The organism is Streptomyces sp. NBC_00287 (assembly GCF_036173105.1).
GTDB lineage: Bacteria > Actinomycetota > Actinomycetes > Streptomycetales > Streptomycetaceae > Streptomyces.
Window position 1 is genome coordinate 2,735,450 of the sequence record NZ_CP108053.1, and the last position, 114,087, is coordinate 2,849,536.

At 70.2% G+C, this 114,087-nt stretch carries 98 protein-coding genes (2 of these 98 only partly in view); 36 read left to right on the top strand and 62 right to left on the bottom strand.

Annotated elements, in window-relative coordinates:
• From OHT76_RS12480 to OHT76_RS12495, 4 genes are all read left to right on the top strand, one after another.
• Positions 1-314 carry the 3' portion of a hypothetical protein gene (locus OHT76_RS12480; RefSeq protein WP_328870862.1) on the top strand. 1,609 nt of this gene lie to the left of the window's left edge, so the window shows 314 of its 1,923 coding nt (coding positions 1,610-1,923); the start codon falls outside the window, past its left edge; it ends in the stop codon at positions 312-314.
• 73 nt (positions 315-387) lie between these two features.
• On the top strand, positions 388-1,302 hold the full coding sequence (locus OHT76_RS12485) for a metal-dependent hydrolase (protein WP_328870863.1): 915 nt from the start codon (positions 388-390) through the stop codon (positions 1,300-1,302).
• Positions 1,302-2,339 (top strand): PDR/VanB family oxidoreductase, encoded by a 1,038-nt coding sequence (locus OHT76_RS12490; protein WP_328870864.1) that lies wholly within the window; start codon positions 1,302-1,304, stop codon positions 2,337-2,339. The genes OHT76_RS12485 and OHT76_RS12490 overlap by 1 nt, the downstream gene beginning before the upstream one ends.
• Before the next feature lie 57 nt (positions 2,340-2,396).
• Entirely contained in the window at positions 2,397-3,086 is a 690-nt protein-coding gene (locus tag OHT76_RS12495) for a TetR/AcrR family transcriptional regulator (RefSeq protein ID WP_328870865.1), read from the top strand.
• Here OHT76_RS12495 and OHT76_RS12500 read toward each other — a convergent pair.
• The 4 genes from OHT76_RS12500 to OHT76_RS12515 all read right to left on the bottom strand — a co-directional run bounded on the left by OHT76_RS12500 (position 3,083) and on the right by OHT76_RS12515 (position 12,029).
• Positions 3,083-3,436: a 5-carboxymethyl-2-hydroxymuconate Delta-isomerase gene (locus OHT76_RS12500; protein ID WP_328870866.1), complete on the bottom strand. Its 354-nt coding sequence runs from the start codon at positions 3,434-3,436 to the stop codon at positions 3,083-3,085. The genes OHT76_RS12495 and OHT76_RS12500 overlap by 4 nt on opposite strands.
• Before the next feature lie 36 nt (positions 3,437-3,472).
• Entirely contained in the window at positions 3,473-5,065 is a 1,593-nt protein-coding gene (locus OHT76_RS12505; protein ID WP_328870867.1) for a fused response regulator/phosphatase, read from the bottom strand.
• Between the two features lie 77 nt (positions 5,066-5,142).
• Positions 5,143-10,533 (bottom strand): pullulanase-type alpha-1,6-glucosidase, encoded by a 5,391-nt coding sequence (gene pulA / locus OHT76_RS12510; RefSeq protein WP_328870868.1) that lies wholly within the window; start codon positions 10,531-10,533, stop codon positions 5,143-5,145.
• Between the two features lie 116 nt (positions 10,534-10,649).
• Complete coding sequence (locus OHT76_RS12515) at positions 10,650-12,029, bottom strand: alpha-amylase (RefSeq protein ID WP_328870869.1); 1,380 nt, start codon at positions 12,027-12,029, stop codon at positions 10,650-10,652.
• 192 nt (positions 12,030-12,221) lie between these two features.
• On the opposite strand from OHT76_RS12515, the gene OHT76_RS12520 reads away from it, so the two are divergent.
• Positions 12,222-14,291: a carbohydrate-binding module family 20 domain-containing protein gene (locus tag OHT76_RS12520; protein WP_328870870.1), complete on the top strand. Its 2,070-nt coding sequence runs from the start codon at positions 12,222-12,224 to the stop codon at positions 14,289-14,291.
• A 61-nt stretch (positions 14,292-14,352) separates the two neighbouring features.
• Here OHT76_RS12520 and OHT76_RS12525 read toward each other — a convergent pair whose 3' ends face one another.
• The 4 genes from OHT76_RS12525 to OHT76_RS12540 all read right to left on the bottom strand — a co-directional run bounded on the left by OHT76_RS12525 (position 14,353) and on the right by OHT76_RS12540 (position 19,439).
• Complete coding sequence (locus OHT76_RS12525) at positions 14,353-16,020, bottom strand: glycoside hydrolase family 13 protein (protein ID WP_328876514.1); 1,668 nt, start codon at positions 16,018-16,020, stop codon at positions 14,353-14,355.
• A 118-nt stretch (positions 16,021-16,138) separates the two neighbouring features.
• Positions 16,139-17,047 (bottom strand): sugar ABC transporter permease, encoded by a 909-nt coding sequence (locus OHT76_RS12530; RefSeq protein WP_328870871.1) that lies wholly within the window; start codon positions 17,045-17,047, stop codon positions 16,139-16,141.
• Positions 17,048-17,060: 13 nt separating this feature from the next.
• Positions 17,061-18,065, bottom strand: coding sequence for a carbohydrate ABC transporter permease (locus OHT76_RS12535; RefSeq protein ID WP_328870872.1), 1,005 nt, complete (start codon positions 18,063-18,065; stop codon positions 17,061-17,063).
• 102 nt (positions 18,066-18,167) lie between these two features.
• The gene (locus OHT76_RS12540; RefSeq protein WP_328870873.1) at positions 18,168-19,439 is read right to left on the bottom strand and encodes an extracellular solute-binding protein; all 1,272 of its coding nucleotides are present in this window, start codon (positions 19,437-19,439) and stop codon (positions 18,168-18,170) included.
• 382 nt (positions 19,440-19,821) lie between these two features.
• On the opposite strand from OHT76_RS12540, the gene OHT76_RS12545 reads away from it, so the two are divergent.
• Together OHT76_RS12545 and OHT76_RS12550 are read left to right on the top strand one after the other, a co-directional pair.
• Positions 19,822-20,856 carry a LacI family DNA-binding transcriptional regulator gene (locus tag OHT76_RS12545; RefSeq protein WP_328870874.1) on the top strand — a complete coding sequence of 345 codons (1,035 nt, stop codon included), beginning with the start codon at positions 19,822-19,824 and terminating at the stop codon, positions 20,854-20,856.
• 132 nt (positions 20,857-20,988) lie between these two features.
• Positions 20,989-21,852: a phosphatase PAP2 family protein gene (locus tag OHT76_RS12550; protein WP_328870875.1), complete on the top strand. Its 864-nt coding sequence runs from the start codon at positions 20,989-20,991 to the stop codon at positions 21,850-21,852.
• Here the strand turns inward: OHT76_RS12550 and OHT76_RS12555 are convergent.
• Positions 21,849-24,833, bottom strand: a complete 2,985-nt coding sequence (locus tag OHT76_RS12555) for a bifunctional [glutamine synthetase] adenylyltransferase/[glutamine synthetase]-adenylyl-L-tyrosine phosphorylase (RefSeq protein WP_328870876.1) — start codon at positions 24,831-24,833, stop codon at positions 21,849-21,851. The two genes, OHT76_RS12550 and OHT76_RS12555, sit on opposite strands and share 4 nt — an antisense overlap.
• 101 nt (positions 24,834-24,934) lie before the next feature.
• Here OHT76_RS12555 and OHT76_RS12560 point away from each other — a divergent pair, with 101 nt between their 5' ends.
• The 3 genes from OHT76_RS12560 (at position 24,935) to OHT76_RS12570 (ending at position 27,167) form a co-directional block, all read left to right on the top strand.
• A complete protein-coding gene (locus tag OHT76_RS12560) occupies positions 24,935-25,453 on the top strand; it encodes a pyridoxamine 5'-phosphate oxidase family protein (protein WP_328870877.1) in 519 nt (172 codons plus the stop codon).
• Positions 25,454-25,455: 2 nt separating this feature from the next.
• A complete protein-coding gene (locus OHT76_RS12565) occupies positions 25,456-25,905 on the top strand; it encodes a VOC family protein (RefSeq protein WP_328870878.1) in 450 nt (149 codons plus the stop codon).
• A 182-nt stretch (positions 25,906-26,087) separates the two neighbouring features.
• The gene (locus OHT76_RS12570) at positions 26,088-27,167 is read left to right on the top strand and encodes a hypothetical protein (RefSeq protein WP_328870879.1); all 1,080 of its coding nucleotides are present in this window, start codon (positions 26,088-26,090) and stop codon (positions 27,165-27,167) included.
• A gap of 59 nt (positions 27,168-27,226) precedes the next feature.
• Here OHT76_RS12570 and glnA read toward each other — a convergent pair whose 3' ends face one another.
• Positions 27,227-28,588 (bottom strand): type I glutamate--ammonia ligase, encoded by a 1,362-nt coding sequence (gene glnA, locus OHT76_RS12575; protein ID WP_250070229.1) that lies wholly within the window; start codon positions 28,586-28,588, stop codon positions 27,227-27,229.
• 400 nt (positions 28,589-28,988) lie between these two features.
• Between glnA and OHT76_RS12580 the strand changes: the two genes are divergently transcribed.
• The 3 genes from OHT76_RS12580 to OHT76_RS12590 all read left to right on the top strand — a co-directional run bounded on the left by OHT76_RS12580 (position 28,989) and on the right by OHT76_RS12590 (position 32,095).
• Positions 28,989-29,651 carry a DUF3105 domain-containing protein gene (locus tag OHT76_RS12580; protein ID WP_328870880.1) on the top strand — a complete coding sequence of 221 codons (663 nt, stop codon included), beginning with the start codon at positions 28,989-28,991 and terminating at the stop codon, positions 29,649-29,651.
• Positions 29,651-30,271 (top strand): DUF305 domain-containing protein, encoded by a 621-nt coding sequence (locus tag OHT76_RS12585; RefSeq protein ID WP_328870881.1) that lies wholly within the window; start codon positions 29,651-29,653, stop codon positions 30,269-30,271. The genes OHT76_RS12580 and OHT76_RS12585 overlap by 1 nt, the downstream gene beginning before the upstream one ends.
• A gap of 69 nt (positions 30,272-30,340) precedes the next feature.
• On the top strand, positions 30,341-32,095 hold the full coding sequence (locus OHT76_RS12590; protein WP_328870882.1) for an NAD+ synthase: 1,755 nt from the start codon (positions 30,341-30,343) through the stop codon (positions 32,093-32,095).
• A 110-nt stretch (positions 32,096-32,205) separates the two neighbouring features.
• On the opposite strand, the gene OHT76_RS12595 is transcribed toward OHT76_RS12590, so the two are convergent.
• The 6 genes from OHT76_RS12595 to OHT76_RS12620 form a co-directional block, all read right to left on the bottom strand.
• A complete protein-coding gene (locus OHT76_RS12595; protein WP_328870883.1) occupies positions 32,206-32,856 on the bottom strand; it encodes a nucleotidyl transferase AbiEii/AbiGii toxin family protein in 651 nt (216 codons plus the stop codon).
• 243 nt (positions 32,857-33,099) lie between these two features.
• Complete coding sequence (locus tag OHT76_RS12600; RefSeq protein ID WP_328876515.1) at positions 33,100-34,170, bottom strand: type IV toxin-antitoxin system AbiEi family antitoxin domain-containing protein; 1,071 nt, start codon at positions 34,168-34,170, stop codon at positions 33,100-33,102.
• A 382-nt stretch (positions 34,171-34,552) separates the two neighbouring features.
• Entirely contained in the window at positions 34,553-35,770 is a 1,218-nt protein-coding gene (locus OHT76_RS12605; protein WP_328870884.1) for an MFS transporter, read from the bottom strand.
• 112 nt (positions 35,771-35,882) lie between these two features.
• Positions 35,883-36,935, bottom strand: a complete 1,053-nt coding sequence (locus tag OHT76_RS12610; protein WP_328870885.1) for an endonuclease/exonuclease/phosphatase family protein — start codon at positions 36,933-36,935, stop codon at positions 35,883-35,885.
• 183 nt (positions 36,936-37,118) lie between these two features.
• Positions 37,119-37,754: a TetR/AcrR family transcriptional regulator gene (locus OHT76_RS12615; RefSeq protein WP_328870886.1), complete on the bottom strand. Its 636-nt coding sequence runs from the start codon at positions 37,752-37,754 to the stop codon at positions 37,119-37,121.
• Between the two features lie 36 nt (positions 37,755-37,790).
• Positions 37,791-39,368: an MFS transporter gene (locus OHT76_RS12620; protein WP_328870887.1), complete on the bottom strand. Its 1,578-nt coding sequence runs from the start codon at positions 39,366-39,368 to the stop codon at positions 37,791-37,793.
• A 181-nt stretch (positions 39,369-39,549) separates the two neighbouring features.
• Here OHT76_RS12620 and panB point away from each other — a divergent pair, with 181 nt between their 5' ends.
• The 3 genes from panB (at position 39,550) to OHT76_RS12635 (ending at position 42,378) form a co-directional block, all read left to right on the top strand.
• Positions 39,550-40,416 (top strand): 3-methyl-2-oxobutanoate hydroxymethyltransferase, encoded by an 867-nt coding sequence (panB, locus tag OHT76_RS12625; RefSeq protein ID WP_328870888.1) that lies wholly within the window; start codon positions 39,550-39,552, stop codon positions 40,414-40,416.
• A 139-nt stretch (positions 40,417-40,555) separates the two neighbouring features.
• On the top strand, positions 40,556-41,581 hold the full coding sequence (locus tag OHT76_RS12630) for an ATP-binding cassette domain-containing protein (protein WP_328870889.1): 1,026 nt from the start codon (positions 40,556-40,558) through the stop codon (positions 41,579-41,581).
• Positions 41,578-42,378 carry an ABC transporter permease gene (locus tag OHT76_RS12635; protein ID WP_328870890.1) on the top strand — a complete coding sequence of 267 codons (801 nt, stop codon included), beginning with the start codon at positions 41,578-41,580 and terminating at the stop codon, positions 42,376-42,378. Before OHT76_RS12630 ends, OHT76_RS12635 begins: the two co-directional genes overlap by 4 nt.
• 47 nt (positions 42,379-42,425) lie before the next feature.
• On the opposite strand, the gene OHT76_RS12640 is transcribed toward OHT76_RS12635, so the two are convergent.
• Entirely contained in the window at positions 42,426-45,662 is a 3,237-nt protein-coding gene (locus OHT76_RS12640) for a BTAD domain-containing putative transcriptional regulator (protein WP_328870891.1), read from the bottom strand.
• Between the two features lie 41 nt (positions 45,663-45,703).
• A complete protein-coding gene (locus tag OHT76_RS12645) occupies positions 45,704-46,255 on the bottom strand; it encodes a DUF6578 domain-containing protein (RefSeq protein WP_328870892.1) in 552 nt (183 codons plus the stop codon).
• 105 nt (positions 46,256-46,360) lie between these two features.
• Between OHT76_RS12645 and OHT76_RS12650 the strand changes: the two genes are divergently transcribed.
• Positions 46,361-47,128 carry a site-2 protease family protein gene (locus OHT76_RS12650; protein ID WP_328870893.1) on the top strand — a complete coding sequence of 256 codons (768 nt, stop codon included), beginning with the start codon at positions 46,361-46,363 and terminating at the stop codon, positions 47,126-47,128.
• On the opposite strand, the gene OHT76_RS12655 is transcribed toward OHT76_RS12650, so the two are convergent.
• The 3 genes from OHT76_RS12655 to OHT76_RS12665 are packed head-to-tail and all read right to left on the bottom strand — an operon-like array spanning position 47,113 to position 49,189.
• A complete protein-coding gene (locus OHT76_RS12655; RefSeq protein ID WP_328870894.1) occupies positions 47,113-47,292 on the bottom strand; it encodes a hypothetical protein in 180 nt (59 codons plus the stop codon). The two genes, OHT76_RS12650 and OHT76_RS12655, sit on opposite strands and share 16 nt — an antisense overlap.
• Before the next feature lie 60 nt (positions 47,293-47,352).
• Positions 47,353-48,060, bottom strand: a complete 708-nt coding sequence (npdG, locus tag OHT76_RS12660) for an NADPH-dependent F420 reductase (RefSeq protein ID WP_328870895.1) — start codon at positions 48,058-48,060, stop codon at positions 47,353-47,355.
• Positions 48,061-48,097: 37 nt separating this feature from the next.
• The gene (locus OHT76_RS12665; protein WP_328876516.1) at positions 48,098-49,189 is read right to left on the bottom strand and encodes a sialidase family protein; all 1,092 of its coding nucleotides are present in this window, start codon (positions 49,187-49,189) and stop codon (positions 48,098-48,100) included.
• 80 nt (positions 49,190-49,269) lie between these two features.
• On the opposite strand from OHT76_RS12665, the gene OHT76_RS12670 reads away from it, so the two are divergent.
• Positions 49,270-49,905: a hypothetical protein gene (locus tag OHT76_RS12670; protein ID WP_328870896.1), complete on the top strand. Its 636-nt coding sequence runs from the start codon at positions 49,270-49,272 to the stop codon at positions 49,903-49,905.
• A gap of 57 nt (positions 49,906-49,962) precedes the next feature.
• Positions 49,963-51,237, top strand: a complete 1,275-nt coding sequence (locus OHT76_RS12675; protein WP_328870897.1) for an MFS transporter — start codon at positions 49,963-49,965, stop codon at positions 51,235-51,237.
• On the opposite strand, the gene OHT76_RS12680 is transcribed toward OHT76_RS12675, so the two are convergent.
• The gene (locus OHT76_RS12680; protein ID WP_328870898.1) at positions 51,238-51,465 is read right to left on the bottom strand and encodes a hypothetical protein; all 228 of its coding nucleotides are present in this window, start codon (positions 51,463-51,465) and stop codon (positions 51,238-51,240) included.
• A gap of 58 nt (positions 51,466-51,523) precedes the next feature.
• Between OHT76_RS12680 and map the strand changes: the two genes are divergently transcribed.
• A complete protein-coding gene (map, locus tag OHT76_RS12685; RefSeq protein WP_328870899.1) occupies positions 51,524-52,381 on the top strand; it encodes a type I methionyl aminopeptidase in 858 nt (285 codons plus the stop codon).
• 114 nt (positions 52,382-52,495) lie between these two features.
• Positions 52,496-53,143, top strand: coding sequence for a biliverdin-producing heme oxygenase (locus tag OHT76_RS12690; RefSeq protein ID WP_328870900.1), 648 nt, complete (start codon positions 52,496-52,498; stop codon positions 53,141-53,143).
• Positions 53,144-53,147: 4 nt separating this feature from the next.
• Here OHT76_RS12690 and OHT76_RS12695 read toward each other — a convergent pair whose 3' ends face one another.
• The gene (locus OHT76_RS12695; protein ID WP_328870901.1) at positions 53,148-53,792 is read right to left on the bottom strand and encodes a PhzF family phenazine biosynthesis protein; all 645 of its coding nucleotides are present in this window, start codon (positions 53,790-53,792) and stop codon (positions 53,148-53,150) included.
• A complete protein-coding gene (locus OHT76_RS12700; RefSeq protein WP_328870902.1) occupies positions 53,785-54,672 on the bottom strand; it encodes a hypothetical protein in 888 nt (295 codons plus the stop codon). The genes OHT76_RS12695 and OHT76_RS12700 overlap by 8 nt, the downstream gene beginning before the upstream one ends.
• A gap of 224 nt (positions 54,673-54,896) precedes the next feature.
• Between OHT76_RS12700 and OHT76_RS12705 the strand changes: the two genes are divergently transcribed.
• The 6 genes from OHT76_RS12705 (at position 54,897) to OHT76_RS12730 (ending at position 61,305) form a co-directional block, all read left to right on the top strand.
• Positions 54,897-55,973, top strand: a complete 1,077-nt coding sequence (locus tag OHT76_RS12705; RefSeq protein WP_443049782.1) for a FecCD family ABC transporter permease — start codon at positions 54,897-54,899, stop codon at positions 55,971-55,973.
• 213 nt (positions 55,974-56,186) lie between these two features.
• Positions 56,187-57,008 carry a heme ABC transporter ATP-binding protein gene (locus tag OHT76_RS12710; RefSeq protein WP_328870903.1) on the top strand — a complete coding sequence of 274 codons (822 nt, stop codon included), beginning with the start codon at positions 56,187-56,189 and terminating at the stop codon, positions 57,006-57,008.
• Between the two features lie 101 nt (positions 57,009-57,109).
• Positions 57,110-58,243, top strand: coding sequence for an iron uptake system protein EfeO (gene efeO, locus OHT76_RS12715; RefSeq protein WP_328870904.1), 1,134 nt, complete (start codon positions 57,110-57,112; stop codon positions 58,241-58,243).
• Positions 58,244-58,249: 6 nt separating this feature from the next.
• On the top strand, positions 58,250-59,473 hold the full coding sequence (gene efeB, locus OHT76_RS12720; protein ID WP_328870905.1) for an iron uptake transporter deferrochelatase/peroxidase subunit: 1,224 nt from the start codon (positions 58,250-58,252) through the stop codon (positions 59,471-59,473).
• 4 nt (positions 59,474-59,477) lie between these two features.
• Complete coding sequence (efeU, locus tag OHT76_RS12725; RefSeq protein WP_328870906.1) at positions 59,478-60,350, top strand: iron uptake transporter permease EfeU; 873 nt, start codon at positions 59,478-59,480, stop codon at positions 60,348-60,350.
• Complete coding sequence (locus OHT76_RS12730; RefSeq protein ID WP_328870907.1) at positions 60,310-61,305, top strand: hypothetical protein; 996 nt, start codon at positions 60,310-60,312, stop codon at positions 61,303-61,305. Before efeU ends, OHT76_RS12730 begins: the two co-directional genes overlap by 41 nt.
• 10 nt (positions 61,306-61,315) lie before the next feature.
• On the opposite strand, the gene OHT76_RS12735 is transcribed toward OHT76_RS12730, so the two are convergent.
• Positions 61,316-62,047, bottom strand: a complete 732-nt coding sequence (locus tag OHT76_RS12735; RefSeq protein WP_328870908.1) for a bifunctional DNA primase/polymerase — start codon at positions 62,045-62,047, stop codon at positions 61,316-61,318.
• A gap of 198 nt (positions 62,048-62,245) precedes the next feature.
• On the bottom strand, positions 62,246-62,860 hold the full coding sequence (locus OHT76_RS12740; RefSeq protein WP_328870909.1) for a TetR/AcrR family transcriptional regulator: 615 nt from the start codon (positions 62,858-62,860) through the stop codon (positions 62,246-62,248).
• Between the two features lie 117 nt (positions 62,861-62,977).
• Here OHT76_RS12740 and OHT76_RS12745 point away from each other — a divergent pair, with 117 nt between their 5' ends.
• The gene (locus OHT76_RS12745) at positions 62,978-63,169 is read left to right on the top strand and encodes a DUF6243 family protein (protein WP_328870910.1); all 192 of its coding nucleotides are present in this window, start codon (positions 62,978-62,980) and stop codon (positions 63,167-63,169) included.
• Here the strand turns inward: OHT76_RS12745 and OHT76_RS12750 are convergent.
• The 3 genes from OHT76_RS12750 to OHT76_RS12760 form a co-directional block, all read right to left on the bottom strand.
• Complete coding sequence (locus tag OHT76_RS12750; protein ID WP_328870911.1) at positions 63,166-64,155, bottom strand: small ribosomal subunit Rsm22 family protein; 990 nt, start codon at positions 64,153-64,155, stop codon at positions 63,166-63,168. The two genes, OHT76_RS12745 and OHT76_RS12750, sit on opposite strands and share 4 nt — an antisense overlap.
• Before the next feature lie 177 nt (positions 64,156-64,332).
• On the bottom strand, positions 64,333-65,508 hold the full coding sequence (locus tag OHT76_RS12755; protein WP_328870912.1) for a serine hydrolase domain-containing protein: 1,176 nt from the start codon (positions 65,506-65,508) through the stop codon (positions 64,333-64,335).
• Complete coding sequence (locus OHT76_RS12760; protein WP_328870913.1) at positions 65,460-66,764, bottom strand: multidrug effflux MFS transporter; 1,305 nt, start codon at positions 66,762-66,764, stop codon at positions 65,460-65,462. Before OHT76_RS12760 ends, OHT76_RS12755 begins: the two co-directional genes overlap by 49 nt.
• A gap of 88 nt (positions 66,765-66,852) precedes the next feature.
• Between OHT76_RS12760 and OHT76_RS12765 the strand changes: the two genes are divergently transcribed.
• A complete protein-coding gene (locus OHT76_RS12765; RefSeq protein WP_328870914.1) occupies positions 66,853-67,866 on the top strand; it encodes a Gfo/Idh/MocA family protein in 1,014 nt (337 codons plus the stop codon).
• Here the strand turns inward: OHT76_RS12765 and OHT76_RS12770 are convergent.
• Entirely contained in the window at positions 67,853-69,493 is a 1,641-nt protein-coding gene (locus tag OHT76_RS12770) for an alkaline phosphatase D family protein (RefSeq protein ID WP_328870915.1), read from the bottom strand. The two genes, OHT76_RS12765 and OHT76_RS12770, sit on opposite strands and share 14 nt — an antisense overlap.
• 135 nt (positions 69,494-69,628) lie before the next feature.
• Between OHT76_RS12770 and OHT76_RS12775 the strand changes: the two genes are divergently transcribed.
• The 3 genes from OHT76_RS12775 to OHT76_RS12785 all read left to right on the top strand — a co-directional run bounded on the left by OHT76_RS12775 (position 69,629) and on the right by OHT76_RS12785 (position 72,925).
• A complete protein-coding gene (locus OHT76_RS12775; protein WP_328870916.1) occupies positions 69,629-70,396 on the top strand; it encodes an SDR family oxidoreductase in 768 nt (255 codons plus the stop codon).
• A 354-nt stretch (positions 70,397-70,750) separates the two neighbouring features.
• A complete protein-coding gene (locus OHT76_RS12780) occupies positions 70,751-72,217 on the top strand; it encodes an ABC transporter permease (RefSeq protein WP_328870917.1) in 1,467 nt (488 codons plus the stop codon).
• Between the two features lie 24 nt (positions 72,218-72,241).
• A complete protein-coding gene (locus OHT76_RS12785; protein ID WP_328870918.1) occupies positions 72,242-72,925 on the top strand; it encodes an ABC transporter ATP-binding protein in 684 nt (227 codons plus the stop codon).
• Here the strand turns inward: OHT76_RS12785 and OHT76_RS12790 are convergent.
• Together OHT76_RS12790 and OHT76_RS12795 are read right to left on the bottom strand one after the other, a co-directional pair.
• Positions 72,897-73,919: an aldo/keto reductase gene (locus OHT76_RS12790; protein WP_328870919.1), complete on the bottom strand. Its 1,023-nt coding sequence runs from the start codon at positions 73,917-73,919 to the stop codon at positions 72,897-72,899. The two genes, OHT76_RS12785 and OHT76_RS12790, sit on opposite strands and share 29 nt — an antisense overlap.
• A 55-nt stretch (positions 73,920-73,974) precedes the next feature.
• Positions 73,975-74,301, bottom strand: a complete 327-nt coding sequence (locus OHT76_RS12795; protein WP_328870920.1) for a nuclear transport factor 2 family protein — start codon at positions 74,299-74,301, stop codon at positions 73,975-73,977.
• Between the two features lie 131 nt (positions 74,302-74,432).
• Here OHT76_RS12795 and OHT76_RS12800 point away from each other — a divergent pair, with 131 nt between their 5' ends.
• Both OHT76_RS12800 and OHT76_RS12805 read left to right on the top strand, forming a co-directional pair.
• Positions 74,433-74,990: a DoxX family protein gene (locus OHT76_RS12800; protein ID WP_328870921.1), complete on the top strand. Its 558-nt coding sequence runs from the start codon at positions 74,433-74,435 to the stop codon at positions 74,988-74,990.
• Positions 74,991-75,025: 35 nt separating this feature from the next.
• Positions 75,026-75,382 carry a MazG-like family protein gene (locus OHT76_RS12805; protein ID WP_328870922.1) on the top strand — a complete coding sequence of 119 codons (357 nt, stop codon included), beginning with the start codon at positions 75,026-75,028 and terminating at the stop codon, positions 75,380-75,382.
• A gap of 8 nt (positions 75,383-75,390) precedes the next feature.
• Here OHT76_RS12805 and OHT76_RS12810 read toward each other — a convergent pair whose 3' ends face one another.
• Complete coding sequence (locus OHT76_RS12810; RefSeq protein WP_328870923.1) at positions 75,391-76,368, bottom strand: 3-oxoacyl-ACP synthase III family protein; 978 nt, start codon at positions 76,366-76,368, stop codon at positions 75,391-75,393.
• Positions 76,369-76,388: 20 nt separating this feature from the next.
• Positions 76,389-78,677, bottom strand: coding sequence for an MMPL family transporter (locus tag OHT76_RS12815; protein ID WP_328870924.1), 2,289 nt, complete (start codon positions 78,675-78,677; stop codon positions 76,389-76,391).
• Positions 78,678-78,934: 257 nt separating this feature from the next.
• On the opposite strand from OHT76_RS12815, the gene OHT76_RS12820 reads away from it, so the two are divergent.
• Positions 78,935-80,122: a hypothetical protein gene (locus OHT76_RS12820; protein WP_328870925.1), complete on the top strand. Its 1,188-nt coding sequence runs from the start codon at positions 78,935-78,937 to the stop codon at positions 80,120-80,122.
• A gap of 57 nt (positions 80,123-80,179) precedes the next feature.
• Here OHT76_RS12820 and OHT76_RS12825 read toward each other — a convergent pair whose 3' ends face one another.
• The 19 genes from OHT76_RS12825 to OHT76_RS12915 form a co-directional block, all read right to left on the bottom strand.
• Positions 80,180-81,355, bottom strand: a complete 1,176-nt coding sequence (locus OHT76_RS12825) for a hydroxymethylglutaryl-CoA synthase (protein WP_328870926.1) — start codon at positions 81,353-81,355, stop codon at positions 80,180-80,182.
• Positions 81,356-81,358: 3 nt separating this feature from the next.
• Complete coding sequence (locus tag OHT76_RS12830) at positions 81,359-82,420, bottom strand: hydroxymethylglutaryl-CoA reductase (protein WP_328870927.1); 1,062 nt, start codon at positions 82,418-82,420, stop codon at positions 81,359-81,361.
• The gene (gene fni, locus OHT76_RS12835; RefSeq protein ID WP_328870928.1) at positions 82,417-83,508 is read right to left on the bottom strand and encodes a type 2 isopentenyl-diphosphate Delta-isomerase; all 1,092 of its coding nucleotides are present in this window, start codon (positions 83,506-83,508) and stop codon (positions 82,417-82,419) included. The genes OHT76_RS12830 and fni overlap by 4 nt, the downstream gene beginning before the upstream one ends.
• Positions 83,498-84,469: a phosphomevalonate kinase gene (locus OHT76_RS12840; protein ID WP_328870929.1), complete on the bottom strand. Its 972-nt coding sequence runs from the start codon at positions 84,467-84,469 to the stop codon at positions 83,498-83,500. The genes fni and OHT76_RS12840 overlap by 11 nt, the downstream gene beginning before the upstream one ends.
• Before the next feature lie 563 nt (positions 84,470-85,032).
• Entirely contained in the window at positions 85,033-86,091 is a 1,059-nt protein-coding gene (locus OHT76_RS12845; RefSeq protein ID WP_328870930.1) for a diphosphomevalonate/mevalonate 3,5-bisphosphate decarboxylase family protein, read from the bottom strand.
• Positions 86,081-87,007: a mevalonate kinase gene (mvk, locus tag OHT76_RS12850; protein ID WP_328870931.1), complete on the bottom strand. Its 927-nt coding sequence runs from the start codon at positions 87,005-87,007 to the stop codon at positions 86,081-86,083. Before mvk ends, OHT76_RS12845 begins: the two co-directional genes overlap by 11 nt.
• A gap of 164 nt (positions 87,008-87,171) precedes the next feature.
• The gene (locus OHT76_RS12855) at positions 87,172-88,260 is read right to left on the bottom strand and encodes a polyprenyl synthetase family protein (RefSeq protein WP_328870932.1); all 1,089 of its coding nucleotides are present in this window, start codon (positions 88,258-88,260) and stop codon (positions 87,172-87,174) included.
• Between the two features lie 4 nt (positions 88,261-88,264).
• Complete coding sequence (locus OHT76_RS12860; RefSeq protein WP_328870933.1) at positions 88,265-89,266, bottom strand: UbiA family prenyltransferase; 1,002 nt, start codon at positions 89,264-89,266, stop codon at positions 88,265-88,267.
• A 63-nt stretch (positions 89,267-89,329) separates the two neighbouring features.
• Positions 89,330-90,526, bottom strand: a complete 1,197-nt coding sequence (locus OHT76_RS12865; protein ID WP_328870934.1) for an FAD-dependent monooxygenase — start codon at positions 90,524-90,526, stop codon at positions 89,330-89,332.
• 42 nt (positions 90,527-90,568) lie between these two features.
• Entirely contained in the window at positions 90,569-90,898 is a 330-nt protein-coding gene (locus tag OHT76_RS12870; protein ID WP_328870935.1) for a putative quinol monooxygenase, read from the bottom strand.
• An 88-nt stretch (positions 90,899-90,986) separates the two neighbouring features.
• Positions 90,987-92,630 (bottom strand): flavin-containing monooxygenase, encoded by a 1,644-nt coding sequence (locus tag OHT76_RS12875; RefSeq protein ID WP_328870936.1) that lies wholly within the window; start codon positions 92,628-92,630, stop codon positions 90,987-90,989.
• Positions 92,631-92,664: 34 nt separating this feature from the next.
• Positions 92,665-93,300, bottom strand: a complete 636-nt coding sequence (gene phzG / locus OHT76_RS12880; protein WP_328870937.1) for a phenazine biosynthesis FMN-dependent oxidase PhzG — start codon at positions 93,298-93,300, stop codon at positions 92,665-92,667.
• Positions 93,301-93,310: 10 nt separating this feature from the next.
• Positions 93,311-94,483: a PhzF family phenazine biosynthesis protein gene (locus tag OHT76_RS12885; RefSeq protein WP_328870938.1), complete on the bottom strand. Its 1,173-nt coding sequence runs from the start codon at positions 94,481-94,483 to the stop codon at positions 93,311-93,313.
• The gene (locus OHT76_RS12890; protein ID WP_328870939.1) at positions 94,480-96,354 is read right to left on the bottom strand and encodes an anthranilate synthase family protein; all 1,875 of its coding nucleotides are present in this window, start codon (positions 96,352-96,354) and stop codon (positions 94,480-94,482) included. Before OHT76_RS12890 ends, OHT76_RS12885 begins: the two co-directional genes overlap by 4 nt.
• Positions 96,351-96,974, bottom strand: coding sequence for an isochorismatase family protein (locus OHT76_RS12895; protein WP_328870940.1), 624 nt, complete (start codon positions 96,972-96,974; stop codon positions 96,351-96,353). The genes OHT76_RS12890 and OHT76_RS12895 overlap by 4 nt, the downstream gene beginning before the upstream one ends.
• Complete coding sequence (locus OHT76_RS12900) at positions 96,971-98,179, bottom strand: 3-deoxy-7-phosphoheptulonate synthase (protein ID WP_328870941.1); 1,209 nt, start codon at positions 98,177-98,179, stop codon at positions 96,971-96,973. The genes OHT76_RS12895 and OHT76_RS12900 overlap by 4 nt, the downstream gene beginning before the upstream one ends.
• A gap of 70 nt (positions 98,180-98,249) precedes the next feature.
• Positions 98,250-98,738, bottom strand: a complete 489-nt coding sequence (locus tag OHT76_RS12905) for a PhzA/PhzB family protein (RefSeq protein WP_328870942.1) — start codon at positions 98,736-98,738, stop codon at positions 98,250-98,252.
• A 217-nt stretch (positions 98,739-98,955) separates the two neighbouring features.
• Positions 98,956-100,203, bottom strand: a complete 1,248-nt coding sequence (locus OHT76_RS12910; protein WP_328870943.1) for an RNA polymerase sigma factor — start codon at positions 100,201-100,203, stop codon at positions 98,956-98,958.
• 28 nt (positions 100,204-100,231) lie between these two features.
• A complete protein-coding gene (locus tag OHT76_RS12915; RefSeq protein ID WP_328870944.1) occupies positions 100,232-100,585 on the bottom strand; it encodes a YciI family protein in 354 nt (117 codons plus the stop codon).
• A 209-nt stretch (positions 100,586-100,794) separates the two neighbouring features.
• On the opposite strand from OHT76_RS12915, the gene pstS reads away from it, so the two are divergent.
• Positions 100,795-101,931: a phosphate ABC transporter substrate-binding protein PstS gene (gene pstS, locus OHT76_RS12920; RefSeq protein ID WP_328870945.1), complete on the top strand. Its 1,137-nt coding sequence runs from the start codon at positions 100,795-100,797 to the stop codon at positions 101,929-101,931.
• Positions 101,932-102,089: 158 nt separating this feature from the next.
• On the opposite strand, the gene OHT76_RS12925 is transcribed toward pstS, so the two are convergent.
• The 9 genes from OHT76_RS12925 to OHT76_RS12965 all read right to left on the bottom strand — a co-directional run.
• The gene (locus tag OHT76_RS12925; RefSeq protein WP_328870946.1) at positions 102,090-102,458 is read right to left on the bottom strand and encodes an ArsR/SmtB family transcription factor; all 369 of its coding nucleotides are present in this window, start codon (positions 102,456-102,458) and stop codon (positions 102,090-102,092) included.
• A 62-nt stretch (positions 102,459-102,520) separates the two neighbouring features.
• On the bottom strand, positions 102,521-103,300 hold the full coding sequence (locus OHT76_RS12930; RefSeq protein WP_328870947.1) for a response regulator transcription factor: 780 nt from the start codon (positions 103,298-103,300) through the stop codon (positions 102,521-102,523).
• Positions 103,301-103,368: 68 nt separating this feature from the next.
• Positions 103,369-104,250, bottom strand: coding sequence for a phosphate ABC transporter ATP-binding protein PstB (gene pstB, locus OHT76_RS12935; protein WP_328870948.1), 882 nt, complete (start codon positions 104,248-104,250; stop codon positions 103,369-103,371).
• 4 nt (positions 104,251-104,254) lie between these two features.
• The gene (gene pstA / locus OHT76_RS12940; RefSeq protein ID WP_328870949.1) at positions 104,255-105,163 is read right to left on the bottom strand and encodes a phosphate ABC transporter permease PstA; all 909 of its coding nucleotides are present in this window, start codon (positions 105,161-105,163) and stop codon (positions 104,255-104,257) included.
• The gene (gene pstC / locus OHT76_RS12945; RefSeq protein ID WP_328870950.1) at positions 105,160-106,104 is read right to left on the bottom strand and encodes a phosphate ABC transporter permease subunit PstC; all 945 of its coding nucleotides are present in this window, start codon (positions 106,102-106,104) and stop codon (positions 105,160-105,162) included. The genes pstA and pstC overlap by 4 nt, the downstream gene beginning before the upstream one ends.
• Positions 106,101-107,081 (bottom strand): PstS family phosphate ABC transporter substrate-binding protein, encoded by a 981-nt coding sequence (locus OHT76_RS12950; RefSeq protein ID WP_328870951.1) that lies wholly within the window; start codon positions 107,079-107,081, stop codon positions 106,101-106,103. The genes pstC and OHT76_RS12950 overlap by 4 nt, the downstream gene beginning before the upstream one ends.
• Before the next feature lie 261 nt (positions 107,082-107,342).
• Positions 107,343-109,025 carry an SWIM zinc finger family protein gene (locus tag OHT76_RS12955; protein ID WP_328870952.1) on the bottom strand — a complete coding sequence of 561 codons (1,683 nt, stop codon included), beginning with the start codon at positions 109,023-109,025 and terminating at the stop codon, positions 107,343-107,345.
• A gap of 76 nt (positions 109,026-109,101) precedes the next feature.
• Positions 109,102-110,409 carry a TIGR02679 family protein gene (locus tag OHT76_RS12960; RefSeq protein ID WP_328870953.1) on the bottom strand — a complete coding sequence of 436 codons (1,308 nt, stop codon included), beginning with the start codon at positions 110,407-110,409 and terminating at the stop codon, positions 109,102-109,104.
• Positions 110,406-114,087, bottom strand: partial view of a TIGR02680 family protein gene (locus OHT76_RS12965; protein WP_328870954.1) — the 3' portion only. Its footprint extends 494 nt past the window's final position; only the last 3,682 of its 4,176 coding nucleotides appear in the window; its start codon lies off the right edge, out of view; the stop codon is at positions 110,406-110,408. Before OHT76_RS12965 ends, OHT76_RS12960 begins: the two co-directional genes overlap by 4 nt.

Sequence of the window (114,087 nt, forward strand, 5' to 3'; positions counted from 1 at the left end):
GCGGCGGCACGCGCGTGCTGGCCCAGTTCCACACGCCGGGCGGGACGTACGGGGCGGTGGCGGCGAAGGCCGAGAACGTCCCGGCGTGCGGGCCGCGTGATCCGCATGTGCTGGCCGGGGTGCTGTGGAAGTCGCAGGGCGGGTCCTGGTATCTGCTGGCGGCGGGGAGCCGGGACACCGAGTCCATCCGGACGACGGGCGGGGTGAGCGCCTCGGCCGAGGGCGGCCTGCTGGCGGCGAAGACCGAGCAAGGGGCGCAGGCCGAGCTGAAGGGCACGTTGGAGAACGGGCGGGCGATCAGCGGACTGAGGTGAGGTCCGCGGAAGGGCGGAAGAACCTCGCGCACAGGGGGTTCTCCTCCGACTTACTCATCAGTACATTGACGCCATGTCTAACAAGCAGGCCTGGGTGCCCCTACCCGACGAGGACGAGCGGATACCGCTCAAGGCGCGCAAGGTGTCCTTCTCGTGGGAGGACACCCCGTTGCACTGGGTGCCGGGTGACCCCTTCACCACGCACACCATCAATGTGCTGCATCTGCTGCTGCCCGCCGGTGAGCGGTGGTTCGTGCATGTGTACAAGCAGGTGCTGCCGTACATCCGGGACGAGCGGCTGCGTGAGGACGTCATCGGGTTCATCGGCCAAGAGGCGATGCACTCCCAGGCCCATGACGAGGTCCTGCCGCATCTGAAGGAGCTCGGGCTCGATCCGACGCCGTACACCGCACAGGTCGACTGGTTCTTCGAGAAGCTGCTCGGGGACCGGACACTGCCGCCGGGCCGGGCGCGGCGCTGGTGGCTGATGGAGCGGGTGGCGCTGATCGCGGCCATCGAGCACTACACCGCCTTCCTCGGCAACTGGGTGCTGAACGCCGACGAGTTGGACCGGCGCGGCGCCGATCCCACCATGCTGGATCTGCTGCGCTGGCACGGCGCCGAGGAGGTCGAGCACCGGTCCGTGGCCTTCGAGCTGTTCATGCATGTCGACGGCAGCTATCGGCGGCGGGTGCGGACCTGGGCGATCTCGTTCGGGGCGCTGGTGTTCCTGTGGCAGCGCGGGGCCCGTTTCTTCATGGAGAACGACCCGACGCTGCTCGACGGCAAGGCGTCCTTCCGCGCCTTCTATGTGCGGGGCCGGCGGGGTGTGCTGCCGACGGCCGGGGACATGTTCCGCTCCATCCCCCGCTATCTGAGCCGTGAGTACCACCCCTCCCAGGAGGGCTCCACCGAGCAGGCCGTCGCCTACCTGGCCTCCTCCCCCGCAGCCGTCGCCGCGGAAGTCGCGCAGAAGGGGGCCAAGTGATGCCGAGGCTCACAACGGTCGCCGTCGTCGCGGGCGCCGCCCTCCTCGCCCGGCGGGCCATGCGCCGCCGCATCCAGACCTCCCCGCTGTGGCCGATGCCGGCCCTGGACGAGCCGATCTCCGGGCGGCCCCGGTCCCGGGCGCTGCGGCTGCTGGTCACCGCGCACGAGAAGGTGGCCGACGGAGTCGTAAGGCTGCGCCTCGAAGGGCATGACCTGCCGCGCTGGGAGCCCGGCGCGCATCTGGATCTGGTGTTGCCGTCGGGGCTGGTCCGGCAGTACTCGCTGTGCGGGGACCCGGAGGACACCTCGTCGTACACCGTCGCCACCCGGCTCGTCGAGGACGGGCGGGGCGGTTCGCGCGAGGTGCACGAGCAGGTGCAGGAGGGTCTGGAGCTGGAGGTGCGGGGGCCGCGGAACCGCTTCCCGCTCGTCCAGGCGCAGTCGTACGTCTTCGTCGCCGGGGGCATCGGGATCACGCCGATCCTGCCGATGCTGCGGGCGCTGCCGGAGGGCACCGACTGGCGGCTGCTGTACTGCGGGCGGACGCGGGCGTCGATGCCGTTCCTGGAGGAGATCGAGAAGCTGCACGGCAACGTCACCGTGGTCCCCGAGGACGAATCCGGACTGCCGGACCTGGACGCGCTGTTCACAGACTCGCCCGAGGACGCCGCCGTCTACTGCTGCGGACCCGAAGGGCTCATGGCCGCCGTCGAGGCGCGCGTCCCGCAGGTCCACCTGGAGCGGTTCGCGCCCCGCACCTCCACCGAGGGCAACCGCTCCTTCGAGGTCGAACTCCGTCGCAGCGGGCGGGTGTTGACGGTCCCGGCGGACTCGACCGTGCTGGCCGCCGTACGCAAGGAGCTGCCCGACACCCTGTACTCCTGCGAGCAGGGTTTCTGTGGGACCTGCCAACAGCGCGTGCTGGAGGGCGAGGTGGACCACCGGGACGAGCTGCTCACGGACGCGGAGCGTGACGACTCGATGCTCATCTGTGTGTCGCGGGCACGCGGTGAGCGTCTGGCGCTGGACATGTGAACACCCTTGGCCGGTGCGGCTCGTTCGAGGGCCGAATTCGATCGGTAAGGTGTTCGTATGACTACCGGGGTACGCCGCAGAATGGGCGTCGAGGAGCGACGGCAGCAGCTGATCGGCGTCGCCCTCGAACTCTTCAGCCGCCGCTCGCCCGACGAGGTCTCCATCGATGAGATAGCGTCGGCCGCGGGCATCTCCCGTCCGCTGGTCTACCACTACTTCCCCGGCAAACTCAGCCTGTACGAGGCCGCGTTGAAGCGGGCCTCGGACGATCTGGCGTCCCGGTTCGTGGAGCCGCAGGACGGTCCGCTGGGCGCGCGGCTGCTGCGGGTGATGCGCCGCTACTTCGACTTCGTCGACGAGCACGGCCCCGGTTTCTCGGCGCTGATGCGCGGCGGCCCGGCGGTCGGCTCCTCCACCACGAACGCGCTCATCGACTCCGTACGGCAGGCCGCGTACGTCCAGATCCTGTCGCATCTGCGGGTGGAGGACCCGCCCGCGCGGCTGGAACTGGTCATCCGCTCCTGGATCTCGCTCGCCGAGTCGACGGCGCTGATCTGGCTGGACGGCCGGCGCATTCCGCGCGCCGAGCTGGAGGTCCAGCTGGTGCACGACTTCGCCGCGCTGGCCGCCATCAGCGCCGCCTACGACGAGGAGATGACGGCCCTGCTGCGCCGCATGCTCCGGGACGAGCCGGCCGACGGCCCGTTCAGCGACCTGGTCGCCCGGCTGATCGTGCTGGCGTCCTAGATCTCGGCCTTGCGGTAGGACGGGTCGAGGTCGCGGACCTCGGCGGACAGGTGCAGTTTCAGCCCGTCCACCGGCTCGACGAACTTCAGCAGCAGCTCCAGTACCGCCTCGGTGAGTCGCGCCTTCGTCTCGTCGGTGCGTCCGGCGAGCAGGGCGAGGGTGACCTGCACGATGGCGTGGCCCTCGGCCTCGGCGCCGACCGCCTCGTCCCCGGTGCGCAGCACCCGCGTCTTGCACGCCTCGAGACGCGCGGCCGCCGTCTCGACGACCACTGGGTGCAGCGCGGTCGCGAAGGCCGCCCAGTCGACGTGGTCGAGCTTCGGGGAGCGTTCGACGGTGATCTGCGGCATGGGGGCACTCCAGTTCTACTTCTGCGGCAACACGGCTCACCCTAGTCGCAGCGCCAGCATGGCGATGTCGTCCTCCCGTTCATGGCCGAAGCAGCCCAGGAGGGTGTCGCACAGGGAGGCGAGACCCGGTGGTGCCGCGGAGGCGGCCGTGCGGAGTTGGTCCATGGATACGGCGAGGTCGACGCCGCGGGTCTCGATCAGACCGTCGGTGACCATGAGGAGGCGGTCGGCGGGGGTCAGGGTGACCTCGGTCGGCTCGGGGCGGTCCAGGCCCAGGCCCAGCAGCGGGCCGCACACCTTCACATAGCCGGCGTCGCCGCCCTCGCGCACGATCAGCGGTGGTATGTGGCCCGCGTTGGCGATCCGGGTGTACCCGGTTGCGGGGTCGGCGAGGACGAGGCAGACGGTCGCCGTGACGTCGGGGTGGTAGTGCTGGAGCATCCGGTCGAGCCGCTCGGCCAGCACCCGGGGGTCGCCGTCCTCCACGCAGTAGGCGCGCAGCGCGTGCCGGATCTCGACCATCACGGTGGCCGCCTCCAGCGAGTGCCCGACGACATCCCCGACCGCGGTGAGAAAGCCGCTCGGGGTGCTCAGGGCCGCGTAGAAGTCGCCGCCGATCTCGGTCTCCCGGGACGCGGGCACATACCGCACGACGAGGTCGACGCCGGGCAGCCGGGGCAGCCGCCGCGGCTCGGGCAGGAAGCTGCGCTGGAGGGTGAGCGCGATATGCCGCTCCGCCCGGTACATGAACAGCGGTTCGGCGGCGAAGGCGGTGGCCTGGGCGAGCCGCAGCAGGGACACGTCGTCCAGCGGTGACCGCCGCGCCGGTGTGGCGATGCAGACCGGTGTCCGTCCCTCCTGGGTGAACGCCAGTACCAGCCGGGCGTCGTCCTGCCGTCCGGCCCGGAAGAACCCGGCGGGCCACAGCGGCGCGGGTACGACGGTGCTGTGCACCCCGATCCGCCCCTTGGCGATCCGGGTGATCAGCCGGGCCACCGCCTCGTGCGCACTGGCGTCCGGCTTCGCGAGCCGGCTCCTGGAGGTGGCCGAGTCCATCTCACCGTCCGGTCCGAGCACGAAGACCACGACGGCGGTCCCGGTCAGCCGGGCCGCGCCCTCGGCGGCCGCGTCGGCCAGCTCCCGCGGACAGCGGGCGGCCTGCACGGTGACGATCGCCTCGGACAGCAGGGTCAGCCGGTGCGCGAGCAGTTCGAAGTCACCGCGCCTGCGCGCCCCGCGCACGGCCGCCCGGACGACGGCCTGGATCTCCTGGGGCTCGGCCGGCACGGTCAGATAGGCGTCACCGCCCGCGTCCAGACCCATGCACCGCTCGCGCGGGCCGAGCGCGGCGGCGGAGAAGTGGACCACGGGCAGCGCCGTCGTGGAGGGCCGGGCCCGCACCCGGCGGCACAGCTCGAAGCCGCTCATGTCCGGCAGTCCGACGTCCACGAGAGCGACGTCGGGCAGGGCCCCGTCGTGCAGCCTCGCGTCGAGTTCGACGAGCGCCTCGCCGCCGCTCGCCACGGGCACCACGCGGTGTCCGGCGCGGCGCAGCACGGCGCCCATGGCGTACCGGTTCGCCGCCACGTCGTCCACGACCAGCACGGTGGTCGGGTCGTTACCGTCCATCTCCAACAGCCCTCAGGGCGAGGAAAAGGGTGGAGCGGACCCCGGACGGGATCCGCTCCACCCAAATTAGTCCGCTGTCAGGAGGTTCGGGAGAACACCGCGACAGTGCGCCCCGGAACGGCGAAGGTGCCGGATTCCTCCTCGTACGACGAGGTCCTGACGATAGGATCCGCGCCCGAGGCCTGCACCTCGTGCAACGCGTACCCCTTCCCCGCCAGTTCGGCGATCCGCTGCTCCTGCTGCTCAGGCGTCGCATTGAACACGACCACCAGGTCGCCGAGCGTCATGGTGATCACGCCGGGCGTCTCGTCCTGGCCGGACAGCGGGAAGGCGAGCTTCGACTGCACCTGCTCGGCCGAGTCGAGCGAGAACACGCCCTCCGTCGAACGGATCCTCAGCAGATCCCGGTACGCCGCCGAGGCGCCGTCGATCTGCTCGCAGCCCACCTTCACCTGGCTCAACAGCGGTGTGGCGTACGGCCACTTGGACTGGTTGTCGGCGGCCATCGGCAGCCCGCGTCCAAAGCCGTTGCCGTCGGCGCAGTTCCAGTGGATGGCGTTGAACCAGTCGCCGCTGTCGTAGGAGTTGCGGTCCAGGGACTTGGAGCGCAGCAGGTCGGTGCCGGCCTGGGAGAGCGCCGGGCCCTGCGAGAGGGTGGCGGTCGCCATGGCGAGGACCTGCATCCGGGCCCGGTCGTCGGCGCTCACCGTGGCGGGCAGCTTGTAGGCGAGGGCGTCGAACAGGGACTCGTTGTCGTGCGCGTCGGCGTAGGCGAGGGCGTCGCCGGGTGCGTCCGCGTAACCGGCGGGCTGGCCGTTGTAGTCGACCTGGGCGCCGGTGACCTCCTTGCCGTCGGTGTCGGTGAACCGGTAGCGGGCCAGGTTGCCGGACAGACCCACCTTGATCAGGTCCTGGTAGTGCAGCAGCCGGGCCTTCTGCTCGGCCGTAGTGCCGTTGTTCTCCGAGGAGTTGGGCTCGTTGTACAGCCCGGACGCGAAGCCCTGGACGCCGGGGTCCTCGTCGAAGGGGCCGCCACCGCGTACGGCGTCACGCGCCCGGTCGGAGAAGGTCGCGATGCCCGTCCCCGCCATGTTCTTCTGCGTGGCCTGGGTGAAGCGGGCGTCGTCGGCGACCTCGCCGAAGTTCCAGCCCTCGCCGTACAGGATGATCTTCTTGCCGTCGACGCCGTCCTTCGCCGGCGTCAGCGCGTCGAGGGCCTTGCGGACCTCGAGGATGTTGGCCTTCGGGTGGTGGCCCATGAGGTCGAAGCGGAAGCCGTCGACCTTGTACTCCTTGGCCCAGGTGACGATCGAGTCCACGACGAGCTTGCCCATCATGGCGTTCTCGGTCGCGGTGTTGGCGCAGCAGGTGCTGTTGGCGACCGAGCCGTCGGCGAGCAGCCGCTGGTAGTAGCCGGGCACGATGCGGTCGAGGACGCTCGTCGCCGCCTGGCCGCTGGCGGCCGTGTGGTTGTAGACGACGTCCATGACGACCCGGAGGCCGTCCTCGTTCAGCGCCTTGACCATCTCGCGGAACTCGACGTTACGGGTGGTGCCGTCCGGGTCGGTCGCGTAGGAGCCCTCGGGGACCGTGTAGTGGTACGGGTCGTAGCCCCAGTTGTAGGCGTCCTTCGCGGCGGCCTTGGCGACGCACTCCTGCTGCTTGTCGGAGTCGGCCGGGTAGGAGGCGAGGTCGCAGTCGACGGTCGCCTGGTCCTCCCGGCGTTCGGGGATGGTGGCGATGTCGAACGCGGGCAGCAGATGGACGTACGACGTGCCCGCCTCGGCCAGCTTGCGCAGGTGATTGGAGCCGTCGCTGAGCTTGTCGGTGAAGGCGCGGTAGGTGCCCGGGTCCGACGCCGTCCTGTCCTCGACCGAGAAGTCCCGGACGTGCAGTTCCTGGATCTGCGCGTCCTTGAGCGGTACGGCCTTCGGCTTGGTGTACGTCGACCAGCCCGCCGGCGCCAGGGACTTGTCGGCGAGATCGACGAGCAGGCTGCGCTCGGAGTCGGCGGTCAGGGCGAGGGAGTAGGGGTCGGTGACCTTGTTGGTGACGACCTCGCGGACGCTGGGCGCCCACACCTTCACGACGTACCGGTAGGGCTTGTTCTTCCAGGACGCGGGGCCGGTGACGGACCAGACGCCGGTGGCGGAGTCCCGCTTCATGGCGACGGTGGAGTCACCGATCTCCAGCTTGACGGACTGCGCGGTCGGCGCCCAGACGGAGAGCGTCGGACGGCCGTTGTCGAAGGTCGGGCCGAGGTCCGCCTTCGTCCCGTCGTGCAGGTCGTCCAGTACGCCTCCGATCTGCACGCCGGTCGCCGTGAGCACCGCGCCGTTCGCCGCGCGCTGGGAGGCGACGACCTGGCCGCGCAGGGCCTCGCGGACCCGGTCGCGGTCACGGGGGTCGACGGAGAAGGCGGTGTACGACTTCAGGTGCGGGAACTTCGCCTTCTGGGCGTCGGTGAGCGTGCTCTTGTTCAGGCGGAGCCACTGCTGGTCGGCGCCGGTCAGCGCGCCGTCCTTGACGGCGATCGAGCCGGTGCGCGAGTACAGCAGCTGGGTGGAGGCGGCCGCCTCGGAGCCGTTCCAGGCGACCGTGTTCCGGTCGATCCAGACCGCCTTGGAGGTGGTCAGGTCGAGGGCGGCCGCGCTGCCCGCGGGCTGCGGCAGCAGGTACTTCTCCTGGCCGTTCAAGAGCCACACCTCGTGACCGTTGGCCGTGAGGTCCAGCGACTGGTCGGCGGGGAGATCCTTCTCGTCGCCCTTGTGGATGATGTAGCTGAGGCTGCCGGCACCCTCGGTGAGCGGCACCTCGAAAACCGCGCCATAGGCATCAGTCTTCACCGGCTTCATCGGGTTCGACCACTCGGTGGGGTTCGCGGCACCCGTCCAGGTGTGCAGACCCCAGCCGTCGTAGTTCCCGTCGGCCCGGTGGTAGTGCAGGACGGCCTTGGTCTTGTCCTGGGCCGGGTACTCGGGCTTTTCCGTGAGTACGTCGGTCTTGCCCTGCTCGATCCAGATCTCGCCGGTCTTGGTGACATCGATCGTGCGGTCGGCGGAGACGTCCTTGTTGCCGTCCTTGTCGATGACCAGGAAGCCGACGTTCGAGGCACCGGGCTTCAGCTTGACGTAGGCGAAGGCGCCGTAGGCGTCACGGCCGATGAAGGGGTGGCTGTCCGGCCAGTTGGTGGACTCGCCGTCGGCGAGGTCGCCCCAGGCGTACAGGCCCCAGTTGGCGTAGTCGCCGTCGGTGCGCTTGTAGTGGACGACCGCGTAGTCCCGTGAGGAGGCGGTGGGGGTCTCCTCGGCGGGCGGGGTGCCGGTGGTGGACTCGGCGGTCGCGCCGGCCGTGCGGCCGGCGGAGTCGATCACCACCGCCTTGTAGCGCAGGGCGGTTCCGGCCGCTACGTCCTTGCCGATGACCTGCGTGACCTTGTACGGGGCGTGGTCGGCGGAGCCGAGCGTCTGCCACTTGCCGTTGCCGGTCTGGGCGGCGAAGACGACCCGGTTGAGCTGACCGCCGTCGGCATCGGCGCTGATCTCGACCGTGCCGGTGGCGCCGGTGGCCGGGGCCTTGAGGGTGATCGTCGGCTTGGCGGCCGGGGCGGCCAGCCTGCCGGTGGCCTTGAGGACGATCGCGGAACCGGCCGGGACGGTGACGGTGATCTTCTTGTCTGCATCCGAGGTCACGGCGGAGTCGCTGCCGTAGATCCCCTTGAAGCCCATGCCCGCCGAACCGGTCGCGAAGGTCGCCGTCTTCGCCTCGCCGGAGTTGTTGAACGCGACGACGTACTCCGTCTTGTCGGTGGCGAACCGGGAGAAGGCGTAGACGCCGGAGCCGTCGGCGGCGTAGCGCTCGGTCTGGACGCCGTCGGTCAGGGCCGGGTGGGCCTTGCGGAGCTTGGCGAGAGCACTGATCTGCTTGTAGAGCGGTGCACTCGTGTCGTAGGCGTCGCTGGCGTGGGTGCGGTCGGTGCCGATCTGGTCGTCGTCCAGGTAGTCGGCGGTCTCGGACGCGAACAGGGTCTGGCGGGCGTCCTTGTCGCCGCCGGAGCCGGTGAAGCCCTGCTCGTCGCCGTAGTAGACGACGGGGTTGCCGCGGCTGAGGAACATCAGCTCATTGGCGAGCTCCGCCTTCTTCAGCAGCTCGGCGCCGGTGGCGTCCTTGTCGTCCTGGTTCAGGAAGTACCCGAAGCGGCCCATGTCGTGGTTGCCGAGAAAGCTGACCTGCTCGTACGCGTTGGCCTTGCCGGTCGTGTACTTGTAGTCGTCGGCGAAGAGGGACGCGAGCTTCTGCGCGCTGCCGCCCTGGGAGACGTACTGCCGTGCCGCCTCCTGGAAGGGGAAGTCCAGCGTGGCGTCGAGGCGGCCCTCGGTGACGTACGAGGACGTGATGCTGGTGTCGGCGGAGTAGACCTCGCCGAACATGAAGAAGTCGTCCCGGCCCTGCTTCGCCGCATAGGCGTCCAGGGCGGTGGCCCACTGGGTCCAGAACTCCATGTTGACGTGCTTCACCGTGTCGATGCGGAAGCCGTCGATGCCGAAGTCCCTGACCCACCGCTGGTAGATCTTCTCCATGCCGCTGACCACCTCGGGACGCTCGGTCCACAGGTCGTCGAGGCCGGAGAAGTCGCCGTAGGTCGAGCTCTCACCGGCGAAGGTGGAATCGCCCCGATTGTGGTACATCGTCGGGTCGTTGAGCCACGACGGGACCTTGTTGGTCTTGGTGGTCTTCGGCGTGCGCGGGAAGGAATCGGTGTCGACGTCCGGGAAGTCCACGGAGCCGTCGGCGTAGTCGGCGTCGTCGAAGGGCTCGCCGTCCTTCGTCAGATACGGGAAGGCACCCTTGGCGAGGTAGTCGTACGACTTCTCCTCATAGTCGACGACATCCGCCGTGTGGTTGGTGATGACGTCGAAGTAGACCTTCATGCCCTTGGCGTGCGCCTTGGATATGAGGGTCTCCAGGTCCTTGTTGGTCCCGAAGTGCGGGTCGACCTGGGTGAAGTCGGTGATCCAGTAACCGTGGTAGCCGGCGGAGGCGTTCGCCCCCGTCCCCTGCACGGGCTGGTTCTTGAAGATCGGCGCCATCCAGATGGAGGTGGTGCCGAGGCCCTTGATGTAGTCGAGCTTCCGGGTCAGGCCCTTGAGGTCGCCGCCCTGGTAGAAGCCCTTGTCGGTGGGGTCGTAGCCGGTGGCGAGGCGCGAACCGGTCAGACCGCCCTTGTCGTTGCCGGTGTCACCGTTGGCGAAGCGGTCCGGGAGCACGAAGTAGAACTGCTCGCGGGTGACGTCGTGCCGGGCGGGCTCGGCGGCGAGCCGCGCGTCGGACGGGGGCGCGGGCGGGGTGTCGGCCCGGGCCGCGAGGGGCTGGACGAGCGCTGCGGCCAGCGCGGTCACGGTGACCGCGGCGACCCGTCCGGCATGCGCGGTACGGCGCCTGGGCGGCGCCGGCCATCTCGGTATCAAGACGTGGACTCCTTGCGATGTACGGCTCTGCGGGTCCGACCCCGCGCGACCGTATCGCCGACGAAAGGCTTACAGCAAGGGTCGTGAAACGCCTGGAAAGAACTTTCAGGGTTGGCTCAGCAGCTGGACTTGCCTGCGTAGATCGCCAGGGCGGTGTTGGCGCCCAGGGTGGCGGTGAACTGGCCGCTGGAGTTCACGGTCACCGTCGTGTTGTTCTGCACGTTGCAGTACGTGCCCGCCGCGAGGGAGGTCTGGTAGGTGCGGGTCAGGCTGCTCGACTCGTGGTTGATGGCGACGTAGCCCTTGCTGCCGCGTCCGAAGGCGATGGCGTCGGCGCCGTTGTCCCACCAGTTGGAGACGGCCTCACCGCGGGTGGCGTTGCGGAAGGCGACCATGCGCTGGATCTCCGGCCAGGCATGCTGGCACTTCCAGCCGTCCTGCCAACAGGCGTTGACCGTACCGCCGTTGGGCGGCCCGGCGTCGTGGTCGGTGAACTCGTAGCCCGAGTTGATGTCCGGGGCGCCGTAGGGGTAGGCGAGCATGAAGACGTTGGCCAGCGTGTAGTTGGCGCCGTCCTTGTAGTTGAGCGTGGAGCCGTTGCGCTCGGTGTCGTGGTTGTCGACGAAGACGCCGGAGACCGAGCTGCTCATGTAGCCCCAGCCCTCGCCGTAGTTCTTCAGGTAGGCGAGGTTCTCGTTGTTGAAGACGCGCTTGAGGTCGTAGGCGTAGCGGAACTCCTGGACATCGCCGTTGCCCGTGTACTCGGTGGGCTGGACGGCCTCTCCGCTGCCGTAGATGACCTCCTGCTTCCAGTACGCGCTCGGGTTGCTCAGCCGCGACTTGATGTTCGCGAGGTCGGCGGTCGGGATGTGCTTGGCCGCGTCGACGCGGAAGCCGTCGACGCCGAGGGAGAGCAGGTCGTTCATGTACCCGGCGATGGCGCCGCGGACGTACGACTCCCCCGTGTCGAGGTCGGCGAGACCGACGAGTTCGCAGTTCTGGACGTTCGCGCGGTCCGCGTAGTTGGTGATCTGCGCGGTGCAGTCGTCGAAGTCGTAGGAGGAGTACAGGCCGGGGTAGTTGTACTTCGTGTACGACGAGCCGCCGGTGCCGGTGCCGCTGCCCGCGGACATGTGGTTGATGACGGTGTCGACGACGACCTTCACCCCGGCCGCGTGGCAGGTGTTGACCATGTTCTGGAAGGCCGTACGGTCACCGAGCCGCCCGGCGATCTTGTAGCTGACCGGCTGGTACGAGGTCCACCACTGCGCGCCCTGGATGTGCTCGGCGGGCGGGGAGACCTGGACATAGCCGTAACCGGCGGGGCCGAGGGTGTTGGTGCACTCCTTGGCGACCGAGGCGAAGTTCCACTCGAACAGCACCGCGGTGACGTCCTTGGTGCCGGGCGGGGAGGCGGACGCGGTGCCGGGGGCGGCCAGAACGCCGGCCGCCGTGGCGGCGAGCGCGGTCGCCGTGACGGACCATCTAGATATCACGGGTGACTCCTTGCGGGGGGAGGCCGGGCGTCTTTGCCCGGCGCCGGCGCGAACGTACCGCTAACGAAACGTTTACAGCAAGGGGCTTGAAACTCACAGCAAGAGATTTCAACCACTGCCTTGACGTGACCTTCTCAACTGCCCCACTCTCACGACTTGTTGAAGCCCTTACTTCGTTCTCCGGAGCCGCATATGACCGACAGACACCGGCCCCCGGGTGTCCTGCGCCGCGCCGCGACCGCCACGGCGGCCGGGGCGCTCGCCCTCGCGGGTGCGATAGCCCTGCCCGCGACACCCGCCCAGGCCGACGCCACGACCTCCGGCGATGTGATCGCCAACCTCTGGTCCTACAACTGGGACTCGGTAGCCGCCGAGTGCACCAACGTGCTCGGCCCCAACGGCTACGGCGCCGTCTGGGTCGCCCCGCCCGCCGAGTCGCTCAAGCAGACCAACTACTACTGGTGGGACGTCTACCAGCCGTACTCCTACGAGCTCAGCGGCCGCTTCGGGACAGCGGCCGACTTCGCCTCGATGGTGAACGCCTGCCATGACGCGGGCGTGAAGGTATACACCGACGCGGTGATCAACCACACCGCGGCGCAGACCGGGACCGGCTACAACGGCACGACGATCAGCAACAAGTACGACACCCCCGACTGGGACCCGGACGACTTCCACACCTCGGCGGAGTGCAGCGACTCCGACCTGATCATCGACGACTGGTCGAACCTCACGGAGATCCAGAACTGCGAGCTGCTGGGCCTGCCCGATCTGGAGACGGAGGACGACGACGTCCGCTCGGGCATCGCGGCCTACCTCAACAAGCAGATCGCGCTGGGTGTGGACGGCTTCCGGATCGACGCGGCCAAGCACATGCCGGTGGCCGACCTGAACGCGATCTGGGCGAAGCTCGACAACACGACGGCGGGTGCGGAGCCGTACATCTTCCAGGAGGTGTACCCGGGTTCGACCCCGGCGGCTTCGGACTACTACTCCGCGGGTGACGTCCTGGACTTCAGCTACGCCAGCAAGGTGAAGTCGTCGTTCCAGGGCAATGTGTCTGACCTGGAGTCCCTGCCCTCCTCCGGCGTCCTCACCCCCGCCAACTCGGTGTCCTTCGTGACGAACCACGACACCGAGCGCAACGGCCTGCACATGAGCTACAAGGACGGCGACACCTACAAGCTGGCGAACATCTTCCAGCTCGCCTACAAGTGGTCGACGCCGACGGTGTACTCGGGCTTCGAGTTCTCCTCCTCGGACCAGGCCCCGCCGAACTCGAACGGCTTCGTGACGGACACGAACTGTTCCAGCGGCTGGTACTGCCTCCAGCGGGACACCGCGATCACCGGCATGGTGAAGTGGCACAACGCGGTGGGCTCGGAGTCGGTGACCAACTGGTCGTCGAAGTCGTCGAGCGTGATCGGCTTCGGCCGCGGCACGGGCGGCTACATCGCCATCAACAACGGTTCCTCCGCGGCGACGTACACCTTCACGACGGGCATGGCCGACGGCACATACGCGAACGTCATCGACAACGGCACCACGACGGTGACGGTCTCGGGCGGCAACGCGACGCTGACGATCCCGGCGAAGAGCGCGATCGCGTTCTACGACGGCGAGTTCACCCCGTGCGACACCTCCTGCGAGGAGCCGGACGACGGCACCTCGACGGTGACGGCCACCTTCAACGAGTACGCGGCGACGACGCCCGGCCAGGACGTGTACGTGGTCGGCTCCATCGCGGCACTGGGCAGCTGGGACACGTCGAAGGCGGTGAAGCTGTCGTCGACGGGGTACCCGGTCTGGTCGGGTGCGGTGAGTGTGCCGGTGAACACGTCGTTCGAGTTCAAGTACATCAAGCGCGACAGCTCCGGGAACGTCACCTGGGAGTCGAACGCCAACAGATCGGCATCCACGACGACTTCGGCGATCGCGCTGAACAACTCCTGGAACGTGGCGAGCGCCAACGCCACCGACGTCACCTTCAATGTCACCGCGACGACGGACTTCGGCACCAACGTCTATGTCGTCGGCTCCATCGCCTCCCTCGGCTCCTGGGACACGGACGACGCCATCCCGCTGTCGTCGGCTTCGTACCCGACGTGGAGCAAGCTGGTGATCGTGCCGAAGAGCACGGCCTTCGAGTACAAATTCATCAAGAAGACCAGCTCCGGGACCGTGACCTGGGAGTCGGGGACCAACCGGTCCTACTCGACGGGCAGTTCCTCGGGGTACTCCACCGCGGACACCTGGAAGTAGGTCCGTTCCGGCACGACAGAGGGCCCGCCGAAGCGGGCCCTCTGCTCGTGTGTCGGGGTGGTCAGGCCGTCGTCCACCAGACCGTCGTGTCGGACGGGACCTTTGCCTCGCCCTCCACCTCGGCGACCTCGCCGCTGGCGAGGAGGAGGCGGCCGTAGGCCGGGGTGGTCACCGACTCGTCGGTCGTGTTGGCTACGCAGACGAACTCGCCGCGGCGGAAGGCCAGTACGCCCTCGGGGGCCTTCAGCCACTCCACCGCGTCGCCGGCGCCCAGGTCCCGGTGGTCGCGGCGGGCCGCGAGGGCGGTGCGGTACAGCTCAAGGGTCGAGTCCGGTGCGCCCGTCTGGGCCTCGACGCTCAGCTCGGCCCAGGACGAGGGCTGCGGCAGCCAGCTGCCACCCGTGCCGAAGCCGTACGACGAACCCTTGCGGGTCCACGGGATCGGGACCCGGCAGCCGTCGCGGAAGCCGTCCTGGCCCTCGCCCCGGAAGTACGCGGGGTCCTGGCGGACCTCGTCGGGGAGGTCGACGACGTCCGGGAGGCCGAGTTCCTCGCCCTGGTAGACGTACGCCGAGCCGGGGAGGGCCAGCATGAGGAGCGTGGCCGCTCGGGCCCTGCGCAGGCCCAGTTCGCGGTCGCCCGCCGTGCGGATCTGGGTGCCGAGGCCGGGCGGGTTGGCGAAGCGGGTGGCGTGGCGGGTCACGTCGTGGTTCGACAGGACCCAGGTCGCCGGGGCGCCCACCGGGCGCATCGCCTCCAGGGTGCGGTCGATGACCGTACGGAGTTCCTTCGCGTCCCAGTCGGTGCCCAGGTACTGGAAGTTGAAGGCCTGGTGCAGCTCGTCGGGGCGGACATAGTTGGCGGTGCGCTCGACGGTCGGGGTCCAGGCCTCGGCGACGAAGATGCGCTCGCCGGCGTACTCGTCGAGGATCGTCCGCCACTGGCGGTAGATGGCGTGCACTCCGTCCTGGTCGAAGAACGGCATGACATCGTTGCCCAGCAGCTTGAGCTGATCGTGGGCGCCGAGGTCGGGCAGTCCGTCGGCCTTGACCAGGCCGTGGGCCACGTCGATCCGGAAGCCGTCCACGCCCATGTCCAGCCAGAAGCGCAGGATGGAGCGGAACTCGTCGCCCACGGCCGGGTGTTCCCAGTTGAAGTCGGGCTGCTCCGGGGCGAACAGGTGGAGGTACCACTCGCCGTCCTCGACCTGGGTCCAGGCCGGGCCGCCGAAGATCGACTCCCAGTCGTTGGGCGGGAGTTCGCCGTTCTTGCCCTTGCCGGGCCGGAAGTGGTAGCGGTCCCGCAGCGGGGAGCCGGGGCCATCGCGCAGCGCCCGCTTGAACCACTCGTGCTGGTCGGAGGAGTGGTTGGGCACGAGGTCGACGATGATGCGCAGGTTCAGCTCGTGGGCGTCGCGGATGAGCGCGTCGGCGTCGAGGAGGTTGCCGAACATGGGGTCGACGGCCCGGTAGTCGGCGACGTCGTAGCCGGCGTCGGCCTGCGGTGAGGCGTAGAAGGGGCTCAGCCACACGGCGTCCACGCCGAGGTCGCGCAGGTAGGGGAGTCGGGAGCGTACGCCTTCCAGGTCGCCCATGCCGTCGCCGTTGCTGTCGGCGAAGCTGCGCGGATAGACCTGGTAGATCACCGCGTCCCGCCACCAGTCGCGGCGATGAGCGACGGTGGCTACGGCGGAGGTCGGTGCCGGGTCGGCGGAGTGCTGCTGGCTCATGGCGTCCTTGATGCGTAACGGGGTCATGGGGTTTTCAGAGGTTCATCGAGGCGGCCGCGGTGTCAGCGGGGTCGGATGGACACCACGGCCGCCTCGGGTCTGGAGGCTCCAGCGGGCGTCAGCCCTTCGTGCCGCCCGCGGTGAGCCCGGTCACCAGGTTCTTCTGGACGAGATAGAAGAACGCGGAGACCGGTATCGCGATCAGCACCGCGGTCGCGGCCATGAGCTGGCGCTGCGCGTCGTGCTCGCTGACGAAGGTCTGCAGCGCGACCGCGAAGGTGTACTTCGTGTCGGACAGCATGAACGTCGACGCGAAGGCGACCTCACCGAAGGCGGTGATGAAGCTGTAGAAGCCGGCGACCGCGAGACCCGGCTTGGCGAGCGGCAGGATCAGCCGTACGAACGTGCCGAAGGGGCTCAGTCCGTCGACGCGTCCGGCCTCGTCGATCTCGAACGGAATGGTGTCGAAGTAGCCCTTGAGCAGCCAGGCGCAGTACGGCACCGCGGTCGAGCAGTAGACCAGGATCAGACCGAGGTAGCTGTCGATGAGCTGGAGTTCGGACAGGATCTGGTACATCGGCACGATGAGGACGGCGATCGGGAACATCTGGGTGACCAGCAGGACCCACATGAACTTCTTGTAGCCCGGGAAGCGCATCCGGGAGACCGCGTAGCCGGTGGTGGCGGCGATGATGACGCCGATGACCGTGGTGCCGAGCGAGACGACCAGCGAACTCCACAGCCAGTCGAAGAAGTTGGTCTCCTGCAGGACGAACGAGTAGTTGTCCAGCGTCATCTTCCCCCAGATGCCCCCGGGGTGCAGATAGTCGTCCTTGTCCGGGCCGAGGGACAGGAAGACCAGCCAGGCGATCGGGAAGAGGGCGATCAGGCTCGCGACGATCAGGATGCCGTGGGTGACGAGCGAGCCCGCGAGGCTGCGCTCGCTGCGGCGGCGCGTCTTGCCCTGGGTGGGGGCCACGCGGATCTCCTTCACCTCGGCGGAGGTCTCAACGGTAGTGGTGCTCATGGGAACTCCTGCCTCAGATCGCGAGCTGCTGGTCATTGCGGTTCAGCCAGCGGCGGTAGAAGGAGGTGAAGACGATCAGGATGGCGAGCAGCAGCATGCCGTAGGCGGCCGACTGTGCGAAGTCGCGCGGCTGCTGTCCGAAGCCGAGGTAGTAGGCCCATGTGACGAGGATCTGGGCGTCGGGGGCGGTGTCGCCGAACAGCAGGAAGATGATGGCGAACTGGTTGAAGGTCCAGATGATGCCGAGCAGGATCACGGTGGAGCTGACCGAGCGCAGGCCCGGCAGGGTGACGTAGCGGAACTGCTGCCACTTGCTCGCGCCGTCCATCTCGGCGGCCTCGTAGAGGGTGGTGTCGATGGACTGCAGTCCGCCGAGCAGCGAGAGCATCATGAACGGCACACCGCACCAGGTGTTGACCATGATCGCGGCGAACCGCTGCCAGAAGGTGTCCTCCAGCCACAGCGGGGTCGGCAGGTGGAGCGTCTCCAGGAAGGAGTTGATCACGCCGCCGTCGGCGAGCATGAAGCGCCAGCCGAAGACGGTGACGAAGGTCGGCACGGCCCAGGGCAGGATCAGGATCAGCCGGTACAGGGTGCGGCCGCGCAGCTGCTGGTTGAGCAGCAGGGCGAGGCCGAGGCCGAGGGTGTAGTGCAGGCCGACGCAGGCGCCCGTCCACACGATCGTCCAGATGAAGTGGGACCAGAAGCGTTCGTAGGAGGTCTCGCCCCACAGGATGTCGGCGTAGTTGTCGAGGCCGATGAACTTGTAGGTGGCTTCGATCTCGTTGGCGCCGATGGTGCGGGCCGTGTTGAGGCTGTTGGCGTCCGTGAGCGTCAGATAGAAGCCGTAGGCGAGGGGGTAGAGCACGAGGACGCCGAGGACGACGATCACGGGCGTGATCATCGCGTAGGCGTACCAGTGCTTCTGGTAGGAGTGCTTCAGGCGCTGGCCCAGCCCGGGCCGCGGCGCGCGGTCACCGCGGCGCTTGCCGGTGGCGCGGTCGATGGCGACTGTCATGGTTCTCTCGACACCTTCTGGAGATCAGGGGTTGGGCCTGGGCGCAGGCCGGTGGCCGCCGGGTCCCTCCCCCCTATAGGTGGGACCCGGCGGCCACGGCGATCACTTACTGAAGTCCGGCACCAGCTTGGCGATGGCGGTCTCAGCGCTGCTCAGACCCTTGTCCAGGGACTTCTTGCCGCCCGCGATGGCCAGCAGCTCGGTGTCCACCGGGCCCCACAGGGAGCTGTACTCGGGCAGCGCCGGGCGCGGCTGGGCGGCGGCGAGCACGGTCTGGTAGCCGGCGATGCCCGGGTCGGCCTTGACCTCGGCGGTGTAGGCGTCGTCGCGCGTGGGAAGCGTGGAGTTCTTCAGCGCGATGGTCTCCTGGGCGTGCGTGGAGGTCATGAAGTTGACGAACTTCAGCGAGGCCTCCTGGTGCGCCGCGTCCGAGCCCGCGTAGACGGACAGGTTGTGTCCGCCGGTCGGGGCGCCCGCCTCGCCGGTGGAGCCGGCCGGGACGGTGGCGATGCCGAGGTTGGCCTTGTCCTTGAAGGCCGAGCCCTTGTAGAAGTTCGTGATCTCCCACGGGCCCTGGACGATCGAGGCGACCTTGCCGCTGACGAACGCCTCCTGGATGTGGGCGTAGGCGTCGGCGGTGGTGTCGGCCTTGTGCAGGCCCTTGCCGTCGAAGAGGTCCAGCCAGGTGCCGTAGGCCTTCTTGGCCTCGGCGGAGTTCACGGTGATCTTCTTGGCGTCGGCGTCGACGGTGTCGGTGCCCTCGCCGTAGAGGAAGGACTGGGCGTAGTAGGCCTGGGTGGAGCCCCAGTAACCGTCGACGCCGGTCTTGCTCTTGATCGTGGCGGCGGCCTTCTTCAGGTCGTCCCAGGTCTTGGGGGCCTCGACGCCGGCCTTCTCGAAGAGCTCCTTGTTGTAGACAAGGGCGAGGGTGTCCGTGGTGAAGGGGACGCCGTAGGTCTTGCCCTCGTACTTGGCCTGCTCGATCAGGCTGGGCTGGAACTTGCTCTCGTCCGCGAGGGCGTCGGTGCCGTCCAGCGGCAGGAAGAAGCCCTTCTTGGCGAAGGCGGGGGTCCAGCCGACCTCGGAGCGCAGCACGTCCGGAGCGCCCTTGGAACCGGCGGCGGTGTCGAACTTGTTCTGCGCCTGGTCGAAGGGGACGTTGACGTACTTGACCTTGATGTTCTTGTTGGCGGCCTCAAATTCCTTGACCAAGGCCTGGTACGTCGGCGCCTCATTGGTGGCGTTGGAGGTGTCCCACCAGGTGATGGTGACCGGACCGTCGGCCTTGTCGCCGCTGTCGCCGTCTCCGCCGCAGGCCGTCGCCGCGAGGGCGAGGGACGCCACCAGCGCGGTGGCCGCTATGCCACGCCGCATGAGTTCTCCTTGAGGGTGAAAAGCCCGTGTGGTGCAAGGCCGGCCCCGTCTGCCGGACCCTGCTGTCTTGCCGACTGCGCCGTTGCGGCCGCCGGGCGTCGGAAACGTAACAGCCATGTAAGCGCCGCGAAAGACCTTGCAGAAAAAAAGTGCAAGGCATCACCGAAGTTACCCGGGCGTGACCTCTCGGCTACTGCCGTGAGACCGTTGTTCTGCGGGGTTGAGCGGGCACGGACGGTGTTGTGCAAGACTCTGCAAGCTCTTGCCATCCGTTTCATGAGGGGACGCCATGTCGCAGCAACCCGCAGCGCGCCGGTCAAACGCCCGCACCCGGCGTCCGATTGGTGTGCAAGGCGACATACGGCCGGTACAGTCCAGTGGCGTGACCACACGGCTTGCTGATATCGCTGCGCAGGCGGGGGTGAGCGAAGCGACCGTCAGCCGCGTCCTCAACGGGAAGCCGGGCGTCGCCGCCACCACCCGCCAGTCCGTGCTGGCTGCCCTCGACGTCCTGGGCTACGAGCGCCCGGTGCGTCTGCGGCAGCGCAGCGAAGGCCTGGTGGGCCTGATCACCCCGGAGCTGGAGAACCCGATATTCCCGGCCCTGGCCCAGGTCATCGGCCAGGCGCTGACCAGGCAGGGCTACACCCCGGTGCTCGCCACGCAGACCCCCGGCGGCTCCACCGAGGACGAGCTGACCGAGATGCTGGTCGACCGCGGGGTCGCGGGCATCATCTACGTCTCCGGACTGCACGCGGACACCACGGCCGATATGCAGCGCTACGAGCGACTGCGCGCCCAGGGTGTTCCTTTCGTCCTCGTCGACGGCTTCTCCCCCAAGGTGCAGGCGCCGTTCATCTCCCCCGACGACCGCGCGGCGATGGCGCTCGCGGTCACGCATCTGGTCTCGCTCGGTCACACCCGGATCGGTCTGGCGCTCGGCCCGAAACGGTTCGTCCCGGTCCAGCGGAAGATCGACGGCTTCGTCCGCACCATGCAGGACCAGCTGGGTCTTGCCGCGGAGGTCATAGAGACCGAGCTGGTCCAGCACTCGCTGTACACCCTGGAGGGCGGCCAGGCGGCCGCCTCGGCGCTGATCGACCGGAACTGCACGGCGGTGGTGTGCGCCAGCGACATGATGGCGCTGGGCGCGATACGGGCGGCCCGGCAGCGCGGTCTTCGGGTGCCGACGGACATCTCGGTGGTCGGTTTCGACGACTCCCCGCTGATCGCCTTCACCGACCCGCCGCTGACGACGGTCCGCAAGCCGGTCCCGGCGATGGGCCAGGCCGCGGTACGCACGTTGCTGGAGGAGATCGGCGGGACTCCGGCACCGCACAGCGAGTTCGTGTTCATGCCGGAACTGGTGGTGCGCGGTTCGACCGCTTCGGCCCCTGGGGACCGAAATCGTCCCTAGGGCGGAGACTGAACGGCCCTGTACCGTGCACGCGTAGGAGAGCGCGGGTATCCGCCCGTCGTAGAACGTGCGACCGGAACCAGACCAGGGGATGATCGGTGGGGGAAGGCTCTTCTGGCAGACTCTGTGCCTATGGGTGACACGACCGTGACCGAGCTGGAAGACCGCACACAGGCGGCCGTTCCGCACCCCGTCACGGCGTCGGACGAGCCGGGTCTGCTGCACCGGCTGCGCGCACCGCGCCGGCCCCGGCTGTGGTTCGAGATCCTGCTGATCGCGGTGAGTTACTGGACGTACTCACTGGTCCGCAACGCCGTTCCGGAGCAGCGGGGCGAGGCGCTGCGCAACGCCGACTGGATCTGGAAGGCCGAGCAGACGCTCGGTCTCGCCGTCGAGCAGTCGTTCAATCAGGCCGTGAACTCGGTGACTTGGCTCATCGTGGGCATGAACTACTACTACGCGACACTGCACTTCGTGGTCACGCTGGGTGTGCTGGTGTGGTTGTACCGCAGCCATCCGGGCCGCTACGCGGCGACCCGCACGGTGCTCTTCGCGACCACCGGTGTGGCCCTGCTCGGTTACTACCTGTATCCGCTCGCTCCGCCCCGGTTGATGACCGGCGGCAACTTCATCGACACGGTCCTGGTCCATCAGACCTGGGGTTCGATGGCCTCGGGCGACCTGAAGAACATGTCGAACCAGTACGCCGCGATGCCGTCGATGCACATCGGCTGGTCCCTGTGGTGCGGTCTGACGATCTTCGCGCTCGCCTCCCTCCCCTGGGTCCGCATCCTGGGCCTGCTCTACCCGGTGGCCACTCTGGTGGTGATCGTCGCCACCGCCAATCACTTCTGGCTGGACGCGGTGGGCGGAATGCTCTGCCTGACGTTCGGTTACGCGCTGGTATGGATCTGGTACGGGGCGTTGCCGCACTCGCTGCCGAAGCTGGTGCCCGCCCACACCAAACGCCGCTCGCTGCTGCCGAAGCGCGGCTAACCGGCGTAGAACAGCTCCTCCACCACGCCCCGCGCCCGTCGTGCCGTGCGGCGGTAGTCGTCGAGCATGTCACCGACGCGGCCGGGGCCGTAGCCGAGGTAGCGGCCTACGGCGGCCAGTTCGCGGGCGTCGGAGGGGAAGGTGTCGCCGGCGCGGCCGCGGACCAGCATCACGGCGTTGCGGACCCTGGTGGCGAGCACCCAGGCCTCGTCGAGGGTTGCCGCGTCCTGCGCCGGGATCAGGTCGGCGGCGGCGGCCGCGGACAGGGCGGCCCGGGTCTGTGTGGTGCGCAGGCCCGGCTGGGCGGCGCCGTGGCGCAGCTGCAGGAGCTGGACCGTCCATTCGACATCCGAGAGGCCGCCGGGGCCGAGCTTGGTGTGGAGTTTGGGGTCGGCGCCGCGTGGGAGGCGTTCGGATTCCATACGGGCCTTCAGGCGGCGGATCTCGCGGACCGCGTCGTCGGCGAGGCCTGCCGAGGGGTAGCGCAGGGGGTCGATCAGCTCGATGAAGCAGCGGGCCAGGTCCTCGTCCCCGGCGACCGGCTCGGCCCGCAGCAGCGCCTGGGACTCCCAGACCAGGGACCAGCGCCGGTAGTAGGCCTCGTAGGACTTCAGCGTGCGCACCAGCGGGCCCGACTTGCCCTCGGGGCGCAGGTCGGCGTCGATCAGCAGGGGCGGGTCGGCGCTGGAGATCTGGAGCAGGCGGCGCATTTCGGAGACGACGCGGTTGGCGGCCTGCGCTGCCTCGTGCTCGTCGACGCCGTCGCGCGGTTCATGGACGAACAAAACGTCCGCGTCGGAGCCGTAGCCCAGCTCGTGGCCGCCGAAGCGGCCCATACCGATGATCGTGAACCGGGTGGGCAGGGTGTCGCCCCAGCCCTCGCGGACGACCGCGCGCAGGGTGCCGGCCAGCGTCGCCGCCGTCAGGTCCGAGACGGCGCCGCCGACCAGGTCCACCAGTGCGCCCTGGTCGGCCTCGGCGGGCTGGGCCTCGGTGCCGTAGGAGCCGACGATGTCGGCTGCGGCTGTACGGAAGAGTTCGCGGCGGCGTACGCCACGGGCCGCGGTGACCGCTTGGGCGCCGCCGTCGGCGCGGCCGACCGCGGCGAGGATCTCCTGTTCCAGGTGGGCGCGGGAGCGGGGTTCGAGGCCGCCGCCGTCGCCGTCGCCGAGCAGGGCCACCGCCTCGGGGGCGCGCATCAGCAGGTCGGGGGCGAGCCGCCCGGCGGACAGCACGCGCGCGAGGTTCTCGGCCGCGGCGCCCTCGTCCCTGAGGAGCCGTAGATACCACGGGGTTTTACCCAGGGCGTCGGAGACCTTGCGGAAGTTGAGCAGGCCCGCGTCCGGGTCGGCGGAGTCGGCGAACCAGCCCAACAGGACGGGCAGCAGGGTGCGTTGGATGGCGGCCTTGCGGGTGACGCCGGAGGCGAGGGCCTCCAGGTGGCGCAGGGCGGCGGCCGGATCGGCGTAGCCGAGCGCGACGAGCCGTTCGCGAGCCGCCTCACTGCTCAACCGGGCTTCGCCGGAGGCGAGTTGGGCGACGGCGTCGAGCAGTGGCCGGTAGAAGAGCTTCTCGTGCAGGCGTCGTACGACGGAGGCGTGCCGCCGCCACTCGCGGTTGAGCTCGGCGACCGGGTCGCTGCGCAGGCCGAGCGAGCGGCCGATGCGGCGCAGATCGGCGTCGTCCGTGGGGACGAGGTGGGTGCGGCGCAGCCGGTAGAGCTGGATGCGGTGCTCCATGGAGCGCAGGAAGCGGTAGGCGGCGTCCAGTTGGGCGGCGTCCGCGCGGCCGACGTAGCCGCCGGCGGCGAGGGCCTTCAGGGCGGCCAGGGTGGTGCCGCTGCGCAGGGAGGCGTCGGCCCGTCCGTGCACCAACTGCAGGAGCTGTACGGCGAATTCGACGTCCCTCAAACCACCGGGGCCGAGCTTGAGCTGGCGGTCGAGTTCGGCGAGGGGGATGTTCTCCACCACTCTGCGCCGCATCTTCTGCACGTCGGCGACGAAGTTCTCGCGCTCGGCGGCCTTCCAGACGAGGGGTTCGAGGGCGGCGACGTACTCCTCGCCGAGCTCGATGTCACCGGCGACCGGGCGGGCCTTGAGGAGCGCCTGGAACTCCCAGGTCTTGGCCCAGCGTTGGTAGTAGGCGAGGTGGCTGGAGAGTGTGCGCACGAGCGGGCCGTTGCGGCCTTCGGGCCGCAGATTGGCGTCGACGGGCCAGATCGAGCCCTCGACGGTGGTCTCGGAGCAGATCCGCATCATGTGCGAGGCGAGCTTGGTTGCCGCTCTGAGGGCCTTGCCCTCGTCGGCGCCCTCCGCGGCCTCGCCGACGAAGATGACGTCGACGTCGGAGACGTAATTGAGTTCATGGCCCCCGCACTTGCCCATCGCGATCACCGCGAGCCGGCACACGGCGGCATCGTCGGGGGCTGCGGTGCGGGCGATGGCGAGGGCGGCGCGCAGGGTCGCGGTGGCGAGGTCGGCGAGTTCGGCGGCGGACTCGGCGACATCGGTGGTGCCGCACACATCACGGGCGGCGATGGACAGCAGACAGCGCCGGTACGCGATGCGCAGCGAGACGGGGTCGGTGGCCTCGGCCAGGCCCCTCTCGAACTCGGCGACGCCGGGGTGCAGGTCCCTCGGCTCGTAGGTGACCAGGGCCCGCCAGTCGTCGGAGTGCTTGGCGAGGTGCTCGGCGAGCGCGGCGGAGGCGCCGAGGACGCCCAGGAGGCGGTCGCGCAGCGGCTTGGCCGCTATCACCGTGTCCAGCAGCTCACGCCCGGACTGCGCCTCCAGCAGCCGTACGAGACCGTGCAGGGCGAGATCCGGGTCGGCGGTGGCGCCGAGGGCCTCCAGCAGGACCGGGTCGTCGCGTACGGGGGCCAGTTCCGGGGCTTCCAGCAGCCGTTCGGCGGCGCTCGGATCGGTGAAGCCGTGCCGCAGCAGCCGCGTGAAAGTACTGCTTCTGCGCCCCGGCGCTGTCATCCTCGGTCTCCCGTCCGATCAAGGTCGTACGCGGTCGAGCCTAACCGCAGTGGTGGTGGGAAGCGCCGATGAGTTCGGGGGCCGGACGGGGTCTGCCCTGTATGACCAACCAACCGCACACTCGGCTCGACGCCCGCTACAGCGACGAGACGGCCACGGCGAGGCCCTGGCCGGAGGCCGTGGCGCTGCTGTCGGCGGCGGAGCTGTTCTGGATCTCGACGGTACGGCCGGACGGGCGGCCGCATGTGACGCCGCTGCCTGCGGTCTGGTCCGAGGGAGCGCTGCACTTCTGCACGGGCCCGGAGGAGCGCAAGGCGCGGAACCTGGCCGAGAACCCACACGTGGTCCTGACCACCGGCACCAACACCTGGGACAAGGGCTACGACCTCGTCGTCCAGGGCGAGGCGGTGCGGGTGACGGACGACGGCAGGCTGCGCGAGCTGGCGGCCGCCTGGGAGGCGAAATACGGCAGCTTCTGGCACTTCGACGTCCGGAACGGCTGCTTCCACCAAGGAGCCGGGCACGCTTTCGTATTCTCGGTGGCGCCGCGGACCGTTTTCGGCTTCGGTAAGGGTGAGCCGTTCAGCCAGACCCGTTGGCGATTCTCCAGGGAGGAATAACGATGGACTTCACCCTTGAAGTGATCCCGCTGCCCGTGAGCGACATCGACCGAGCCAGGGACTTCTACCGCGACAAGGTCGGCTTCCACGTCGACATCGACCAGGAGGTCATGCCCGGGATGCGGATCGTCCAGCTGACGCCGCCCGGCTCCGGCTGTTCGGTCGCGCTCGGTGACGCGGTGTGGGACCTGACCAAGGGCGAGACCAAGCCGGAGCCCGGCTCCTACCAGGGGCTCCAACTGTGCGTGGCGGACATCAAGGCGGCCCGGGCGGAGCTGCTGGAGCGGGGCCTTGAGGTGTCGGAGCCGGTCCAGTACACACCGGACGACGGCGCGACCTTCATGTACTTCAAGGACCCCGACGGCAACGGCTGGTCGATCCAGGAGTACCGCGTCAGGGCGGAGCAGCCCCTGCACAAGCACTTGTCGGAGCAGGCCGGGCAGCGGGACTAGCGGGCGCACAGGAAAGCCGCGGCCCTCCGGCGCCGCGGCCTTCTTGTCCTTGGTCCCGAGTGCTCGAATATCTGCTCCGGGCGGTGAGGGACGGGTCAGTTGTGTCCGCCGGGGGCGTGGCCCGCCGGGTTCTCAAGAAGACCGGCTCCTGGCGGCAGCGCGCAAGTGCTCATATTGCATCCGTGCAAGCCGAGCTCGACCGCATTGAAAATATGGCGGCCATGTCGGCGCACGACAGGAAGCTTGCAGAAAAGGCCCACCAGCTTTTGCACGGAGCGCGGCAAGCCACAGACAGTTGGCCATTCTGGGCCGGCGCATCCGCGCGAGATCGAACCTTGGCCACCATTCACGAGGCCGAGTTGATCGTCCTCAAACTAACTCCTGCCCAGGAGCTCGGGTGGGAAGGATCCTCCGTTCTGGCCAAGGGCATCCAACACTTGGGGCAGGAGGATCCGCGCCTCAAGCTGCTTGAAGAACATCTGCGCGAGAACAACAACATGCTGGATGTCCAGGGCAGGCATTTGGCCGCCGGAGTCCTGCATGCCGCCAATCACACCGAGGAAATAGAGATAGCCAGGGTGCGGAATTTCCGCAATATCCTGCTTCTCGCTTTCCTTGCCCTTTCCGCATTCGCAGTCCTCCTGATTCTGTCGGGCTATCAGAATCCTGCCGCGCTCGCGGACAAGCTTTGCTTCCGACCGCCCGCCCCCACTCCCGAGAACCCCACTGCCACGAAACGCGTCTGCCCTGTCACCGGGCTGCCCGCCGGTGACGACGTATTGCTGGTAGCGTCCCTGGGTGCCGCAGCCGCAGCACTCGCAGGCGCCACGTCCATTCGCCATATACACGGATCCGCCGTCCCGTACATGGTCCCCATGAGCCTACTTATTCTGCGCATCCCCATCGGCGCTTTGTCCGCCATTCTGGGACTGGTCCTCATCCATGGCGAATTCATCCCCGGGCTCTCGGCGCTGGACAGCGGGGCGCAGATCGCCGCATGGGCCGTGGCATTCGGAATCGGGCAGGAAGGCCTGACGCGGCTGCTCGACAAGAAGGGCAACCTTCTCCTGGAGAACGTGCGCGGTTCGGCGCGGGCCGTCGATTCGCCGCCGCCCAGCACCGACAGGTTGATCAAGCCCGTGCTGCGGCCCAGCGGGCCCGATGGGACCAAGCCCGCCGAAGGCGAACCGGCGGCTGAGCAGACGAAGCCCGACGAGGATCCCAAGCGAGGGGGCGGCGGGGCGGCGAACGCCGACGTGTAGCTCCTGCACCGGCACCGGAGGGACCCGGACATTGTGTTCGGGTCTCTCCGAATCAGCGCCTACAGCACCGGCAAATTCTTCCGCAGCTCGAACGCCGTGACCTCGCTGCGGTACTCCTCCCATTCCTGGCGCTTATTGCGCAGGAAGAAGTCGAAAACGTGCTCACCGAGCGTCTCGGCGACCAGGTCGCTGTTCTCCATGAGGGTCAGGGCCTCGCCGAGGTTCTGCGGGAGGGGCTCGATGCCCATCGCGCGGCGCTCGGCGTTGGAGAGGGCCCAGACGTCGTCCTCGGCGCCCGGAGGCAGCTCGTAGCCCTCCTCGATGCCCTTGAGGCCGGCGGCCAGCAGTACCGCGTACGCCAGGTACGGGTTGGCGCCGGAGTCCAGGGAGCGGACCTCGACGCGGGCCGAGCCGGTCTTGCCGGGCTTGTACATCGGGACTCGGACGAGCGCGCTGCGGTTGTTGTGGCCCCAGCAGATGTACGAGGGGGCCTCGCCGCCCGCGCCCGCCGTGCGCTCGGAGCCGCCCCAGATGCGCTTGTAGGAGTTGACCCACTGGTTGGTGACGGCGGAGATCTCCGCGGCGTGCTTCAGCAGGCCCGCGATGAAGGAGCGGCCGACCTTGGAGAGCTGGTACTCGGAGCCGGACTCGTAGAAGGCGTTCCGGTCGCCCTCGAACAGGGAGAGGTGGGTGTGCATGCCGGAGCCCGGGTGCTCGCTGAACGGCTTCGGCATGAACGTCGCCTGTACGCCCTGCTCCAGCGCCACCTGCTTCATGACCAGGCGGAACGTCATGATGTTGTCGGCGGTCGACAGCGCGTCGGCGTAGCGCAGGTCGATCTCCTGCTGGCCCGGGGCGCCCTCGTGGTGGGAGAACTCCACCGAGATGCCCATCGACTCCAGCATGGTGATCGCCTGGCGGCGGAAGTCCATGCCGACATTGGTCGGGGTGTGGTCGAAGTAGCCCGAGTTGTCGGCCGGGGTGGGGCGGGAGCCGTCGAGGGGGCGGTCCTTCAGCAGGAAGAACTCGATCTCGGGGTGGGTGTAGAAGGTGAAGCCCAGGTCGGAGGTGCGGGCCAGGGCGCGCTTGAGGACGTAGCGCGGGTCCGCGAAGGACGGGGAGCCGTCCGGCATGAGGATGTCGCAGAACATCCGGGCGGTGCCGGGGGTCTCCGCGCGCCAGGGCAGGACCTGGAAGGTGGAGGGGTCCGGCTTGGCGATCATGTCGGACTCGTAGACCCGGGCGAAGCCCTCGATGGCCGAGCCGTCGAAGCCGATGCCCTCGTCGAAGGCCTGCTCGAGCTCGGCCGGGGCCACGGCGACGGACTTGAGGAAGCCCAGCACGTCCGTGAACCACAGGCGTACGAACCGGATGTCGCGCTCCTCCAACGTACGGAGCACGAACTCCTGCTGCTTGTCCATCTTCCGCTTCCCCATCCTTGCTGGTCAGGCCGCCCTCCCGTAATTCGCGGGAAGCCGGTCGGGCACCTGAGCATCACACCACAACACCGTTTCGCGCGCGTTGCCGACCATGATCGGCAAGCCGACCCGGTCCTGAACGCCCGGCATACCACGGGTGCACCGCTCTACCGCCCATCTTGCCTGCTCGGACTGACATCCGTAACGCCCGGCCGCGGTCGGCTGTGGCGGAGGAGGTCCTCGCCAGGGGTCCTCGGCGGAAAGAGTGCGCGGAGCACCTGTCGAGTGCCTGTCGATTCCGTTGCGATCCGGCCCTTTCCTGTGCCCACCCTTCGAGAGGTCACAGGAACACCATTACGATCAGCGGACCCGACCGTCCCTTTCCGCAGAAGGACATCACGCCATGGGATCCGCCAAGAAGAGCAACTCCGCGGCGCGCAAGGCCCGCATAGAAGAGATGCGGCGCGCCGAGCAGTCTCGTGAGCGCCGCAATCGGATCCTCACGATCGGCGCCAGTGTGGTGGTGGTCGCCGCCCTGGTCGTCGGTGGCGTGGTTCTCGTGCAGTCGCAGTCCGACGACAGCGACTCGGTCGACGCCAAGACCACCGGCTCCCTGGTGGCCGGCGCCGACGGTGTGAGCACCTGGAAGGGCGGCAAGCTGACCCAGACCCACGTCGAGAAGAAGGTGGACTACCCGGTCGAGCCTCCGGTCGGCGGCGACCACAACCCGGTCTGGCAGAACTGCAACGGCGACGTCTACACCGAGGCCGTCGCGAACGAGAACGCCGTGCACTCCCTGGAGCACGGCGCGGTCTGGGTGACGTACACCAGCAAGGCCTCGAAGGCCGACGTCGAGGCGCTCGCCAAGAAGGTGAAGGCGACGCCGTACACGCTGATGAGCCCGTACGAGGACCAGAAGGCACCGATCATGCTCTCGGCGTGGGGTGCGCAGCGCACGGTGACGAGCGCAAGCGACCCGAACCTCGGCAAGTTCTTCGAGAAGTACGTCCAGGGCGAGCAGACGCCGGAGCCGGGCGCCGCGTGCACGGGCGGTAAGGCGCAGTGATGAAGCACGTCGGCTGGATCGCGGGGACCGCGGCGGCGGTGCTCGTCGCGGCCGGCGCGATCACGTACGCCGTGGCCGAGGACGGGGGGTCCGGCGCGACCCCCACCGCCGACTCCGCGGACGCCGGTTTCGCGCGGGACATGGCGGTGCACCACCAGCAGGCCGTGGAGATGTCGTACATCGTGCGCGACCGCACGGACGACACCGAGGTGCGGCGCCTGGCGTACGACATCGCGCAGACGCAGGCCAACCAGCGCGGGATGCTGCTGGGCTGGCTCGACCTGTGGGAGCTGCCGAAGGTGTCGTCGGATCCGCCGATGACCTGGATGGACATGGGCTCCATGGCCTCCGGCGAGGACGGCGCGCTGATGCCGGGCATGGCGACGAACACCGAGATGAAGAAGCTGGAGAGCCTGAACGGCAAGCAGGCCGAGATCTTCTTCCTGCAGCTCATGACCGACCACCACAAGGGCGGCATCCACATGGCCGAGGCCTGTGTGAAGCGGTGCGAGGTGAAGGTGGAGAAGCGGCTCTCGCAGACCATGGTCAATGGTCAGGAGTCGGAGATCCAGTTGATGGCGGGGATGCTGAAGGACCGGGGCGCGAAGGCCCGGCCGTAACGGTGGGGCGTGGGCCGGGCCACACCCCTCACCACCCCATCGCGTCGCTCTGACGATTACACTGGGCGCGTGCCTCAACTTCGCCTCGCCCTGAACCAGATCGACTCGCGCGTCGGTGACCTCGTCGCCAACACCGAGACGATCGTCCGCTGGACCCGGCACTCCGCCGAGCAGGGAGCGCATCTCGTGGCGTTCCCGGAGATGGCGCTGACCGGGTATCCCGTCGAGGACCTGGCCCTGAGGTCCTCCTTCGTGGAGGCGTCCCGCGCGGCCCTGCGCACGCTGGCCGCCCGGCTCGCCGAGGAGGGCTTCGGGGAGCTGCCGGTCATCGTCGGCTACCTCGACCGCTCCGATACGGCACAGCCGAAGTACGGCCAGCCGGCCGGCGCCCCGCGCAACGCGGGGGCCGTGCTGCACCGCGGCGAGGTGGTGCTGACGTACGCCAAGCACCACCTCCCCAACTACGGCGTCTTCGACGAGTTCCGCTACTTCGTGCCCGGCGACACTATGCCGGTGGTGCGGGTGCACGGCGTGGACGTGGCCCTCGCCATCTGCGAGGACCTGTGGCAGGACGGCGGCCGGGTGCCGGCGGCGCGCTCTGCCGGGGCCGGGCTGCTGGTCTCGATCAACGCCTCGCCGTACGAGCGCAACAAGGACGACACCCGCCTCGAACTGGTCCGCAAGCGCGCCCAGGAGGCGGGCTGCACCACCGCCTACCTCGCCATGATCGGCGGCCAGGACGAGCTGGTCTTCGACGGCGACTCGATCGTGGTCGACGCGAGCGGTGAGGTGATCGCGCGGGCGCCGCAGTTCGCGGAGGGCTGTGTGGTCCTGGACCTCGACCTGCCGGCGGCTTCCGCGGATGCCCCGACGGGAGTGGTGGACGACGGTCTGCGCATCGACCGCGTGATCCTGTCCGAGGACCCGCTCCCCGCCTACTCGTCGGAGCTGGCGGGCGGTTACGCCGATCGCCTGGACGACGACGAGGAGGTGTACTCGGCGCTGGTCGTGGGCCTGCGGGCGTATGTCGCCAAGAACGGCTTCAAGTCGGTCCTGATCGGCCTGTCCGGGGGCATCGACTCGGCGCTGGTGGCGGCCATCGCGTGCGATGCGGTGGGCGCGCAGAACGTGTACGGCGTCTCGATGCCGTCCAAGTACTCCTCGGACCATTCGAAGGACGACGCGGCGGAGTTGGCGCGCCGGACGGGCCTCAACTTCCGTACGGTGTCCATCGCCCCGATGTTCGACGCGTACATGTCGTCGACGGAGCTGACAGGCCTGGCGGAGGAGAACCTCCAGTCCCGCCTGCGCGGCACGCTCCTGATGGCCATCTCCAATCAGGAGGGCCACATCGTCCTCGCCCCCGGCAACAAGTCGGAGCTGGCGGTGGGCTATTCGACGCTGTACGGCGACTCGGTGGGCGCGTACGGCCCGATCAAGGACGTCTACAAGACGTCGATCTTCCGCCTCGCGGAGTGGCGCAACCGCGCGGCGGCGGAACGCGGCCAGACCCCGCCGATCCCCGAGAACTCGATCACGAAACCCCCGAGCGCGGAACTCCGCCCCGGCCAGGTCGACACGGACTCCCTCCCCGACTACCCGGTCCTGGACGCGATCCTGGAACGCTACGTCGACCGCGACGAGGGCGCCGACGTCATCGTGGCAGCGGGCTTCGACCCGGCCCTGGTCACCAAGACCCTCCGGATGGTCGACACGGCGGAGTACAAGCGCCGCCAGTACCCGCCGGGGACGAAGATCTCGGCGAAGGGGTTCGGGAAGGACCGGCGGTTGCCCATCACGAATGGGTGGCGGGAGACGGCGTAGTCAGTGAGCGCCGGTCGGGAGATCCTGGGCTGACCGGCGCTTGCGTAGTTATTGGCATCCGCTGTCGAGGACTTGGGCCACGGGTGGCGCCGGCCTCTCGCAGCAGGCGCTCAGCCGGCGACATGCCATCGGCCGTGAGACGGATCCCAGGTACCCGTGAAGTCGGTCCCCAGCAGAGGCGTGAGAAACGTGCGAGCGGCGGCCTCGGCAGTCCCCCAGGTCGCGCAGCCGTCCAGGCCCGCTACGTCACGGGCGGCCCGAGGGTAGCCCGTTCTCCAGGAGTCGTGCGGCATCTCAAATGCGTGTGGCAGCGCGAGGTTGACTTCGCTCTGTGCCCGCCGAGTGGCCTCCGTGCGCAGCGCGTGCTGGGCCTGCCCGGCGTCCACCACCTCGCGCTGACTGATCAGCAGGAGGTCAGCCAGGTCACGGAAGCGGCTGGAGGGAATAGTGCCTCGCCACTCGTACATGGCACAGATCTTGTCGGCCAGGTGATCGACCACGGGATACAGGCGAACCTCCGGCCAGTCAGTTGGCCAGGGCATCGGGACAGCAGGGGCGAGCCGGGTCACCTGGGGCGCGGCGGTGGGGGTCCGGCCGACCACCAGGTCTACGCGGATACTCTCGGATTTGCGAGTTCCCAGCCGCACGTCAAAGGCCTGGTTTGCACCGCGGGCCTCGTCACCGTGCGAAGTAAGGCGGGTGGGGACGAACATGAGATGGTCGTTGAGGTCCAGTGCAGCCGCGGCAAGCAGGGCCTGCACCGCCTCGTCGGTGGTGGTGGTTGATCATCCAGCCTGTGGGTTCAGCGACAAAAACCCGAGCAGCCAGCCGTTGGAAGAAGAACGCGCGCCGCAGCGCCCCTGCGTCCTTGGCGTTCCTCGCATGGGTTTTGGCGTACTGCTTCAGTGCGGCATCAAGTGCAGCAGGGGTGGCATAGCCGTTGTTCATCGCGCTCCGAGCCAAGACATCAAAGGTGCAGGAACAAAGCAGCAGCCGGGAGGCCGTCAGTCGTTTTCCTCCAGCGTTTTGTGGGCCTTCTGCTGGTAGTCGGCAAATGCCTGCCCCAGCGCACTCGGCCGCGCGGCCGGCGAACGCAGGGCAGACTGTCCGGCCGCCATCTGCTCCAGTGCACGCTTCAGCGCACTGGGCCGGACGGCGAGTGATTCCAGCGCAGACTGCTGTGCGGACGCGGCATTCAGGAGTTGCTGCAGCGCGTTCGGCCAGGCAAGTGCCGAATGCCAGGCTGCCTGCTGCACCGCCGCGTTCTTCAGTACCTGCTCCAGTCCACCCGCCTGCAGGGCTCCCAGCGACGGCAGGGCAAATTGCTGCCTGCTCATGCTCTTCAGTGCCTGTTCCACGGCGTTCGGCTGGGCAGCGAGGGTCTCGAGAGCGGTGACGGCCGAGGCGAAGCCCACCGCGACTGCCTGCTCGGTCTCCTGGCGGCGCAGGGTGCGGCCCGCCTGATCGCAGAGGGATGCCAGCAGGTCCTCGCCGGAGGCAGTGGCGGGAAGCCCGTAGGCGCGCAGGAAGGGGGTGACTCGGGCGGACAGGCGGTCGATGTCGATGAGAACCTTGAGGTCTGCGTCGGCGATCACCGTGCCGACGTGTGCCCCATCGGCTCGGGAACCCAGCAGGTCAGTGATCGTGCGCTCTGCTGTCGTGACCGGCAGGCCGTCGACGACCGTGATGTCCTCGGTGTCCACCGGCAGCCGGTGGAGCAGTACACCCTCGTCTCGGGTGGTGCGCCGCACCGGGACGCTCAGCTCTACTCTGTCGGCGGGAAGGTCGCCGAGGCCGTGCAGCTCGCAGGCGGAGGCATGGGAGACGACTCCCGAGCGCGGGTCCCCGATGCTCCGCTGCCAGGCCGGTGTGTTCGGGTCCAGCCGCAGCCAGGCAACTTTGATCTCCAGGTGTTCCGGCGGAACTGCTGCGGCGACCCGGTAGACCCCACGCCCGACGTTCTCCAGCAGCCCGGACCGCTCCAGCCGTAGCAGCTGAACCCCTTGCAGGCCATCCAGCTTCGCCTGGGCAGCGGTCACCAGACCCCACTGGTCAGAAGCCCGCTCCCCCAGCATCCTCAGCACGTCAGACTGTCTCATGCAGCAATTATTACACGGCGATACAGCAATTATTTCTCTCAGAGGAAACTTTTGCTGCAGCAGACGATGCCGGGGGCGGGAAGTCGCGGGAGACATGATCTGTGCTTACGGCGACCGCACCGGCAGCGTCCCCGGGTACTGTCTTGCCGCCTTCGTAGCCGGCATTCAGGCTCCTCGCGCCACCGAGATGAGCCCTGATTTCCAAAGCACGCGCTGCGGGACCGCCTAGTGGGCACCCGAACTGGCCTGCGCGCCTACGACCCCCCGCAACGCCCCGGGCACCCGCGGTGCGCGACCTGTTCTCACTGCTGGAGAACGGAGGAGGAGGGGCGAGGACACGACCTGGCGCCACACCCCGTCAGGACCGCACCGCCTCCGCCCCCTGCGGCACACGCCCCGCAACCACCCGTTCCCGCCCAACCCCCTGCACCCCGCGCCGATCCACGGCATACGCCACCCCGGCCACGCCAAGACCCAGCACCGCCAGCGCCCCTCCCGCAACCGCCGGAGAAGTAACCCCGAACCCCGCAGCCAGTGCGAGCCCCCCGATCCACGCACCCCCGGCATTCGCCAGATTGAACGCGGCCTGATTGGCGGAGGACGCCAGCGACGGCCCCGCCGACGCCTTCTCCATGACCATCAGCTGAAGCGGGGAACCGGTCACGAACGCCGCCATCCCCAGCAGCACTACCGCCACCGCCGCGCTCCACGCCGTGGACATCAGCAGGGGGAAGAGACCCAGGACCAGCGCCAGCGACGCCAACCCCCCGAACAGCGTCGCGCGCATCGCGTGGTCCGCCAGGCGTCCGCCCAGCAGGTTCCCGGCCGTCGCGCCCACGCCGAACAGCGCGAGCAGGAGCGTCACGCTCGCGTCGGCGTACCCGGCCGCGTCCGTCAGCATCGGGGTGATGTAGCTGTACGCCGCGAAGAGCGCCCCGAAGCCCGCCACCGTCGTACCGAGGGCCAGCCAGACGGGCAGCGACTTCAGCGCCGCCAGTTCGCCGCGCAGACCGGAGACAGACGGACTCGCGTCGTCGCGCGGGATCAGGAGCGACAGGGACACGATCGCGGCCAGCCCGATCGCACTCACGCCCAGGAACGTCGCCCGCCAGCCCAGGTGCTGGCCCATCAGCGTGGCCACCGGCACACCCGCGATGTTCGCGACCGTCAGGCCCAGGAACATCAGGGACACCGAGCGGGCCTTGCGCTCCGGCGCCACCAGGGTCGTGGCGACCACCGCGCCCACGCCGAAGAAGGCGCCGTGCGGCAGACCGCTCAGGAAGCGGGCGGCGAGCAGCCAGCCGTTGTCGGGGGCGAGGGCAGAGAGCGCGTTGCCGACCACGAACAGGACCATCAGGCCGATCAGGACCTTGCGGCGGGACATACGGGCGGTGACGGCCGCGAGGAGCGGGGCGCCGATGACGACGCCGAGGGCGTACGCCGAGACGAGGTGGCCGGCGCTCGGGATGGAGATGCCGAGGTCGGCCGCGACGTCGGGCAGCAGGCCCATCATCACGAACTCGGTGGTGCCAATACCAAAAGCGCCAACGGCCAGAGCGAGCAGGGCCAGGGGCATGAAGGGCCTGTGCCTTTCGGGAGCGGAGTTCCGTACATCATATGTTCACGTACGGAACAAAGGCTCTCAGGCCCAGTATTCCTGGAGGTTACGGCCGGGTTGACAGGGGCTTTTACGAGGCGGTTGTGTCCACCTTCACACGCGCGGCCACCGGAAGATGGTCGCTCCCGGTCTCCGGCAGCGTCCACGAGGTGACCGGCTCGATGCCCTGCACCAGGATCTGGTCGATCCGCGCCATCGGGAACGACGCCGGCCAGCTGAACCCGAAGCCGCTGCCCGCCGCGCCCTGCGTGGAGCGCATCTGGGAGGTGACGGCGTTCAGCGCGCGGTCGTTCATCGTGCCGTTGAGGTCGCCGAGCAGCACGCTGCGGGGCAGCTTCTCGTCGGCGATGGCCTCGCCCAGGGCGTCGGCGCTCTTGTCGCGCTGGCGGGCGGTGAACCCGGCCTCCATCTTCACGCGCACCGACGGCAGGTGGGCGACGTACACCGCGATCTCACCGGCCGGCGTGGTCACCGCGGCGCGCATGGCCCGCGTCCAGCCAAGCTTGATGTCGACGGCCCGCACACCGCTCAGCGGGTACTTGCTCCACAGCCCCACCGTGCCCTGCACCGAGTGGTACTTGTACGTCGACGCCAGCGCCTTCTCGTACACCGGCACCGCCGTCGCGGTCAGCTCCTCCAGGGCCAGGACGTCCGCGCCCGAGGCGGCCACGTCGCGGGCGGTGCCCGACGGGTCGGGGTTGTCGGCGTTGACGTTGTGCGTGGCGATCGTGAGGTCGCCGCCGGCGGACGTCTTGTCGGAGAGCAGGCCGCCGAAGAGGTTCAGCCACACGACCGCGGGCAGCACCACCGCGATCAGCGCGGTCGCGGACTTGCGCACCAGGGCGATCAGCACCAGCAGCGGGACGAAGAGGCCGATCCAGGGCAGGAAGGTCTCGATGAGGCTGCCGAGGTTGCCGATGGCGTTCGGGATGCGCGAGTGCAGCAGCATGACGAGGGCGAGCAGCACCGCGACGGCGGCGGTGACGATGCCCCGGCGCCAGATCCGCGGGTCACCGCGCCAGCCGGCGACGAGCCGCTCCAGCAGACGCCGGAACCGGTTTCCCCGGCGCTCGGGTCCCGAGCCGCCGCTGTCCGTCTCCGTCATGTACGCCTGCTGCGCCATACCGTCGCCTCACTGCCTACCGTGCACACCATCGTCCCCCGCGGTTACGACCCTAGGGGATGATCGGTTCTGTTCCTGCCGTCCCATGACGGCCGTACGGGCACCATGACGTACAAGTCGGCTTTCGGAGTTCCGGTCACGCACACGGAAAGCGCGCTCTGTGACGAAACGCGCACATGGCCTCTACATGGAGGGCGAACTGACGGGCGGTGAGCTGACGGGCCGTAGTCCTTCGAGCAGGGTGTCGACGATCTGCTCGGACAGTCCGTCAGGCAGGTCGGCGTCCGGCCGCATCACTGAACGCAGCAGCATCGGGCCCACGAACAGGTCGTTGAGCAGTTCTACGTCGACGTCCTCGCGGAGTTCGCCGTTGCGCTGGCCGCGGCGCAGCACTTCGACGCCGAGCCGCCGCCGGGGGGCGACCACGAGGTTGTGGTACGCCGCCCAGATCTTGGGGCTGCTCTTCATCTGGACGTGGACGTTGTGCAGGATCGCCGAGGAGCGGCTGACCAGGCCGCGGCGGCGCAGCGACTCCAGCAGGACGACGAGGTCGTCGCGCATGGAGGTGCCGGGCAGTTCGGCGTCGGGGGGTTCGGCGGCGCGTACGACGTCGACGAACAACTCCTCCTTGCCGCTCCAGCGGCGGTAGATGGCGGCCTTGCCGACGCCGGCGGTACGGGCGATCCGCTCGATGGAGAGCTCCGCGAGCGGCACGCCCTCCTCCAGCAGCCTCATCACGCCCTCGATGATGGCGCGCTCCACGGCCTCGCTCCGGGGGCGGCCCCGCACGGGGCCGGTCTGACTGTCAGCGAGGTTCACGTGTCTGCGTCCCTTCTTCGTTCCGGGAATTCTCCCTTACGACGGGTCCTGGGCTCTCCCGGCCTGCGACGGGTCCTGGGTTCTGCCGGGCAGGAACAGCGCCACCACCACCGCTCCGATCACCGCCACCGCCGCTCCCCCGAGAGCCGTGACATGCATGGCGTGCAGGAAGGAGTCGTTGGCCTGGGCGACCAGTGGCTTCCCCTCGGGCCCGAGCTTCGCCGCCACGGCCAGCGTGGATTCGATGGACTCGCCCGCCGTGTGCCGTAGCTGCGCGGGTACGGCGCCGAGGTCGCCCTCGATCGACGAGCGGTACGACGTGGACAGCACCGAGCCGAGGACCGCGATGCCGAGGGCGCCGCCGACCTGGCGGAAGGTGTTGCTGAGCGCGGAGGCCGAACCGGCCTTCTCGCGGGGCAGGGCCTGCATGATCACGACGCTGACCGGGGTCATGATGTGCGCCATGCCGGTGCCCATGAGGAAGAAGATCGCCTCGAGGATCCAGATCGGGGTGTCCGCGTCCAGCGTGGCGAATGCGGCCAGCATCGCCGCGATCAGCGCCATTCCGGCGGTCGTGGTGGCCCGGTTGCCGAAGCGGTCCACCAGCAGCCGGGCGCGCGGCGCGAAGACGAGCTGTGCGGCGGCGAGCGGCAGCAACAGCAGACCGGTCTCCAGGGGCGAGTAGCCGCGCACGCTCTGGGTGTAGAAGACGGAGAAGAAGGTCACGCCCATCAGCGCGAAGAAGACCAGCGCGATGGCGGCGATCGCGGCCGAGAAGACCTTGTCGCGGAAGTAGCCGACATCGATGGACGGATGGTCGCTGCGCTTCTCGAACACCACGAAGGCGACGAGTACGGCGAGACCGGCGGCGATCGTCCCCAGCACGGTGACGTCCGTGAAGTCGGCCAGCTCGCCGCCGCGGATGATGCCGTAGACGAGGAGGACCAGGCCGACGACGGACAGGGCGACGCCGATGGGGTCGATGCGGCCGGGGTTCGGGTCGCGGGAGTCGGGGACCAGCCAGATCATCAGCGCGAGCGCGAGCAGCACGATGGGGACGTTGACGAGGAAGACCGAGCCCCACCAGAAGTGGTCGAGCAGGACACCGCCGGTGATCGGGCCGATGGCGATGGCGAGGCCGACGCCGCCCGCCCAGATGCCGATGGCCTTGGGCTGCTCCTCGCGCTCGAAGACGTTCATGAGGACGGCAAGGGTGGCCGGCATGACGAAGGCGGCGCCGAGGCCCATCACCGCGCGGAAGCCGATGAGCTCGCCCGGCGATCCGGCGAAGGCGGCGAGCGCGGAGCCGGCACCGAAGACGACGAGGCCGCCGAGCAGGACCCTCTTGCGCCCGAGCCGGTCGCCCAGCAGCCCCGCGCTGAACAGCAGTCCCGCGAAGACGAGGGTGTAGGAGTTGATCGCCCACTCAAGCTCGCTCTGGGTGGCGCCGAGGCCGGTCGGGGCGGGGGTCGAGATGGTCTTGACGGCGACGTTCAGGATCGAGTTGTCCAGCACCACGATCAGCAGACTCAGCATGAGCACGCCGAGGATGGCCCAGCGGCGGCGATGCACCGCTTCCGGTATCCGGGGTACGGGAGGAGCGGAAGTAGTCATGCCGTCCACCCTAGGAGATTTACGATACGGGACCGTACCGTATCGTAATTCTCTTACCCGGCTCTTACACCGGTCGAGCGTGACCGGGGTCCCCCTAGCCGCGTCTGGCACGAGGTGCCACCATGGAGGGGATCCGGGGACGCCGTCAGGGCGCCTCGAGATGACGTAAGGAGCCGTTGCCATGACGCAGCTTTCGGCTGCCCAGAACACACCTTCCGGCGGCAGCAAGGCGCTGTACGGGGGGAAGGGCACCCGCCGCATCACCGTTCGCGACATCGCCGCCGCCAAGGAGCGCGGCGAGAAGTGGCCCATGCTCACCGCCTACGACGCGATGACCGCGTCCGTCTTCGACGAGGCCGGGATCCCGGTCATGCTCGTCGGGGACTCGGCGGGCAACTGCCACCTCGGGTACGAGACCACCGTGCCCGTCACGCTCGACGAGATGACCATGCTGTCGGCCGCCGTCGTACGGGGCACCTCGCGCGCCCTGATCGTCGGCGATCTGCCCTTCGGTTCGTACCAGGAAGGCCCGGTGCAGGCGCTGCGCTCGGCGACCCGGCTGGTGAAGGAGGCCGGCGTCGGCGCGGTGAAGCTGGAGGGCGGCGAGCGCTCGCACCGCCAGATCGAGCTGCTGGTCGAGTCCGGTATCCCGGTGATGGCTCACATCGGCCTGACCCCGCAGTCCGTCAACGCCATGGGCTACCGCGTCCAGGGCCGCGGCGAGGAGGCGGCGGCACAGCTGCTGCGCGACGCGAAGGCCGTCCAGGACGCGGGCGCCTTCGCGGTCGTCCTGGAGCTGGTCCCCGCGGAGCTGGCGGCCGAGGTCACCCGGGTCCTGCACATCCCGACGGTCGGCATCGGCGCGGGCGCCGAGACGGACGCCCAGGTCCTGGTCTGGACGGACATGATGGGCCTGACCGGCGGCCGGGTCCCCAAGTTCGTCAAGCAGTACGCCGACCTCCGCGAGGTCATGGGCAACGCGGCGAAGGCGTTCGCGGAGGACGTCGTCGGCGGAACGTTCCCGCTGGAGGAGCACTCCGTCCACTAGAGCCACAGCGGCACAGAGGCAGCCCGCCGATTTCCCCCGTCGGCGGGCTGCTGCCTTTCCCCCGTGTTGTCGGCGAGATGTAGGCCCTTGTAGGCCGCCTGTCGGCGGTTTGTCGGTGCGGGCTGGCACCTTCGGGGTCATGATACGAATCGACAAGAACCCCACCGGCGCAGGAAGCGCCGTCACCGTGCGGGGGCTGGTCAAGCACTACGGCGAGACCAAGGCGTTGGACGGTGTGGATGTGGATGTGCGCGAGGGGACCGTGATGGGGGTGCTCGGGCCCAATGGGGCCGGGAAGACCACCCTTGTGCGGATCTTGTCCACTCTCCTCGCGCCCGACTCCGGGCAGGCCACCGTCGTCGGGTACGACGTCGTACGGCAGCCTCGGCAGTTGCGGCGGGTGATCGGGCTGACCGGGCAGTACGCCTCCGTGGACGAGAAGCTTCCGGGGTGGGAGAACCTGTACCTCATCGGGCGGCTGCTCGATCTGTCGAGGCGGGACGCCCGGGCCAGGGCCGATGAGCTGCTGGAGCGGTTCTCGCTGACCGACGCCGGCAAGCGGCCCGCCGCCACCTACTCCGGCGGTATGCGGCGGCGGCTCGATCTCGCCGCCTCGATGATCGGGCATCCGGCTGTGCTCTTTCTCGACGAGCCGACCACCGGGCTCGACCCCCGTACCCGCAACGAGGTGTGGGCGGAGGTCAAGTCGATGGTCGGCGACGGTGTCACCGTGCTGCTGACCACGCAGTACATGGAGGAGGCCGAGCAGCTCGCCGACGAGCTGACCGTCGTCGACCGGGGCAAGGTCATTGCCAAGGGCGGGATCAATGAGCTCAAGGCCAAGGTCGGGGGGCGGACCCTTCGCGTCCAGCCGGCCGATCCGCTGCAGCTGCGGCCGCTCGCCTCCCACCTCGACAGCCTCGGGATCACCGGGCTCGCCACCACCACCGTCGACGCCGACCGCGGCGCCCTGCTGGTGCCGATCCTCAGTGATGAGCAGCTCACCGCCGTCGTCGGTGCCGTCACCGCGCGCGGAGTCACGCTCTCCTCCGTCACCACCGAACTGCCCAGCCTCGACGAGGTGTTCCTGTCCCTCACCGGCCACCGTGCCAGTGCCCCGCAGGACACCGTGCCCGTCGACGACCGCGAGGAGGTCGCCGTATGAGCGCCATCACCGCAGACACCCGGATCCCCCTGCGTGCGCATGCGCGGCACACCGGGGCGCTCGTACGCCGCAATCTGCTGTGGATCCGGCAGGACCCGGAGTCGATGTTCGACGCCGTCCTGTTCCCGATCGTCTTCACGCTGCTGTTCGTGTACGTCTTCGGCGGCTCCATCGGACAGTCGCTGGGCGGCGGCCAGGACGAGTACGTGCAGTACGTCATGCCGGGCATGCTGGCCATGATGGGCATGACCATGGCCCAGGGTGTGGGTACCGGCTTCAACCAGGACTTCAACTCCGGTGTCATGGACCGGTTCCGGTCCCTGCCGATCGGCCGCGGCTCGGTGCTGTTCGCGAAGATCGCCGTGGAACTGATGCGCATGCTGTTCGCGACCTGCGTGCTGATGGCGGTCGGCGTGCTCGTGGGCTTCGACATCAACAACTGGGGCGGTCTGCTGGCCTCCGTCGCGCTGTCCGTGGCCTTCGGCTCGGCGCTGATGTGGGTCTTCCTCACCCTCGGTGTGGTGATGAAGAACGCGCAGTCCGTGCAGGCGATGGGCTTCCTGGTGCTGATGCCGCTGCAGTTCGGCTCGTCGATCTTCGCGCCGACCCAGTCGATGCCGGGCTGGCTCCAGAACTTCACCGACTACAACCCGCTGTCCTCGCTCGCGGACGCCGCCCGCGGACTGATGATCGGCGGCCCGGTCGCCCACGACCTGTGGCTGACGCTCGGCTGGTCGGTGCTGCTCACGGCGGTCATGGCGCCGATCGCGATCCACAAGTTCCGTACCAAGACCTGATCCGTACCAAGACCTGATCCCGTACCAAGACCTGATCCCCGAAAGGATCACACCAGGGCGGCTGCCTCCTTCGCCGTGAGGCCGCCGCCCTCGGCATACCCGGCCTCGTACTCCTCGTCGCCGAGCACCGACCGCACCGCCGCCACCGCCCGCGCCCGTGACTCGCGCTCCAGCGAGGAGTGCAGGTGTCCGGGCAGCAGCAGCGCGTCGGCGGCACCGAGGCACCGGGCGGCGTCCACACCCTCGCCGCTCCCGGCCAACGCCAGCGCGGCGACGATCAGGTACACCGAGATCATCTGCGGGGCCATGGCCTTCGACAGCGGGTCCTCGGCCTGTTCGATACCGCGCCGGATCTTCTCCCGCGCCTCTTCGTGGAGGCCCTCGGAGACGTCCAGCCATGCCTCCTGCGCGAGGATGAACGCGTCGAAGACGATGAAGTGGGCGATGGAGAACTCCTCTCGCAGCAGCCGGATGTGCTCGCGCGCCTCGGCGACCCGGTCGGTGATGCTGAGCCAGCCGGCGAGGGCGACCCGGCAGAACGGCATCGCCTCGTTGTGGCCGCCGTCCAGCGCGGCGAGTGTCTCCCGCAGCAGGCGTTCGCCCCGCTCGCTGTCCCCGCCCTCCAGCAGCACGTTGCCCAACCGGGCGGTGAGGACGGCCTGTTGGGCGTGGGCGCCGAGCTTGCGGGCGTGCTCGATGGCCGCCTCGTAGTCGGCGGCGGCCAGGAGATACTCCCCCTTGCGCTCCCGGGCCTCGGCGCGCGCCGACAGGGCTTCGGCGCTGCCCCAGTCGTCGCCGAGCCGCTGGTAGATGGCCAGCGACTCGTCGGCGTCGCGGGCGGCGGCGCTCACCTGTTCCGGGCGGTTGGCGAGGAGGTTGGCCCGCATCTGGAGGGTGGCGGCCAGCTCCCACTCGTAGTCCGGGGTCCGCCGGCAGGTCTCCACGGCGGCGTCGAGCATCCGGCCGACCCTGTCGATGTCGCCGGAGAGCACCACGGCGAAGATCACGAGCAGTCCGGGGCTACGGCAGTTCTGCGGCATCCCCGGCTCGTACGTCTCGGCGATGGTGCGCAGCTTCTGCTGGGCGACCGGGTTCTGCCAGGCGTCCAACTCGGTGTCCATACAGGCGAGATGGGCCAGATGGACGCCGCGCCTGGCCTCCGCCAGGATCTCGCCGGTGTACGGCGGCGGCTCGGCGGTGCAGCGCTGCCACACCGGCCGGGCCGGCCGGACCGGTTCGGCGAAGGGGTCGGGGCCGAGCGCCATGACCTCCTTGCACCAGTTGCGGGCCTCGATCCTGAGGTCGCGCATCTGCCAATACCAGGCCAGCGACAGCACCAGCGTCAGTGCCTCCTGCTCGTCGCGTTCGGCGACGGCGTGCCGCAGGGCGGTGCGCAGATTCTCGTACTCCCTCTGGAGCCTTTCCACGGCGTCCAGTTGGCCGGGGCCGCGCAGCAACGGGTCGGTGGTGCGGGCGAGTTCGCGGTAGTACGTCAGATGCGCGCGCTCGGCGCGGGGGCGTTCCCCGGCCTCGTCCATGCGTTCGCCGGCGTACTCGGCGACGGTCTCCAGGAGCCGGTAGCGCATCGCGTCGTCGCCGCACGGGGTGGCCACGACGAGCGACTTGTCGACAAGGGAACCCAGCGCCTCCAGGGCTGCGGGCCCGCACACGGCCTCCGCCGCGGGCAGATCGCAGCCGCCCGCGAAGACCGAAAGACGCCGCAGCACGTCCCGTTCGTCCTCGTCGAGCAGGTCCCAGGACCAGTCGACGACGGCCCTGAGGGTCTGCTGGCGGGGCAGGACGGTACGGCTGCCGGAGGTGAGCAGCCGGAAGCGGTCGTCGAGCCGGTCGGCGATCTGGCGGGGCGCGAGCATCCGCAGCCGGGCGGCGGCGAGCTCGATGGCCAGGGGCAGACCGTCCAGGCGGCGGCAGATCTCGGCGCAGGCCTCGGGGTCGTCGTCGACGCGGAACCCGGGTCGGGCGGCGGCACCGCGGTCGGCGAACAGCCTGAGGGCGTACGGCTGTGGCAGCGGCTCCACCGGCCGCAGCACCTCGCCCGGTACGCCGAGGGGTTCACGGCTGGTGGCCAGTACGGTCAGTCCCGGGCAGCGGGCCAGCAACTGCTCCACCAGGCGGGCGGCGGCGTCGACGACGTGCTCGCAGTTGTCGAGGACGATCAGCATGCGGCGCCGGGCGCAGTGCTCCACGAGCCGTTCGACCGGGTCGTCGTGCCGGTCGCCGGTCGCGGTTCGGAACTCCTCGGCGCCGGCGCCGTACAGCACGGTCTCGCGGGCGCCCACGGCGGTGAGGACGGCCTCCGGTACGGCGTCCGGGTCGTCGACGGGCGCGAGTTCGGCCAGCCAGATCCCGTCCCGGGCGGCGTCCCGGAGTGTCTCGGCGGCCTCCTGCGACAGCCGCGTCTTACCGGCGCCGCCGGGCCCGAGCAGCGTGACGAGCCGCGCGCTGCGGAGGTCTCCGCGGATGGCATCGATGTCGGCTTCCCGGCCGACGAAGGAGGTGAGCCGGGCCCGCAGATTCCCGAGCGGGGCCTGTGGCGCCGGTTTCAGCAACTCCCCGTGCAGGGCGCGCAGTTCAGCACCGGGATCGGACCCGAGCTGCTCGGCGAGCAGCTGCCGTACGTCGTCGTAGGCGGCCAGTGCCTCGGCGGGGCGGCCGGTGTCGCGCAACGCCCGCAGACGCAGCGCCTGCAACGGCTCGTCCAGGGGATGGCTGTCGCACAGGGCGGTCAGTTCCGGCAGCGCGGCCTCGGCCTGGCCGAGGGCGAGGGCGGCGGTGTGGCGGGCGCGCAGGGCGTCCAGGCGGCGGGTGTCCCAGCGGGCGGCCTCGGCGGCGCGGTCGGGGAGGTCGGCGAGGGCGGGGCCGCGCCACAGGGCGAGGGCGTCGTCGAGGCAACCTGCGGCCTTGGCGGGGTCGCCATCGGCGAGGGCGCGGATGCCGTCGGCGGTGAGCCGCTCGAAACGGTGCAGGTCGATGTCGTCGGCCCCGGCGGCCAGCCGGTACCCACCCTCCACGGACTCCACGGCCCCGGCCCCGAGGACCCGCCGCAACCGCCCGACGAGCGCCTGCAGCGCCCCCGCGGAGTCGGCGGGCGGATCCCCACCCCACACCTCGTCCACGAGCAACTGCACCGGCACCGCCCGCCCGCCCCGCAGGGCGAGCACGCTGAGCAGCGCACGCAACCGCGCCCCACCGACCGGTACGGGGGTGCCGTCGGAACGGAGGGCCTGAGTGGTGCCGAGGATGCGATAGCGCACGGGGTCCATTGTCTCTGGAGAGCGGGGGTGGGTCGGGCCGATGGCTGGGATCAGTCGGTCGGGACCTCCAGGGTCACCAGTACTCCGGCTTCCACCCCTCGTCGGCCCCGGCTGTCCGGGCCCGTGTCCTTGAACCACTTCGGGCAGGTGTCGACCGGGCGCAGCGAACGCTCCCCCGGCACCGGCTCCCAGGTGCCCGAGCCGGGTACCGGCTCGGCGTACTCCTGGGTCAGGATCTGGATGTCCCGCACCCGGCCGGTGACCTCCGGCCACTGGTCCCCGTGCGTCTCGACCGTCAGCAGCCCGACGAGCCGGATCCGGCCCCCGGGGCGCTCCTCGCCGAGGTCCTCCGGTGCCACGACGTCGACGGTGTGCTCGTGCAGCGCCACCGTCAGTCCCGTGTCCTCGTGGAGCACCCTGACGCCCCGCACGTCCGCCACCTCCCCGACGACCTTCGCCAGCCGGTCGTCCCAGTCGCCGCCGCCCAGGACCTCCCCGGAGCCTTTGAGCAGCAGCGGCCAACTCACCTCCTCGCCCACCGAGAACGGCTTGCCGCAGCACTCCATCTGCCAGTCCGCGTAGAACACATGCCAGATCCCCATGCCCCCACCTTCTACGGAACCCACGCACGACCGCGAGACGTTTTCCCGGTGCGCCCGGTACCGTCGGGCGGCAGCACACCGCGTGCCGACCAGTCAGGGAGCCGCATGACCGCCATCACCACCCGCCACAGCGACCGGCGTATGAGCCCTGTCTTCGTCGGGATCCTGGCCGTCACGGCGGTGACCGGTTGGGCGACCTGGACCGGGTTCGCCGAGCAGCCGGGCGTCGCCGTGTTCCTGTTCGTGACGGCGGCCTGGATCGTCTCCCTGTGTCTGCACGAGTACGCGCACGCGCGCACGGCCCTGCACAGCGGCGACATCACGGTCGGCGCGAAGGGCTACCTCACGCTGAACCCTCTCGCTTATACACACGCCCTGCTGAGCATCGTGCTCCCGGTCCTCTTCGTGATCATGGGCGGGATCGGTCTGCCCGGTGGCGCCGTCTTCATCGAGCGCGGGCGGATCCGGGGGCGGTGGCGGCACAGTCTGATCTCGGCGGCGGGCCCGCTGACGAACCTGCTCTTCGCCGCGGTGTGCACCGCACCGTTCTGGCTCGACGCTCTCGACGGCGTCCCCGCCGACTTCCGGTTCGCGCTGGCCTTCCTCGCCCTGCTCCAGGTCACGGCAGCGATCCTGAACTTCCTGCCGGTCCCGGGCCTGGACGGCTACGGCGTCATCGAGCCCTGGCTGTCGTACAACATCCGGCGTCAGGTGGAGCCCTTCGCGCCGTTCGGCCTGCTGTTCGTGTTCGCGCTGCTGTGGCTGCCCGCGGTGAACGGCGTGTTCTTCGACATGGTCGACGCGGTGCTGCGCGGGCTCGGGGTCAGCGAGCTGGAGACGGCGTACGGCTGGGATCTCTACCGCTTCTGGTAGGCCGCGACCTTCCCGCGCCTCAGGTAGTACCAGCACATGTTGGACGACAGCCCCGCCAGCAGCACCCAGATGATGCCCAGGAAGCTTCCCTGCGCGAAGGAGACGACGGCGGCGGCCACCGCGAGGACGCAGACGATCAGGGCGTAGAGGGCGAGGCGGGGCATGCGAGGGGCTCCTGTCGGGGGGACACTGCGGTACGTCGCCGTCCAGTGTCCCCCATCCCCTCATACGTCCGTGATGCGGAGTCCCGCGTGTGCCTTGTAGCGCCGGTTGACGGAGATCAGGTTCGCGACCAGGGACTCGACCTGGTGGGCGTTGCGCAGCCGCCCGGCGAAGATGCCGCGCATGCCGGGGATACGGCCGGCCAGCGCCTGCACGATCTCGACATCGGCGCGGACCTCGCCGAGGACCATGACGTCGGTGTCGATCTCGTCGATCTCCGGGTCCTCGAGCAGCACCGCCGACAGATGGTGGAAGGCGGCCGTGACCCGCGAGTCCGGCAGCAGCGCCGCCGCCTGCTGCGCCGCACTGCCCTCCTCCGGCTTCAGCGCGTAGGCGCCCTGCTTGTCGAAGCCGAGCGGGTTGACGCAGTCGACGACCAGCTTCCCGGCGAGCTCCTCGCGCAGCGACTCCAGCGTCTTGCCGTGGCCCTCCCACGGCACGGCGACGATCACGATGTCGCTGCGGCGGGCGCACTCGGCGTTGTCGGCGCCCTCGACACCGTGGCCGAGTTCCTCGGCGGCGGTCTGTGCGCGGTCCGCCGCACGGGAGCCGATGATCACCTTCTGGCCGGCCTTGGCGAGCCGGTAGGCCAGGCCCTTGCCCTGCGGCCCGGTCCCGCCGAGCACGCCGACGACAAGCCCGGAGACATCGGGAAGGTCCCAGGGATCCTTGGCGGGGGCCTTCTGTGCAGCACTGTCGGTAGAGGTCATGGCCCGACTTTACGTCCGTGTCGGCGGCCCCCTTCGATCAGGTGAGCCGCGTCACGGGCACGCGCCGGAAGACGATGCGCTCGTAGGCGCCGAAGTCGCCCGTCTCGTAGAGGAGTCCGACGGTGTCGGCGTCGATGCGGACGAGGTCGGAGTAGGCGGCGGGGAGGCCGTCGACGGTGACGCGGGGGTGCCAGGTGGTGCCGGAGTCGGTGGAGACGCGGATCGTCATCAGGGCGCGGCCGCCGGGGAAGGCGGGGCCGGAGAAGAGCAGCAGGTCGGGGTCGCGCAGCTGCAGGACGCTGGCCTCGCAGACGGGGCCGTCGAGGCCGGCCTGGGGGCGGAAGGGGTGGTGGAGGGTGCGGCCGCCGTCCTTGGAGTGGGCGTCGGCGCGGTTGCCGGGCGACGGGGAGTCGTTGCGGGTGTTGAAGTAGACGCAGCCGTCGGGGAGTTCGGCGGCGGTGGTCTCGTTGACGTTGACGTAGCCGTTGGGGTTCTGGTCGATGTAGCCGATGGACCAGGTGGCGCCGCGGTCGTCGCTGAGCAGGCAGTGGCCGCTGTTGTACTGCGCCTCGGTGCCGGTGTCCGTGCCGGTGGGCGGCAGGCTGTGGTTGGCGGGGACGACGACCCGGCCGGTGCTCAGCTGGAGGGCGTGGCCGGGGGTGGTGGCGTACCAGCGCCAGCCGGGCCTCTTCACCGACTTGGTGATGTCCCTGGGGCTGGTCCAGGTGACGCCGTCGTCGTCGCTGTGCTGTACCCAGACCCGGCGGCCGTCGGCGTCGGAGACCCTTCCGCGCCGGATGGCGTCCTCGGAGGCAGAGGCGGCGGAGCGGATGTGGACGAGCAGGATGCGGCCGGTGTCAAGGACGACCGGGGCGGGGTTGCCGGAGAGGTGAACTCCGTTGCTGGCGGCGACCTTCAGCGGGCCCCAGGTGCGGCCGCCGTCCGTCGAGCGCTTCAGCACGATGTCGATATGGCCCCAGTCGCGGGCGGACTCCTTGCGGCCCTCGCAGAAGGCGAGAAGCGTGCCGGCCCGGGTGACCACGACGGCCGGGATCCGGAAACTGGCGTAGCCCTCACGCCCCGCGCGGAAGGGGACGGAGGCGGGCAGGGAGGCGGCGGATGCTGGCATGTCGTACTGCTTGCCCAGGTTGGGCGAATTCATGGCGAACTGCCGGTCACGAGTGGCCCGGTGCGGCAGGATGCGGGCCCATGGACGCCGTACGGGTCGCGCTGCTGCGCGAAGTGCTCTCCGGAACCGAGTGGTTGGGGGCCACCCGGAGGTTCGCGGGTGTGCTGCGGGGCTCGGTGGTCTCGCACGGCGGCGGGCTGCTGCTCGTCGGCACCTCGGACTACGAGCCGTGGCATCTCGCGGCCCACCTGGTCGACGAGGCCGCGTGGTCGGGCACACCCGAGCTGACCCCGACCCTCGTACGACATGCCGCGCGCGCCTCGGATCCGGCACATCTGTCGGTCGGGCTCGGGCGACTGGCGGCGGCGCGACGGGGGGAGACGCTGCTGGTGGTGTCACCGCATGCGGCGGACGCCGGGCCGGCTGTGGCGCCGCAGGAGCCGGACGCCGAGCTGCTGGAGCGGGTGCACGACGCGCGGCGGGCCGGGGCGACGGTGCTGGCGCTGGGGCCTGGCGAGGGCGACCTGGTGGCGATGGCGCACGAGTCGCTGGCGGTCCCCGAGGGCACGGACCTGGACCTGGACACGGTGCAGCACCTGGTGAGCGCGGCGGCCGGAGAGAACTCCGTCCCCTCTCCCCGGGCCCGCAGACGTTTCCGCGACCGCCTGTCGGCACTGGCGGACCAGTTGACGGCACCGCCACCGGCACGTTGGTGACTGGCGCTCCAAAAAGCAGTTGCCCCGCTCTCCCACCCCTCCCGACCATGACCTCTCGTGACCTCCTTCCTGCCCGATCTCGCGCCCTGGCGTGCCTCCGTCGACTTTCGGCGGCTGTGGCTGTCGGGGCTCATCTCCGGCTTCGGCAGCTTTCTGACGTTCGTGGCGCTGCCCGTGCAGATCAAGGAATTGACCGGCTCCGCGGCGGCCGTCGGGGCGATCGGGGCCGTGGAGCTGGTTCCGCTGATCGTCTTCGGGCTGTACGGCGGTGCGCTCGCGGACGCGCTCGACAAGCGCGGGCTGATCATCTGGACCGAGGCGGGCCAGGGACTGCTGAGCGCGCTGCTGCTGGTGAACGCGCTGCTGCCGGAGCCCGCCGTATGGCCGCTGTATGTGGTGGCCGCCCTGTCCTCGGCGCTGGTCTCCGTGCAGCGCCCCGCGCTCGACTCGCTGTGGCCGCGGATCGTGGCCCATGAGCACTTGCCGGCCGCGGCGTCCCTGAACGCGCTGCGCTGGACGCTCGGCGGGGTCGCGGGCCCGGCGGTGGCGGGGGTGGTGGTCGCGTACGCGGGCCTCGGCTGGGCCTACGCGGCCGATCTGCTGACCTTCGTCGTCTCGGTCGTACTGATCATCCCGCTCGCCTCCTCCCCCGCCGCGCACGAGGCGGCGAAACCGTCGCTGAAGGCCATCGCCGAGGGCGCCCGGTACGCCTGGAGCCGCAAGGAACTCCTCGGCACCTACGCCGTCGACCTCGCCGCGATGTTCCTGGCGATGCCGCTGGCTCTGCTGCCGTTCCTGGCGGACGAGCTGGACGCGGAGTGGTCGCTGGGCCTGATGTACGCGGCGGTGCCGTTCGGGTCGCTGCTGGTGAGCGTGAGCAGCGGCTGGACCGGGCGGATCCATCGGCACGGGCGGATGGTGGTGCTGGCGGCGGCGCTGTGGGGGGTGGCCATCGCGGCCACCGGCGTCGTGGGCAACGTATGGCTGGTGCTGCTGTTCCTGACCGTGGCGGGCGGCTGCGACATGGTCAGCGGGATCTTCCGCGGGGTGATGTGGAACCAGACGATCCCGGACGAGCTGCGCGGCCGGCTCGCCGGGATCGAGCTGCTGTCGTACTCGGTCGGGCCGACCCTCGGCCAGGTCAGGTCCGGCGGTTTCGCCGCGTGGTGGGGCGTGCGGGCGTCGGTGTGGTCGGGCGGGCTGCTGTGCGTCGGCGCGGTGGGGCTGCTGGCGCTGTGCCTGCCGAGGCTGATGACGTACGACGCCCGGACGAGCGAGCACGCGAAGAGCGTGCGCGAGCAGCGGGCCGCGGCCCAGGCGGTCGAGGCCTGATCAGTCCTCCTCGGCACCCTTGGGGGCGTCATGCCACTTGGGGTCGTTCTCCCACTGGAGGTTGCGCTCGCGGGCGGTCTCCATCGCGTGCTCGGCCTCCGCGCGGGAGGCGTACGGACCGAAGCGGTCCTTGCCGGGGCACTCCGGACCCTCCTCGACCTTCTTGTGCTCCAGGCAGTAGTACCACTCGCCCGGCTTGCCGACGGTGCGCTTCTTGAACAACGCCATGACCTGCTCCTCTCGCCACGGACATGTTCCCCCACGGCGGCTCGTTAGACTCGCTTGCATGTCTGGCCAGTCGCTGCTCGTACCAGGGGAGCTCTCTCCCACCCGTTCCGTACCCGGAAACATCCGTCGTCCCGAGTACGTCGGCAAGCCCGCGCCGACGCCGTACTCGGGCCCGGAGGTGCAGACTCCGGAGACCGTCGAGGCGATGCGCGTCGCCGGCCGTATCGCCGCACGGGCGATGGCCGAGGCGGCGAAGCTGATCGCGCCCGGGGTCACGACCGACGAACTGGACAAGGTGGCGCACGACTACATGTGCGACCACGGCGCCTACCCGTCGACGCTCGGCTACCGGGGCTTCCCGAAGTCCCTGTGCTCCTCGCTCAACGAGGTGATCTGCCACGGCATTCCGGACTCCACGGTGCTGCGCGACGGCGACATCATCAACCTCGATGTGACGGCGTACATCGGCGGGGTGCACGGCGACAACAACGCGACGTACCTGGTCGGGGAGGTCGACGAGGAGAGCCGGCTGCTGGTCGAGCGCACTCGTGAGTCCCTCAACCGCGCGATCAAGGCGGTCAAGCCGGGCCGTCAGATCAATGTCATCGGCCGCGTCATCGAGTCGTACGCCAAGCGCTTCGGCTACGGCGTGGTCCGCGACTTCACGGGCCACGGCATCAACTCGTCCTTCCACTCCGGGCTGATCATCCCGCACTACGACAGCCCGCACGCGACGACGGTCATCCAGCCCGGGATGACCTTCACGATCGAGCCGATGCTGACGCTGGGCACGCACGAGTACGACATGTGGGACGACGGCTGGACGGTCGTGACGAAGGACCGGAAGCGGACGGCGCAGTTCGAGCACACGCTGGTGGTGACGGAGACGGGGGCGGAGATCCTGACGCTGCCGTAGCACCACCGAGACCCGTCACCCTGCTGGGGGCGGGTCTTTTCTTGTACGCTTTTACCGACAGAGCGTCGGCAAACCTATTGACTTAGGTAAGCCTTACCTTAGAGGATGATCTGTATGGACTCCTTCTCGACAGTCATCCGCACCGCCTCGCATGAGCAGCACGTGGAGGCGGAGACCTCGACGTTCATGAGCGATCTGCTCGGAGGCCGCCTCGGCGTCGACGCGTACGCGCGCTACACCGAGCAGCTGTGGTTCGTCTACGAGGCACTGGAGGGCGGGGCCGAGCGGCTGGCGTCGGATCCGGTCGCGGGGCCGTTCATCCAGCCGGAGCTGTTCCGGCTGCCCGCGCTGGAGAAGGATCTGGCGCATCTGCGGGGACCGGAGTGGCGGGCGGGGGTGTCGGCGCTTCCGGCGACGCGGGCGTACGCGGACCGGGTCCGCGAGTGCGCGCAGCAGTGGCCGGGCGGCTACATCGCCCACCACTACACCCGTTACCTCGGCGACCTCTCCGGCGGCCAGATCATCCGCGACAAGGCGGAGAAGACCTGGGGCTTCGAGAAGAAGGGTGACGGCGTCCGCTTCTACGTCTTCGAGGAGATCACCAACCCGGCCGCCTTCAAGCGCGGCTACCGCGAACTGCTGGACGCGGTACGGGCGGACGACCTGGAGAAGCAGCGGATCGTGACGGAGTGCAAGAGGGCGTTCGCCTTGAACACGGCGGTGTTCCGGGCACTGGGCGAGGAGTTCCGTCTCTCCGCTTGACCGGTCAGCGTTCCAGGTAGACCCGGCCTCCGAGTTCCACCCAGCCCCCCGGTTGCGGAGCCGTCAGCATCTGGGAGCCCGCGCCCTGGGTGATGTTCAGGGCGCGGCCCAGCTGTTCCGTCAGAAGCAGGGCCGCCGCGCCCGTCGCCTCGTCCTCGTCGATGCCGTCGCCACGGCCGGGGAAGCCGCGGGCGCGGATCCGGCCCGCCGCTTCGTCCTCCCAGGCCCACGCGTAGATCCACTCCCCCTCAGCGGGCACCGGCAGCGCGTCGACCTCGGCCGCGGACCCGTACTGGCGGAGCGTCCGCGCCGGAGCCCACTCCGCGCGCGCCTCGATCCAGCAGAACTCCCCGTCCTGCCGGGCCCCGACCACTCCGGCAGGCGTCACCAGTTCCGGCACGTCCAACAACCAGGCCGCGCCCACGCAGGGGTACCCGGCGAACGGCAGCCGCACGCTGGGCGTGTAGATGTCGACGACCCCCCGCTCGGGGTCGTCCACGAACACCGTCTCGCTGAACCCGAGCTTCGCCGCGAACGCCTGCCGGTCGCTCCGCTCGGGCAGCACGGATCCCTCACGGACAACGCCCAGTTCATTGCCGTAGCCGCCGTTCGGCGCACAGAAGACGCGCAGCACGTCGTAGTCAGTCACGGGGGCATTGAAACATCACCCGGGCGGCGAGGTCGTCCCAGGTCGCGGGGGTGCCGGGAAGGCTCCAGAAGCGGGTGGGGCCCACGCCGTACGGCAGCGAGGCGATCGTGTCGGCGTACGCCCTTTCCACGGCGGCCCGTTGGCGTTCGGTGTCCGGGGCATCGGGGTGCGCCGCGAGCCCTCGCATGCGGTGCTCGTGCGCCTGGGTCACCTCCTCGGCGGCCCGCCGCCACTGCCCTGCGGTGGGCACCTGGCTCAGCTCCAGGCATTCCGGGGTCCGGCCCTCCGCGAGAGCCGCCACCGCCCTGTCGTGACCGTCGAGGATCACCCAGCCGTCGAGAAACGTCACCCACCACAGAAGGACGGGCGCGAGGGTGCCGTCACGGGCGTGCTTGCGGTACGCCTTCACACGGGCGGCGTCCGGAGCCGAGAGCATCCGCAGCGGGAGAACACCGTGCCAGCCGCCCCCGCAGTACAGCTCAAGCCGACCGGTCGGCCACTCTCGTACGAAGTCCTCGGTCCAGACGCTCGGTTCGAAGAAGCCGCGCCGGGCCAGCTCCCAGCGACCGTCCCACAAGGGCGTCCCGTCGGCCTCCTCCAGCCAACGGGCGTACTGGTGCGGCCAGTTGATGGACGACCGCATGGCCGACGAGCGCAGCGGCGGCAGCGGCGAGCGGTAGCCGGCGAGGCCGTGCAGATACAGCTCCGGGCAGCATCCCTCGCCCACCGACCGGCCCAGCAGCACAGGCCGGCCCTCCTGCCGCAGCATCATCCGGCCGCCGCTCGCCGTCTCGAAACGCAACTCCGGCGGGCCGGGGCGGCCCTGTACCTGCAGTACCAGCCGCCCCGGCCCGAGCAGTTCCCTGTGCCCCCTGTTCATGGGCACCAGTCTTACGCCTCCGTGCGCCGCCTGCGCATCGCGAGGACGGCGAGACGCAGCGCGGCTAGTAGGTGAGGCAAGGCTAACCTAAACTACAACGCGACCCGATCGGCAGGTCAGGACGTGAACACAGCTGGTTCAACAGGGAAGAAGCGCACGCCGGACGGGCGCGGAGAGGAAGGGCCGACCGTGCGACGCGAGCAGCTCTACAAGGACGGTGCCGCGTGACGGTGTTGGAGAAGGCGGTGCCTACGGATGCGCCGACGCGCAGTCCCCGAAGTGCCGCGGGGCTGCTGACCGTGGGTCTTGTGGTGGCCCTCGTCGTCCTGGTGCCGGTCGCGGCCGGGATCGGGGCCTATCCGGTGCCGGTCGGTGATGTCCTGGCGTCCGTGCAGCACCGGATCGGGCTGGGCGGTGCGGAGTTGGACCGGGTCGCGGAGTCGGTGCTCTGGAACGTCCGATTCCCGCGCATCGTCCTCGCCCTGCTCATCGGCGCCTCACTGGGCTGCGCCGGCGCGCTGATGCAGGGGGTGTTCGGCAACCCGCTGGCCGAACCGGGGGTCATCGGGATCTCCTCGGGTGCGGCGGTGGGAGCGGTCGCCTCGATCGCGCTCGGCCTCAACTTCCTCGGTACGTGGACGGTTTCGGTGGCGGCGTTCGTGGCGGGCCTCGCGACGGTGCTGCTGGTGTACGTCATGTCCCGGTCCGGGGGGCGTACGGAGGTCGTGACGCTGATCCTCACGGGCATCGCGGTGAACGCGTTCGCGGGTGCGGTGATCGGTCTCTTCCTGTTCTTCGCGGACGCGGCGGCGATTCAGCAGATCACGTTCTGGCAGCTGGGGTCGTTGTCCCAGGCGACCTGGCCGAAGGTGCTGGCTGTACTCCCCTGCGCCGCACTGGGGTTGGCCGTGGCCCCGCTGTACTCCCGCCGCCTGGACCTGCTGTCGCTGGGCGAACGTCCGGCTCGCCACCTCGGTGTGGACGTGGAGCGTCTCCGGATCACCTTGGTGTTCGTGATCGCCTTGCTGACGGCTGCGGCAGTGAGCGTGTCCGGGATCATCAGCTTCGTGGGCTTGGTCGTTCCGCACCTTCTACGGATGGTGGCGGGGTCGGGGCATCGCTTCCTGGTTCCGGCGAGTGCGCTGTTGGGGGCGGTGGTGTTGTTGGCCGCGGACCTGGCTGCCCGCACGATGGCTGCGCCGGCGGAGCTGCCACTGGGTGTTCTTACGGCTCTGCTGGGGAGTCCGTTCTTCTTCTGGCTGCTGCGAAGGACTCGGCGGCGGCAAGGAGGGTGGGCGTAAGGGTCGTACGCCGTCTGCGGGTCGGTGGGGGCCGGTCGCGCAGTTCCCCGCGCCCCTTAACGGCGTTGCCGCCGCCCCCAGTTCCACCGCACCGCCAACCTCCCGCTCGCACAACCCGCCGGCCCTTCTCTTCCGCCGCAACGGCGCTCAACCACCATGGCGCCCCTCGGCGGTGCCGGACCCTCCTCAGCCCGCCACTCAAGGACCCCGCCCATGAGACTCCTTCGCCCCCGGCTCACTCCCCCGCCTCCCGCCACTCCCGGTGACACCCTCGCCGAGGCGGCGAACCTTCACGTCCGTCTCGGTGTTCGCGATGTCCTCCACGGAGTGGACGTCACCGTCCGCGCCGGTGAAGTGCTCGCTCTCGTCGGGCCCAACGGTGCCGGGAAGTCCACCCTTCTCGGGGCCCTCGCCGCCGACATTGCCGCCGCCGAGGGAGTCGTACGGATTCATGGCCGCCCCGCCACGGAGTGGTCCGCCCCCGAACTCGCCCTGCGCCGCGCGGTTCTGCCGCAGTCCGCGACGCTCAGTTTTCCCTTCTCCGTCGAGGAGGTCGTGCGGATGGGGCGGGCCCCCTGGGCCGCCCTCGGAATGGAGGACGACGACGCCGCCGTGGCCGAGGCGATGAAGCTGACCGAGGTGGCCGGATTTGCGCCCCGCCCGTTCTCCGCGCTCAGCGGCGGAGAGCGTGCCCGCGTCGCACTCGCCCGGGTCCTCGCCCAACGCGCCCCACTGCTCCTCCTCGACGAGCCCACCGCCGCCTTGGACCTCAGGCATCAGGAGCTGGTGCTGCGGCTGTGCCGGGAGCGGGCGGAGGCCGGGGACGCCGTCGTCGTCGTACTGCATGACCTCGGCCTCGCCGCCGCCTACGCGCACCGCGTCGCGATACTGCGCGCCGGCCGGGTCGCCGCCGACGGCCCGCCCGCGGAGGTCTTGTCCGAGCAACTCCTCAGCGAGGTCTACGACCAGCCCGTCGAGGTCCTCTCCCACCCGCGCACGGGCGCAATCCTGGTCAATCCACGCCGGAATCTTTGACTTTCCTTTGATTTCCCCGTGGGGAGAGCCGCGGGTGCCTTAGGCCAGCCTCACCTTAGGTGAGACGCACCGTGCACACTTTTCGGCCACCAGGAGCACCCATGCGCCCCGTCAGACTCTCCGCCGTCGCCGCCATAGCGGCTGCTCTGACCGCCGTAACGGGGTGCACGGAAAAGGGAGACGGCGGCGACGGGGTCGTCAATGTCACCGCCACGGACGACAAGTGCGAGGTCTCCACCAAGGAGTTCCCGGCCGGGCACGTCGAGCTCGCCATCGAGAACAAGGGATCCAAGGTCACCGAGGTCTACATCCTCTTCCCCGACGACCGGGTGGTGACCGAGCGCGAGAACATCGGCCCCGGCACCAAGCAGCGCGTCACCGCCGAGGTGAAGGCCGGTGACTACCAGATCGCCTGCAAGCCCGGCATGAAGGGCGACGGTATCCGGCAGAACGTGAAGGCCACCGGCGACGGTGCCGCCGCCAAGCGCGACCCGCGTCTCGACAAGGCCGTCGCCGCCTACCGCCAGTACGCCCAGCAGCAGGCCGACGAGACCCTGCCCCTCGCCGAGACCTTCGCCAAGGCCGTCAAGGACGGCGACATCGAGGCGGCGAAGAAGGCGTACGCGCCTTCCCGTATCGGCTGGGAACGCACCGAACCGGTCGCCGAGTCCTTCGGTGACATCGACCCGAAGGTCGACGTCCGCGAGGACGGCCTGGAGGACGGGCAGAAGTGGACCGGCTGGCACCGGCTCGAGAAGTCCCTCTGGCAGGACAAGAAGATCACCGCCGAGGACAAGACGCTCGCCGACCAGCTCATCACGGACCTGAAGGACTGGCAGAACCGCGTCGGCAAGGCCGAGATCACCCCGACCTCCATGGCCAACGGCGCCAAGGAGCTCCTCGACGAGGTCGCCACCGGCAAGGTCACCGGCGAGGAGGAGCGCTACTCGCACACCGACCTCGTCGACTTCAAGGCCAACGTCGAGGGCGCCGAGAAGTCCTACGCGCTGCTGAAGACGGTCGCCAAGGAGAACGACCCGGCCCTGACGACCGAGCTGGACAAGCAGTTCGCGGCTCTCGACACGCTGCTGGACAAGTACCGCGAGGACACCACGTCGTACGACTTCACCTCCTACGACAAGGTCGGCGACGCCGACCGCAAGGAGCTGTCGGACGCGGTCAATGCCCTCGCGGAGCCGCTCTCCAAGCTCGCCGCCGCCGTCGTAGTGAAGTAGGCCGCCATGTCCTCGGAATCCCCCTCCCGCCGTGCCCTCATCGGCTGGGGCGGCGCCGGGCTCGCGCTCGGTGCCGCCGCGGCCGGCGGTGCCGTCGCCGTGGCCCGCACCGGTGACGACGCCGCCCCGACGACCGCCATCCCCTTCCACGGCGCCCATCAGGCCGGTATCGCCACGCCCGTGCAGGACCGGCTGCACTTCGCCTCGTTCGACGTGAAGACCGAGGACCGCGCCGCGTTCGTCCAGATGCTCAAGGACTGGACGGCCGCCGCGCGCCGGATGACCACCGGGCACCCGGTCGGCGAGGGCGGGTTCGGCGGGCTGCCCGAGGCGCCCCCGGACGACACCGGTGAGGCGCTCGGCCTCCAGCCCTCCCGGCTGACGCTGACGATCGGCTTCGGGCCTTCCCTGTTCGAGAAGTTCGGGCTCGCCGATGCCCGCCCCGAGGCCCTCGTCGAGCTGCCGAAGTTCGCCGGGGACAACCTCGACAAGAACCGCAGCGGCGGCGATCTGTGCATCCAGGCCTGTGCCGACGACCCGCAGGTCGCCGTGCACGCCATCCGCAACCTCGCCCGCATCGGCTTCGGCAAGGTCGTCATCCGCTGGTCCCAGCTCGGCTTCGGGAAGACCTCGTCCACCACTCCCGAGGCGCAGACCCCGCGCAACCTCATGGGGTTCAAGGACGGCACCCGCAACATCGCGGGCACGGAGACGGACCGGCTCAAGAAGTTCGTGTGGGTGTCCGAGAAGGAGGGGCCCGACTGGATGGTGAGCGGCTCCTACCTCGTGGCCCGCCGCATCCGCATGCACATCGAGACCTGGGACCGCACCTCGCTCCAGGAGCAGGAGGACATCATCGGCCGCGACAAGGGCGAGGGCGCCCCGGTCGGCAAGGCCAAGGAACGCGACGAGCCGTTCCTGAAGGCGATGCTCCCGACCGCGCACGTCCGGCTCGCGCACCCCGACTCCAACGACGGGGCGACGATCCTGCGCCGCGGCTACTCCTTCACCGACGGCACGGACGGCCTGGGCCGCCTGGACGCGGGCCTGTTCTTCCTGGCGTACCAGAAGGACGTGCGGACGGGCTTCGTGCCCGTCCAGCGCAACCTCGCCACCGACACGCTCAACGAGTACATCCAGCACGTGGGTTCGGCGGTCTACGCGGTCCCGCCCGGCGTCCGCGACAAGGACGACTGGTGGGGCCGGACGCTGTTCACAGGGGAGGCGTAGGACCGTGTTCGCGAACTATCTGATCGGCCTGCGCGAGGGGTTGGAGGCGAGCCTGGTCGTCTGCATCCTCGTCGCCTACCTGGTGAAGACGGACCGCAGGGACGCGCTCAGGCCCGTCTGGATCGGCATCGGGGTCGCGGTCGCGCTCTCTCTGGGCTTCGGCTGCGCCCTCGAATTCGGCTCCCAGGAGCTGACGTTCGAGGCGCAGGAGGCGCTCGGCGGCTCGCTGTCCCTCATCGCCGTAGGCCTGGTGACATGGATGGTGTTCTGGATGCGGCGCACCGCCCGGCATCTGAAGGCCGAGCTGCACGGCAAGCTGGACGCGGCCCTCCAGATCGGCACAGCCGCACTCGTCGCCACGGCGTTCCTGGCGGTGGGCCGGGAGGGTCTGGAGACGGCGCTGTTCGTGTGGACGTCGGTGCGCGCGGCCGGCGAGGGCTCCTCGGACCCGGTGACCGGCGCGGCCCTGGGCCTGGCCACCGCCGTCCTCATGGGCTGGCTGTTCTACCGCGGCGCCCTGAGGATCAACCTGGCGAAGTTCTTCACCTGGACCGGCGGCATGCTGGTCGTCGTCGCGGCCGGTGTGCTGGCGTACGGCTTCCATGACTTGCAGGAGGCCGACTGGCTGCCGGGGCTGACGAACAAGGCCTTCGACATCACCGGGACGATCCCGCCGGACAGCTGGTACGGCACTCTGCTGAAGGGTGTGTTCAACTTCCAGCCGGATCCGACCGTCCTCCAGGTCACGGTGTGGCTGCTGTACCTGATCCCGACGCTCGCGCTGTTCCTCGCCCCGGTAGGGTTCGCCTCCGGGAAAGGGAAGGTGACGGAACCCGATGAGCACGGATCGCGGCCCTCGAAGGCTCCGCAGGCTTGACCGGAGGGTGCTGATTGCGGCCTCCGTGACCGCTTTGTCGTTGACGGCGAGCGGATGCGTCGTGGTGCACGGGGAACGGGAGTTGATCCCCGCCGCCACCCGGGCCGAGGCCGCTAAGGCGCTGAAGGACTTCACCGCCGCGTACAACGCGGCCGACAAGGCGTACGACAGTTCCCTGGACGCCGACCATGTCACCGGCGCACTCGGCGACATCGACGAGGCGCGGCTGAAGGCGGGCCGCGCCAACAACCCCGACGGCAACACCGGGCACTCCCCTCTGGAGTTCACCGACGCCGAGTTCACGATCCCCAAGAAGCCGGGCTGGCCGCGCTGGTTCCTGGCCGACGCCCAGGGCAACCGCGGCGGTGACTCGCGCTGGCTGCTGGTGTTCACCCGGGACGGTCTCGAAGACCCGTGGGAGGCCGCGTATCTGACGCTCGTGGCGCCGGACGATCTGCCGGAGTTCAAGAAGGACAAGGACGGCTGGGCCGAGGCGGTGGACGCGAACTCCGCCGAACTGGCCATAGCCCCGGGCGACTTGAGCAAGGACTACACGGCCTTCCTGAAGAACGGCGGGGAGACCTTCGCGGACGGCAGCCACACCTCCGGCTGGCTGGAGAAGCGCGCGAAGAACGCGGAGCGGCCGGGCCTGGTCACGCAGTACATCGACGAGCCGCTGACCGAGGGCGACTACGCGCCGCTGGCGCTGCGCACGGCGGACGGCGGGGCGCTGGTGTTCTTCACCACGCACCACTTCCAGAAGCAGACGGCCGCGCCGGGTACCGCGGTGCCCACCCCCAACAAGGATGTGCAGGCCCTGACGACGGGCGAGATCAAGCAGTCGCTGACGATGGAGTTCGTCTCGAACGAGGTGGCGCTGGACCCGGCGAACGGCGGGGGCGACGTATCGATACTGGGCCGGATCGAGGGCCTGACGGGCGCGAAGGGCGAGTAGGCCCCTCGGGTCAGCGGCGCGAGGGCCAGGCGGCGTGCGGGTGGTCGGAGTCCTGGCCTGCGTGGCGGGCACAGGAGTCGGTGAGGACCTCCAGCAGACTGAGCGGATCCGGGAGGGGATGCTCGGGCCCGCGTACCCAGCGGACGCCGTGGTCGTCGCCGGTGAGCCGGGCGGGCGGCACGAGGACGTACGAACCGCGGCAGTGCCACCGTAGACCCGGATGCTCGTCCATCGTCTCGGGGTGGCAGTCCAGCTCGCAGGGCCACCACTCGTCCTCGTCCTCGGGGGTGCCGCGGGTGAGGGTGAAGAAGAGCAGACGGCCGGCGTCGCTCTCGGCGACGGGGCCGACCTCGATGTCGGCGTCGAGGAGCCGGGCGAGGGCCTCGCGGCCGGCTTCCAGGGGGACGTCCAGGACGTCGTGGACCATGCCGGTGGAGGTGATGAAGTTGGCCTGCGGCTGGTGGCGGGCCCAGCGCTCGATCTGCCCGCGGTCGGTGGTGGACTGCGTCTGCCAGGCGAACGACACGGGGTGCTGGGCGGGGGTCGGACAGCCGACGCGGTCACAGGAACAGCGGTAGCCGGGTGCCGGGTGCGCGGCGGGCGCGAGTGGCAGTCCTGCCGAGGCGGCGGCGAGCAGCAGAGCCTCACGACCGCCGTCGCCGACGGTCTGCTGGGGGCGGCGGCCGCGCAGCCACCGGGAGAATTTGCCCTGCAGGCCTCGGTCGCCGAACTCCGCGCTCATCTATCCCCTCGCCTCGCTGTCGTGCGGAACAGCATGCCTTATGGTCCCACCATCGTGCGCTCCGGGGGGCCGTAGCCGACAACAGGGGTAGGTGGGGCGAGGCCCGGGATCGAGTGCCATTACACGCTTTGCCGTGATTTACGCCCCTACGGTGTCGCCATGGTCACATGGCTCGTGTGACGGACGCACCGGGGCGGCTCAGCGGGGGGCCAGGCCGTGGAGGGCGTAGTCGACGAGGGTGTCGGTGTACTCGTAGGAGATGGGCCCAGAGTACTGGAGCCAGCGCTGGGCGAGGGGTGAGACGAACAGTTCGAGCGCGATGCGCGGGTCGATGTCCGGGCGCACCTGCCCGACGTCCTGGGCGGAGCGCAGGCGCTCGACGTAGAGCTGGAGCGAGGGTTCGAGGAGCTTGGCCACGAACTGCCGCCCGAGCTGTTCATTGACGACGCCCTCGGCGGCTAGGGCGCGGGAGGGCACCTCGAAGCGGGGGTCCTTGAGCTCGTCGACGGTGGCGCGCAGTACGGCCTTGAGGTCGGCGGCGAAATCTCCGGTGTCGGGGAGGGCGTACGGCTCCTGCCCGACCTCCCGGTTGACCTGCTCGCCCAGATCGAGGAAGGCCTCCATGAGCACCTCGGCCTTGGAGGACCACCACCGGTAGATCGTCTGCTTGCCGACACCGGCACGGGCGGCGATGCCCTCGATGGTGGTCTTGGGGTATCCGACCTCGACGACGAGGGCGAGGGCGGCGTCGTAGATGGCGCGGCGGGACTTCTCACTGCGGCGAGTGGAGTCGGGGGCGAGGTTCTTGGCCATGGGTCGAATTTATCAGGTTGACAAGACGGAGCGTCTCGCCCGAGGGTGGAGGAGTCGATGGGCGAGACGATACGTATCGTTACCTCGACTTCGACCTGCTGACGAAAGGAGTCCGCGATGGCGCGAGGCGGAAACATGCTCGGAGTCGGCGGCACCCGCAGAAACCTGGGCCGGGACGCACTGCGCGGCGGCGCCCGTGGCGGCCGGACGGGCGGTGCCATGGACCCCCAGGCCCAGAAGCGGGAACTGCTGCGGAAGCTTCAGGAGAAGCGGGGTGAAGGGGGCGAAGGAGGCAAAGGCGATAACTAATGGTCGGCCGGGGGCCAGGCGTCGCCCCAGTCCGCGTCGCGGGCCGCCTTGTACAGGTCGCCGTGGCGCTTGGTGACCGTGGTCCGGGTGAGGGCCGGGTCCGTCTCGCACAGGTCGAGGAGGACCTGGCCCTTGCGGATCTGCGGCTTGCGGACGATCCGGGAGGGGGCCGGGGTGACGGGGAAGCGGGCCGCGGCGACGTAGGCGAACTTCTCGTCCTCGTAGGGGAGGGAGCCGCCCTTGACCTGGCGGTGGAGCGAGGAGCGGCTGACCCTTGCCGAGAAGTGGCACCAGTCGGCGCCCGGGGTGATGGGGCAGGCGGCGCTGTGGGGGCAGGGGGCGGCGACGTGGAAACCGGCCGCGATCAGACGGTCGCGGGCCTCGATGACGCGGGCGTAGCCGTCGGGGGTGCCGGGTTCGACGATGACGACGGCTTGGGCGGCGGAGGCGGCGGTGTCGACGAGGGTGGTGCGGTCTTTCTCCGCGAGTTCGTTGAGGACGTAGGAGATGGTGACGAGATCGGTGCTCTCGAGGGAGAGCGCTGCTCCGATACGAGAGCGCTGCCAGCGGACGTCGTGCAGGGCCGGGTTGGCGGCGGCGATCTCTCGGCCGAGGGCGAGGGCGGGCTCGGCCCAGTCGAGGACGGTGACGCTCCGCTCGCCGGGCCAGGTGGCGCTGACGGCCCAGGTGGCGGCGCCGGTCCCGCCGCCGACGTCGGTGTGACTCGCCGGTACCCACTCGGGGGCGGCCTCCGCGAACTCCTCCAGCGCCGAGTGGACTGCCTCGAAGGTGGCGGGCATGCGGTAGGCGGCGTATGCGGCCACGTCCGCTCGGTCGCGGAGGATGGGGGCGTGGGTGGGGGTGGCCCCGCGGTAGTTGGCGATCAGCCGCTCTACGGCGGCGGCGGCCTGCCGGGGCGGGAGTCCGTCGAGGAGGCCGGCGAGACTGCGCCGCAGGGTGTCGGCCGGGGATACGGGGTCGTTCACCCGCCAATCCTAATCTCGCCCCCGCCGCCCCTACCCGTCCCATCCTCCAGGGGCTGGCGCCCCTTCGACCCCGCCAAGGGGGCTCTGCCCCCTGGACCCCCGCTCCTCAAACGCCGGAGGGGCTGGATTTGGCCCGTCGGCGTTTGAAGACGAGGCCCCTTCAGCGCCGACCCCCCGTCACCGCTCCCGTACCGCCCGAGCCACCCGCGACCCCGCCGCTGCCCGAGGCCGGCTGTCCGCCCCCCGCCTCCGCGGATGCACCGTGTTCGCCAGCAGCACCAGAAACGTGTCCGTCGCCCGGTCCAGCACCAGCATCGTCCCCGTGAACCCGGTGTGCCCCGCCGCCCCCCGCCCCGCCAACTCCCCCATGAACCACTCCTGGTCCAGAGCGAAGCCAAGACCCGGCGGCGTCAGCAGCAGCTCCACGAAATCCGGGCCCAGGATGCGCGCCGGACCGTACGAGCCCCCCGCCAACAACGCCCGGCAGAACACCGCCAGGTCCCGCGCCGTAGAGAACAGCCCCGCATGCCCCGCCACCCCACCGAGCGCCCACGCGTTCTCGTCATGCACCACCCCCCGCAACATCCCCCGCTCCGCCTTCGCCCACGGCCGCCGCTGATCCTCCGTCGCCGCCGCACCGGGGTAGGGGCCGAACCGCGTCGCCGTCATGCCGAGCGGGCGCGTGATGCCGTCGTGGATCAGGACGTCGAGGCCACGCCCGGTGATCCGCTCCAGCACGTGTTGCAGCAGCAGCGGGTTCAGATCCGAGTAGCAGTACGTCCCCGGCACCCCCACCGGCACCTCCGCCCGCAACCGCGCCAACCTCGCCACGTCGTCCGCGCAGTCGTACAGCGGAAGCTCGGGCCGCAGCCCGGAGGTGTGCGTCAGCAGCTGCCGTACCGTCACCCCGTACCGCGCCGCCCCACGGAAGTCCGGCAGATACGCCCCCACCTCCGCGTCGATGCCCAACGTCCCCCGCTCGATCTGCTGCACCGCGGCCACGGCAGTGAACAGCTTCGTGAGCGAGGCGAGATCGAAGGCCGTCGAGACGGTCATCGGGACGCGCGCCGCCGGCGGGAGCTCCACTCCCCTGTCCGTCTCCGGGTTGTACGAGGCATAACGGACCGCCCAGCCCGCCGCCTCCTCCACGGCCACACAGGGGCCACGTCCGGCGATCACCACCGCGCCCGCCGCCCAGGGCCGCTCGCCCGTGGTGAGGTCCTGGACCTCGCCGACCAGACGAGCGAGCTCCTCGGGGTCGAGGCCCGCCCGCTCCGGTGTGTCGCCGCGCAGTCTCGGTGCGCTCAGCTCCCCGCTCCCTCCACGCTCGCACGCCTGTTCCAGGGACGGCACATTCCCATGAAGCAGGCCAACGCCACCAGTGAGGCGGCCAGTTGGACGACGGCCATCGGGACGGCGGTGTCCTCCCCGGCGACACCCACCAGCGGGGAGACCACCGCGCCGATCAAGAACGACGACGTACCGAGCAGCGCGGACGCCGAACCCGCCGACTGCTTGGTCCGCAGCAGCGCGAGGGTCTGGGTGTTGGGCAGCGTCACACCCATGGCCGACATCAGCACGAACAGCGCCGCGGCCATCGGCGCCAGGCCCACCTCCCCGAACACCCCCGTCGACATCAACAGCAGCGCGCTCGCCGCCAGCACCACCACACCGAGCCCGACCGCCAGCACCGCGTCCAGGCTCACCCGGCCCACCAGCACCTTGCCGTTGATCTGGCCGACCACGACCAACCCGATCGAGTTCAGGCCGAAGAGCAGGCTGAAGGTCTGCGGGGAGGCACCGTAGATCTCCTGGATCACGAACGGCGACGCCGAGATGTACGCGAACAGCGCCGCGAAGGAGAAACCGCCCGTCAGCACGTAGCCCGCGAAGCCCCGGTCCGCCAGCAGTCCCCGCATCGAGCGGAGGGCCTCGCCCACGCCTCCCTCATGACGGTCGGCCGGCGCCAGCGTCTCCGGGAGCCGCGCCCACACGAGCCCCGCGAGCAGCGCCCCGACCACCGTCAGTACGACGAACACGCCCCGCCAGTCCGTCACCCGCAGGATCTGCCCGCCGATCAGCGGCGCGATGATCGGCGCGACCCCGGAGATCAGCATGAGCGTGGAGAAGAAGCGGGCCATCGCCACGCCGTCGTAGAGGTCGCGTACGACCGCCCGCGCGATCACGATCCCGGCGGCGCCCGCGAGACCCTGCGCCAGCCGGAAGGCGACCAGGAGCTCGACCGTGGGGGCGAGGGCACACAGGGCGGTGGCGAGGACATAGACCGCGAGGCCGATGAGCAGCGGGCGCCGGCGGCCCCACCTGTCGCTCATCGGGCCGACCACCAGCTGTCCGAGCGCCATGCCGGCCAGGCAGGCGGTGAGGGTGAGCTGGACGGTGGCGGCGGGGGCGTGCAGGGCCTCGGTGACCTGCGGGAGGGCGGGGAGGTACATGTCCATCGCCAGCGGGGGCGTGGCGGTCAGGCCGCCGAGGACGAAGGTGACCAGCAGTCCGGTGCGCCGCATGGCGCGGGCGGCCGGTTCCGTCTTCGGTACGGCCGCCTGCGCTTCGTTCGGTATGGATGCCCTGGACGCCCCGCTCTCGGGCATGTGCCCTCCCTCTCCTCGCGATCCGGCCCCTATGCTCTCAGCTCGAACACAGTGCCGAGGGTCACAAACGCGAGGGTGGGGTTCGGGGATGACGGAGCAGGGCGTGCGCTGGGGGATCCTGGCGACCGGGGGGATCGCGGCCACGTTCACGGCCGATCTGGTGGACATGCCGGACGCCGAGGTCGTGGCGGTGGCCTCGCGCTCGCAGGAGTCGGCGGACGCGTTCGCGGAGCGCTTCGGGATCGAGCGGGCGTACGGCGACTGGGCGGCGCTCGCGGCGGACGAGGACATCGATGTCGTCTACGTCGCCACCCCGCACTCGGCGCACCGGGCGGCCGCAGGTCTGTGTCTGGAGGCCGGGCGGAACGTGCTGTGCGAGAAGGCGTTCACGCTGAACGCGCGCGAGGCGGAGGAGCTGGTCGCGCTGGCGAATGGCCGCGGGAGCTTCCTGATGGAAGCGATGTGGATGTACTGCAACCCGCTGATCCGCAGGCTCAAGACGCTCATCGACGACGGTGCGATCGGTGAAGTGCGGCATGTGCAGGCCGACTTCGGGCTCGCCGGGCCGTTCCCGCCCTCGCACCGGCTGCGCGACCCGGCGCAGGGCGGGGGCGCGCTGCTCGATCTCGGCGTGTATCCGGTGTCGTTCGCTCAGCTGCTGCTCGGGGAGCCCTCGGACATCGTCGCGAGAGCAGTGCTCTCCGACGAGAGCGTCGATCTCCAGACTGGAGCACTGCTTTCCTGGGAGAGCGGCGCTCTCGCTTCGGTGCACTGCTCCATCATCGGCGGTACGGCGACCTCGGCATCGGTCACCGGCTCGCGCGGCCGGATCGACATCCCGTACGGCTTCTTCTTTCCGGACCACTTCGTGCTGCACCGGGACGGCCGCGACCCCGAGAAGGTCACCGCCGACCCGGCCGACGGACCCCGGGCCAGCCTGCGCCACGAGGCCGCCGAGGTGATGCGCGCCCTGCGGGCCGGCGAGACCGAGTCCCCGCTCGTCCCGCTGGACGGCACCCTCGCCGTGATGCGGACGCTCGACACGATCCGGGACCGCGTCGGCGTCCGCTACCCGAGCGAGGCGGAGCTCACGCGGGCCTGAGCCCCGGCTCCCCCGCATCCGTCACGAAGGACGCGGCCGTCGTGACCGGCGCTCCGTGCGTGGTCACGTACGGCACCGTCTTGAAGTCCGCCCGCGCCTGCTCCTCGCCCAGCGCGACGGTCGCATAGCCGCGCCGGCCGTTGTAGAACTTCAGATGCGGGTTGGCGGTCATGTACGTGTCCCAGTTCGCGGGCTTGTCGGCGCCGTCCCGGCCGCTGGCGATCGAGGTCGCCACGATCTCGGTGCCGCGCACCCGCGAGTTGGGGTCGTCGAAGTCGTCCTTGATGTCGAAGGCGTACCCGACGTGCACATCGCCGGTGAGCACCATCAGGTTCTCCACCCCGGCGGCCTCGGCGCCGTCCAGGATCCGGCGGCGGGAGGCACGGTAGCCGTCCCAGGCGTCCATCGAGACCCGGGACGGCTCGGTCAGGTCGAACTTGCGCTGCGAGAAGACGACCTGCTGCGGGACGACGTTCCACAGCGCCCGCGACTGCCGCCACCCGTCCAGCAGCCACCGCTCCTGTGTCTCACCGGTCATCGTGCGCGCCGGGTCGTCGACCTCGGGCCCGGGGACCTTGGCGCCGTCGCCCTGGGCCTGGTTGCTGCGGTACTGCCGGGTGTCGAGCACATCGAACTGTGCGAGCCTGCCCCAGGTCAGGCGCCGGTACAGCTGCATGTCGGGGCCCTCGGGGAGCTGGGGGCGGCGCAGCGGCTGGTGCTCCCAGTAGGCGCGGTAGGCGGAGGCCCGGCGCAGCAGGAACTCCTCCGGCGGGACGCTGTTCTCGGGGGTGTCGTCGGCGTAGTTGTTCTCGGTCTCGTGGTCGTCCCAGGTGACGACGAAGGGGTGCGCGGCGTGTGCGGCGCGCAGATCGGGGTCGGACTTGTAGAGGGCGTACCGCAGGCGGTAGTCCTCCAGCGTGATCGTCTCGCGGTTGAAGAGCGCGGGCAGGACGCGGTCGGTGTAATTGCGGGCGCCTCCTGCGGAGTTGACCGCGTACTCGTAGAGGTAGTCGCCGAGGTGGAAGACGACATCGACGTCGTCGGCGGCGAGATGGCCGTACGGGGTGAAGTAGCCGTCGTGGTACGCCTGGCAGGAGACGGCGGCGAGCTTGAGCCCGGAGGTGTGGGCGCCGAGGGCGGGGGCGGTGCGGGTGCGGCCGGTCTCGGAGATCCAACTGCCCACGCGGAAGCGGTAGTAGAAGACACGGTCCGTGTCCAGGTGGCCGACCTCGACATGGACCGTGTGGTGGAACTCGGGGTGCGCGGTGGCGGTGCCGCGTCTGACGGTGCGGCGGAAGTTCTCGTCGCGGGCCAGTTCCCAGTGCACGGTGACGCGCTCGGCGGGCAGTCCGCCGTCGGGCTGGTAGGGGGCGGGCGCGAGGCGGGTCCACAGCAGTACGGAGCCGGGCAGCGGGTCACCGGAGGCGACGCCGAGCGTGAACGGGTCGTCGGTGATCTGCGCGGCGTCGAGCTCGGCGGCGCCGGCGACACCGGCCGTCGGCAGGTTCACCGCGAAGGCGAGCGCGGCGGCCGCGCCGGTGACCGTGAGAAAGCGGCGCCGGCCCAAGTGCCGGGCCGCCGCGCGAAGTTCGGGGGCGTGCTGTGAGTGACGGGCGTCGAGTGTCATCCGGTCCTCCCCTGACGAAATGCATGCACGAGGCATTGGAGTGGCCGGGGACGACTCGCGATTGGCACGTACACAACACCCGGATGGCGGACAGATGAGTTCCGGATGGCGGACCCTCCCGTACGCTGCGGGGCCATGAATGCGAAGCAAACGGGCAAGGCGCGGACCGCGGTGGTGACCGGGGCGGGCTCCGGCATCGGGCGCGCGGTCGCCGTGGAGCTGCTGCGCGCGGGCTGGTCGGTGGCGCTGGCGGGCAGGCGGACCGAGACGCTGGAGGAGACGGCGGCACTGGCCCCCGAGGGCGCCTGTCTCGCCGTACGGACGGATGTGTCGCGGCCCGAGGACGTGGCCGCGCTGTTCGCCGCCACGGTGGACCGGTTCGGGCGGGTCGACCTGCTGTTCAACAACGCGGGGACGTTCGGGCCCGGCGGGGTGCCGGTGGAGGAGCTGCCCTACGACGCCTGGCGGCACGTGGTGGACACCAACCTCAACGGGGCGTTCCTGTGCGCGCAGGCGGCGTTCCGGCAGATGAAGGAGCAGGATCCGCAGGGCGGCCGGATCATCAACAACGGGTCGATCTCCGCCCATACGCCCCGTCCGCACTCCGTCGCCTACACGGCGACCAAGCACGCGCTGACGGGCCTGACCAAGTCGCTGTCGCTGGACGGACGGCCGTACGACATCGCGGTGGGGCAGATCGACATCGGGAACGCGGCCACCGACATGACGGCGCGTATGCAGACGGGCGCGCTCCAGGCCAACGGGGAGGTGGCACCGGAGCCCGTGATGGACGTGGCCGACGTGGCGCGGACCGTCCGGCACATGGCTGAGCTGCCGCTGGAGGCGAATGTGCAGTTCGCGACGGTGCTGGCGACGGCGATGCCGTTCGTGGGGCGCGGCTAGGCCGGGTCCTCCATAACTTGCACATCCGGAATTTGACCGTCCGCTCCATTGCGGCCGGTCGGCGGCTTATGCTCAACTCTCCTCCACAAGAGCTTCACAGTTGGAGGACCGAGCTTCCGCCGGCCACACCGAGGGGGGAAGCGGCAGCCGTACCACGGCGCGGGTTGGGGGTGGACCTCGCGTGGGACCGCGGGGTGCGCACCGCGTCGTGGACGGCTGCCGTACACCTCGGAACTCTCAGCTCGCACACAGCCCTTCTCAGGTCGCACCTATCCCTTACTCACGGCCACGCAACGTTCCGTCCCTAATTTGAGGCCGCGCCCACTGCGGGCGCCAAGAACCTCTAGGAACGGGATGTTTGGCATCTATCTCAAGCGCGAGCTGAGCCGGCGCAAGAAGGCGGCTCTGGTTGTCGCCCTGGGTCTGGCGCTCGGAATCGCCCTCGTCATCACCGTCAGCTCCGTGTCGGCGGGCATGCAGAAGGCGCAGGACAAGGTCCTCGAGTCGCTCTACGGCCTGGGCACGGACATGACGGTCACCAAGGCCAGATCGGCGCCCAGCGACAACGCCTCGGGCGGACCGAGGTTCGAGTTCGACGCGCAGGCCGACGAGGACGAGGAGCAGAGCTCGGACCGGGTGATGACCCAGGGCGGTGAGGCGCTCAGCGCCTCGCTGATCGAGAAGGTCGGTCAGCAGAGCGGCGTCGCGAACGCGGTCGGCGCCCTCACTCTGAACGTCACCAAGGTCGACGGCTCCTTCACCCAGGGCCAGGCCCAGTCGGACAGCGGTCAGTCGGACAGCGGTCAGTCGCAGGGCGGTCCCGGCGGTGGCGGCAGCACCGGCCAGCCGCAGGTCCAGGGCGGAGGCGCCTCCTTCGACGTCAACTCCTACTCCGTCGCCGGCGTCGACGTCGGCGACCAGGGCCTCGGCCCGCTGGCCGGCTCGACGATCACCTCCGGCGAGACGTTCACGACAGCGCAGAGCAACGCGAAGGTGGCGGTGCTCAGCAAGTCGTACGCCAAGGAGAACGCATACAAGGTCGGCGAGACCTTCAAGATCTCCGGCACCAAGTACACGATCATCGGCATCGCGACTCCGGAGAGCAGCGAGTCCACGACCGACGTGTATCTGCCGCTGAAGCAGGCGCAGACGCTGGGTGACGCCAAGAACAAGGTCACGACGATCTATGTCAAGGCGACCGACTCGCAGCAGATCGACGCCGTCAAGTCGGCGATCCAGAAGAACATTTCCGGTACGACGGTGACGACGTCCGCCGATCTCGCGGACACGGTGTCCGGTTCGCTGTCGACCGCCTCGGACCTCGCCACCAGCGTCGGCAAGTGGCTGTCGATCGCGGTGCTCGCCGCCGCCTTCCTGGTGGCCGCGCTGCTGACCTCCTCGGCGGTGTCGCGCCGGGTGCGGGAGTTCGGCACGCTGAAGGCGCTCGGCTGGCCCAGTCGCCGGGTGACCCGGCAGGTGGTCGGCGAGTCGATGGTCAACGGTCTGATCGGCGGCGGCCTCGGGATCGCGCTGGGCCTCGCCGCGGCCTACACCGTCACCGCGATCAGCCCGAAGCTGACCGCGCAGCTCGGCTCGTCCGGCGGCGGTGGCGGCATGGGCGGCGGTCCCGGCGGTGGGGGTACCGGACAGCAGTCCGCGGCCCAGAACACCATGGAGATCGCCCTGTCCGCGCCGGTCTCGGTGACCACCATCGCCCTCGCGGTCGGTCTCGCGGTCGCCGGCGGTCTGATCGCCGGCGCCATGGGCGGCTGGCGCGCCTCCCGAATGCGCCCGGCGGACGCCCTGCGCAGCGTCTCCTGACCCCAAGAACCTTTAAGGAACCCCATGTACAAGCTCACCGGCGTCACCAAGCGCTACACGCGCGGCAAGGAGACGGTGGAAGCGCTGCGCGACGTCGATCTCACCATCGAGGACGGCGACCGGCTCGTCATCCAGGGCCCCACCGGCGGTGGCAAGTCGACGCTGCTGCAGATGATCGGCGGCCTGGACCGCCCCTCCGAGGGCAGCGTGGAACTGGACGGTGTCGACCTCGGGTCGGTCAGCGAGGCCCGGCTGACCCGGCTGCGCGCGGAGAAGATCGGCATCATCTTCCAGGCGTTCAACCTGATCCCCACCCTGACCGCACAGGAGAACGTCGAGACCGCCCTCGTCCCGCTCGGGATCAAGCCCGCCGAGCGGCGTGAACGGGCCGCCGAGGCCCTGCGCTCCGTCGGCCTCGGCGAACGCCTCACCCACGTCCCGTCGGAGATGTCCGGCGGCCAGCAACAGCGCGTCGCCATCGCCCGCGCGCTGGTGAAGCGGCCGAAGGTGCTGCTCGCCGACGAGCCCACGGGCAACCTCGACGAGGCCACCCGCGACGACATCATGGCCCTGCTGGAGGGCCTGTGGCGCGAGCACGGCCTGACCTTCGTCATGGTCACCCACGACTCGTCGATAGCCCGCCGTGCCCCGCGCCTGGCAACCATCAGGTCGGGACGGATCACGCTGACGGAGCAGTACGTGGCGTAGGGGCCGAAGGGCCGCTCAGAATGCCGTCGACCTCGGTCAACTGGTCGACGGTGAGCGGCCCTTGGGCGATCGCCCCCGCGTTCTCCTCGGCCTGCGCCACCGTACGGAACCCCGGAATCGGCACCGTGTGCGGGCTGCGCGCCCAGATCCAGGCGAGAGCGCCCTGGGCGAGCGTACGGCCGCCGCTGGTGAGGATCTCCTTGAGCGCGTCGACCCGCTTCAGCCACTCCGGGTCGGCGCCCTCCGGGGAGAACCCGGGCAGCCAGGCGGGCGGCGTACTGCGGATGTCCCCGGCGTCCAGGGCCTGCCCGGCGGCCCGCTTCCCGGTCAGCAACCCCATGGCGAGCGGGCTGCGGTTGATGCTCGCAAGACCCGACTCTGCGCACAGCGCCAGCATTTCGGGCGCGTCCTGAAGCACATTGAGCCGATGCTGTACGGCCGCACAGTGCGCGCCCTCGGCGAAGACGGCGGCGCGGGCGGGGTCGTCGGTGCTCCAGGCGTAGGCGCGGACGATCCCCTCGCGCACGAACTCCTCGCAGATGTCGCGGAGTTCGGCCGCGCGGTCGAAGTCGGCCTCGGACAGGTGCAGTTGGTACAGGTCGACGTAGTCCGTGTCCAGGCGCCGCAGCGACGCCGTCAGGGCCCGGCGCGCGTACGCCGGCGAGTCGTCGCTGCCGGTGAGGGTCCGGGTCTCCTCGTCGAAGACGTTGCCCCACTTGGTGGCGACGACCACATCGGCGCGGCGCTTGCCCAGCGCACGGCCCAGGACGCGCTCGCTGTGCCCGGCGCCGTAGGTGTCGGCGGTGTCGAAGAAGGTGACGCCGAGGTCGAGGGCGCGGCGGACGGCCCGTACGGACTCCTCGTCGTCTACCCGCCCCCAGCCGAGCGGCTGCCCGTCCGGGTCGCTCCACTCCCCGCCGATCGCCCAGCAGCCGAAGCCGAGGGCGCTGACGTCGATGCCGCTACGGCCCAGAGTCCTGAAGTTCGTCTCCATGACCGCAGACACTAGGAGTTGGAGCGCACTTCAGGGCAAGGGGTCGTACGAAGGTCTACGCCTGGCCGGTCTCGAAGCGGCTGATCCTGCCGCTGTCGTCGACCTCGAAGCGCCAGCGGGTGCGCATCTCGCCCCAGGTGTCGTTGCGGTAGCGGGCGATGAGGGCGTGGCCGCCGTCGGACTCGCGGTCGACCTCCATGTGCCCGTGGGACTGGAAGATCTCCCGGTCGATCCAGTCGTCCAGGTCCCGGTCCGCGCCGTCGTCCGCCATGGTCGCGTCCGGGGCGAGCAGGGCCATGAAGGCGTCCCGGTCGTGCTGGTTGACGGCGGTCACGAAGTCCCGGACGACCGGGTCGCTGAGGTTCTTCGGTTGGATCGTCATGACGGCAGACTCACACCGCTCCCGGCGCCCCGCCACCCGAACGGCGGTCCGGGCAGGCCCGCGGGGTGTGAGGGGTGCGACGGTGGACACGCGGGAGGGGACTGTTCCTGCTGTCTGTTCCGGGAGACATCGTGAGCTCTTACGACCGACGTGATCTGGGTCTGCTTCTGCTCCGGCTGGGTGCCGGCGGGGTGCTCGCCGCGCACGGCGCGCAGAAGCTGTTCGGCTGGTTCGGCGGGGGAGGTATCGAGGGCACCGGCAAGTTCATGGAGTCCGTCGGATACCGGCCCGGCCGGACCAACGCGACGATGGCCGGGCTTGCCGAGGCGGGCGGCGGCACGCTGCTGGCGCTGGGGCTCGCGACCCCGGCGGCGGGCGCCGCGGCCAGCGGCGCGATGGCGGGCGCGGCCGCGGTGCACACCCCGAACGGCTTCTTCAACGCGGGCGGCGGCTACGAGTACGCGGCGACCCTGGGCCTGGCCGCGACGGGCCTCGCGATCATGGGCCCCGGGCGGCTCTCCCTGGACCACGCCCTCGGCCATGTCTTCGACCGCGGCTGGATGGTCCCGGCGGCGCTGGCGGCGACCGCCGCGGGTACGGCCGTGGTGGTGGGCATGCGCAACAAGCGGCTGCGCGAGGAGCGGGAGGGCGAGCAGGTGGCCCTGTTCGAGAAGGAGTTCCGGTCGTAGGGGCCGCTGTCAGAGGGGCATGGCAGGCTCGCCGTATGACTGAACAGGCCACCCCTGCCGAGACCGCCGCCGCAGATCTCTTCGCCGGCATCGACGACCTGTGGACCTGGCTGGAGGCCAGCCGCCCGATCGACGGCCGGGAAGGCCTGCTCCTGCGGATCCTGAAACTGTCGGAGGAGGCCGGTGAGGTCGCCGAGGCGGTGATCGGGGCGACCGGTCAGAACCCGCGCAAGGGCGTGACGCACACCTGGGACGACGTCCAGGCGGAACTCTGCGATGTCGTGATCACGGCGTTGATCGTGCTGCGGACGCTGACTCCCGACACGCGGGAGGTGTTCACTCGGCATCTGACGCGGGTCATGGCACGGTCCCTCGGAGAAAGCGGGTCCTAGGGGGCGCGTCACCACTCGATGAGTGCCAGGCCCGCCGCCATGCCGCCGCCGAAACCGGCCAGGAGGATCAGTTCGCCGGGGCGAAAGGCGCCCGCGCGGGCGGCCGTGTCGAGGGTGATCGGTATCGAGGCGGCGCCCGTGTTGCCGTAGTGCGTCAGGGTCCGGTGCGTTTCGGCGCGCGGCAGGCCGAGTTCGGCGACGAGCTGGTCCAGCAGGACTCCGTTGGCCTGGTGCGGGACGACATGGCGGACGTCGCCGGGCGAGACGGCGGCGTCGTGGAGGAACTGCTTGACCAGCTGCGGCAGTCGGCCTGCGACGAACTCGCGTACTGCCCTGCCGTCCATCGCGAAGTAGTGCAGGCCCGCGGCCAGGGCCTCGGCGTCGCAGGACCGTCGGCTGCCGCCGGCGGGGACCTGGATCAGATCCGCGAGCTCACCGAAGGTGTGCAGAGCACAGTGGCGTATGCCGCCGCCCCGGCGCGCCGGGCCCAGGACCATCGCCCCGGCGCCGTCGCCGAACAGGACGACGGTCCTGCGGTCGGCCGGGTCGAGGATGCGCGAGTACACATCCGCTCCGACGACCAGCGCGCAGCCGCCGGAGCGGGCCAGCGCGGCCTCGGCGGTGGCGAGGGCGAAGACGGCGCCGGAGCAGACGGCGTTGAGATCGAAGGCCGCCGCGTCGCGCGCGCCGAGGCGGTGCTGGACGTAGGCGGCCGTGGGCGGTTGCGGCCGGTCCGGAGTGGAGGTGGCCACCACGATCACCGACAGCTGGTCGGCGGTGATGCCGGCCGAGTCCAGGGCCGCGCGGGCGGCGGCGGTGGCCAGGTCCGAGGTGGCCTCGTCCGGGGCCGCCCAGCGCCGTTCACGGATCGCGGTCTTGCGCAGGATCCAGGAACCGTCGACGCCCGCCCCGGCACCCGCCTCGTTGTTGGGGACGACCCGCTCCGGGACGTGTGCGCCGGTGCCGAGGACCGCCACGGTCGTCATACGGGTCGTCCCTTCCGGACTCAGGACTCTTCTTGCCGCGCGGCGGAAGCGCCGCCGACCTGGACCGGGCCGGCTCCTGCCGACTTGCCGGGCGGCGGGGGCTCCTCCTCGGTCAGTCCGATGCGGGCGTGCAGCCGGGCCAGGGGGGCCGGGGCCCACCAGTTGTAGGTGCCCAGCAGCCGCATCATCGCGGGGGCGAGCAGACACCGTACGATCACGGCGTCCACCAGCACGGTCAGGGCCAGGCCCAGGCCGAACAGCTGCATGAAGGACACCTTCGACACGCCCATGCCGGTGAACACGATGGCCATGAGGACCGCGGCCGCGGTGAAGACGCGACCGGTGCGGGCCACGCCCATCGCCACGGCGTGCGTGTTGTCCTCGGTGGTGCGCTGCCCGGAGGCGAGCCACTCCTCGCGGATACGCGAGAGCAGGAACACCTCGTAGTCCATGGACAGTCCGAAGGCGAGGCAGAACATCAGGACGGGGATGTTCGCCACGAGGTACCCGGTCGCCGTGAAGTCCAGCAGACCGGACAGATGGCCCTCCTGATACACCCACACCATCGCGCCGAACGCGGCACCGAGCGACAGGGTGTTCATCACCAGCGCCTTGATGGGCAGCACCAGGCTGCCGGTGAACAGGAACAGCAGCACGAACATGCTGAGCGCGATGAGCGCGGCGGCGTACGGCAGCGGGTCGGCGAGCGCGTCGATCACGTCCTGGTTCTCCGCCGCGGCACCGGCGAACAGGGTGTCCCCCGGGCTGTCCACGGCACGCAGCCGGTCCAGCAGCTCCTTGCCCTCGTCGGCGTAGGGGTCCACGGCGGTGCCGATCCGCAGGACCGCGCCCGCCTCGTTGACCATGCCGGGGGTGGCCGGGCCGGCCTGGGTGCCGTCGACGAAGGTGCCGGCGCCGCTCAGTACATCGGAGACGCCCTCGACGCGGGACAGCTCAGTGGCGTACGCGGCGAGCTCCTGGGTGCCGCCGTCGAAGTCGGGCAGCACGATCGTGCTCGCGGCGGCGGCGTCCTCGGCGAAGTCGTCCCGCAGCAGATCACCGACCTGACGGCTCTCCGAAACGGCCGCGGTGATCACCCGGTCGTCGGGATAGCCCCACTTCGACGACAGGAAGGGCGCCCCGAGCAGCAGCAGAAGGGCGGTGGTCAGTACGGCGATGGGGGTGGCGCGCCGGGTGACGGCGACGACCATGCGGTACCAGCGACTGTCCTCGGGGGCGATGACGCGCGCCGGCTTCAGGCGGAACCAGCGCCGCAGCGGGACCCGTACGTCGTACTTGTCGACCCGGTGTCCCAGCAGGATGAGGGCCGCGGGCAGGACGAGCACCGCGGTCAGCACGCCGACCAGGACGACGGCGACACCGACGTAGGCGAACGACTTGAGGAAGAACACCGGAAAGACGATCAGCGCCGCGAGCGCCAGGGCGACGGTCACACCCGAGAAGACCACGGTCCGGCCGGCTGTCTGCACGGTGCGCAGCACGGCGTTTCTCGCGTCGAGGCCCGCCGCGAGTTCCTCGCGGTACCGGCTGACCATGAGCAGGCTGTAGTCGATGCCGAGGGCGAGACCCAGCACGGTCGTCATATTGAGGGCGTAGATGGACACATCCGCGAACGTGGTCACCAGCCGCAGCACGGCGAGCGTCGTCACGATGGAGACCATGCCGATCAGCAGCGGCAGACCGGCCGCGATCAGACTGCCGAAAACCACCATCAGCACGATGAGGGTGATCGGGAAGGCCACCGCCTCACCCATCGTGGCGTCCTCGGTGACCTGGCTGTTCAGCTCGGCGTTCAGCGGTCCGTAGCCGCCGACGCGGACGGTGACGCCCTCCGGTCGCGGCGCCTCGTCCAGCAGTTCGTCCGAGACCTTCGGCAGATCGGTCTCGCTGGCGTCGATGTGCGCCGTGACGAGTCCGGTGTCGCCGTTCTCGCTGCGCAGCGCCGCTCCGGCTTCGGGGCCGAGGCTCCAGTAGGACCGGATGCCGTCGATGTCGTCACGTTCGTCGAGCCAGTCGGCGAGTTCCTGGCCGGCGCTCCGCGCCGGCGCACCGTCGACGCCGTCCTCGGACGTGACCGCGATGATCAGGTTCGGCTGGACACCGCGGAAGTGGTCGTCGACGAGGGTGGTGGCCCGCGCCGACTCCGAGTCCGGCGAGGTGTATCCGCCGGCTTTCAGCCGGTCCATGACCGAGAAGCCCACGGCGCCGCACAGCATCACCACCACCAGCGCGCCGATGAGCACTGCCTTGGGCCGGTCGATCGCGAGTCGAGCGATTCGGGTCAGCATCCCTGCACCCCTACCACGGCTACCCCTGTTTGTTGCCTGTGTTTTTCGCACCGAGCGTAGAGAGCCACTTCGCCGATCACTACCACTGCGTTGCCGCATGCAAAGTGCGCGTGTGAATTCGGCCAGATTCGCGCAATTGCGTGTCCGATTCCCCCGTGGTTGGGAATCCCCCGTGGCGTTGTCGATCCGGGCCGCCGCTCATTCGACGGATAGGTGACAGGCCTCAAAGGGAGGTCGAGAACAGATGGGGGACGCGAATGACGACGGCCAGGACCCTCCCGGAGCGCAGGGCGCTCACGAACGCCGTCGCCACCCGCTACGCCCGGGCCGGCAAGCAGGAGAAGTCCCGGATCCTCGACGAGGTGTGCGCGGCGACCGGCTGGCATCGCAGCCATGCCCGCAAGGCGCTGCTGAGGGCGGCCCGTCCGCAGGCGGCCCGGTCGGCGCGCAGCGGTCGCTCCAAGTACGACGGTGAGGTCATCGCCGCGCTGAACCTCTGCTGGACGGTGCTGGACCGGCCGGCGGGCAAGCGGCTGGCGCCGGTGCTGGCCGATCTCGTGCCGGTGCTGCGCCGGCACGGGGAGCTGGACATCGGCGAGGAGACCGCCGAGTTGCTGATGAGCATGTCGGCGGCGACGATCGACCGCCGGCTGGCGCCGCAGCGGCAGCAGTCGGCCGCGCCCCGGCACATCCGGGCCGGATCGCTGCTGCGCGGCGAACTCCCGCTGCTCACCTGGGCGGAGTGGGACCACACCAAGCCCGGCTTCATGGAGATCACGGTGGTCACGCACGACGGCGGGGGTCCGGGCGACGACTGTCTGCGCACGGTGACGGCCACCGACATCGCCACCGGGTGGACGGAGAACCGCACGGTGCGGGCGGTCAACCGGGTGCCGTTCGCCCTGGACGAGATGGCCCGGCTGCTGCCGTTCCCGGTGCTCGGACTGGACTCGGGCAACTCCGGCGCGGAGGCGGAGGAGATACTGCTGCGCTGGTGTCTGCAGCGCCGGGTGACCTTCACCCACGCCCGCCCGACGAGCGGCGGCAACCATCACGTCGGCCAGAAGAACTGGAGCATGCTGCGGAACATCACCGGTGACGGCCGCTACCAGGACACCGGGCAGCTGATCCTGCTCAACAAGATCTGGGCGGCGCTGTCCCGGCTCACCAACTACTTCTATCCGCAGCAGCACTCGGTGGCGGCGGAGGGTCCGGGCGGCCGGTCCCGCAAGACGTACGACACGGCGACGCCGTACCGCCGCACGGTCCGGCACAGCTCGGTCACGGCGGAGGACAAGGCGATCCTCGCCGACACCTATGTCTGTCTGAATCCGGCCGAGCTGCACCGCCGGATCACCTCCATGACCGACCGGCTGCGTCTGATGACGACGGCCGCCGCCCCCGCCCACCACCGCGGGCTGCCGGAGCCCGGCTTCGCGTCCTGACACACGTCTACGCCCCTACGGCTCGACTGCCGTAGGGGCGTAGGTGTTGACGGGGCGTCAGCAGGGTTCGTACAGGCGCTTGTGGTCGCAGATGCCGGCCAGGCGGTAGGGGCCCTGGGTCTGGCGCGGCAGCAGGTGCTCGGTGCCGTCGGCCGGGAGGCGGCTGCCGCGCAAGTCGCGGTAGGCGGCGTAGTCGATGGGCTCGCGGGCGTCGATGGCCTCGCGGTGCGTGTTGGTCCGCAGGTGCGCACGGTAGCCGGGTACGACGGTGCCGGCGAAGAACTCCGCGACGCTGCCGGAGCCGTAGCTGAGGAACCCAACGGCTTGACCGCTCAGGTCCTCCGCCGTGTCGAGCAGCGCGGCCAGCCCAAGGTAGACGGAGGCGGTGTAGCTGTTGCCGACGACGCTGTTGTACGCCGTCGTCCGCCCGAGCACCCGGGCGATCAGCGCGTCGTCGGTGTCCTCGCCGCAGCAGTGCAGCAGATGCCGGTGCGCCTTGTACGCCATCTTCGTGAACGGCTGGTGGTAGCAGATGGCGGTGAACTCCTCGAGGCCGCGGCCGCCCTGCTCGCCGTAGTCCTTCCACGCGCCCTCCACCGCCTGGAGGTAGGCGGAGATGGACTCCTGGCCGTCCACCAGCGCGGTGTCGCGGTAGTTGGGCCGCCAGAAGTCCATGACGTCGGCGGTGAACAGTCCCGAGGGGGCCTCGACGCGCAGGAGTGCGGGGTCGGCCGAGACCAGCATGGCCACCGCGGCGGCGCCCTGGGTGGCCTCGCCGGGGCTGTCCAGGTCGTACTTCGAGACATCGCTGGCGATCACCAGGACGCGCTGGCCGGGGTCGCGGTGGACGAGGGCGACGGCGAACTGGAGTGCCGCGGTGGCGCTGTAGCAGGCCTGCTTCAGCTCGACGACCCGGGTGGAGGAGGGCAGCCCGAGCAGGGAGTGGACGTAGACGCCGGCCGCCTTGGCCTGGTCGATGGAGGTCTCGGTGGCGAATACGAGGGTGCGCAGGCCGTCGGTGCCGTGCCGGGCGACGAGGGGCCGGGCCGCGGCGGCGGCCATGGTGACGATGTCCTCGTCGACGGCGGGGACGCTCATCGACCGCTGGCCGATGCCGAGGTGGTACTTGTCGATCTCGGTGCCGTTGTGGCGGGCCAGTTCCGTGTGCGGCAGGACGAACCGTGTCGTCGCGAACGACAGATCGTGCAGTCCGATGGAGCCGGAGTCGACCATGCTCTACACCCCGATCCGGGTCGTGTCGTTCTTGCGTTCCAACTGGACGTGCGCGCGCATGAGTTCACCGGGGTTGGTCTGTGCCGCGAGCAGCGAGAGCTCACCGCAGAGCACCGTCGCGGCCGCGATGACGGCGAGCCGCCGCGCGTTGTCCCCGGGGGCGCGCTCGGCCCGGCAGCCGAGCCGGACGAGGTTCTCCTCGACGAAGTCGAGTCCCTTGCCGTTGCCGACCGTTCCGACGATCAGGTTCGGCAGCGTGCAGGAGAAGTACAGGTCGCCGTCGCGGTCCTCGGCGACGGTCACGCCCTGCGAGCCCTCGACGATGTTGGCCGCGTCCTGGCCGGTGGCCAGATAGAAGGCGAGCAGCATATTGGCGTAGTGGGCGTTGGCCGAGCGGATGCCGCCGGCCAGCAGGGTGCCGATGAGGTTCTTGCGCACATTGAGTTCGGCGATCCGCTTGGCCGTCGTGTGCAGCCGGCGCTCCACCAGCTCCCGCGGGACGAGCAGTTCGGTGACGACGTTCTTGCCGCGGCCGAGGATGCCGTTGATCGCGGTGGCCTTCTTGTCGGTGCAGTAGTTGCCCGATATCGATCCGTACGTGATGCCGGGGACGGTGGCCAGGATGTGTGTGAGCAGTACGTCGGCCGCGAGCGTGGCCATGTTGTGGCCGGAGGCGTCGCCGGTGGTGAACTCGAAGCGGATGAACAGCAGATGGCCGGTGATCTCGTGCCTGAGCCCGATCAGTTCCGCGTATCTGCTGCAGCCGCGCACCACCTCGCGCAGTTCGTCGAGGCGGTCGTCGAGCATCCGGGCCGCGGCGTACGCACCCTGCGCGTCCCGCGCCTCGACGAGCACCGAGCGGGTCATCCGGTCGTCGACGAGGACGGCCGCGATGCCCTGTTCGGTCTCCCGGGAGAGCCGCGCGCCGCGCTGCACGGAGGGCCACAGCGGCGACTCGTAGGTGGCGAGCGGGACTTCGGTCTCGGTGGTCGCGACGTTCCCCGAGATCCGCAGGGGCCCCACCCACTTCATCGGGACCCCGGCGGTCAGGTGCGTGTCGGTCATCGTGTGCTTCCCGTCGTGTCAGGGGTGGCGCCGGGCGAGCCGGTACGGGTGGCCGTCCGGCCTGTGTCGATCCCGCGGTCGGTGCAGAAGGTCCGCAGGTCGCCGCGGATCAGCACGGCGCACTGGGCCAGGTCCGCCGGGGTGCGCGCGCCGAGCGCGGTCATCAGGGCCGTCAACTGGTCGAGCCAGGTGGTGATCCGGTCGACCAGCGCGTCCACCCCGCCGTCCAGCAGGGTCTTCAGGAATCCCCCGGAGGCGCCGGCGGCGCGGGCGCCCAGGGCCAGCGAGCGGGCCACGTCGAGGGGGTGGCGCACCCCGCCGGAGGCCAGCAGCGGGATCCCCGCGTCCTGGGCGTCCAGCAGACAGGCGGGGGTGCTCTGGCCCCAGTCGTCGAGGTAGGCGTAGTCGGCGAGGTCGCGCCTGCCGTTCTCGATCCGGGCGAAGTTGGTGCCGCCGCGGCCGCCGACGTCGGCGATCTGTACGCCGAGTTTCTCGAGCAGCGCCACGGTCTCGCGGCTCAGGCCGAAGCCGACCTCCTTCACGATCACCGGGACGTCCACCGCGGCCGCGATCTCCTCGATACGCGGCGCCCAGGAGCCGAAGGAGCGGTCGCCCTCCGGCATCACCGTCTCCTGGACGGTGTTGAGGTGGATCTGCAGGGCGTCGGCCTCGAGCAGGCCGATGGCCCGGCGGGCCCGCTCGACGGTGGCCGTGGCGTTGATGTTCGCCATGATGAAGCCGTCCGGGTTCTCGCGGCGCATCACGCTGAAGGTGCCGGCGGACGAGGGGTCCTTGAAGTACGCGCTCATGGACCCGGTGGCGATCGGTACGCCGGTCTCGCGGGCGGCGATGGCCAGGTCCCGGTTGATGACACCGGTCTTCTCGCTGCCGCCGGTCATCGCGTTGATGTAGAGCGGCACCGGCCATTCGAGGCCGGCGAAGCGGGTGCGCAGGGACACCTCGGAGCGGTCGATGCCGGCCAGTGCGTGGTGGACGAACGTCACCTCGTCGAACTGGTTGCGTCCGCTGGTCCCTTGCTGCTGTTCCACGGCGAGCCGGACATGGTCGTCCTTGCGTTCAGCGATCATCGCGCACGTCCTTTCGGTCGGCGGTTCGGATGGGCAGCGGCACGATCCCGGCGGCCCGCCAGTGGGTCCGCATCCGGGTGAGCTCCGCCTCCGCCTCGGTGGGCAGCAGGGCGATGCCGCAGTCCCCGCCCCCGGCGCCCGAGGGCTTGGCCGCACCGCCGGCGGCCTCGGCGAAGTCGCACAGGGCGCGCAGGCCCGGGGTGAAGATGCCGAGTCCGGTGTCCTCGTCCAGGCGGGCCATGACCTGGCGTGCGGTGCGGATCTGGTGCAGCAGTTCCGTGCGGTCCCCGCGCTCGATCGCCCGGGTCGCGGCCTGTACGCAGCTCTCGCTGCGGGTGAGGAACTCCCGGTGGGACGGACTGCCCCGCCAGTCGCGGGCGGCGAGGCCGGACACCAGCGCCGAGGTGGAGGCGGGCCGTCCGGTCCAGCCGACGACCAGGGTGAGCCCGGCGGGCGAGGGCAGTGGCCGTACCTCGAAGTCGGGCCAGGGTGCGCGCAGAGCCTCGTCGAGGCCCCGACGCCGGGCCGCTTCGAGGACGGCGGCCCGGTCGGGCGCGCGGTAGGCGATCCAGCCGCCCCAGGTACTGGCCGCGAGGTCGCCCCCGGAGGGGCCGGGATCAATACGCGCCGTGGCAAGCAGGGCGAGCCGAAACCTGGCCTCGGCCGACAACTCCATACCGCAGCAGGCCGCAACGGCATCGACGGTCGCCACCGTCACCGCGCCACTGGAACCCAGGCCGAACTTGGTCCCACCCTCATGCAGCCGACTACTGACGGCCACATGCAGCGTGACTGCGGGCAACCCCCGCTCGTCCCGCAGCCGATCCACGACCTCAATCGCGGACACGACGTGGCCAAGCCCCGCCCGAGCCCACCGCTCATCCTCCGGCCCGCACCCGATGAGCAGCCCGTCTCGCCACCGCATCCGGACGGGCTCGGGCAGGAGGTCGGAGACGATCACGACGGTGGGGGTGTCGGGGGGTGGGGCGGTGGGGCTCAGGGGGGCGGGGCCCAGAGCGCCAGATCCCAGGGCGCCGGAGTCGGGGGCGCCCGGGCGCGGGGCGGCGGGTCCCAGGGGGGTGGACTCCCGAGCGCTGGACCCCGAGGGGCCAGATCCCGAGGGGCCAGATCCCAGAGCGCCAGATCCCAAGCCGCCTGGGCCGGGGGCGCCGGAGCCCGGGGCGGCACCAGGGCCCAGGACGCCGAACCTCGGAGCGCCAGACCCCAGGGCGTCGGGGTCAGGGGCACCAGACCCGGAGGCGCCGGAACCAGGGGCACCGGAGCCGGGGGCACCAGACCCGGGGGCGCCGGAGCCGGGGGCGCCGGAGCCGGAGGCGCCAGACCGAAGGGCGCCAGACCCGGGGGCGCCGGGACCAGGGCCGCCAGTTTCCGCGGTCGCCGTCACGGTGACGTGGCGGTCGATCGCGGCCAGGATTGCCGGGTTGCCGGGCTCCACGACCGCGTACTCGCCCGCGGCGAACAGCTTGCCCGGGGCGTGTCGGGTGACCACCGTGCGGGTCGTCGTCACCGGACCTCGCTGTGGAGTAGGGCGCCGGGGCCGCACCGGGCGACGAGGACCTGGCAGGAGGCGGCGGCCCGGACCGCGTCGGCCACCCGGTCCGCATCCGAACTCCGGCACAGCACCTTGGTGTTGGGGCCCGCGTCGATCGTCGCGTGGGCCGACACGCCGTCCCGCCGCAGCTGTTGGACCGCGTCGAGCACGGTGAGCGTGGCCGGTGACAGATAGCGCACCGCCGGGCGCGCCGCCAGCATCGTGGCGTGCATGCCCAGCGCGTTGCGCTCGGCGATCTCCCCGACCGCGTCCAGGTCCCCGCGGAGCAGAGCCCGGCGCATCTCGGCCAGATCGGTCCGGCTGGAGTCGGCCCAACCCCGGTACAGGGGCGAGGTCGCCACCGTACGGCGCATGGCCTCCCGGCTGGAGACGGACTTGGGGCCGGTGTCCAGCAGGGCGATCACCAGGGCGGGGTCGAGCTCCTCGACGGGCACGGGCACGGGCTCGGCATAAGAAGCAAGGTCGGGGTCGGGGTCGGAGTCGTACGGCCCACCGCCCTGGTCGTACGGCCCACCCCCCTGCCCCCCAGCCACCCCCGCATGCCACACAGCGAAGCCGCCGTAGATCGAGCGGGCGGCCGAGCCGGAGCCGCGGCGGGCCAGGCGGGACAAGTCCCGCGCGTCGAGCCGGAGGCCGTAGGCGGTGGCCGAGGCGACGGCCAGGGCGGCGAATCCGCTGGCCGAGGAGGCCAGGCCCGCTCCCGTCGGAACGGTGTTGCGGCTGTCCACCAGGGCCCGTTCGGCGCGTCCGGCGCGCTGCCGCACCAGATCGAGGAAGTCCGTGACCCGCCGCAGCGCCTCCCCTTGCGCGGGCCTGCCGTCGAGTGTCACCTCGTCGGCCTCCGCGGCGGTGAGCCGGACCGAGGTCGTCGTCGGGAAGACGTCCAGCGTCATCGACAGGCTGTCGGTGTACGGCAGAACGAGCCGCTCGTCGCGCTTGCCCCAGTACTTGACGAGGGCGATGTTCGGATGGGCCACGGCGGTCGCGGCGTCGGATACGTCAACGGGCATGTCCGCTGAACCTCTCGATCGGCACGACCCAGGTCCGTACCGCCCCGGCCGCGCCGAGCCGCCGCTCGGTCTCCCGCGCCCGTTCCGCCGATCCGGCCAGGGCGATCATGCAGCCGCCCAGACCACCACCGCTGATCTTGGCGCCGAGGGCACCCGCCGAGAGGGCCGCCTCCACCAGGCCGTCGATCCGGTCCGTGCTCAGTCCCGCCCCGGCGAGCAGGGCGTGACAGTCCGTCAGCCGCCCGCCGAAGGCCTCGGCGCGCCCCGCGGCGAGGTCGCGTACGGCGGCCGTGGTCAGTTCCGTGGCCCGGCCGACGAAGTCCGCTCGCGTCTCCGGATCGCGTTCGAAGGCGCGCCGCAGCATTTCGACGCCGTCCTTCGTCCGGCCGGCGACGCCGCTGTCCGCGACGACGACGGCACCGTCGAACCCGATCCGCGGTTCCCGGGCGAAACCGCCGGACAGCAGGACGGGGAACGGCGAGCCGGTGGCGAGCGTGTCGATGCCGCTCGCCCTGCCGTGGGTGACGTTCTCCGCGATCTGTACGAGATCGAAGACGGTCCCGGAGTCGAGGCTGACCCCGACGAGGTCGGCCAGCGCCAGGACGACGGCCTGGGCGCATGCCGCGCTGGAGCCGAGCCCCCGGCCGGTGGGGATGGCGCAGTCGATGAGCACGTCGATGTGCGGGCTGCCGGTGCGGCCGGTCGTCTCCTTGAACTCCGCGACCAGACGCCGCAGTCCCTCGGACGCCTCCATCGCGACCGGTCCGGACTGCCCCGCCATCGTGAAGGTGACGTCGCCCGGCTCGGCGGAGGGGTGCGAGGACTGCGCGGCGCTCGCCGTGACCGTCAGTTCCGGGATGGGAAGCGCGAGCGCCGGGGCGCCGTAGACGACCGAGTGCTCCCCCAGCAGAATCACCTTTCCGTGGGCGCATCCGATGCCGAACGGTCGGCTTTTTGAGTTGCCCGGCGTTCCCTGTGCCGAAGTCGGCATGGTCAACGCGCTCAACCCCCTTTGTCTGTTCCGGCGTTGTCTGATCCAGCGTCTTCTTTTTCGGTAATTGCTCGCGATGTCCGGCGGGTTCACCAGGTTCGCTCGGTCGCCCGGACGGCCAGGTCGGCCAGCCGGTCCCGCACCTGCTCGACGGCGTCGCTCGACCTCAGTGCGGCAAGCGCCCGTTCGGTGCGGCGGGCGATGTCCTCCTCGACGAGGTCCACCGCGCCCACCTCGATCAACAGGGCGCGGATCGCGTCGAGTTCGTCCTCGTCGAAGTCGGTGCCGACCTTCGCGCGCAGGAGTCCGGCCCCGGCCGGATCGCACCGGTCCGCGCGCCGCAGCGCCTCCGCGAGCAGCACCGTCCGCTTGCCCTCGCGCAGATCGTCGCCGGAGGGTTTGCCGGTCACCTCGGGGTCGCCGAAGACGCCCAGCAGGTCGTCGCGGAGTTGGAAGGCGATGCCGATGTCGACGCCGAAGGCGCGGTAGGCGGAGACCAGACGGTCATCCGCGCCGGCGATGGCGCCGCCGAAGTGCAGCGGCCGTTCCACCGTGTACGAGGCCGTCTTGTACCGGTCGATGCGCAGCGCCGACGCCATGCCCTCGTCTCCGCTCGCCTCGGCGGTGAGGTCGAGCAGCTGCCCGCACAGGACTTCGGTGCGCATCGCGGACCAGACGGGCCCGAGGCGGGCCTGGGCCCCCGCCGGCAGTCCGGAGCCGCGCACCATGTCGTCGGCCCAGGCCAGGGCGAGGTCCCCGACCAGGATCGCGGTGCCGGTGCCGAAGTCCGCCGGGTCGCCGGACCAGCCCCGCGCCCGGTGCCGGTCGGCGAAGGCGATGTGGGCCGCGGGGTGGCCGCGGCGGGTCGGGGAGGCGTCGATGATGTCGTCGTGGATCAGCGCGGAGGCGTGCAGCAGCTCCAGGGCCGCGCAGGCGCGGGCGACCGGCACCGCGGCCGGCCCGTCCGCGTCGCCCCCGGCGCCCAGCCAGCCCAGCCAGGCGAAGGCCGGTCGTACCCGCTTGCCGCCGCGCAGCACATAGCCCGCCAGTTCCGCGACCGCGTCGGCGACGCTTTCCCCGATCGCGTCGGCGTCGCCGCGGCGGTGGTTGAGGAAGTGCCGCAGCTCCGTGTCGAAGACTTCGGTGCTCAGAGCCGTCTCGGCGTGTCCGACGACCACGGCGTCAGCGCTCCCCGAGGACGAACAGCGCGAGTGCCACGTTGGTGAAGCCCAGCACCACGCCGTGGTACGGCAGGGAGAGGGCGTGCTTGCGGACCGTGTCGAGCGCGGAGTCGAAGGACCCACTGGTGCCCCGCGTGATCATCCACATGAACCGCTGGCTCACCAGCCAGACCACGAGGTAGAGGATCAGCCCCCAGGTGAAGCCGAACTCCAGCCAGGCCCCGCCGAGCACCAGCAGCGCGCCGAGGGCGAGCATCGTGGACTGCACCCGCATCGCCTTGTTGATGCCGAGGGCGAGGACGTAGGTGCGGATGCCGAACTGCTGGTCCTCCAGGTAGTCCTCGGCGTGGTTGGTGACGAACGTCCCGGTCAGCGTGAGCGAGAGGCCGATGACGATCAGCACGCTGCCCCATTCGAGACCGTGCTCGAAGGAGCGCAGCGCGAACAGACCGGGGATGAACACGCACCCGAACTGCAAGGTGGGCAGCTGCCACAGGCCGGCGCTCTTGAGGTGCAGCGGCGGCAGCGAGTACTGGACGCCGATCAGCCAGCCGGCGAACGCGATGGCGATCAGGTCCCAGTGCCCGGTGCGGGCGGCGAGGAAGACGGACGCGGCGAAGTACAGGAAGGTCGTGACGGCGATGTGCGCGATGACCTTGCGTACGCCGAGGCCGTAGATGGCCCGTGGTTGCCGGGACTTGTAGGTGGCGTCCAGCTCGCGGTCGGCGAGGGCGTTGAGCATGTCGGCCATTTCCATGTGCGTGACACAGAACAGGAAGGCCACGATCGCGTTGACCGACGCGAATTCGCCCCAGGTGTGGGCGCCCAGCACGGTCGGTACGAGGCCGATGACGATGTGGATCGGCAGGAACTCGATACGGCGTATGACGAGGGCGTACTTCAGGCGCGTGCCCAGCGGGGCAGGCTCGGGGGGTACGCCACGGGAGTCGGTGAAGACCTCGGTGAGTCTCGCACCCAGGGTGGTGGCGCTGGTGCTGGACATGGGTCCGTCCTTTTCTGCGTCCGGCTTGTCTGTCTGCGTGTCTCGCTCGTGCCGCCCCGGTGGCTAGCGCCGTTCGACGGAGGCCTGGTAGTCGTCGGTGATGGAGCGCAGTTCGGTGGACACATCGCCGTCCAGGCGGTCGGCGAGGGCGCGTTCGGAGCGGTCCATCTTCCGGCCGGCCTGCACGATCGCGGTGGTGACCGGCCGGCGCGCGTCCTCGTACCGGCGCAGCGCGGCCACCGGGTCGTCGCCCTCGGCGAGTTCGGCGGCCAGGGCGACGCCGTCGATGACGGCCTGGCTCGCGCCGTTCGCGCCGATCGGGTACATCGGGTGCGCGGCGTCGCCGAGCAGGGTGACCCGGTGCTCGCCCCAGGAGGGCAGCGGATCGCGGTCCACCATCGGGTAGTGCAGGATCCGCGGGCTCGCCGCGAGCGTGGCGCGGATGTCCAGCCAGTCGAACTCCCAGTCCGCGAAGTGCGGCAGCAGGTCCTCCAACCTCCCGGGGCCGACACCGAAGGCGCCGTCGCTGCCGGGTTCGGACGCCAGGCACACCCAGTTGAGCAGCACCGTGCCACGCTCGGCGTGCGGGCGGGAGCAGGGGTAGGCCACGATCCGGGAGGCCCGCTCGTCGGCGGCGATGATCATCGTGCGTCCGTCGATGAACTCGGGCAGCTCGGTCAGCCCGCGCCACATCCGTACCGAGGTCGTGCGCAACGGCGGTTCGGCGGGATGTAGTTGGGCCCGTGCCACCGAGTGCAGTCCGTCCGCACCGATCAGCACGCCGGCCTCGGTCGTCGTCGCTTCACCGGACGGTGTGCGCAGGTGCACGTCCACCCGGTCGCGGGCGGGCTCGAACCCTCGCACCTCGGCCCCGGTGCGGATGGCGTCCGGGCCGAGGCGCTCGTGTACGGCGGCGAGCAGCAGGAGTTGCAACTCGCCGCGGTGGATGGAGTACTGAGGTGCCGGATGACCGGCCGGCAGGCCCCTGGGCTCGGCCCACAGGGTGGCGCCGCGCTGGTTGAGGTAGCGGTGCTCGCGGGTGGGGATGCCGGTGGCCGCGAGGGCGTCACCGAGGCCGAGCCCGATGAGCTCGGCCACCGCTGCGGGCTGGATGTTGATCCCGACTCCGAGCGGCTGGATCTCCGACGCGCTCTCCAGGACGGTGGCGGTCAGTCCGCGGGCGTGCAGGGCCAGGGCGGCGGTGAGCCCTCCGATGCCGGCGCCGGCAATCACGATGCCGGACGGGGCTGCCTTGGTCATGGCGGCTGTCACCTTTCTGCGCAGGTGAGTGCGCGGGGTGGGTCAGTCGGCGGCGGTCACCGAGACCACCGAGTACATTCCCGGCGCGGGCTTGCCGAGGCCGGCCGCGCGCTGGGCGTATTCCTGGGCGACCGGGTCGGCGAGCGTGGCCTGGACGGCGTCGGGGCCGGTCCACTGGGCGTAGTTCACGACCCGGCCGCCGTCCTTGGCGGCGAGGATGTGCGCCGACACAAAGCCGGGGCGGTGCCGGAAGAACTTGTCGAGGCCCTCGCCCAGCAGGGCGACGAGTTCGTCCTGCTTCCCCGGCTCCACTTCGAAGACGTTGATCACGGTGACGAGATTGTCGTTCGCGCGAATTGTGGTTTCACTCATGCTGCCGAAACTAACGGCCCCCAAATGGCCCCGGCAATATATGCGTTGACTCACGGGAATGCGCGCGCAATGACCATCGAGGGGTAATTCAATTCCCGGTGGAGGTGTGTCGGACGGCGGTCAGGGAGGGCCGGTCGTCCAGGTGGAAGCCCTCGTAGCCGGCCGCGGTGATCTCGCGCAGCCGCTGCCGGTAGGCGCCGATGCCACCGAAGTAGAACAGCGTGCGCGGTTTGCGGCCGGGTATGTTCGAGCCGAAGATCCACGAGTCGGTCTGCGCGAAGAGGCTGTGCTCGGCCATCGCCCGGCACATACCGGTCCACTCCTCCTCGGCGGCGGCCGTCGCCTCGATCCGGGCGATGCCGCGCTGCTCGGCCGTACCCACCGTCTCGGCGATCCACTCGATCTGGGTCTCGAGACCCGGCGGCAGATTGCAGAACACGCTGCCGGGGCCGAACACCATGAAGAGATTGGGGAATTCGTGCAGGGCGATCCCGAGGTAGCTGCTCGGGGTGTCACCCCAGTGCTCCTCCAGGGTCACTCCCCCGCGGCCGCGGATGTCCAGCTGGTGGTAGCTGCCCTCCATGGCGTCGAAGCCGGTCGCGAACACCAGCACATCCAGCTCGTGCTCGGTGCCGTCCTCGGTGACCACCCCGGCGGGGGTGATCCGCGCGATCGGGTTCTCCTTGGTGGACACCAGCGTCACGTTGTCGCGGTTGTACGTCTCGTAGTAGCCGGAATTGCAGATGGGCCGCTTCGCGTAGTAATCGGTCGGCGAGAGCTTGCGGGCGGTCTCCGGATCGCGCACGATCTGCCGGATCTTGGACCGGATGAAGGAGGCCGCCGCCTCGTTCGCCGCCGGGTCGAAGGCGAGGTCGGCGAAGGTGCCGAACATGAAGTGGAAGCCGTTGCCCGCCGCCCACGCCTGTTCGAAGACGCGCTCGCGTTCGGCCTCGGTCACACTCATCGCGGGCGTCTGGCTCTCCTCGAAGCCGCAGCCCACCCGCGAGTCGAAGACCTGCTCCCAGATCTGGTCGTAGTTCTCCCGGACCTCGGCCAGCCGGGCGTCGCTGAGCGGGCCGTCGCCGGAGGGGACGACGTACTGCGCGGAGCGCTGGAACACGGTCAGCTGCGCGGCCGTCTTCGCGGCGGCGCAGATGAACTGGGTGCCGGTGGAGCCGGTACCGACGACCCCGACCCGCTTGCCGGTGATGTCCAGGTCGGCGGGCCAGGCCCCGGTGTGGGTGATCCGGCCGGCGAAGCTGTCCCGGCCCTCGATGTCGGGGTAGTTGGCGCTCGACAGCGGGCCGAGCGCGCTGACCACGTACCGTGCGGTGAACTCCGCGCCGCCGCCGGTCCGCGCGGTCCACAGATTGCTCGCCTCGTCGAAGGCGAGCGACTCGATCGCCGTGTTCAGCTGGATGTCCCTGCGCAGGTCGTGCCGGTCGACGACGGCTTCCAGGTAGTCGAGGATCTCCGGCTGGGTGGCGTAGCGGGTCTTCCACTGCCACTCCTGGAGCATCTCCTTGTCGAAGGAGTAGCGGTAGACGACGCTGTCGACGTCCGCGGCCGCTCCTGGGTACCGGTTCCAGTACCAGGTGCCGCCGATACCGCCGGCCTTGTCGAAGGCCCGTACGGTGAGGCCGACTTCGTCACGCAGCTTGTGCAGCATGTAGATACCGGCGATGCCGGCTCCGATGACGATGGCGTCGAGAGGGGTCGGTCGATCGGTCATGACGGCCTTTCGGTCGGGGAGGTGACACAGGCTCTTAGGGCTGGAGCTTGCGGACGTGCCAGCCGGTGGTCGTCCGCTCGTAGCGCAGTCGGCGGTGCAGACGGCTTTCGGCGGCGGACCAGAACTCGACGGAGTGCGGGCGCAGCCGGTAGCCGGTGAAGCGCTCCGGTCGCGGCAGCGGGGTGCCGAGGGCGGCGTACCGGTCGGCGTCGTCCAGGAGGTGCTGGGGGTCGTCGAGCGCGTCGCTCTGCCGGGAGGCGGTGGTCATCGGGTGCAGACCGGGTGCGCGGCCGTGCCACAGCCGGTCGTTGTCCGCGTCGTCGAGTGCCGCGACGGGGCCCGAGACACACAGTTGCTGTCCCGTCTCCCGCCAGTACAGCAGGCCCGAGGCCCAGCCGGTCTCGGCGATCTCGCGCCCTTTGCGGCTGGTGCTGTGGCTGGTGAACAGCAGTCCCTCGGCGGACACATCGAGGACGGCGACGATCCGGCTGGAGCATCGCCCGCGGCGGTCGGCGGTGGCCAGGGCCAGGGCGTACGGCTCTCGCACGCCGCCTTCGACGGCCGCCGCCAGCCATTTCAGGGCCAGCGGCATCGGCTCCGCCGGCGGATCGTCGTACTCGGGGAAGTCGAGGTCCACGGCTCCGGTGAGGCTCTCCAGTTTGCTGCTCATCTGTCCCCCGTCAGACGTGGATGGTGCCTTCGGCGGCGACCGCGCCGTAGCCGCTGACCCGGATGCGGGTGAGTTCTCCGGCGGAGTCGACGGTGGCCTCGGCGAACATGACCGAGCGGCGTCCGAGCCGGACTCCCTGGTGGATCTCGATGGTCTTGCCGTACTCGACCAGGTGGTGGCGGGCCAGGTGGACGGCGAGCGGTCCGGCCGCGGAGCCGGTGGCTGCGTCCTCGACCACGCCGTAGGCGGGCGAGAACATCCGGGTCTGCCAGCGCTCGCCGTCCGGGGCGAAGCAGTTGGCGGCCATGTCGGGGAAGGCGGCCAGCGCCCGGTGGTCGGGGTGCAGGGCGTCGAGGGCCGCGACATCGGGCAGCCCGACGAAGACATGCCGGGGGCCGTTGCGGTAGATCTCGACCGGCAGGGTGGAGGAGTCCACGCCGAGCGCGGCGAGCAGGGCCTCGGCGTGCTCGTAGGGGTGCCACTCGGGGATGGGCTGGCTCATGGACGCATGCGCCACGTCCTTGCCGGGGGTGCGGACGATGTCGAACGGCACGACGCCCATCGCGGTCTCGAAGCGCAGGGTGTCCGTCCGGGCGTCCAGGGCGACCGCCACGGCCGTACCGAGCAACGGGTGTCCGGCGAAGGGCAGTTCGTTGACCGGGGTGAAGATCCGCACCCGCAGGTCCGCGTCGCCGGTGGGCGGCAGCAGGAAGGTCACCTCGGAAAGGTTCATCTCCCTTGCGATGCGCTGCATCTGAGCTGCCGTCAGGTCGGAGGCGGCGAAGAACACCGCGACCGGATTGCCCAGCAGGGGTTCGCTCGCGAAGGCGTCCACGACGACGTACCGGTGCCCGGCGCCCCGGTCCCGGCCGGGCCCGCGGACCGCGGCCTGCACCTCGAACCGTTCGCGGTGCGTCACCGGGCCGCCGATCAGTGTCGCGGCCTTGTTCTCGGGCAGTGCGTCGGGGCGCTCACCGTCCCAGACCATGACGGCGCCCCAGCGGTTGCCGGTCCGGTCGGCGATCCAGAACTTCTCGTGCAGGCCCGCGACCTGCTTCCAGGTGTCGACGACGTCGTCCTCGGTGAGATGCCGCTCAAGACCGTCCACCGTGGCGGGGCTGCCGTCCAGGTCCCACCAGGCGATCTCCAGGTTGGTCGGCAACTTCGGCTCCTGTGCGTTCATTTGCTCAGCACCCATTCGGTGAGGTCGGTGAGGATTCGCGGTCCGTCGACGGTGAGCAGCGACTCGGGGTGGAACTGGAGCGAGGCGAACCGCGGGCCGCGCAGCGCGTGCACCTCACCGGCGTCCGGATCGCGGCTGATCTCCACTTCGCCGGCGGGTTCGGTGTCGTGCCGGTCGGCGTCGGCGCGGGCCTCGAAGGTGTTGTAGAAGCCCACGCGTTCCGCCCTGCCGAACAGCTCGATGCGCCGCTGTACGCCCTGGTTGGGGCGGCTGCGCCGGACCAGGGGCAGGCCGAGGTGCCGGCACAGCACCTGGTGGCTCAGACAGACGGCCAGCATCGGGCGCCGCTCGGCCAGCAGTTCACCGATGGTCCGGTCCAGCGCGGCGATCTTCGGATCGTCCAGGGCGCAGGGGTCGCCGGGTCCGGGCCCTACGACGACCAGGTCGTGGTCGCGGGTCTCGTACGGCTCGTCGTAGCGCCGTACGGTGACCGCGAGTCCAAGGGCCCGCAGCTGGTGTTCGAGCATCGAGGTGAAGGTGTCCTCGGCGTCGACGACCAGCACCTTGTGGCCGTCGAGACGCTTGGAGCGGGCGTAGCGTACGGCGTCGCCCGTAGTCCAGAAGTCGGCGATGCCGTCGTTGCGGCGCGTGAGGTGGCCGAGGACCTCGGGGTGGTCGGCGAAGCGCGGGCCGCGCTCGCCCTGGCCGAAGGCGGCCAGCAGCGTGGCGGCCTTCGCCCTGGTCTCGGCGACCTCTGCCGTCGGGTCGGAGTGCCGCACGAGGGTGGACCCGACCGAGAGGGCCAGGCGTCCGGCGGGGTCGATGGCGGCGGTGCGGATGAGGATGGCGGAGTCCAGCGTCCGCAGGCCTTCCGCGTCGGTGCCGACCAGGCCGATGATGCCGCTGTAGTAGCCGCGCCCTTCGGGCTCGTAGCGCTGGATCACCCGGGCCGCGCTCTCGACGGGGCTGCCGGTCACCGTGGGCGCGAACATCGTCTCCCGCAGCACCTCGGGTATGCCCCGGTCGGTGCGCCCCCGGATGTGGTACTCGGTGTGCGCGACCCGGGCCATCTCCTTCAGGTGCGGGCCGGTCACCTGCACCGTTCCCGGCGCACAGAGCCGGCACATCATCTTCAGTTCCTCGTCGACCACCATGTACAGCTCCTCGGCCTCCTTGCGGTCGGTGAGGAACTCGGTGACGCCGTGCAGCGTCGGACCGCCGTCGGGATACCGGTAGGTGCCGCTGATCGGGTTCATCAGGGCGATATCGCCGGTCAGCCCGACATGCCGCTCGGGAGAGGCGCCGACCAGGGTCACGCCGCGGCTGCGCACCAGGAACGTCCAGTACGCCCCCCGCTCACCGGCGAGCAGTGCCCGGAACGCCGACAGGGCGACGTCGGGGCCGTAGTCGGTGAGGTCCGCGAGGTAGGTGCGCTTGATGACGAAGTTGGCGCCCTGCCCGGTGCCGATCTCGTCGGCGAGCACGGCTTCGACGGTACGGGCGTATGCGGCGTCGTCGGCGTCGAAGTGCCCGCCGGTCAGCGCGACCTGGCGGCGCGGCAGCCGGGCCAGCGCCGCGGGGACGGAGTGGTGCTCCTCGCCGGTCACCGTCATCGCGATGAGCGGGGTGCCGTCGTCGGGCGCGGGGTGGCCGCGCTCGGCGAGCTGGCGGTAGGGGACGACGATCAGCAGGTCGCTGCGGGCGGTGCCGGTGCCCGGCTGCCGACCGAGGTCGATCGCGTCGAGCGACTTGGGGTGCCCCACCGTCCCGGTGACCACCTGGACGCCGCGCTCGTGCTCGCCCGCCCGGCAGATCAGCGCGTAGTCGCCGACGGTACCGCGCAGTACGGCGTCGAGCAGATCCTCGGTCACGACACCAGCTCCTCGGCCGTGGCGACCCTGGCGCAGCAGTTCGCCGTGTATTCCAGGGTCAGCCGGTGCCGGTCCGCGCAGAAGTCGCCGATGGTGTCGCCGGCGAGGAAGACCTGGATGTCGTTGCTGTAGGCCTCCAGTGCGGTGGTGAGGATGCCGACATGCCCGAACACCCCGCAGACGAGGAGCTGGTCACGTCCTGCCGCCCGCATCCGCTCCAGCAGGTCGGTGCGGAAGAACGCGCTGTAGCGCCATTTGACGAATGTCCAGTCGCCGTCGCCCGGGGTGAGCTCGGCGGTGATCGCGCGGTCGGCCTCGGCGCTGGTCATGCCCGGTCCCCAGAAGTCCCGGAGCAGGCCCCGGTCCTGAGGGGTCATCCGGCCCGGCTGAGCTGTGTAGGCGATCTGGACGCCGCGGTCGGCGCAGCGCTTGCGCAGTCCGGCCGCCCGGTCGACGAGCCGGGAGCGCATGCCCGGTTCGAAGGCGCCGAGGAAGTAGTTCTGCATGTCGTGGACGAGCAGCACGGCGCGGCTCGGCTCGACGCGCCAGCCGACTCGGTCGGCCGGCATGTCGGGCCGGCCGGGCAGGTCGTACGGATCAACCTTTAGGGCGATGCTCATGACAATCCCCTTCTGGTGAGAACGGACTCGCCCTGCGGGCCGCCGACGGCCGACCATGCCGTGACGACCTCCATGGCCTGCGCCGGATCGAGCCGTGGATCGCACAGGCTCGGCGCGCCCCCGGCGGGATGCCCGGGGTCCGGCTCGGTCCCGACGCACTCACCGACCGCGTAGGGACTGGCCTCCAGATGGAGCCCGTGTCCCCGCACCCCCGCCTGGGCCAGCGCGGCCGTGAACCGGCGCACCTCGTCGACCGCGGTCGCCACATGCCGGGTCTTGGTTCCGTCCCGGCGCTTGATCGTGTTGGCGTGCAGGGGGTCGCACAGCCACAGCACCGGGTGGCCCGCGTCCCGGACCGCGCGGGCGAGGGCGGGCAGCCGTTCGGTGACGGCGGCCGGGCCCATCCGTACGATCAGCGCCAGCCGGCCGGGTTCGCGGCGCGGGTCCAGGCGCCCGCACAGGCCGAGCAGTTCGCCGGGTGTCATGCCCGGACCCACCTTGCAGGCGACCGGGTTGACGACCCCGGCCAGCAGATCGACATGGGCGCCCTCGAGCTGCCGGGTGCGCTCGCCGATCCACGGCCAGTGGGTCGAGCCGAGCAGCGTGCCGCCGTCGACCGGGCGCAGCTGCGGCTGTTCGTAGTCCAGCAGCAGGGCCTCGTGACTCGTCCACAGCGGGGTCTCGCCGTCCCGGTGCGGGCGGTCACTGTCGGTGCGCCAGCCGAGGTGCTGCATCGTCTCGCGGGCCGTCATGAAGCACATGAGCAGCCGCAGCGGGTCCGGGCGCCGGCTGTCCGCGTCGGGCGCGGGGAGGTTGACCATGTGGCCGCGGTAGACGGGGAGTTTGCCGACGCCGTCGATCTCCTCGACGGACGCCGAGCGGGGTTTGGCGAACTGTCCGGCGATCCGGCCGACCCGGATCACCGGCAGGCCCGCGCGAGCGCCCATCGTCTCGGCGAGCCGGTGCGCCAGGGCCGACTTGGCGTCGATGTGCGTCTTTCGGCATTCGTCGGGGTGTTCGGCGCAGTCGCCGACCTGGAGGACCAGCGCCTCGCCGCGCGCCGCCGCGGCCAGTGACCGGCGCAGCGCGCGGACCTGTGCCACGCCGACGAGAGGATCGGTGGCCGCCAGGACATTGCGCACCTGGGCGACCTGGTGGAGATCATTCCATTCGGGCTGCTGGGCAGCGGGGAGCCGCGGCGGCAAGGAGCGTTGGTGTTTCACTATTGAACCAACCCCCGGTCAGCGGAGTTCGAGACGGCGGTACGCTGCCGATTCAGGTCGGTATCCCTTCCCGTACGATGCGCGGCACCTCGATCCCGAGGGAACGGAACTGCTGAACCGGGTTCATGAATTCCCGTTGCTGCTTGATCTTTCCGTGCTCGAAACGGAAGTAGTGCAGGAAGTGGTTTTCGTAGTGGCCCTCGGGATAGCCGGGGAAGCGGATTTTCCCGGTGCCGTTGCACTCCACCCAGAACTGGTCCGGGTCCTGGGTGTCGAATATTTCGACGTCCGTCCACTGCCAGTCCGGGAAGCACTTCAGGGACCAGGCCGCATGCTCGGCCAGCCGGTCCCTGCCTCGGATGACGATGGGTTCACCGGTGTCCGTGGTCCACAGACCGCCCTGACCGTCCTCGGTGAACAATTCATGACGGCGTAGGCGGTCCTGCCCACGGGTATTCATGTACTGAGCAACGACGTTTCGATTGTGATCGCGATTCCGGGTGATTTCTTCGGCCGTTACAGGAGTGTGCAGCTCAGTCATTTTTCTCCTGCCAGATGCGGTAGTCCGAGTTGGATGCCCGTTCGACGTTCGCGGACAGTAGCAACGCATCCAGCGCGGCTGCAATTTTCGGCTGACTCACCAGAATGCGCGCCTTCCGCTTGCGCCCTGGGCATTTCAAACGGAATTACCCCTACCGCTCAAGGAGTCGCCGAGGTGAAGAAAATAGAGAGGTCTGGCAAATGCCGGGGCACCGGCGTCACGAGGGAGTGCCGAGCTCCTTGAGCCGGGCCTGGAGGAACTCGCGTTCGACCGCGTTCTCGGTCCGGGCGAGCGCTTCGCGGTAGGCGCTGCGGGCCTCGTCGACCCGGCACAGCCGCCGCAGGAAGTCGGCGCGGGCCGCCGCGAAGTACTGATAGCCGGTCAGCTGCGGTTCCGCGGCCAGCTCCGCGAGGGCGTCGAGGCCGGCCGCCGGGCCGTACGCCTGCCCGACCGCGATGGCGCGGTTCAGGGCCACCACGGGCGAGGGCCAGACCCCCAGCATGCTGTCGTACAGGCCGACGATGGCACCCCAGTCGGTGGCCTCCCAGCTCGGGGCCTGGGCGTGGGCGGCCGCGATGGCGGCCATCAGCGCGTACCGGGTCGGGGGCCGGTGCCGCATGGCCGACTTCACCAGCCGCAGCCCCTCCTTGATCTCCGCCGCGCACCACAGGGTCCTGTCCTGCTCGGAGAGGAGGGCCAGCGAACCGTCGGGGCGCGTACGGGTGCGCCGCCGGGCGTCGGTGAGCAGGATGAGCGCGAGCAGTCCGGTGGCACCGGACTGACCTGGCAGCAACTCGTGCAGCACCCGGGCCAGATGCAGCGCCCGCTCGATCAGGTCGCGGCGCTGCAACCGCTCACCGGAGGGCGCCGTGTGCCCCGTACTGAACACCAGGTGGACGACGTCCAGGACGGCGTCGAGCCGGGCCGGCAGCTCCTCGGGGGACGGCTCCCGGTACGGGATCCCGGCGATCTTGATCTTCTTCTTGCCGCGGGTGATCCGCGCGGCCATGGTCGGTTCCGTGACGAGCAGCGCCCGGGCGACCTCGGCGGTGGACAGACCGCACACCAGCCGCAGTGTGAGCCCCACCCGGGTGTCGACGTCCAGCGCGGGGTGGCAGCAGGTGAAGATCAGCCGCAGCCGGTCGTCCGGGATGTCCTGGTCGGCGATGTCCTGGTCCGCGGGCGGGGCGAGGTCGTGCTCGGCGAGCAGCGGCAGTTTGCCGCGGAGGGTGTCGTGCCGTCGCACGGCGTCCAGGGCGCGCCGCCGTGCGACGGTGGTCAGCCAGGCCTCGGGCCGCTGCGGCACTCCGTCCTCGGCCCACTGCTTGAGGGCCTGGGCGTAGGCCTCCTGGACGCACTCCTCGGCCAGGTCGAGGTCGTGCGTGATGCGCGCCGTGGCCGCCAGCACGAAGCCCCACTGCCGGCGGTGCGCCTCGGCCACGGCGGCGGCGACGGTGGTGTCCATGGGCGCTGGGTGTCCGCGTCCGGCGGGATCAGGCGTGCGGGTCGGAGCGGATCGGGCGGATCTCGACACCGCCGTTGGGTACGGGGATCTGCTCGGCGACGGAGAGCGCCTCGTCGAGATTGTCCGCCTCGATCAGGAAGTAACCGGCGACGACCTCCTTGGACTCCACGAAGGCGCCGTCACTGATCCGCACACCGCCGTCGATGTCGCGCCGCACCGAAGTTGCGGTGGACGTCGGGTGAAGTCGCTGTCCGCGCCGCACACTTGACTCATTGCGCGCCATGAAGTCCTGGAACCGGGTCACGAACGCGGCGTCCTCGGCCGGTTCCAGCTCGCTCGTCCGGGCCTCGTCCTCGTAGACCAACAGCAGGTACTCCGCCACTGTTTCGCGCCCTCCGCTTCGATGGGTCACCGACTGCTCACGCTACCGCACCGATCTTGCCGCTCCGGGGCGGAAGGAGGCGAAGGGAACTACGGCGAAGCTCGCCACACCGGCGATGCGAACGTGTCGACAGACGTTTGCGTGAACGTCGCCACCACCCGCCCCCGCATAGGCAAGCATCTATGTCCCCGGAACGCCTCGGAGGGGACATGGTGCAGCATCGTCGAGCCAGGCGGCGCAGCCTGGTGCCGGTCGGCGCCGTCGTCACGGCGGCCGGCGTGGCCGTCGCGGGCGGGGCCTGGTTATGGGCCTGGACGGACGACTCCGGCAGTGCGGGCAGTCGTACGGCGGCCAGGGCTCCGGCGGACCCGCGGATCCGGTGCGAGGCGAGGGGGCAGGTCTCGGGATCCGGGTCCAGCGCCCAGCACAACGCCATGAAGTACTGGATCGAGCAGTACCAGCGCGCCTGTCCGGGCGTGCGGATCGCCTACAACCCCGTCGGCTCCACCGCGGGCGTCTCTCAATTCATGCGGGGCGTCACGGCGTTCGGCGGCACGGACGGCGCGCTGAAACCGGAGGACATCGCCCGGACCGGGCCGGTGTGCGGCGGCGGACGGGCCGTCAATCTGCCCACGGTGGGCGGTCCGATCGCGGTCGGCTACAACCTCACCGAGGTCGACGACCTGATCCTCGACGCGCCCACCCTGGCGAAGATCTTCGACTCCCGGATCACCCGCTGGAACGACCCCGCGATCCGCGCGCTGAACCCGGCGGCCCGCCTGCCCGACCTGGACATCCAGTCCGTGCACCGCTCCGACGGCTCGGGCACCACCCAGAACTTCACGGCCTACCTCTCGGCCGCCGCACCCCGGCAGTGGACCCACCCGGTCTCCAAGTCCTGGCCCGCCGAGGGCGGCAACTCCGCCGACGGCTCACAGAGCATGGCCGGCGCGATGACCGGCACCCACGGCTCCATCGGCTACGTCGAGCTGTCCTACGCGACCCGGGGCCGGATCCCCACGGTACGCATCGACACGGGCGCCGCCGAGCCGGTCGCCCCGAACCCCGGCACGGCATCGGCGGGAATCGCCGGAGCGCGGATCACCGGGAAGGGCCGGGACCTGGCCCTACGTCTCGACTACGCGACCCGGACCTCAGGGGCGTACCCGATCGTCCTGATCACCTACGAGGTGATCTGCGACCGCGCCGCACTCCCGGCCCTGAAGTCCTTCCTGTCCTACGTCGTCAGCGAGGCGGGACAGGAGATCCTCCCGGGCATCCATTACGCGCCGCTGCCGGAGAAGGTGGCGACGCGGGTACGGGCCGTCGTGGCGACGCTGCCCTGACGCCGTCCCGAGGGGGCCGGGCGCAGTCCGCTCCGGCTCGGCAGCGCCACGAAGGGGGCGCGGGCTGTGCCGGCATGCGGTTCCGCCGCGTGGGCGCGAGCCGCCACAATGGCGCCGCAGACGATCGACGGCGTATCGCGGCACTCCCAGCGGAGCGTTCAGGCGGCTCGAGCGACATCCAGGATCTCGTGCACCCGGCCCATCCCCGCCCGGTCGACCGCGTACCAGACCCATGTCCCCCGCCGCTCCCGCGTCAGCAGCCCCGCCTCGGTCATGACCTTCAGATGGTGGCTGACGGTCGGCTGGCGCAGCCCCAGACAGTCGGTGAGGTCGGCGACGCAGGCCTCACCGGCGGGGGCGCGCTCGATCAGGCGGAGCAGTTGCAGCCGGGTCGGGTCGGCGATGGCCTTCAGTACGGCGGCCAGTCGCTCGGCCTCGTCGCGGTCGATCAACAGGCGAGCCAGGGAGGAGGGGCGCGCCTCCGCTTGGTCGGCCGCGATCTCCGTTTCCCCAGGAGAAACGTTCATCTATCCACCATAGGGCGGTCCCGGCAGGCCTTCCGGACCCGGACAGTCCACCTACCACTTGTTCACCCACGGTTCACCTTCACTCCGGCGCGGCTCCCCGCAGCGGAGTCGTCCCGCCCGCACTCCAGCCGGTACCCCATCCCCCGTATCGCGTCGATCGTGCACCGACTGCCCGCCTCGTCCCGCAACTTGTTGCGGACCCGGCGCACATGCACCGTGAGCGTGTTGCTGTCGAGCTTGTCCGCGCCCCACAGCGCCTTGGTCAACTCCCTTCGGCTGACAACCTTGTTGGGCCGTTCCATGAGATAGCGCAGCAGCAGGAACTCGCGGACCGGCAGGGTGAGCGAGCGCCCGCGCACATACACGTGAAAGCCCTCGACATCGAGCTCGATATCACCGACGACCAGCATCCGCGCGGTGCTCTCGGAGGAGCCCCGGACCGTGAGGAGCGGAAGGATCTCCTCGGCCCGGTAGGGGCGGGCGACGAAGGCCACGGCGCCCGCCGAGAGCGCGGCGGTGGCCTCGGCGGCGCCCTCCGCCCCGGCGCCCACGATCACCGGCACCGGGTGCAGCCGGGCGATCAACTCGGTGACGGCGGCGGCGCCGACCACCGGCAACGGCGCCGCGAGCAGCACCGCTCGCGGACGGCGGGCGCCGACCTGGAGCAGCGCCTCGGCACCGTCGTGGCAGACCAGCGTGCGCACGCCCGCGTTGAGAAAGCGGGCCACGACCTCCCGGGCGAGCTCCCGGTCGGGTTCGGCCAGCAGCAGATCCGGGGGCCTGCCGTCGTCGGGACCGCCGGTGGGGGCGGTCTCCGGCGGCCCGTGTGCCTCGGGTGTCACCCGTCGTACTCCTTCACGTGGACGCGCAAAGGGGCGCGGAGTGGACGGACCTCGGACGGGACATCGGCTCAGCCGAAACGGCCGGTGATGTAGTCCTCGGTGCGCTGGTCGGCGGGGTTCTCGAAGATCTTCACGGTGGTGTCGTACTCGACGAGCCGGCCATGCCGTACGCCCTTGTCGTCGACGTCCGCCGTGAAGAAGGCCGTGTAGTCCGAAATCCGGGCGGCCTGCTGCATGTTGTGGGTGACGATCACGATGGTGAAGTCGGCCGCGAGCTCCGCCATCAGGTCCTCGATACGGGCCGTGGCGATCGGGTCGAGCGCGGAACAGGGCTCGTCCATGAGGATCACCTCGGGCCGCACCGCGATGGCCCGCGCGATGCACAGCCGCTGCTGCTGTCCGCCGGACAGGGCGAGGGCGCTGTGCTTGAGCTTGTCCTTGACCTCGTCCCAGAGCGCGGCGCCGGTGAGCGCCTCCTCGACGAGGTCGTCCATGTTGCCCTTCATGCCGTTGACCCGCGGCCCGTAGGCGATGTTGTCGTAGATCGACTTGGGGAACGGGTTCGGCTTCTGGAACACCATGCCGATCCGCCGCCGCACCTCGATGGCGTCGACATCCGCGTCGTAGAGGTTCTCGCCGTGATAGGCGACCTTGCCGGTCACGCGGGCCCCGGGGATCAGGTCGTTCATCCGGTTGAAGCAGCGGATCACGGTGGACTTGCCGCAGCCGGAGGGGCCGATCATCGCGGTGATCTGGCGGCGCCCGATGAGCATGGTGACATCGCGTACGGCCTGGTGGTCGCCGTACCAGACGTCCAGGTCGGAGATGTGGAACACCGGGTCGTTCAGGGAGGGTTCGGGCCGGTTGCGGCGGCGGTCGCCGACGGCGAGGGAGAGCGCGTGGGCGTCCTCGCCCCCGGAGTTCTGGGCGGGAATGGCATCGTCAGTCATGGGATCACCAGCGCTTGGAGAAGCGGTTGCGCAGCCAGATCGCGGCCGCGTTCATGAGGAGGAGGATGGCCAGCAGGATGACGATCGCGGCCGCGGCGAGGTGGTGGAACTCCTCGCGGGACTGGCTGATCCAGCCGAAGATCTGGATGGGCAGCACGGTGTACGCGCTCTCCAGACCCTCCGGGTTGAACGCCACGTAGGTCACCGCGCCGAGCAGCAGCAGCGGCGCGGCCTCGCCGATCGCCCGGGACAGGGCGAGGATCGAGCCGGTCGCGATACCGGGAACGGCGGCGGGCAGCACCTGACGCCAGATGGTCTGCCACTGGGTGGCGCCAAGTGCCAGCGAGGCCTGCCGAATTGACTGCGGTACGGCTCTGATCGCCTCGCGCGAGGCGATGATGACAACGGGCAGGACAAGGAGAGACAGGGTGAGGGAGGCAGTCAACACCGTTGTCCCGAGGCCGAGTTCCCGTGCCAGCAGGCCAAGTCCGAGGATGCCGTAGATGATCGAGGGCACGGCGGCCAGGTTCTGGATGTTCAGCTCGATCATGCGGTTGTACCAGCGGTTCTGGTCGGCGTACTCCTCCAGGTAGATCGCCGCCATGACGCCGGTGGGCAGACAGAACAGCGCGGTGAAGGAGATCACCCAGATCGTGCCGAAGATGGCGGACTGGGCGCCGGCGCGCTCGGGGCGGCGGACGGAGGGGAAGTTCTCCCACAGCCGGGAGTCGAGCCGGGGCCAGGCCTCGACCAGCACATAGGTGATGAGGACACCGAGGAAGATGACGCCCACGGCCAGACAGCACAACAGCACCAGCCGGAAGGCGGTCTCGCCCGGCCTGAAGCGCGGTCCGGAGAGCTTGCGGGGGGCGGCATGGGAGGGGGGTTCGGTGACCCGGATCTCGGTGGTCATTCGTAGACCTCCCGGTACTTGCGCACGAGCCGGATGCTGATCACGTTCATCACGAAGGTGATGACGAACAGCAGGGCGCCGACGGCGAAGATGGTCTTGTACTCGAAGGAGGCCACCGGGACATCACCCTGGCCGGCCTGGGCGATGAACCCGGTCATGGTCTGCATCGCCTGCAACGGGTTCCAGGTGAGATTGGCGGTGAGCCCCGACGAGATGGCGACGATCATCGTCTCGCCGATGGCCCGCGAGATCCCCAGCACACACGCCGCGACAATGCCGGACAGCGCCGCGGGCACAACCACCCTGACGGACACGACCCGCTTGCCCGAGCCGAGCGCGTAGGCCCCGTCCCGCAGCGATGCCGGTACGGCGGACATGGCGTCCTCGGAGAGCGAGGCGACGGTCGGGATGATCATGACGCCCATGACGAGCCCGGCGGACAGGGCGTTCTGGAAGTCGGGCCCGTCGCCGCCGCCCGGCCACCACTCCTGGAGCCGGGGCGTAACAAAACTGAGCGCGAAGAACCCGTAGACGACGGTGGGCACACCGGCGAGGACCTCGAGCGCGGGCTTGAGCGTGGCCCGCACGCGCCGATCGGCGTACTCGCTGAGGTAGATGGCGGCCCCGAGCCCCACGGGAACGGCGACGGCGAGCGCGATGACGGTGATGAGCATGGTGGCGCCGAGCAACGGCAGCACACCGTACTCAGGGGTGCTGAACAGCGCGGTCCACTCCGTCCCACTGAGGAACTCGGAGAAGCTGACGCGCTCGAAGAAGTCGACGGTGGGCGGGATGAGCGAGACGACGATGCCGATGGTGGTGGCGACGGAGACCAGCGCGGCCACCAACAGCAGTCCTTGGATGACCCGTTCGCCATAACGCGGCTTGGCCCGCCGCAGGGACGGGGTCCCTGCGGGGGCCTTGAGCGTCGGCGAGGTCACTTCGCCGCAGCCTTGAGTTTGTCGAGGGCGGCCTTCAACTCGGTCTCCTGCTCACTGTTGAGCGGAATGAAGAGGGCGTCCTCGGCGATTGCCTTGTGGTCCTCGACGTAGTACTCGACGAACCCGAGCACCTCTTCGCGCTCAAGGGCCTTGGCGGAGGGGTAGATGAACAGGGGCCGAGCGAGGGGCGTGTAGGTCCCGTCCTGAGCGGTCTCGACGCTGGGCGAGACGCACCCGTCGCCGGCATCGATCTGAAGGGCCTTGAGCTTGTCGGCGTTCTCCTCGAAGTAGGAGAAGCCGAAGTACCCGAGGCCGCCCTTGGACCCGGCGACGCCTTGAACGATGACGTTGTCGTCCTCGCTAGGACTGTAGTCAGTCCGCGAGGCCCCCTCTTCACCGTTGATGGCGTCGGTGAAGTAGTCGAAGGTCCCGGAGTCGGTGCCGGGCCCGAAGAGCTTGAGAGGCTCATCAGGGAACTTGGCGTCGACCTGATTCCAGTTGCTGACCTTGGAGCCGGGCTCCCAGATCTTCTTGAGCTGCTCGACGGTCAGACACTCGACCCAGTCGTTCTCCTTGGGCACGACGACGGTGAGGGCGTCGTTGGCGATCTGGAACTCCTCGTAAGTGATCCCCTTTTCCTCACAGGCCGCCTTCTCCTCGTCCTTGATCGGACGAGAGGCGTCGGAGATGTCGGTCTCACCGTTGCAGAACTTCTCGAACCCACCGCCGGTACCCGAAGTACCCACGGTGACCTGGACCTTGGGCTGCTCCTCGGCGAAGAGCTCGGCGGCGGCGGTGGTCAGCGGGGCGACGGTACTGGACCCGTCGACCTTGACGGACCCCGACAGCTCGCTGCCGCCGGCCCCGCTGCCGTTTCCATCGTCGCCGTCGTCCCCACCACACGCGCTCACAGCCAGCATCACAGCCGCCATCAGAGCCAAGGGCGCCTTGGCCCGGCGCAACAAATGAATGTCCACGTGACTCTCGATCCTCGTCTCCGCCGGCTTGCCCGGCCGCGTGGCTGGATCGAATCTCGGCTATATGAACTCTCCGTGTATGGGCCGCCACTCTAATATGAACGATAGACAGTCATCTATATAGAAGGATCTTGTTCCAGGGTCACGGAAGGGTCACTTGAGCTGCTGGTTTTTAGTTCACTTGCAGTACACACAGGGTGGGGAGCGCGGACTGGGGGCGTAAACGGAAGGTCGGACGGGTCGTCATGGCATCGTCCCGACTCACATCCCCTGCTCCTCCATCAGCCGCAACAGATTCCGCTTGCGTTTGTGGACGGCGCGCAGAGCGAGGACGTGCGCGGCGAACTCGTCCGGTGTTCCCAGGCGTCGGTGGCAGTCGCGGATGCTCAGGAGCAGGCTCACGAGCCGCTCGTAGACCGTGTTGCCGGTCTGCTGGGTGAGCGGTTCGGCCAGGCGCAGGTAGATCCCGAGCGCGTCGGCGGGACGGTCGGCCCGCGCCTGGTCGGCGAGGATGAGCCACTGCCGGTCGTCGGCGCCGAGCGCGGTGGCGGCCTGCCAGGCTGCGTCGACGTCCTTGTCGTCGAGCAGGGCGTCGACGAGGAACGGGCCACCGTACGGCCCCTGACGGTGCCGCTCGGCGTCGGCGCGCAGCAGGGTGAGCGCCCCTTCGCGCTCAGCCGGCCAGCAGTCGGCCGCCCGCGCGGCGGCGCGCAGTTGCCGGTAGGTGAGCAGCGTGGGGCGTGCGCGGAAGTGGTCGCGGCGCAGGGCGACGGCATCGGACAGCCGCGCCACTCGTGCGTAGCGGTCGTAGAGGTAGTCGACGAGGGCAGTGTCCACGGTGGCGAGGTCGCGCGTCTCCCGGATGCCGCGTTCCGCCCAGCGCAGCGCCTCCCCGGCGCGCCCCGCGCCGTCCAGTTCGCCGGCGATGATCAGGTGCGTATGGCCGTTCGTCGTCAGGTCGGCCGCGTACACGGCGATCACCGTGTCGACGTCGCCGCCCGCCTTGGCCAGACGCTCCATCAGGGATTTCTCCGCCCAGCCCCTGCGGTTGCCCCGCCACGCCTCGATCGCCAGCTCACGCAGGGTGGACATGCCCCGTGCGCCGAGAACGTCCTCGTAGTCGAGCGGGTCGATATCGATGAGGCCGTCGTCGACTTCGCCGAGCGCATGACCGACCAGCCAGCGTGCGAGTTCCTCCGAGTCCGGGCGTGCCGCACGGCAGGCTTCGAGGTGGGCGTCGGCGAGAGTGTCACCGACCTGGCCGATCCCGCCGTCGGAGTCGTCGACACTGTCCACCGCGTCGGCCAGCAGCCGCATGGCCTCCCGCGCCGCAGTGATCGCGTCGGCAGGCCGTCCTGAGCGGGAGAGCGCGACGATCGCGGACACCGCTTGCCCGGCCTGGTCGGCGTAGGCGCGGGCGTCGGCGTACTCGACGTACCCGTAGCGTGCGAAGGGGCCGATGTCCAGGAGCTCACGAATGCGGGACCGGACCCCGGCGAGATCCCCGCGGGCGCTCGCGGCCCGCAGCTCAAGGCGGCGCCGCAACTTCCGGTCCTCAGCGACCTGTTCACGCATCAGGGCGAGCAACTCGTCCTTGGGCAGGGCGGACAGCCAAGCATCGAGATCCTGCACGCGGCGCCGTGCCGCCTCTCGCTGCTGCGGCAGGCTCCCTTGCTGGGCGAGTACCGTCAGACCGAGCGCGACCAGGTGCTTGCAGAAGTTGCCCTCCCGGCCATAGGGGCAGTCGCACTCGCCGGAGAGCCCGCCGAGATCGTCGAGTGTCAGCTCCACCATGTAACGCTCGGTGCCGTGGACGGTTGCGGTGACCCAGCCGTCGCCGATCTCCACTGCGGAGACGGCGTCGAGGTACCCGAGCCCACGCTCGAAGGACCGAGCTCCGGCCAGTGCTTGGAGACCCGCCTCGGTGAGGCTCCCGGTGACCATTCCGCCCAGCTCCCATGGTGCGCTTGATGTGCTGTCTCAAGAGTGCCGTAGGCCGAGGGCGCGATGTCACGGACACTCAAGGTTCCGCGAGATCACCCAGCAGCAGATCCAGCGCCGCCTCCTCATGCAGAGCGACGCCCAAAGCGTCCATGGTCGCGGCCAGTTCCGCATCCCAGGTCGCCTCGATCGGTGTGCCGGTGAGGGGAAGCGGCGGCGTTCCTTGCAACTCCGCCCGCGTCGCGAGGTATTCGTAGTCTGCCGCCGCCATGCGCCACGGTTCCGCTTGGTACCGCCCGATGACCCGGTTGGCGAGCACGATGCCCGGCCAGTCGAAATCACCGTGGTAGGCGAAGGCGCAGCCGGCCGCCGACAACGTGTCCAGGAGGGTGAGGACCACCGTCGCCGCACTGCCCGAGGTACAGATCAGGGGTGCGGTGCAGGCGGTGTCCGCCGCGGCCTCCACCACGCGTGGGTTCTCGCAGACATGGATGCGCGTGCGTGGTGGGAACGTCAGGTGCAGGGCGCGGAGTTCGCGCAGCGTCAGGTGCGCCTCCAGGCGGTGGTCGGCGCGTTGGCGCAGGCCAGCTTCCTGCCAGGTGGCGCCCGTCGGCCGAAGGCCATACGTGAGCACGGTGCTGGAGACCTCGTCGGGAGTGACCGAGGCCTGCCGCCACAGAGCACGGCGGCCCGGTGCGTCGCTGGGGAAGTCCACGCCCCGGGCCACCGCTATGCCGCGCTGGACCAGGCGTGCCAGCAAGGTGCCGTCGTCCAGGCCATGGGCCGAGCCGGTCGTGCGGGTGGCCAGTTCGCCTCGGCCCCAGGTGGCGGGGGTGGGATCCGTGCCTGTGCCGGGGAAGAGGGTCGCGAGGGTTTCGATGGCCTGGGTGATGGTGGTGAGCGCGGTACGGCCGGACGGCTGTCGCGTCAGCGTGCCGCCCCGCCGTATCTCCTCCAGCCATTGGCGGGCCCAGGCCTGGTCTGCCAGTGGCGTTGCGGCAAGGGCCATTTCCGTCGCGGTCCACAGACGGGTGCGTTCGGCCTGCGCCGCGTCCCGGACCGCCCGCCGGTCGGTCAGCGGCGGGCCCAGTGCCCTCAGGGTCGCGGCCAGGCTCCGTCCGACCGCGCTGGTGCGCAGGCGGGTGTCCAGGTCCGGCAGGCGGATCGTGGCGGTGGGGCCGGTGACCGGTCTGGCCAGGAGGAGGGACAGGGCCTCGCGCTCCTCGGTGTCCAGGTCCTGGAGTCGGATGGTGCCGGCCGGCAGGAGGCCGCTTCGTTCAAGGCGGGTACGGGCCGCCGTCCAAAGGCGCTTCAGACCTGGCCGGGTCAAGAACGCCAGCGTTTCGGCGGTCAGCGGCGGCTCGTCCTCCGCGCGGGCGTCGGTCATACCGACACCAGCCGCCTCTGCCGCCCGTTCCACGTGTAGTGAAGGGTCGCCACACCCCGCACGTGCGGGTCACGCAGGCACTCGTAGATGTGCAGGGAAGGCACGTCGGGCCAGTTGCCGATCAGGCGTTCGCTGGTGAGGACGAAGTCCAGGTCCAGGTCGACCAGGATGCGGCCCAGGCGCGCATGGGTGGGCTCGTCGACCTTGGCGAAGGCGTCGTCCAGCAGGATCAGCCGGGGTGCGTGCGGGGCCGACTCGGCGAGGCTCGTGAAATGGGCGGCCGCGGCGGCGAAGAGGACCAGGTAGGACAGGACGCGTTGCTCGCCCTGGCTGAGGCCCGTGCGGCCGGAGAGTTTGCGGCGGCTGCCGGGGGCGGCGTCGTTGACCACCCAGGGGATGAAGGTGAACCAGTCCCGGTAGTCGAGGGCGGTGCGCAGATGGGCCGCGTAGCCTGCGCCCGGGTCGGCGCGGCGGGCGTCCTCGATACGGCGTTGGAGCACGTCGCGGAGCTGCTCGGACTGGTCGTGGGTGCGCAGGCCGGACGGACTGCGCAGGAGGTCGACGGCCGCCTTGACGTCGGCTTCCACGCCGTCCGCCAGTTTCCAGTCCAGCGCGACCCCCAGTCCGTGTGACGTCCGGACCGTGGACAGGGTGCCGTTCAGAGCGGCTACCAGGGCGCCCGCGGCCAGGACCTGACCGGAGAGGTGGTCGCCCAGCTCTCCGGTCAGGAAGCGCTGGAAGACCTCTCGCTCGCGCTCCGTCAGCCGTTCGCGGGCGTCGGCCGCCTGGGCGGCGATGCGCTCGCCGACCACGGCGATGTCGTGCGGGCCGTGGTCGTCGACGAATCGGCAGATCTTGATGCCGTCGTGTTCCTCCAGCGTGGCGTCGTAGCCCCCGGAGAGCTGGTCGCGCAGATCCGTGTGCCGGTTGAGGAGCGCGGTGTCCGAGATGTCGCGCCGCTCGGCGTCCAGGCGACTCCGTACGGCTTCCACGAGCGGGCGCAGTGCCTTGGTGCGGTCGTGTGCGCCGTCGTCGGAGGCGTGCGCCTCGCCGCCCTCGTCCTGCGCCGACATGTCGAGGCCCGCGCCCCTGGTCACGCCCGGCAGGGACAGCGCCGTACGCAGTCGCCTGCCACTCGCCACCGCCTCTCCCTCCTGCGTGGCCAGCGCCTCGCGCCTGACCCTCTCGTCCTCCTCCGCGCGCACACGTTCGTCGTGCATTGCACTCAAGTCACGCTCAGCACCGGGAAGTTGACGTCCCACGGCCTCCAGCCGCCGCTTCGCCTCGTCCTCGCGGGCGAGGATTTCCTGTTCCGGTGCGTCGAGTGCCTCCTCCAGGCCCCGGATCGTGCGGCGGGCGGCGTCCAAGCGGGCGAGCGGCTCGGAGTAGTCGGATTCCGCTTCCCGCGTGGATGTCAGGGCGCGCTGGTAGCCTTCGCGGCCCTGCCGATGGGCGTCGGCGGAGGACGCCACCACGCGCAGCCGCCTGCGCAGTCGTTGGGTGCCCGTATCGAGGCGGTCCAGACACAGACGTACGGAGTCGAGCGCGCCCGGGTCGACCGGGAGGTCGTTCGCGCTCGCTGTCGCCTCGGCCTCGCGCCGGGCGGCGACCGCGCGGGCGCGCGCCTGCTCCGCCTCTCGGACGGCTGTGGACGCTTTGCCGGCCAGCACCTGGGCGGTGCGCTCGGCCTCGGTGGTACGGGCCCAGGCGTCGGTCAGTGGGCGTGCCGTGGGCGGGCGGCTCAGGGTGTCGGCCACTTGCACGCGGTGCTCGGTGAGGATCCGCAGGTCATGCTCCTGTTGCATCAACTGCGCCAGTACGTCCGTGAGTTGCCGGTCGAGTTCGGCCAGGGCCCGGCGTCGGGTCTCGGCACGCACCTCCGCGCCGACGTACTCGGCGGTCTGCTTCGTGTGACGGCCTCGGGCGACGCCCAGTTTCCAGAAGCCGTCCGTACTGATCGCGGATTCCGCCGTCGTGCTCGTGGTCCCGTCCATGACCAGAGCCACGGCATGGAGCACGCGCTCGACCTGTTCGGTCGTCACCCCACTGTCGGGTGCCGCAACCGGGCGCAACACCTCGGCGAGCGCGGGTCCGGCGGGCGGGGTGCCGGGAGCGAGGAGGGTGTCCCGCGTAGCCGGGTCCACGACGGTGCCGTCGGCGCACAGCCAGGCGTCGAGCAGGCCGCTCGCTTCGAGTGCGGCTTCCAGGCCCGCGCGGGCGGTTGGCACCAGGTCATCGGCGAAGTCGACGAGCCGGTACAGGGGTGCGCCGGTGCCGGGTGTGCGGGGTGCCGAGCGGTGGGGCGGGGGTGCGGGCTCGGGGTCGGTGCGGGCTTCCCAGTCGTTCCGCTCACGCTGCAGGCGGTCCTTCTCGGCGGCCAGCTCGTGGATCGCCACGGCACGCGCATCGCGCTGTTCGCCCAGTTCCGCCAGCCACGGATCGACGGCCACCCTGGCGGTGTCGGCCACCTCGTCGGGGGTATGGGCGGGAAGCGGGCCTTCCGCCGGGTCGTGGGCGGTCAGGGCGTGTACGGCGTCGAGGGAGACGCCGGTGAGGCTGCGCAGCCGCTCGGTCCAGGTCCGTACGGCGTCCGTGTACGCCTCCCCTTCGCGTGCTGTCTCCTCCCGTCGGCGTTCGGCCCGCTCACGTGCCTCGTCCGTCTGCTCCTCCAGACGCTCCCGGGCGGCATCGGCCTCGTGCGCCTCTTGCTGGGCCCGGTGTGTCTTGTCGATGAGCGCGGTCAGTTCGGTCACGGCCCGGGCGCGGTTCCTGATCACGGGCCCCGCGGTGTCCAATTGGGTGTCCCAGGCGTGCAGGGCACCGGCGCAGAGCTCCGTGTCGACGGCAAGCACCTCGCTGTGCCGCACGAGGTGGAAGTCGCCGTCCGGAGAAGTCAGTTCGGCCACCGCCGCACCCGCGACCTGGGTGACGGGAACCACGCCCGGATCACCCAGGTGCACGGGGTCGAGCCCCGACCGCTCCGCCTCGCGCAGCAACTCGCCATGCGCTGTGCGGAGTTCGGCGAGCTCTCCGCCGAGCCTTCCGGCTTCTTCGGTGAGTCGCCGTCCGGTGTCTTCCTGGGTGCTGTGGGCCTGGCGGAGTGCTTTGAAGGCGGTCGTCGCCGCGCTGAGCAGGGCGGTCACCGTGGCGCGCTTCTCCCCGAGTTCCTGCAAGCTGCGGTAGGCGGCGCTGGCGTGCAGGGCGGCGAGGTCCGTCCGGGCCGCATCCGCTTCTGCCTGGAGGACGTCGAGGCGGGCGGTGAGTTCATCCTCGCTCGTGCGGAGCTTTGCCACCTTCTTCACTGCCTCGTCCGCCAGACGCCGCTGCTCCGCCAGCCGTTCCAGTTCGCCGTTCACCTCGTCGGCCCGGCGGCGCAGCGCCCCGTGCAGGTAGCCGCGGTAGCTGGTCAGGAAGGTCCGTAGTGCTTCGTCGGTCCGTTCCAGGCGCCCGAGGTCGGTCCTTACGGCGTCGAGGTCGTCGAGGTTGCGGGCGACCTTCTCCACGACCTCGTCGTCGAGTGCGGGCAGCGTCTCTGCGAGGACGGAGACCAGGCCGCCGGAGTCGATGCGGTCGCCGATCGTGGGGCGGCGCAGGCGGTGCAGCAGGTGGAGCAGGTTGCGGTAGCGCGCCGGATCGGTGAGGCCGAACAGGTGGCGGGCGACCCGGGCCCGGTGTTCC

Coding starts and splice junctions, on each gene's coding strand:
- OHT76_RS12485 (WP_328870863.1), top strand. CDS start 388: ATGTCTAACAAGCAGGCCTGGGTGCCCCTACCCGACGAGGACGAGCGG.
- OHT76_RS12490 (WP_328870864.1), top strand. CDS start 1,302: ATGCCGAGGCTCACAACGGTCGCCGTCGTCGCGGGCGCCGCCCTCCTC.
- OHT76_RS12495 (WP_328870865.1), top strand. CDS start 2,397: ATGACTACCGGGGTACGCCGCAGAATGGGCGTCGAGGAGCGACGGCAG.
- OHT76_RS12500 (WP_328870866.1), bottom strand. CDS start 3,436: ATGCCGCAGATCACCGTCGAACGCTCCCCGAAGCTCGACCACGTCGAC.
- OHT76_RS12505 (WP_328870867.1), bottom strand. CDS start 5,065: ATGGACGGTAACGACCCGACCACCGTGCTGGTCGTGGACGACGTGGCG.
- OHT76_RS12520 (WP_328870870.1), top strand. CDS start 12,222: ATGACCGACAGACACCGGCCCCCGGGTGTCCTGCGCCGCGCCGCGACC.
- OHT76_RS12525 (WP_328876514.1), bottom strand. CDS start 16,020: ATGAGCCAGCAGCACTCCGCCGACCCGGCACCGACCTCCGCCGTAGCC.
- OHT76_RS12530 (WP_328870871.1), bottom strand. CDS start 17,047: ATGAGCACCACTACCGTTGAGACCTCCGCCGAGGTGAAGGAGATCCGC.
- OHT76_RS12535 (WP_328870872.1), bottom strand. CDS start 18,065: ATGACAGTCGCCATCGACCGCGCCACCGGCAAGCGCCGCGGTGACCGC.
- OHT76_RS12540 (WP_328870873.1), bottom strand. CDS start 19,439: ATGCGGCGTGGCATAGCGGCCACCGCGCTGGTGGCGTCCCTCGCCCTC.
- OHT76_RS12550 (WP_328870875.1), top strand. CDS start 20,989: ATGGGTGACACGACCGTGACCGAGCTGGAAGACCGCACACAGGCGGCC.
- OHT76_RS12555 (WP_328870876.1), bottom strand. CDS start 24,833: ATGACAGCGCCGGGGCGCAGAAGCAGTACTTTCACGCGGCTGCTGCGG.
- OHT76_RS12560 (WP_328870877.1), top strand. CDS start 24,935: ATGACCAACCAACCGCACACTCGGCTCGACGCCCGCTACAGCGACGAG.
- OHT76_RS12565 (WP_328870878.1), top strand. CDS start 25,456: ATGGACTTCACCCTTGAAGTGATCCCGCTGCCCGTGAGCGACATCGAC.
- glnA (WP_250070229.1), bottom strand. CDS start 28,588: ATGGACAAGCAGCAGGAGTTCGTGCTCCGTACGTTGGAGGAGCGCGAC.
- OHT76_RS12580 (WP_328870880.1), top strand. CDS start 28,989: ATGGGATCCGCCAAGAAGAGCAACTCCGCGGCGCGCAAGGCCCGCATA.
- OHT76_RS12585 (WP_328870881.1), top strand. CDS start 29,651: ATGAAGCACGTCGGCTGGATCGCGGGGACCGCGGCGGCGGTGCTCGTC.
- OHT76_RS12600 (WP_328876515.1), bottom strand. CDS start 34,170: ATGCTGGGGGAGCGGGCTTCTGACCAGTGGGGTCTGGTGACCGCTGCC.
- OHT76_RS12605 (WP_328870884.1), bottom strand. CDS start 35,770: ATGCCCCTGGCCCTGCTCGCTCTGGCCGTTGGCGCTTTTGGTATTGGC.
- OHT76_RS12610 (WP_328870885.1), bottom strand. CDS start 36,935: ATGGCGCAGCAGGCGTACATGACGGAGACGGACAGCGGCGGCTCGGGA.
- OHT76_RS12620 (WP_328870887.1), bottom strand. CDS start 39,368: ATGACTACTTCCGCTCCTCCCGTACCCCGGATACCGGAAGCGGTGCAT.
- panB (WP_328870888.1), top strand. CDS start 39,550: ATGACGCAGCTTTCGGCTGCCCAGAACACACCTTCCGGCGGCAGCAAG.
- OHT76_RS12630 (WP_328870889.1), top strand. CDS start 40,556: ATGATACGAATCGACAAGAACCCCACCGGCGCAGGAAGCGCCGTCACC.
- OHT76_RS12635 (WP_328870890.1), top strand. CDS start 41,578: ATGAGCGCCATCACCGCAGACACCCGGATCCCCCTGCGTGCGCATGCG.
- OHT76_RS12640 (WP_328870891.1), bottom strand. CDS start 45,662: ATGGACCCCGTGCGCTATCGCATCCTCGGCACCACTCAGGCCCTCCGT.
- OHT76_RS12645 (WP_328870892.1), bottom strand. CDS start 46,255: ATGGGGATCTGGCATGTGTTCTACGCGGACTGGCAGATGGAGTGCTGC.
- OHT76_RS12650 (WP_328870893.1), top strand. CDS start 46,361: ATGACCGCCATCACCACCCGCCACAGCGACCGGCGTATGAGCCCTGTC.
- OHT76_RS12655 (WP_328870894.1), bottom strand. CDS start 47,292: ATGCCCCGCCTCGCCCTCTACGCCCTGATCGTCTGCGTCCTCGCGGTG.
- npdG (WP_328870895.1), bottom strand. CDS start 48,060: ATGACCTCTACCGACAGTGCTGCACAGAAGGCCCCCGCCAAGGATCCC.
- OHT76_RS12665 (WP_328876516.1), bottom strand. CDS start 49,189: ATGCCAGCATCCGCCGCCTCCCTGCCCGCCTCCGTCCCCTTCCGCGCG.
- OHT76_RS12670 (WP_328870896.1), top strand. CDS start 49,270: ATGGACGCCGTACGGGTCGCGCTGCTGCGCGAAGTGCTCTCCGGAACC.
- OHT76_RS12680 (WP_328870898.1), bottom strand. CDS start 51,465: ATGGCGTTGTTCAAGAAGCGCACCGTCGGCAAGCCGGGCGAGTGGTAC.
- map (WP_328870899.1), top strand. CDS start 51,524: ATGTCTGGCCAGTCGCTGCTCGTACCAGGGGAGCTCTCTCCCACCCGT.
- OHT76_RS12690 (WP_328870900.1), top strand. CDS start 52,496: ATGGACTCCTTCTCGACAGTCATCCGCACCGCCTCGCATGAGCAGCAC.
- OHT76_RS12700 (WP_328870902.1), bottom strand. CDS start 54,672: ATGAACAGGGGGCACAGGGAACTGCTCGGGCCGGGGCGGCTGGTACTG.
- OHT76_RS12710 (WP_328870903.1), top strand. CDS start 56,187: ATGAGACTCCTTCGCCCCCGGCTCACTCCCCCGCCTCCCGCCACTCCC.
- efeO (WP_328870904.1), top strand. CDS start 57,110: ATGCGCCCCGTCAGACTCTCCGCCGTCGCCGCCATAGCGGCTGCTCTG.
- efeB (WP_328870905.1), top strand. CDS start 58,250: ATGTCCTCGGAATCCCCCTCCCGCCGTGCCCTCATCGGCTGGGGCGGC.
- OHT76_RS12730 (WP_328870907.1), top strand. CDS start 60,310: ATGAGCACGGATCGCGGCCCTCGAAGGCTCCGCAGGCTTGACCGGAGG.
- OHT76_RS12735 (WP_328870908.1), bottom strand. CDS start 62,047: ATGAGCGCGGAGTTCGGCGACCGAGGCCTGCAGGGCAAATTCTCCCGG.
- OHT76_RS12740 (WP_328870909.1), bottom strand. CDS start 62,860: ATGGCCAAGAACCTCGCCCCCGACTCCACTCGCCGCAGTGAGAAGTCC.
- OHT76_RS12745 (WP_328870910.1), top strand. CDS start 62,978: ATGGCGCGAGGCGGAAACATGCTCGGAGTCGGCGGCACCCGCAGAAAC.
- OHT76_RS12760 (WP_328870913.1), bottom strand. CDS start 66,764: ATGCCCGAGAGCGGGGCGTCCAGGGCATCCATACCGAACGAAGCGCAG.
- OHT76_RS12765 (WP_328870914.1), top strand. CDS start 66,853: ATGACGGAGCAGGGCGTGCGCTGGGGGATCCTGGCGACCGGGGGGATC.
- OHT76_RS12770 (WP_328870915.1), bottom strand. CDS start 69,493: ATGACACTCGACGCCCGTCACTCACAGCACGCCCCCGAACTTCGCGCG.
- OHT76_RS12775 (WP_328870916.1), top strand. CDS start 69,629: ATGAATGCGAAGCAAACGGGCAAGGCGCGGACCGCGGTGGTGACCGGG.
- OHT76_RS12780 (WP_328870917.1), top strand. CDS start 70,751: ATGTTTGGCATCTATCTCAAGCGCGAGCTGAGCCGGCGCAAGAAGGCG.
- OHT76_RS12785 (WP_328870918.1), top strand. CDS start 72,242: ATGTACAAGCTCACCGGCGTCACCAAGCGCTACACGCGCGGCAAGGAG.
- OHT76_RS12790 (WP_328870919.1), bottom strand. CDS start 73,919: ATGGAGACGAACTTCAGGACTCTGGGCCGTAGCGGCATCGACGTCAGC.
- OHT76_RS12795 (WP_328870920.1), bottom strand. CDS start 74,301: ATGACGATCCAACCGAAGAACCTCAGCGACCCGGTCGTCCGGGACTTC.
- OHT76_RS12805 (WP_328870922.1), top strand. CDS start 75,026: ATGACTGAACAGGCCACCCCTGCCGAGACCGCCGCCGCAGATCTCTTC.
- OHT76_RS12810 (WP_328870923.1), bottom strand. CDS start 76,368: ATGACGACCGTGGCGGTCCTCGGCACCGGCGCACACGTCCCGGAGCGG.
- OHT76_RS12815 (WP_328870924.1), bottom strand. CDS start 78,677: ATGCTGACCCGAATCGCTCGACTCGCGATCGACCGGCCCAAGGCAGTG.
- OHT76_RS12820 (WP_328870925.1), top strand. CDS start 78,935: ATGACGACGGCCAGGACCCTCCCGGAGCGCAGGGCGCTCACGAACGCC.
- OHT76_RS12825 (WP_328870926.1), bottom strand. CDS start 81,355: ATGGTCGACTCCGGCTCCATCGGACTGCACGATCTGTCGTTCGCGACG.
- OHT76_RS12830 (WP_328870927.1), bottom strand. CDS start 82,420: ATGACCGACACGCACCTGACCGCCGGGGTCCCGATGAAGTGGGTGGGG.
- fni (WP_328870928.1), bottom strand. CDS start 83,508: ATGATCGCTGAACGCAAGGACGACCATGTCCGGCTCGCCGTGGAACAG.
- OHT76_RS12845 (WP_328870930.1), bottom strand. CDS start 86,091: ATGCCCGTTGACGTATCCGACGCCGCGACCGCCGTGGCCCATCCGAAC.
- OHT76_RS12860 (WP_328870933.1), bottom strand. CDS start 89,266: ATGTCCAGCACCAGCGCCACCACCCTGGGTGCGAGACTCACCGAGGTC.
- OHT76_RS12865 (WP_328870934.1), bottom strand. CDS start 90,526: ATGACCAAGGCAGCCCCGTCCGGCATCGTGATTGCCGGCGCCGGCATC.
- OHT76_RS12870 (WP_328870935.1), bottom strand. CDS start 90,898: ATGAGTGAAACCACAATTCGCGCGAACGACAATCTCGTCACCGTGATC.
- OHT76_RS12875 (WP_328870936.1), bottom strand. CDS start 92,630: ATGACCGATCGACCGACCCCTCTCGACGCCATCGTCATCGGAGCCGGC.
- phzG (WP_328870937.1), bottom strand. CDS start 93,300: ATGAGCAGCAAACTGGAGAGCCTCACCGGAGCCGTGGACCTCGACTTC.
- OHT76_RS12885 (WP_328870938.1), bottom strand. CDS start 94,483: ATGAACGCACAGGAGCCGAAGTTGCCGACCAACCTGGAGATCGCCTGG.
- OHT76_RS12895 (WP_328870940.1), bottom strand. CDS start 96,974: ATGAGCATCGCCCTAAAGGTTGATCCGTACGACCTGCCCGGCCGGCCC.
- OHT76_RS12905 (WP_328870942.1), bottom strand. CDS start 98,738: ATGACTGAGCTGCACACTCCTGTAACGGCCGAAGAAATCACCCGGAAT.
- OHT76_RS12910 (WP_328870943.1), bottom strand. CDS start 100,203: ATGGACACCACCGTCGCCGCCGCCGTGGCCGAGGCGCACCGCCGGCAG.
- pstS (WP_328870945.1), top strand. CDS start 100,795: ATGGTGCAGCATCGTCGAGCCAGGCGGCGCAGCCTGGTGCCGGTCGGC.
- OHT76_RS12925 (WP_328870946.1), bottom strand. CDS start 102,458: ATGAACGTTTCTCCTGGGGAAACGGAGATCGCGGCCGACCAAGCGGAG.
- pstB (WP_328870948.1), bottom strand. CDS start 104,250: ATGACTGACGATGCCATTCCCGCCCAGAACTCCGGGGGCGAGGACGCC.
- pstA (WP_328870949.1), bottom strand. CDS start 105,163: ATGACCACCGAGATCCGGGTCACCGAACCCCCCTCCCATGCCGCCCCC.
- OHT76_RS12955 (WP_328870952.1), bottom strand. CDS start 109,025: ATGGTCACCGGGAGCCTCACCGAGGCGGGTCTCCAAGCACTGGCCGGA.
- OHT76_RS12960 (WP_328870953.1), bottom strand. CDS start 110,409: ATGACCGACGCCCGCGCGGAGGACGAGCCGCCGCTGACCGCCGAAACG.